At 32.8% G+C, this 115,343-nt stretch carries 112 protein-coding genes (1 of these 112 running past the window's edge); 34 read left to right on the top strand and 78 right to left on the bottom strand.

Translation table 11 applies throughout. From position 1 onward, the window contains the following. Positions 1 to 664: the 5' portion of a quinone-dependent dihydroorotate dehydrogenase gene (locus ACVC43_RS09610; RefSeq protein WP_452224298.1), read on the bottom strand. Its footprint begins 362 nt before the window's first position; 664 of the gene's 1,026 nt are visible here — the first part of the coding sequence; the start codon lies at positions 662 to 664; the stop codon falls past the left edge of the window. A 119-nt stretch (positions 665 to 783) separates the two neighbouring features. Between ACVC43_RS09610 and ACVC43_RS09605 the strand changes: the two genes are divergently transcribed. From ACVC43_RS09605 to ACVC43_RS09575, 7 genes are all read left to right on the top strand, one after another. Next, positions 784 to 1,017 (top strand): type II toxin-antitoxin system ParD family antitoxin, encoded by a 234-nt coding sequence (locus ACVC43_RS09605; RefSeq protein ID WP_452224297.1) that lies wholly within the window; start codon positions 784 to 786, stop codon positions 1,015 to 1,017. Further along, positions 1,017 to 1,307, top strand: a complete 291-nt coding sequence (locus tag ACVC43_RS09600) for a type II toxin-antitoxin system RelE/ParE family toxin (RefSeq protein WP_452224296.1) — start codon at positions 1,017 to 1,019, stop codon at positions 1,305 to 1,307. The genes ACVC43_RS09605 and ACVC43_RS09600 overlap by 1 nt, the downstream gene beginning before the upstream one ends. A 93-nt stretch (positions 1,308 to 1,400) precedes the next feature. Then, on the top strand, positions 1,401 to 2,639 hold the full coding sequence (pepT, locus tag ACVC43_RS09595; RefSeq protein WP_452224295.1) for a peptidase T: 1,239 nt from the start codon (positions 1,401 to 1,403) through the stop codon (positions 2,637 to 2,639). 233 nt (positions 2,640 to 2,872) lie between these two features. Next, on the top strand, positions 2,873 to 4,336 hold the full coding sequence (locus ACVC43_RS09590; protein ID WP_452224294.1) for a ligand-binding sensor domain-containing protein: 1,464 nt from the start codon (positions 2,873 to 2,875) through the stop codon (positions 4,334 to 4,336). Between the two features lie 154 nt (positions 4,337 to 4,490). After that, positions 4,491 to 4,928 (top strand): SET domain-containing protein-lysine N-methyltransferase, encoded by a 438-nt coding sequence (locus ACVC43_RS09585; RefSeq protein WP_452224293.1) that lies wholly within the window; start codon positions 4,491 to 4,493, stop codon positions 4,926 to 4,928. A gap of 57 nt (positions 4,929 to 4,985) precedes the next feature. Beyond that, positions 4,986 to 5,351, top strand: coding sequence for a DUF2200 domain-containing protein (locus ACVC43_RS09580; RefSeq protein ID WP_452224292.1), 366 nt, complete (start codon positions 4,986 to 4,988; stop codon positions 5,349 to 5,351). Between the two features lie 29 nt (positions 5,352 to 5,380). Beyond that, the gene (locus ACVC43_RS09575) at positions 5,381 to 5,983 is read left to right on the top strand and encodes a YdeI/OmpD-associated family protein (RefSeq protein ID WP_452224291.1); all 603 of its coding nucleotides are present in this window, start codon (positions 5,381 to 5,383) and stop codon (positions 5,981 to 5,983) included. Positions 5,984 to 6,011: 28 nt separating this feature from the next. Here the strand turns inward: ACVC43_RS09575 and ACVC43_RS09570 are convergent, their stop codons facing one another. The 5 genes from ACVC43_RS09570 to ACVC43_RS09550 all read right to left on the bottom strand — a co-directional run bounded on the left by ACVC43_RS09570 (position 6,012) and on the right by ACVC43_RS09550 (position 10,120). Then, on the bottom strand, positions 6,012 to 7,025 hold the full coding sequence (locus ACVC43_RS09570; RefSeq protein ID WP_452224290.1) for a LacI family DNA-binding transcriptional regulator: 1,014 nt from the start codon (positions 7,023 to 7,025) through the stop codon (positions 6,012 to 6,014). 126 nt (positions 7,026 to 7,151) lie between these two features. Beyond that, on the bottom strand, positions 7,152 to 7,439 hold the full coding sequence (gene yajC, locus ACVC43_RS09565) for a preprotein translocase subunit YajC (protein WP_452224289.1): 288 nt from the start codon (positions 7,437 to 7,439) through the stop codon (positions 7,152 to 7,154). After that, entirely contained in the window at positions 7,439 to 7,930 is a 492-nt protein-coding gene (locus ACVC43_RS09560) for a DUF1573 domain-containing protein (RefSeq protein ID WP_452224288.1), read from the bottom strand. The genes yajC and ACVC43_RS09560 overlap by 1 nt, the downstream gene beginning before the upstream one ends. Positions 7,931 to 7,988: 58 nt before the next feature. Beyond that, positions 7,989 to 8,933 carry a transcription antitermination factor NusB gene (nusB, locus tag ACVC43_RS09555; RefSeq protein ID WP_452224287.1) on the bottom strand — a complete coding sequence of 315 codons (945 nt, stop codon included), beginning with the start codon at positions 8,931 to 8,933 and terminating at the stop codon, positions 7,989 to 7,991. Between the two features lie 80 nt (positions 8,934 to 9,013). Then, positions 9,014 to 10,120 carry a Glu/Leu/Phe/Val family dehydrogenase gene (locus ACVC43_RS09550; protein ID WP_452224286.1) on the bottom strand — a complete coding sequence of 369 codons (1,107 nt, stop codon included), beginning with the start codon at positions 10,118 to 10,120 and terminating at the stop codon, positions 9,014 to 9,016. Between the two features lie 143 nt (positions 10,121 to 10,263). On the opposite strand from ACVC43_RS09550, the gene ACVC43_RS09545 reads away from it, so the two are divergent. Together ACVC43_RS09545 and ACVC43_RS09540 are read left to right on the top strand one after the other, a co-directional pair. Then, positions 10,264 to 12,021: an ABC transporter ATP-binding protein gene (locus ACVC43_RS09545; RefSeq protein ID WP_452224285.1), complete on the top strand. Its 1,758-nt coding sequence runs from the start codon at positions 10,264 to 10,266 to the stop codon at positions 12,019 to 12,021. A 94-nt stretch (positions 12,022 to 12,115) separates the two neighbouring features. Next, on the top strand, positions 12,116 to 12,523 hold the full coding sequence (locus ACVC43_RS09540) for a PUR family DNA/RNA-binding protein (RefSeq protein ID WP_452224284.1): 408 nt from the start codon (positions 12,116 to 12,118) through the stop codon (positions 12,521 to 12,523). A gap of 57 nt (positions 12,524 to 12,580) precedes the next feature. Here the strand turns inward: ACVC43_RS09540 and ACVC43_RS09535 are convergent, their stop codons facing one another. Continuing rightward, positions 12,581 to 13,612: a 1-acyl-sn-glycerol-3-phosphate acyltransferase gene (locus tag ACVC43_RS09535; RefSeq protein ID WP_452224283.1), complete on the bottom strand. Its 1,032-nt coding sequence runs from the start codon at positions 13,610 to 13,612 to the stop codon at positions 12,581 to 12,583. Between the two features lie 43 nt (positions 13,613 to 13,655). Further along, on the bottom strand, positions 13,656 to 13,991 hold the full coding sequence (locus ACVC43_RS09530; protein WP_452224282.1) for a tRNA-binding protein: 336 nt from the start codon (positions 13,989 to 13,991) through the stop codon (positions 13,656 to 13,658). Between the two features lie 140 nt (positions 13,992 to 14,131). On the opposite strand from ACVC43_RS09530, the gene ACVC43_RS09525 reads away from it, so the two are divergent. Next, a complete protein-coding gene (locus ACVC43_RS09525) occupies positions 14,132 to 14,938 on the top strand; it encodes an SDR family oxidoreductase (RefSeq protein ID WP_452224281.1) in 807 nt (268 codons plus the stop codon). Between the two features lie 4 nt (positions 14,939 to 14,942). On the opposite strand, the gene ACVC43_RS09520 is transcribed toward ACVC43_RS09525, so the two are convergent. From ACVC43_RS09520 to ACVC43_RS09510, 3 genes are all read right to left on the bottom strand, one after another. Further along, positions 14,943 to 15,485 carry a YfiT family bacillithiol transferase gene (locus ACVC43_RS09520; RefSeq protein WP_452224280.1) on the bottom strand — a complete coding sequence of 181 codons (543 nt, stop codon included), beginning with the start codon at positions 15,483 to 15,485 and terminating at the stop codon, positions 14,943 to 14,945. 3 nt (positions 15,486 to 15,488) lie between these two features. After that, on the bottom strand, positions 15,489 to 16,190 hold the full coding sequence (locus ACVC43_RS09515; RefSeq protein ID WP_452224279.1) for a tetratricopeptide repeat protein: 702 nt from the start codon (positions 16,188 to 16,190) through the stop codon (positions 15,489 to 15,491). A gap of 119 nt (positions 16,191 to 16,309) precedes the next feature. Continuing rightward, a complete protein-coding gene (locus tag ACVC43_RS09510) occupies positions 16,310 to 17,242 on the bottom strand; it encodes a peptidylprolyl isomerase (protein WP_452224278.1) in 933 nt (310 codons plus the stop codon). A 140-nt stretch (positions 17,243 to 17,382) separates the two neighbouring features. Between ACVC43_RS09510 and ACVC43_RS09505 the strand changes: the two genes are divergently transcribed. Continuing rightward, on the top strand, positions 17,383 to 17,820 hold the full coding sequence (locus ACVC43_RS09505; protein ID WP_452224277.1) for a hypothetical protein: 438 nt from the start codon (positions 17,383 to 17,385) through the stop codon (positions 17,818 to 17,820). Between the two features lie 90 nt (positions 17,821 to 17,910). Here the strand turns inward: ACVC43_RS09505 and ACVC43_RS09500 are convergent, their stop codons facing one another. Beyond that, the gene (locus ACVC43_RS09500; RefSeq protein ID WP_452224276.1) at positions 17,911 to 20,103 is read right to left on the bottom strand and encodes a RecQ family ATP-dependent DNA helicase; all 2,193 of its coding nucleotides are present in this window, start codon (positions 20,101 to 20,103) and stop codon (positions 17,911 to 17,913) included. A gap of 213 nt (positions 20,104 to 20,316) precedes the next feature. On the opposite strand from ACVC43_RS09500, the gene ACVC43_RS09495 reads away from it, so the two are divergent. The 4 genes from ACVC43_RS09495 to lptB all read left to right on the top strand — a co-directional run bounded on the left by ACVC43_RS09495 (position 20,317) and on the right by lptB (position 23,258). After that, complete coding sequence (locus tag ACVC43_RS09495) at positions 20,317 to 21,282, top strand: KpsF/GutQ family sugar-phosphate isomerase (RefSeq protein WP_452224275.1); 966 nt, start codon at positions 20,317 to 20,319, stop codon at positions 21,280 to 21,282. Continuing rightward, positions 21,282 to 22,118 (top strand): twin-arginine translocase subunit TatC, encoded by an 837-nt coding sequence (gene tatC, locus ACVC43_RS09490; protein WP_452224274.1) that lies wholly within the window; start codon positions 21,282 to 21,284, stop codon positions 22,116 to 22,118. The genes ACVC43_RS09495 and tatC overlap by 1 nt, the downstream gene beginning before the upstream one ends. Then, positions 22,102 to 22,452, top strand: a complete 351-nt coding sequence (locus ACVC43_RS09485) for a carboxymuconolactone decarboxylase family protein (protein WP_452224273.1) — start codon at positions 22,102 to 22,104, stop codon at positions 22,450 to 22,452. Before tatC ends, ACVC43_RS09485 begins: the two co-directional genes overlap by 17 nt. A 65-nt stretch (positions 22,453 to 22,517) precedes the next feature. Continuing rightward, complete coding sequence (gene lptB / locus ACVC43_RS09480; protein WP_452224272.1) at positions 22,518 to 23,258, top strand: LPS export ABC transporter ATP-binding protein; 741 nt, start codon at positions 22,518 to 22,520, stop codon at positions 23,256 to 23,258. 27 nt (positions 23,259 to 23,285) lie between these two features. On the opposite strand, the gene ACVC43_RS09475 is transcribed toward lptB, so the two are convergent. From ACVC43_RS09475 to ACVC43_RS09465, 3 genes are read right to left on the bottom strand one after another with little or no spacing between them, the layout of a single operon-like run. Further along, positions 23,286 to 23,543 carry a hypothetical protein gene (locus ACVC43_RS09475; protein ID WP_452224271.1) on the bottom strand — a complete coding sequence of 86 codons (258 nt, stop codon included), beginning with the start codon at positions 23,541 to 23,543 and terminating at the stop codon, positions 23,286 to 23,288. Further along, positions 23,533 to 24,357, bottom strand: coding sequence for a TerC family protein (locus ACVC43_RS09470; protein ID WP_452224270.1), 825 nt, complete (start codon positions 24,355 to 24,357; stop codon positions 23,533 to 23,535). The genes ACVC43_RS09475 and ACVC43_RS09470 overlap by 11 nt, the downstream gene beginning before the upstream one ends. Further along, positions 24,357 to 25,103 carry a CDP-alcohol phosphatidyltransferase family protein gene (locus ACVC43_RS09465; protein WP_452224269.1) on the bottom strand — a complete coding sequence of 249 codons (747 nt, stop codon included), beginning with the start codon at positions 25,101 to 25,103 and terminating at the stop codon, positions 24,357 to 24,359. The genes ACVC43_RS09470 and ACVC43_RS09465 overlap by 1 nt, the downstream gene beginning before the upstream one ends. Positions 25,104 to 25,223: 120 nt before the next feature. Between ACVC43_RS09465 and ACVC43_RS09460 the strand changes: the two genes are divergently transcribed. Both ACVC43_RS09460 and ACVC43_RS09455 read left to right on the top strand, forming a co-directional pair. Further along, on the top strand, positions 25,224 to 26,288 hold the full coding sequence (locus ACVC43_RS09460; RefSeq protein WP_452224268.1) for a putative type IX sorting system protein PorV2: 1,065 nt from the start codon (positions 25,224 to 25,226) through the stop codon (positions 26,286 to 26,288). Between the two features lie 13 nt (positions 26,289 to 26,301). Next, complete coding sequence (locus ACVC43_RS09455) at positions 26,302 to 27,495, top strand: lipoprotein N-acyltransferase Lnb domain-containing protein (RefSeq protein ID WP_452224267.1); 1,194 nt, start codon at positions 26,302 to 26,304, stop codon at positions 27,493 to 27,495. A gap of 14 nt (positions 27,496 to 27,509) precedes the next feature. Here the strand turns inward: ACVC43_RS09455 and ACVC43_RS09450 are convergent, their stop codons facing one another. The 35 genes from ACVC43_RS09450 to ACVC43_RS09280 form a co-directional block, all read right to left on the bottom strand. Next, entirely contained in the window at positions 27,510 to 28,904 is a 1,395-nt protein-coding gene (locus ACVC43_RS09450; protein WP_452224266.1) for a sugar transferase, read from the bottom strand. A gap of 55 nt (positions 28,905 to 28,959) precedes the next feature. After that, the gene (locus tag ACVC43_RS09445) at positions 28,960 to 29,970 is read right to left on the bottom strand and encodes a glycosyltransferase family 4 protein (RefSeq protein ID WP_452224265.1); all 1,011 of its coding nucleotides are present in this window, start codon (positions 29,968 to 29,970) and stop codon (positions 28,960 to 28,962) included. After that, the gene (locus ACVC43_RS09440; protein WP_452224264.1) at positions 29,967 to 31,553 is read right to left on the bottom strand and encodes a hypothetical protein; all 1,587 of its coding nucleotides are present in this window, start codon (positions 31,551 to 31,553) and stop codon (positions 29,967 to 29,969) included. The genes ACVC43_RS09445 and ACVC43_RS09440 overlap by 4 nt, the downstream gene beginning before the upstream one ends. Further along, on the bottom strand, positions 31,554 to 32,492 hold the full coding sequence (locus ACVC43_RS09435; RefSeq protein WP_452224263.1) for a glycosyltransferase family 2 protein: 939 nt from the start codon (positions 32,490 to 32,492) through the stop codon (positions 31,554 to 31,556). It lies immediately after the preceding gene. Beyond that, positions 32,476 to 33,807 (bottom strand): O-antigen ligase family protein, encoded by a 1,332-nt coding sequence (locus ACVC43_RS09430; protein ID WP_452224262.1) that lies wholly within the window; start codon positions 33,805 to 33,807, stop codon positions 32,476 to 32,478. The genes ACVC43_RS09435 and ACVC43_RS09430 overlap by 17 nt, the downstream gene beginning before the upstream one ends. 1 nt (position 33,808) lies before the next feature. After that, complete coding sequence (locus tag ACVC43_RS09425) at positions 33,809 to 34,885, bottom strand: glycosyltransferase (RefSeq protein WP_452224261.1); 1,077 nt, start codon at positions 34,883 to 34,885, stop codon at positions 33,809 to 33,811. Next, entirely contained in the window at positions 34,886 to 36,004 is a 1,119-nt protein-coding gene (locus ACVC43_RS09420; protein ID WP_452224260.1) for a glycosyltransferase, read from the bottom strand. It abuts the gene before it with no gap. After that, complete coding sequence (locus ACVC43_RS09415; protein ID WP_452224259.1) at positions 36,004 to 37,002, bottom strand: glycosyltransferase family 2 protein; 999 nt, start codon at positions 37,000 to 37,002, stop codon at positions 36,004 to 36,006. The genes ACVC43_RS09420 and ACVC43_RS09415 overlap by 1 nt, the downstream gene beginning before the upstream one ends. Continuing rightward, complete coding sequence (locus ACVC43_RS09410) at positions 36,995 to 38,032, bottom strand: exostosin domain-containing protein (protein WP_452224258.1); 1,038 nt, start codon at positions 38,030 to 38,032, stop codon at positions 36,995 to 36,997. Before ACVC43_RS09410 ends, ACVC43_RS09415 begins: the two co-directional genes overlap by 8 nt. Continuing rightward, the gene (locus tag ACVC43_RS09405; protein ID WP_452224257.1) at positions 38,025 to 39,578 is read right to left on the bottom strand and encodes a glycosyltransferase family 2 protein; all 1,554 of its coding nucleotides are present in this window, start codon (positions 39,576 to 39,578) and stop codon (positions 38,025 to 38,027) included. Before ACVC43_RS09405 ends, ACVC43_RS09410 begins: the two co-directional genes overlap by 8 nt. Further along, entirely contained in the window at positions 39,578 to 40,507 is a 930-nt protein-coding gene (locus ACVC43_RS09400) for a hypothetical protein (RefSeq protein ID WP_452224256.1), read from the bottom strand. Before ACVC43_RS09400 ends, ACVC43_RS09405 begins: the two co-directional genes overlap by 1 nt. Before the next feature lie 34 nt (positions 40,508 to 40,541). Then, positions 40,542 to 41,693 (bottom strand): glycosyltransferase family 4 protein, encoded by a 1,152-nt coding sequence (locus ACVC43_RS09395; RefSeq protein WP_452224255.1) that lies wholly within the window; start codon positions 41,691 to 41,693, stop codon positions 40,542 to 40,544. 5 nt (positions 41,694 to 41,698) lie between these two features. Continuing rightward, positions 41,699 to 42,376 carry an FkbM family methyltransferase gene (locus tag ACVC43_RS09390; protein WP_452224254.1) on the bottom strand — a complete coding sequence of 226 codons (678 nt, stop codon included), beginning with the start codon at positions 42,374 to 42,376 and terminating at the stop codon, positions 41,699 to 41,701. 7 nt (positions 42,377 to 42,383) lie between these two features. Beyond that, positions 42,384 to 43,778 carry a CDP-glycerol glycerophosphotransferase family protein gene (locus ACVC43_RS09385; protein ID WP_452224253.1) on the bottom strand — a complete coding sequence of 465 codons (1,395 nt, stop codon included), beginning with the start codon at positions 43,776 to 43,778 and terminating at the stop codon, positions 42,384 to 42,386. A gap of 9 nt (positions 43,779 to 43,787) precedes the next feature. Then, positions 43,788 to 44,663 (bottom strand): N-acetylneuraminate synthase family protein, encoded by an 876-nt coding sequence (locus ACVC43_RS09380; protein ID WP_452224252.1) that lies wholly within the window; start codon positions 44,661 to 44,663, stop codon positions 43,788 to 43,790. Between the two features lie 4 nt (positions 44,664 to 44,667). Further along, entirely contained in the window at positions 44,668 to 45,822 is a 1,155-nt protein-coding gene (locus tag ACVC43_RS09375; protein WP_452224251.1) for a cytidylyltransferase domain-containing protein, read from the bottom strand. A 100-nt stretch (positions 45,823 to 45,922) separates the two neighbouring features. Further along, complete coding sequence (locus ACVC43_RS09370) at positions 45,923 to 46,969, bottom strand: GDP-L-fucose synthase family protein (RefSeq protein ID WP_452224250.1); 1,047 nt, start codon at positions 46,967 to 46,969, stop codon at positions 45,923 to 45,925. Between the two features lie 3 nt (positions 46,970 to 46,972). Beyond that, positions 46,973 to 48,043, bottom strand: coding sequence for a GDP-mannose 4,6-dehydratase (gene gmd / locus ACVC43_RS09365; protein ID WP_452224249.1), 1,071 nt, complete (start codon positions 48,041 to 48,043; stop codon positions 46,973 to 46,975). Continuing rightward, positions 48,040 to 48,957 carry a hypothetical protein gene (locus ACVC43_RS09360; RefSeq protein WP_452224248.1) on the bottom strand — a complete coding sequence of 306 codons (918 nt, stop codon included), beginning with the start codon at positions 48,955 to 48,957 and terminating at the stop codon, positions 48,040 to 48,042. Before ACVC43_RS09360 ends, gmd begins: the two co-directional genes overlap by 4 nt. A 1-nt stretch (position 48,958) precedes the next feature. Next, positions 48,959 to 50,398, bottom strand: coding sequence for an MBOAT family O-acyltransferase (locus ACVC43_RS09355; protein WP_452224247.1), 1,440 nt, complete (start codon positions 50,396 to 50,398; stop codon positions 48,959 to 48,961). A gap of 27 nt (positions 50,399 to 50,425) precedes the next feature. Then, positions 50,426 to 51,286, bottom strand: coding sequence for an FkbM family methyltransferase (locus tag ACVC43_RS09350; RefSeq protein ID WP_452224246.1), 861 nt, complete (start codon positions 51,284 to 51,286; stop codon positions 50,426 to 50,428). 8 nt (positions 51,287 to 51,294) lie between these two features. Beyond that, entirely contained in the window at positions 51,295 to 52,176 is an 882-nt protein-coding gene (locus ACVC43_RS09345) for a glycosyltransferase family 2 protein (protein ID WP_452224245.1), read from the bottom strand. After that, positions 52,177 to 53,328, bottom strand: a complete 1,152-nt coding sequence (locus tag ACVC43_RS09340) for a glycosyltransferase family 4 protein (protein ID WP_452224244.1) — start codon at positions 53,326 to 53,328, stop codon at positions 52,177 to 52,179. Further along, a complete protein-coding gene (locus ACVC43_RS09335; RefSeq protein WP_452224243.1) occupies positions 53,328 to 54,272 on the bottom strand; it encodes a glycosyltransferase family 2 protein in 945 nt (314 codons plus the stop codon). The genes ACVC43_RS09340 and ACVC43_RS09335 overlap by 1 nt, the downstream gene beginning before the upstream one ends. Next, the gene (locus ACVC43_RS09330; protein WP_452224242.1) at positions 54,272 to 55,228 is read right to left on the bottom strand and encodes a glycosyltransferase family 2 protein; all 957 of its coding nucleotides are present in this window, start codon (positions 55,226 to 55,228) and stop codon (positions 54,272 to 54,274) included. The genes ACVC43_RS09335 and ACVC43_RS09330 overlap by 1 nt, the downstream gene beginning before the upstream one ends. Beyond that, complete coding sequence (locus tag ACVC43_RS09325) at positions 55,229 to 55,948, bottom strand: hypothetical protein (RefSeq protein WP_452224241.1); 720 nt, start codon at positions 55,946 to 55,948, stop codon at positions 55,229 to 55,231. Beyond that, entirely contained in the window at positions 55,941 to 56,975 is a 1,035-nt protein-coding gene (locus ACVC43_RS09320) for a glycosyltransferase family 2 protein (RefSeq protein ID WP_452224240.1), read from the bottom strand. The genes ACVC43_RS09325 and ACVC43_RS09320 overlap by 8 nt, the downstream gene beginning before the upstream one ends. A 7-nt stretch (positions 56,976 to 56,982) precedes the next feature. Then, on the bottom strand, positions 56,983 to 57,957 hold the full coding sequence (locus ACVC43_RS09315) for a glycosyltransferase family 2 protein (RefSeq protein WP_452224239.1): 975 nt from the start codon (positions 57,955 to 57,957) through the stop codon (positions 56,983 to 56,985). After that, on the bottom strand, positions 57,957 to 58,706 hold the full coding sequence (locus tag ACVC43_RS09310) for a hypothetical protein (protein ID WP_452224238.1): 750 nt from the start codon (positions 58,704 to 58,706) through the stop codon (positions 57,957 to 57,959). Before ACVC43_RS09310 ends, ACVC43_RS09315 begins: the two co-directional genes overlap by 1 nt. Beyond that, positions 58,697 to 60,124: a hypothetical protein gene (locus ACVC43_RS09305; RefSeq protein WP_452224237.1), complete on the bottom strand. Its 1,428-nt coding sequence runs from the start codon at positions 60,122 to 60,124 to the stop codon at positions 58,697 to 58,699. Before ACVC43_RS09305 ends, ACVC43_RS09310 begins: the two co-directional genes overlap by 10 nt. Before the next feature lie 38 nt (positions 60,125 to 60,162). After that, positions 60,163 to 61,461: an ABC transporter ATP-binding protein gene (locus ACVC43_RS09300; RefSeq protein ID WP_452224236.1), complete on the bottom strand. Its 1,299-nt coding sequence runs from the start codon at positions 61,459 to 61,461 to the stop codon at positions 60,163 to 60,165. 2 nt (positions 61,462 to 61,463) lie between these two features. Beyond that, positions 61,464 to 62,360, bottom strand: a complete 897-nt coding sequence (locus ACVC43_RS09295; RefSeq protein ID WP_452224235.1) for an ABC transporter permease — start codon at positions 62,358 to 62,360, stop codon at positions 61,464 to 61,466. Beyond that, positions 62,353 to 63,339, bottom strand: a complete 987-nt coding sequence (locus ACVC43_RS09290) for an SDR family oxidoreductase (RefSeq protein WP_452224234.1) — start codon at positions 63,337 to 63,339, stop codon at positions 62,353 to 62,355. Before ACVC43_RS09290 ends, ACVC43_RS09295 begins: the two co-directional genes overlap by 8 nt. Before the next feature lie 10 nt (positions 63,340 to 63,349). Beyond that, the gene (locus tag ACVC43_RS09285) at positions 63,350 to 65,809 is read right to left on the bottom strand and encodes a GumC family protein (RefSeq protein ID WP_452224233.1); all 2,460 of its coding nucleotides are present in this window, start codon (positions 65,807 to 65,809) and stop codon (positions 63,350 to 63,352) included. A gap of 10 nt (positions 65,810 to 65,819) precedes the next feature. Continuing rightward, the gene (locus tag ACVC43_RS09280; protein WP_452224232.1) at positions 65,820 to 66,620 is read right to left on the bottom strand and encodes a polysaccharide biosynthesis/export family protein; all 801 of its coding nucleotides are present in this window, start codon (positions 66,618 to 66,620) and stop codon (positions 65,820 to 65,822) included. A gap of 105 nt (positions 66,621 to 66,725) precedes the next feature. On the opposite strand from ACVC43_RS09280, the gene ACVC43_RS09275 reads away from it, so the two are divergent. The 6 genes from ACVC43_RS09275 to ACVC43_RS09250 all read left to right on the top strand — a co-directional run bounded on the left by ACVC43_RS09275 (position 66,726) and on the right by ACVC43_RS09250 (position 75,214). Then, the gene (locus ACVC43_RS09275; protein WP_452224231.1) at positions 66,726 to 68,591 is read left to right on the top strand and encodes an ABC-F family ATP-binding cassette domain-containing protein; all 1,866 of its coding nucleotides are present in this window, start codon (positions 66,726 to 66,728) and stop codon (positions 68,589 to 68,591) included. A gap of 66 nt (positions 68,592 to 68,657) precedes the next feature. Further along, the gene (locus ACVC43_RS09270) at positions 68,658 to 69,431 is read left to right on the top strand and encodes an O-methyltransferase (protein ID WP_452224230.1); all 774 of its coding nucleotides are present in this window, start codon (positions 68,658 to 68,660) and stop codon (positions 69,429 to 69,431) included. A gap of 311 nt (positions 69,432 to 69,742) precedes the next feature. After that, positions 69,743 to 70,315, top strand: a complete 573-nt coding sequence (locus ACVC43_RS09265; RefSeq protein WP_452224229.1) for a cob(I)yrinic acid a,c-diamide adenosyltransferase — start codon at positions 69,743 to 69,745, stop codon at positions 70,313 to 70,315. 176 nt (positions 70,316 to 70,491) lie between these two features. After that, the gene (locus tag ACVC43_RS09260; protein ID WP_034057512.1) at positions 70,492 to 70,713 is read left to right on the top strand and encodes a DUF2795 domain-containing protein; all 222 of its coding nucleotides are present in this window, start codon (positions 70,492 to 70,494) and stop codon (positions 70,711 to 70,713) included. Between the two features lie 301 nt (positions 70,714 to 71,014). Further along, positions 71,015 to 74,371, top strand: coding sequence for a preprotein translocase subunit SecA (secA, locus tag ACVC43_RS09255; RefSeq protein ID WP_452224228.1), 3,357 nt, complete (start codon positions 71,015 to 71,017; stop codon positions 74,369 to 74,371). Positions 74,372 to 74,806: 435 nt separating this feature from the next. Beyond that, positions 74,807 to 75,214, top strand: coding sequence for a hypothetical protein (locus ACVC43_RS09250; protein WP_452224227.1), 408 nt, complete (start codon positions 74,807 to 74,809; stop codon positions 75,212 to 75,214). A 42-nt stretch (positions 75,215 to 75,256) separates the two neighbouring features. On the opposite strand, the gene ACVC43_RS09245 is transcribed toward ACVC43_RS09250, so the two are convergent. From ACVC43_RS09245 to ACVC43_RS09230, 4 genes are read right to left on the bottom strand one after another with little or no spacing between them, the layout of a single operon-like run. Beyond that, positions 75,257 to 75,946, bottom strand: coding sequence for a peptidoglycan DD-metalloendopeptidase family protein (locus ACVC43_RS09245; protein ID WP_452224226.1), 690 nt, complete (start codon positions 75,944 to 75,946; stop codon positions 75,257 to 75,259). Between the two features lie 51 nt (positions 75,947 to 75,997). Further along, positions 75,998 to 77,479, bottom strand: a complete 1,482-nt coding sequence (locus ACVC43_RS09240) for a hypothetical protein (protein WP_452224225.1) — start codon at positions 77,477 to 77,479, stop codon at positions 75,998 to 76,000. A 43-nt stretch (positions 77,480 to 77,522) separates the two neighbouring features. Further along, positions 77,523 to 78,083 carry a hypothetical protein gene (locus tag ACVC43_RS09235; RefSeq protein WP_452224224.1) on the bottom strand — a complete coding sequence of 187 codons (561 nt, stop codon included), beginning with the start codon at positions 78,081 to 78,083 and terminating at the stop codon, positions 77,523 to 77,525. Beyond that, a complete protein-coding gene (locus ACVC43_RS09230) occupies positions 78,067 to 78,618 on the bottom strand; it encodes an RNA polymerase sigma factor (RefSeq protein ID WP_452224349.1) in 552 nt (183 codons plus the stop codon). Before ACVC43_RS09230 ends, ACVC43_RS09235 begins: the two co-directional genes overlap by 17 nt. Positions 78,619 to 78,801: 183 nt before the next feature. On the opposite strand from ACVC43_RS09230, the gene ACVC43_RS09225 reads away from it, so the two are divergent. Together ACVC43_RS09225 and meaB are read left to right on the top strand one after the other, a co-directional pair. Next, on the top strand, positions 78,802 to 79,347 hold the full coding sequence (locus ACVC43_RS09225) for a DUF2911 domain-containing protein (protein WP_452224223.1): 546 nt from the start codon (positions 78,802 to 78,804) through the stop codon (positions 79,345 to 79,347). 87 nt (positions 79,348 to 79,434) lie between these two features. Beyond that, positions 79,435 to 80,511 (top strand): methylmalonyl Co-A mutase-associated GTPase MeaB, encoded by a 1,077-nt coding sequence (meaB, locus tag ACVC43_RS09220; protein ID WP_452224222.1) that lies wholly within the window; start codon positions 79,435 to 79,437, stop codon positions 80,509 to 80,511. Positions 80,512 to 80,573: 62 nt separating this feature from the next. Here the strand turns inward: meaB and ACVC43_RS09215 are convergent, their stop codons facing one another. Beyond that, positions 80,574 to 81,515 (bottom strand): NAD-dependent epimerase/dehydratase family protein, encoded by a 942-nt coding sequence (locus ACVC43_RS09215; RefSeq protein ID WP_452224221.1) that lies wholly within the window; start codon positions 81,513 to 81,515, stop codon positions 80,574 to 80,576. A 79-nt stretch (positions 81,516 to 81,594) separates the two neighbouring features. On the opposite strand from ACVC43_RS09215, the gene ACVC43_RS09210 reads away from it, so the two are divergent. From ACVC43_RS09210 to ACVC43_RS09200, 3 genes are read left to right on the top strand one after another with little or no spacing between them, the layout of a single operon-like run. Next, positions 81,595 to 82,308 carry a glycosyltransferase family 2 protein gene (locus ACVC43_RS09210; RefSeq protein WP_452224220.1) on the top strand — a complete coding sequence of 238 codons (714 nt, stop codon included), beginning with the start codon at positions 81,595 to 81,597 and terminating at the stop codon, positions 82,306 to 82,308. Continuing rightward, positions 82,308 to 82,940 carry a lipid-A-disaccharide synthase N-terminal domain-containing protein gene (locus ACVC43_RS09205; RefSeq protein ID WP_452224219.1) on the top strand — a complete coding sequence of 211 codons (633 nt, stop codon included), beginning with the start codon at positions 82,308 to 82,310 and terminating at the stop codon, positions 82,938 to 82,940. Before ACVC43_RS09210 ends, ACVC43_RS09205 begins: the two co-directional genes overlap by 1 nt. Then, positions 82,924 to 84,558: an ArnT family glycosyltransferase gene (locus tag ACVC43_RS09200; RefSeq protein WP_452224218.1), complete on the top strand. Its 1,635-nt coding sequence runs from the start codon at positions 82,924 to 82,926 to the stop codon at positions 84,556 to 84,558. Before ACVC43_RS09205 ends, ACVC43_RS09200 begins: the two co-directional genes overlap by 17 nt. Before the next feature lie 5 nt (positions 84,559 to 84,563). Here the strand turns inward: ACVC43_RS09200 and ACVC43_RS09195 are convergent, their stop codons facing one another. The 7 genes from ACVC43_RS09195 to mnmA all read right to left on the bottom strand — a co-directional run bounded on the left by ACVC43_RS09195 (position 84,564) and on the right by mnmA (position 90,828). Then, positions 84,564 to 85,145, bottom strand: a complete 582-nt coding sequence (locus ACVC43_RS09195; RefSeq protein ID WP_452224217.1) for a phosphatase PAP2 family protein — start codon at positions 85,143 to 85,145, stop codon at positions 84,564 to 84,566. Position 85,146: 1 nt separating this feature from the next. After that, positions 85,147 to 85,374, bottom strand: coding sequence for a hypothetical protein (locus ACVC43_RS09190; protein WP_452224216.1), 228 nt, complete (start codon positions 85,372 to 85,374; stop codon positions 85,147 to 85,149). Positions 85,375 to 85,387: 13 nt separating this feature from the next. After that, the gene (locus tag ACVC43_RS09185) at positions 85,388 to 86,779 is read right to left on the bottom strand and encodes an MATE family efflux transporter (protein ID WP_452224215.1); all 1,392 of its coding nucleotides are present in this window, start codon (positions 86,777 to 86,779) and stop codon (positions 85,388 to 85,390) included. 66 nt (positions 86,780 to 86,845) lie between these two features. Beyond that, positions 86,846 to 87,415 (bottom strand): hypothetical protein, encoded by a 570-nt coding sequence (locus ACVC43_RS09180; protein WP_452224214.1) that lies wholly within the window; start codon positions 87,413 to 87,415, stop codon positions 86,846 to 86,848. Continuing rightward, positions 87,394 to 88,476: a hypothetical protein gene (locus ACVC43_RS09175; protein WP_452224213.1), complete on the bottom strand. Its 1,083-nt coding sequence runs from the start codon at positions 88,474 to 88,476 to the stop codon at positions 87,394 to 87,396. The genes ACVC43_RS09180 and ACVC43_RS09175 overlap by 22 nt, the downstream gene beginning before the upstream one ends. Positions 88,477 to 88,571: 95 nt before the next feature. Beyond that, positions 88,572 to 89,519, bottom strand: coding sequence for an NAD(P)H-dependent flavin oxidoreductase (locus ACVC43_RS09170; protein WP_452224348.1), 948 nt, complete (start codon positions 89,517 to 89,519; stop codon positions 88,572 to 88,574). 118 nt (positions 89,520 to 89,637) lie between these two features. Beyond that, the gene (mnmA, locus tag ACVC43_RS09165) at positions 89,638 to 90,828 is read right to left on the bottom strand and encodes a tRNA 2-thiouridine(34) synthase MnmA (RefSeq protein WP_452224212.1); all 1,191 of its coding nucleotides are present in this window, start codon (positions 90,826 to 90,828) and stop codon (positions 89,638 to 89,640) included. A gap of 209 nt (positions 90,829 to 91,037) precedes the next feature. Between mnmA and ACVC43_RS09160 the strand changes: the two genes are divergently transcribed. Further along, complete coding sequence (locus ACVC43_RS09160; RefSeq protein ID WP_452224211.1) at positions 91,038 to 92,036, top strand: fasciclin domain-containing protein; 999 nt, start codon at positions 91,038 to 91,040, stop codon at positions 92,034 to 92,036. 94 nt (positions 92,037 to 92,130) lie between these two features. Here the strand turns inward: ACVC43_RS09160 and ACVC43_RS09155 are convergent, their stop codons facing one another. The 9 genes from ACVC43_RS09155 to bshC form a co-directional block, all read right to left on the bottom strand. Beyond that, positions 92,131 to 92,832: a toxin-antitoxin system YwqK family antitoxin gene (locus ACVC43_RS09155; protein ID WP_452224210.1), complete on the bottom strand. Its 702-nt coding sequence runs from the start codon at positions 92,830 to 92,832 to the stop codon at positions 92,131 to 92,133. A 133-nt stretch (positions 92,833 to 92,965) separates the two neighbouring features. Next, positions 92,966 to 94,882, bottom strand: a complete 1,917-nt coding sequence (gene yidC / locus ACVC43_RS09150) for a membrane protein insertase YidC (RefSeq protein ID WP_452224209.1) — start codon at positions 94,880 to 94,882, stop codon at positions 92,966 to 92,968. Positions 94,883 to 95,049: 167 nt separating this feature from the next. Next, a complete protein-coding gene (locus tag ACVC43_RS09145) occupies positions 95,050 to 96,666 on the bottom strand; it encodes a CTP synthase (protein WP_452224208.1) in 1,617 nt (538 codons plus the stop codon). A gap of 479 nt (positions 96,667 to 97,145) precedes the next feature. After that, positions 97,146 to 97,379 carry a DUF3820 family protein gene (locus tag ACVC43_RS09140; protein WP_452224207.1) on the bottom strand — a complete coding sequence of 78 codons (234 nt, stop codon included), beginning with the start codon at positions 97,377 to 97,379 and terminating at the stop codon, positions 97,146 to 97,148. A gap of 4 nt (positions 97,380 to 97,383) precedes the next feature. Further along, a complete protein-coding gene (locus ACVC43_RS09135; protein WP_452224206.1) occupies positions 97,384 to 97,923 on the bottom strand; it encodes a DUF922 domain-containing protein in 540 nt (179 codons plus the stop codon). A 43-nt stretch (positions 97,924 to 97,966) separates the two neighbouring features. Further along, positions 97,967 to 99,943 (bottom strand): LysM peptidoglycan-binding domain-containing protein, encoded by a 1,977-nt coding sequence (locus ACVC43_RS09130; protein WP_452224205.1) that lies wholly within the window; start codon positions 99,941 to 99,943, stop codon positions 97,967 to 97,969. 123 nt (positions 99,944 to 100,066) lie between these two features. Continuing rightward, positions 100,067 to 101,599: a glutamine-hydrolyzing GMP synthase gene (gene guaA / locus ACVC43_RS09125; protein WP_452224204.1), complete on the bottom strand. Its 1,533-nt coding sequence runs from the start codon at positions 101,597 to 101,599 to the stop codon at positions 100,067 to 100,069. Between the two features lie 92 nt (positions 101,600 to 101,691). Further along, positions 101,692 to 102,780 carry a ThuA domain-containing protein gene (locus ACVC43_RS09120; protein WP_452224203.1) on the bottom strand — a complete coding sequence of 363 codons (1,089 nt, stop codon included), beginning with the start codon at positions 102,778 to 102,780 and terminating at the stop codon, positions 101,692 to 101,694. Positions 102,781 to 102,830: 50 nt separating this feature from the next. Next, a complete protein-coding gene (bshC, locus tag ACVC43_RS09115) occupies positions 102,831 to 104,435 on the bottom strand; it encodes a bacillithiol biosynthesis cysteine-adding enzyme BshC (RefSeq protein WP_452224202.1) in 1,605 nt (534 codons plus the stop codon). A 131-nt stretch (positions 104,436 to 104,566) separates the two neighbouring features. On the opposite strand from bshC, the gene ACVC43_RS09110 reads away from it, so the two are divergent. Then, positions 104,567 to 105,826, top strand: a complete 1,260-nt coding sequence (locus ACVC43_RS09110) for a carboxypeptidase-like regulatory domain-containing protein (RefSeq protein ID WP_452224201.1) — start codon at positions 104,567 to 104,569, stop codon at positions 105,824 to 105,826. 3 nt (positions 105,827 to 105,829) lie between these two features. On the opposite strand, the gene ACVC43_RS09105 is transcribed toward ACVC43_RS09110, so the two are convergent. Beyond that, a complete protein-coding gene (locus ACVC43_RS09105; protein ID WP_452224200.1) occupies positions 105,830 to 106,510 on the bottom strand; it encodes a uracil-DNA glycosylase family protein in 681 nt (226 codons plus the stop codon). 4 nt (positions 106,511 to 106,514) lie between these two features. Next, positions 106,515 to 107,237, bottom strand: a complete 723-nt coding sequence (locus ACVC43_RS09100; protein ID WP_452224199.1) for a tetratricopeptide repeat protein — start codon at positions 107,235 to 107,237, stop codon at positions 106,515 to 106,517. Between the two features lie 88 nt (positions 107,238 to 107,325). Between ACVC43_RS09100 and ACVC43_RS09095 the strand changes: the two genes are divergently transcribed. After that, positions 107,326 to 107,457: a 30S ribosomal protein THX gene (locus ACVC43_RS09095; RefSeq protein ID WP_452224198.1), complete on the top strand. Its 132-nt coding sequence runs from the start codon at positions 107,326 to 107,328 to the stop codon at positions 107,455 to 107,457. Here the strand turns inward: ACVC43_RS09095 and yaaA are convergent, their stop codons facing one another. The 3 genes from yaaA to ACVC43_RS09080 all read right to left on the bottom strand — a co-directional run bounded on the left by yaaA (position 107,458) and on the right by ACVC43_RS09080 (position 109,963). After that, complete coding sequence (yaaA, locus tag ACVC43_RS09090) at positions 107,458 to 108,216, bottom strand: peroxide stress protein YaaA (RefSeq protein ID WP_452224197.1); 759 nt, start codon at positions 108,214 to 108,216, stop codon at positions 107,458 to 107,460. Between the two features lie 137 nt (positions 108,217 to 108,353). After that, a complete protein-coding gene (locus ACVC43_RS09085) occupies positions 108,354 to 109,400 on the bottom strand; it encodes an RluA family pseudouridine synthase (RefSeq protein ID WP_452224196.1) in 1,047 nt (348 codons plus the stop codon). A gap of 5 nt (positions 109,401 to 109,405) precedes the next feature. Further along, positions 109,406 to 109,963: a PASTA domain-containing protein gene (locus ACVC43_RS09080; protein WP_452224195.1), complete on the bottom strand. Its 558-nt coding sequence runs from the start codon at positions 109,961 to 109,963 to the stop codon at positions 109,406 to 109,408. A 167-nt stretch (positions 109,964 to 110,130) separates the two neighbouring features. Here ACVC43_RS09080 and ACVC43_RS09075 point away from each other — a divergent pair, with 167 nt between their 5' ends. Both ACVC43_RS09075 and coaD read left to right on the top strand, forming a co-directional pair. Further along, positions 110,131 to 111,105 carry a D-alanine--D-alanine ligase gene (locus ACVC43_RS09075; RefSeq protein WP_452224194.1) on the top strand — a complete coding sequence of 325 codons (975 nt, stop codon included), beginning with the start codon at positions 110,131 to 110,133 and terminating at the stop codon, positions 111,103 to 111,105. 142 nt (positions 111,106 to 111,247) lie between these two features. After that, entirely contained in the window at positions 111,248 to 111,703 is a 456-nt protein-coding gene (coaD, locus tag ACVC43_RS09070) for a pantetheine-phosphate adenylyltransferase (RefSeq protein ID WP_452224193.1), read from the top strand. 28 nt (positions 111,704 to 111,731) lie between these two features. Here the strand turns inward: coaD and ACVC43_RS09065 are convergent, their stop codons facing one another. Further along, the gene (locus ACVC43_RS09065) at positions 111,732 to 113,354 is read right to left on the bottom strand and encodes a SulP family inorganic anion transporter (RefSeq protein WP_452224192.1); all 1,623 of its coding nucleotides are present in this window, start codon (positions 113,352 to 113,354) and stop codon (positions 111,732 to 111,734) included. A gap of 97 nt (positions 113,355 to 113,451) precedes the next feature. Between ACVC43_RS09065 and ACVC43_RS09060 the strand changes: the two genes are divergently transcribed. Next, positions 113,452 to 115,185, top strand: coding sequence for a M14 family metallopeptidase (locus ACVC43_RS09060; protein ID WP_452224191.1), 1,734 nt, complete (start codon positions 113,452 to 113,454; stop codon positions 115,183 to 115,185). Here the strand turns inward: ACVC43_RS09060 and ACVC43_RS09055 are convergent. Next, positions 115,153 to 115,343: hypothetical protein (locus ACVC43_RS09055; RefSeq protein ID WP_452224190.1), on the bottom strand; the 191-nt coding region annotated here is incomplete at its 5' end. The genes ACVC43_RS09060 and ACVC43_RS09055 overlap by 33 nt on opposite strands.

Below are 115,343 nucleotides of genomic sequence, written 5' to 3'. Positions count from 1 at the left end.
CTGGTGCTATTTTAAGTAAAATTGGTCGCTGTTTTTCAAAGGTTTTATTTGCGTTTTGTACGGCTCCTATTAATTCTAAAAGATAGTCTTTGTCGTTTAGTTTTGCATGACTGCCCACATTTGGACAACTTACATTCAATACAAAATAATCGACGTAAGGATGCAAGGCATTAAAACATTCTAAATAATCTCTGGTATAATCTTCAGGTTTTGTTTGTGTGTTTTTACCAATGTTTCCGCCAATTATTAGCTTGCCTTTATTCTTTTTTAACTGAGATATCGTTGCCTGAAGTCCTTCATTATTAAAACCCATGCGGTTTATAATACCTTTATCATCCTTTAATCTGAATAAACGTTTTTTAGGATTCCCAACTTGACCTTTTGGTGTTACGGTTCCTATTTCTATAAAACCGAAACCAAAATTTGCCAGTTCGTTATACAACACTGCGTTTTTATCGAAACCAGCTGCCAAACCTACCGGATTTTTAAATGTTAAACCGAAGAGTTTACGTTCCAGTTTAGCATCTTCAACCACATACAAACTTCTGTAAAATGATGCCATTCCAGGAATTTTGCATGTAAATTTTACCAGAGAAAATGTAAAATGATGAATCTTTTCCGGATCGAAAGCAAAAAATAAAGGGCGAAGTAGTGATTTGTACATGTGGTAATGTTTGGGCAAAAATACGCTGAAATTAAAAAGAATTCAAATTTACATTATATCTATATTTGCTAAATATGGATATTTTGTGTAATTTTATTAAAACCTTTAATTTTTATGATATGAATGTAAGCTTAACAAAAAAACAGGAAGCATATATAGCTAAAGAAATTGCTTCGGGCGATTTTCAGAACGCGAGCGAATTGGTTCGTGATGCTCTAAGGTTGCATGAAATTTACAGACATAAAGTGGTCGTTGATTTAAGAGCTGAAATTGAAAAAGGATGGTCCAGTCCAACAACTAATCAAACAGTTAGTGAAATTCTATCCGAACAAAAGAAAGAAATGGGAATTTAATGGGTAACTATAAAATCTCAGTAATTGCTAAACAGGATTTAAAGAACATTTTTAAATATTCCTTTAAAGAATTCGGTTTAAATCAAGCAGAAATCTACATTCATCAATTAGAAATTTCTATAGAAAAACTCGCTATAAATCCAGATATTGGAAAAACGAGGAATGAATTAAAAAATGGACTTTACAGTTTTCCTGAACAGGAGCATATTATTTTCTATCGCATTTTTAAAAATCATATTAGAATTGTTAGGATACTTCACAATAAAAGAGATTTAAAGAATTTCCTTTAATTCAATTTCTATTATACGTCGTATATCGTATTTTTACAACTTCAAATTAATTGCTAACCATTTAAAAGATTTCTGCCTGCGCAGGAAATGACTATGATTTCAAAAGAAGATATAATAAAACGCTTTGTAAGTTACGTTACCGTAGATACTGAAAGCGATCCAGAAAGCGACACCACACCAAGTACAGCCAAACAATGGGATTTAGCCAATGCCTTAGTCGATGAACTTAAAGCCATTGGTATGAGTGACGTTACAATAGATGAGAATGCATACATTATGGCAACTTTGCCAAGTAATGTGGAACACGATGTGCCAACTATTGGGTTCATTTCGCATTTTGATACTACGCCAGATTTTACAGGAGCCAACGTAAACCCTCAAATTATTGAGAGCTACGATGGTAAAGATATTGTACTTAATGAAGCAGAAGATATTGTACTCTCGCCAGATTATTTTGAAGATTTATTACTATACAAAGGTCAGACGTTAATTACAACAGATGGTACTACACTTTTAGGAGCAGACGATAAAGCTGGTATTACAGAAATTGTTTCGGCGATGGAATATTTAATTGCCAATCCGCAAATAAAACACGGCACAATAAAAGTCGGTTTTACACCAGACGAAGAAATTGGTCGTGGCGCACATAAATTTGATGTCGAAAAATTTGGTGCCGATTGGGCTTACACTATGGATGGCAGCCAGATTGGTGAGTTAGAATACGAAAACTTTAATGCTGCAGGCGCCAAAGTCCGCGTGAAAGGAAAAATTGTACATCCAGGTTATGCCAAAGGTAAAATGGTAAACTCTATGTACATTGCAACCGAGTTTATAAACTCGTTACCACGTATGGAAACACCAGAACACACCGAAGGTTACGAAGGTTTTTTTCACCTATACTCTATTAACGGTGAAGTTGAAGACACCGTTTTACAATACATTATTAGAGATCACGACCGCGAGCATTTTGAAGCACGAAAAGAAGTGATGCAAAAAATCACTAACGAGATTAATGCACAATACGGAAGAGAAGTTATTGAAATTGAAATAAAGGATCAATACTTTAATATGAAAGAAAAGGTAGAACCTGTAATGCATATTGTAGATATTGCCGAAGAAGCTATGAAACAATTAGGCATTAAACCACTTATTAAAGCGATTCGTGGTGGCACCGATGGCTCGCAACTAAGTTATATGGGCTTGCCTTGCCCTAATATTTTTGCTGGCGGACATAATTTCCACGGCCGTTACGAATACGTGCCAGTAGAAAGTATGATAAAAGCTACTGAAGTGATTTGCAAAATTGCTGAATTGACAGCTTTAGAGAAGTAAGCAGTTTGCAGTTGCAGTTTGCAGTGCTTACTCGAATGTATTAAAACACTTACAACGCTTTGGTTTTGGGTGTTTTTTGTATTTAATGGATTTTGACTTTGCGAAAAAAAATGGCTAACTTCGTTTAACGATTGATAAAAAACACATGTGCTGAAATTGTTACAGTATTAAAACGATTTTTTATCAGAGAACATTGCCAGCAATATGAACAAACGCATAGAAAAATTGACTTAATGAAATTACCTTTTTTTATATTGCTTATGGGAATTACATTCTCATTAAACGCCCAAAATCTTTTCCCTGTAAAATTAGACAACTGTGAAACTGATAAATTTTGTCTGGACTGTGGAGATACCCAAGCTGGCTATCAAGGAAAGGAGTTTTTAAAACTTCAAGAAAAATTGAACGATGAATTAAAATTGAATGGAATTAAAGGTGCTGTTATGTTTCAAGTTCTTGTTAATTCAAAAGGACGTGCTTGTGTTTTGAGTCATACAGACAAATCAAAAAACTTCATAACACAGAAATTAATTAAAGAGCTGAATCGATTCAAAAACTGGACACCTGCAATAACAAACGGTAAAATAGAAGAAAAATCTTCAATCAATATTGTTTTCAAAGTAGATAACAACAAAATTATAGGACAAATTGAAAGAGTTGATAAAAAGGCTTTTGAGAAATCATTTGACAAGCCAAATAGCCCAGAAATCTATAATGAAAATTATGTTTACGAAAACGAAAACTTAAGCAATTATGAAATAACTGTTTGGAATTCAAAAAACTCAAATTTACCTAATAATTGGAATGACCATATTTCCATTGATAAAAATGGCTTAATATGGCTTACTGTGAGCCAAGGTTTGGTAACTTTCGATGGAAGCGAATTTAAAAATGCCGAACAAAATATTTCTGATAAAGGTAAATACTTCGGCTATTATGAATTAGCAACGGATAACAATAATGTAAAATGGATTTATGCTAAAAACAACATATATAGTTATGATAATGAGAAATGGGTAAAATATGACTCAACACAAATTGGAATTAATTCTGCATATAATATTGTCAACAACCAAAAAACAGGCGAGTTATTTTTCTGCACAAAAAATGGAATAAGTATTCTTAAAGATGGTAACTGGTCAAAAATTGATAAAAACTTATATAAAGGCTTACCTGGAGATAGAGTTTCATTTGCCAAAAGAGATTCTAAAAATAGAATTTGGATTGGAACTTATGATGGAACGGCAATGATTGATGAAAATAATCAAGTAACAAATTTCGAGAAATTATCCACAGTTTTAAAAGGAAAATGCATCACTTCGATGGACGAAGACGAAAACGGAAACCTATACTTTACACTTTACGAATTTGACAGAAAAAACAAGAAGCAAGTCAATAACAATGAGGGAATAGCAATACGAGATATAGATGGTAATTTCAAACAATTTACAACTGATAATTCTGGAATGCCTTTTAATCATACTAACTGCGTGTTATACGACAAAAATGAAAAAGTTCTATGGATTTCGACTGACAGAGCAGGATTAGTGAGATACGACTTAAATGATGGTTGGGAAAATTATCATAATGAAAATTCAGATATTCCCACATCTTATATTTCGACTATGACATTTGATGAGAGTGGGAATTTATATTTAGCAACAAGACAAGGATTAGTAAAAATTGAACGAAAATAAAATACAGCTGGCAACAATGGCTATAAGTAATTGCTTGTTCTCGCCTACTTCTGAAAATCCTCTCGGATTTTTAGTTTGGTGTGTACTAGCAAAGTTAAGTGCTAACCCACGCAACTACTCATAGCCGAAATCGTTAAACCAACCTTCCCAAATCTTGAAAATTTCAAAAATTAAATCAAACGAAACGCAAACCAATACTATTGAAGCTCAAGAATCGGAGTACTTGTATATAAAACCTTCACAAATAAAGGAAGCTGGTAATGGACTTTATACTGCCATAACTATTTATAGAAATGAAATTATCTCAATTTTTACTGGAGAAATAATAAACGCTACCGAAGCCGAAAAAAGAATACAGCAAGAGTTAGACAGGTATTTTATAGTTTTGTTAGATGGTACTATTTTAGATAGTATGCATACCAATGGCTTTGCCAAATATGCTAACGATGCTTTGGGCTCTTCATTTAAAAACAATGCAAAAATAACTTTAGATGATGATGAAAATGTTTGTTTAATGGCAACCAAAAAAATTAAAGCAGGCGAAGAAATATTCTGTAGTTATGGCAAAAGCTATTGGAAGAAGCACGGTTAGAAGTATCATTACAAACATTAAAAAAATTTAATTATTTTTGAGTACAAACCAAAAGTTATGACTACGACACCAGAACACGATAAAAGAATTGCAGAAATGAAGTTCTTTTCTGTGTATCCGCATTACGTTACTAAAGTCGAAAAAAAAGGACGCACCATTGCAGAGTTACATCAAGTAATAGAATGGCTTACAGGTTTTGATGATGATAAAATTCAAGAATTTATAGACAGCAAAGCCACCTTTAAAACCTTTTTTGAAGCAGCAACATTAAACCCAAATGCAGACCTTATAAAAGGCGTAATTTGTGGTTATAGAATTGAAGATATTGAAACACCTTTAACAAAACAAGCGCGTTATTTAGATAAATTAATAGACGAACTTGCTAGAGGCAGAAAAATGGATAAGATTTTACGAACGCAATAAATTAGATTCCTGCTTTCGCAGGAAATGTTATGAAAAAAGTACACTCAGTCGAAGAATACATAGAAAATAATACTCATTTTAATGAAGCATTGGTAACACTTCGGGAATTATTATTGTCTACAAATTTAGAAGAAAGTATAAAATGGTCTGCTCCAGTTTATGCGTATAATGGCAAAAACGTTATAGGTTTGGGTGCCTTTAAAAAACACTTCTGCTTATGGTTTTTTAATGGTGTCTTTTTAAAAGACGAGCATAAATTATTAGTTAATGCTCAGGAAGGAAAAACCAAAGCGCTTAGGCAAATGCGTTTTGAAACGCTTGAAGACATAAATAAACCTGTGGTGCGCTCTTATATAAAAGAGGCTATAGAAAACCAGAAATTAGGTAAAGAAATAAAACCTGTTCGCGCTACAAAAAAAGACGTTGTTATTCCAGATTTAATAGCTGAAGAATTAAAAACGAACACCGTATTTAAAGATGCTTTTAAATCGCTTACGCCATCTTGCCAGAGAGAATATTGCAATTATATTACTGAAGCGAAAAGAGATGCTACAAAGCACTCAAGACTTGAAAAAATAAAACCTATGATTTTAAAAGGAGTTGGGTTACACGATAAGTATAAAAATTGTTAAATGCCTTAGTCTTCATTCAATTTAAAAATTAAACCCATAAAGTTGTCCCTCTTAAATTTAAACTAAAATCTATTGTTTTAGTATGTGCTTCTATTGGCTCTTTAGATTCTAAGCGCTTAACCATTAATCTAACCGAAGCTTCACCAATGGCATCGCTGTGTTGCGTTACTGTAGAGAGTTTAGGGTTTGTAAATGGCAATACGTTATCGTCGCTAAAGCCAATAATGGATATTTCTTTAGGTATATTATAGCCTTGTTTTTTTGCTTCGTTTAAAGCAACAACACCAGAGATATTATCTATAGCTATTATACCATCAATATCTTTATTGTTATTAAATAGTTTTTCTATTTCAGCTTCTAAATCTGCAATCTTTTCAACTTTAATTTCTGTTAACGTACTTGTTTTGTGCGTAGCATCTTCAATAGCCTTAAAACAACCTTTTGCTCTTAATTTACCAACACTTAATTCATCGATATTATTAATCAATACAATGTTTTTTCTGCCTTCTTTTATTAAATGGTTTGTAGCATTGTAAGCGGCCTGAAAATCGTTAATAATAACCTTATCGCATTTAATCGTGTCTAAAACACGATCGAACATTAGTACTGGAATGTTTTGATCTAAAATACTTTTAAGATGCTCTGTTTTATTAGTTTTTTGTGTTTCCTCTGCAATAGACATGATAAAGCCGTCTACACTACCATTTTCTAATAATTGTAAACTATTCGCTTCCTTATCGTATAATTCGTTAGATAAGCATGTAATAATATTGTAGCCCTGTTTTGCAGATTCGCGCTCAATACCACAAAGTACTTTAGCAAAAAAATGATTAAGAATATTAGGAATAATAACGCCTATAGTTTTAGTCTTACTGTTTTTTAAACTTAAAGCTACACGATTGGGCTTGTAGTTATATAACTCGGCAGCTTCCTTAACACGAGCAATTGTTTTTTCTCCAATTTCACTACTACCATTTAAAGCTTTAGAAACTGTAGAAATGGAAACATCTAATTTTTCGGCAAGTGCTTTTAGAGTAATCATAAGTATTAAATTTGGTAAGATTAACAGCAAGATATTAAAACTAATGCAAAAATAAGCCTTACCATTTATAAAAAAGAAAAGCTCCAAAATTTCTTTTGGAGCTTTTTTAATCTATATTTTAAAAAATTACTTTTTAGCTGGTGCATTTAATGCCTTACTGCTTTCCATAGAAATTGCAGCACGATCGAACTTTAATTTTCCAGACATAGTCTCTATTACGCAACTATTATCTTTATCATTTAGTTCTACAATTTTACCATGCATACCGCTTTTGGTAACTATTTTATCGCCTCGTTTTAATTCTGAAGCAAACTTTTTTTCGTTTTTAGCACGTTTCATCTGTGGTGCAATCATAAAGAAATACACGACAGCAAACATTGCTAAAATTGGCAAGAAACTTGAAATATCTCCCATTACTTAATTACTGGAGATAAAGGTGTTGCTGTTGCTGGCGCATTAGGATCTGGCTTAACAAATGCAGTAATTTGCACTACTTCTCTACCCTTTTCTGTGTTAGCTGTTACCGTAATCGCTTTCGAAGTTTTGTTGCTTCCTTTTCCATTAAATTTAACAGTAAACTGCCCTTCTGCTCCAGGTGCTAATGGCTCTCTTGACCAATCTTTAGGAATGGTACATCCACAAGTACTTTTAACATCTGTAATTACTAATGGTGCTTCTCCTGTATTTTTGTATTTAAATACTGTTTCTACTGGAGTACCATTAATGATTTCGCCAAAATCGTGAGCCGTTTTATCAAATTCTAATACTGGGAATTTTGATGCTGCTTCATCTCTTTCTGCAGCTGCTGCTACCTTTGTGTCATCTACTTTGCTCGTTGCATCTTCTTTACAAGATGATAATGCTATCATGCATAATGCACTAAATAATACTACTAATTTTTTCATAAATAAATTTTTTAAATATTTTGGGTAATTTCGGTGCAAAAATAACATTTTTTTTCAACTACATCAAACCACGACCAACTTTATTTAATTTTCCATCGGTTTGATATTCTTTTACAAGCTTATCTAATATCCCGTTAATAAAGACACTGCTCTTTGGTGTGGAGTACTCTTTAGAGATATCTATATACTCGTTTATAGTCACTTTTGTTGGTATTGATGGGAAATTTTGAATCTCGCAAATCCCCATTTTTAATAGCATAAGGTCTATACTTGCAATACGATCGCTATCCCAATTGGTGGTTTTTTTGGAAATTTCTTCGGTTAACTTATTTTGATTTAGAAGCGTTTTTCTAAATAAATTTATAGCAAACTCTTTATCTTCAATATCTTTATATAGTTTTGGCAAAAAGTGAAACGCATTGGCGTCTTTTTTTGCTTTACGCAATAATTTTACTATGGCTGTATTTACAGGAGCTAAATCGTCTAACCAAGTTAAATGCTTGTCTTCTAAATAATCGTAAAGTTGATCGTTAGGCGCAATTATTTCTTTAAAAATATCTATAACAAAATTACGATCTGCATTAAAGTCTGAAGTTTTAGTCTCAAGATATTCTTTATAAATATCACTCGCCAAAATAGCTTTAAAGATAATATCTACATATTCTGAATCTAGCTCCCAATCGTTAATATTATGCGCTTCGAATTTAGCTTGTAATTGCTCATTATCTCTAAGCAATAGCAGTAGTTCGTTATTAACAAATTTACGGTTAGGATTTTTTTCTTCTTTAGTAGCAAGATGCTTTTTACTGCTTTTTTCTAAATGTGTTTCGGCACGTTTTTGCACTTCAATCATTAACGAAATTAATAGCAAGTACAAATTATACATGTTATCTATACTGTACAATAAGAATTTTTGATCTTTAGAAAAGTCATCACTTTCTGTACCATTAAAGGCATAAAGCACTTGCATAACTTTAATTCTAATGTGTCTTCTATTTAGCATCTTTACAAAGAACTTAAAAAAATTAGAGCGAAAGTGGTAGTCACTTTCGCTCTGCAAAAATAGTATATTTTATGAATAACTTAGCTATTGGAATTTTCTTTTTTTCTGTCATCAATTCTGCGTTGCGCAATATTTAATGCAGCCTGATGTGTTGTAATGTTATTGGCTTCGGCATTATTTAATATCTCTAAGGTAGTATTATAAATATTTTCGGTTTTACGCATGATTTCAGTTTTGCCATAATTCTCTAATTCTGCATACACATTAATTATGCCTCCTGCATTAATTAAAAAATCTGGTGCATAAACAATGCCTTTATCCTGAAGCATTTGTCCGTGAATTTTCTCGTTGGCTAATTGGTTATTAGCAGCTCCTGCAATTACTTTTGCCTGAATTTTATTAATGGTATCATCATTAATAGTGGCACCTAAAGCACAAGGTGCGTAAATATCTACAGCTTCGGAATAAATGTCGTTTCCTTTATAAATTTGTGCACCGTATTTAATGCTTATTTCGTTAAGGCGTCCTTCGCTTATATCTGAAATAATAACCTTAGCACCTTCGTTTGTTAGATGTTCTACCAAGGCTTCTCCAACATGACCTATACCTTGAACAATGATTGTTCTATCTTCTAAAATATCTGATCCAAATTTGTATTTTGCAGCAGCTTTCATCCCCATAAATACACCATATGCTGTAATTGGCGAAGGATTTCCGGCACCACCTTTTTCTTCAGAAATACCTGTAACATAAGGTGTAACCTCACGTACCAAATCCATATCGCTGGTTTCCATCCCTACATCTTCGGCAGTTATGTATTTACCACTTAAAGAGTGTACAAACTCACCAAAACGCCTCATAAGCTCGGGTGTTTTTTGCGTTTTTGCATCACCTATAATAACTGCTTTCCCACCACCAAGATTTAAGCCCGTAATTGCAGATTTAAAGGTCATGCCTCGAGACAGACGTAAAACATCGTTTAATGCTTCCCATTCGTTATTATACTGCCACATTCTGGTGCCTCCCAAAGCAGGTCCTAATACTGTGTTATGGATACCAATTATTGCTTTTAATCCTGTATCTTTGTCGTTGCAAAAAACAATTTGTTCGTGATTATCGAATGATAATTGACCAAAAACCGGATCGATTTTATGTAATTCGTTTGCGTTTATAATTTCTGAAGTCATTGAAAATCCTTATAATTATGTTAGACTAATTTTACATATTCTGTAAAAAGAACGTGCAAAAATAATCTAATATTAATATGATAACAAAAATAACGATGCATAATTGAAGAATTGTTAAAAACTATAAAAAACAAAAACTGTAAATGAGAGAATTACAGCACCTTAATAAATACTTCTTTAAATATAAAACTCAGTTATTAATAGGTATATTAATTACTATCATTTCAATTATATTTAAAGTTTTCGTTCCTAAGCTTATTGGCTCTATTATAGATGTTGTGAATAATCAATTACAAAATCCTGAGAACCCTATTACAGATTTTAAAACCGAATTATTAAATAATATTTTATTAATCGTAGGAACCTCAATTATTGCAGGTGTTTTAACCTTCTTTATGCGCCAATACATTATAAACGTATCGCGTTATATAGAGTTCGATTTAAAAAACGAAATTTACCAACAGTACCAAAAACTCTCTTTAAATTTCTATAAAAAAAATAGAACTGGAGATTTAATGAACCGTATTAGTGAAGATGTTGGACAGGTAAGAATGTATGCTGGTCCTGCAATAATGTATAGTATTAATACCATTACGCTATTTATCGTGGCTTTAATATTTATGTTTAAACAAGCACCTTTGCTTACACTTTATACCATAATTCCTCTACCTATTTTATCGATTTTAATTTATAAAATAAGTAAAGAAATACATAAACGAAGTACTGTTGTACAAGAATATTTATCTAAACTGTCTACATTTACACAAGAAGCTTTTAGTGGTATTTCTGTAATAAAAGCCTATGGTATCGAGCCACAAACGCAAGCCGATTTTAACACCCTTGCCTTTAACAGTAAAGAAAAGCAACTAAGTTTAGTGCGTGTTCAAGCCTTTTTCTTTCCTATGATGTTATTACTTATAGGAATTAGTAACATAATTGTTATTTACGTTGGCGGCATGCAATATATAAATGGTGAAATTTCTCTTGGAAACATCATCGAATTTATAATTTACGTAAACATGCTTACTTGGCCAGTAGCAACTGTTGGTTGGGTTACTTCCATTATACAGCGTGCTGAAGCTTCCCAAAAACGAATTAATGAGTTCTTAAAAATTGAACCTGAGATAAAAAATAACAATACTGATCCTTCTCAAATTATTGGTAATATTGAATTTAAAGAGGTTCATTTTACATATGACGATACCAATATTAAAGCCTTACAAGGTGTAAGTTTTAAGGTAAACTCCGGCGAAACATTGGCCATAATTGGAAAAACCGGTTCGGGAAAATCTACAATTTTAGATTTAATAGGGAGATTGTACGACATCGATAAAGGCGCCTTACTAATAGATAACAAACCAATAGACCAACTCAATCTTACCAATTTAAGAGATGCTATTGGCTATGTACCGCAAGATGCCTTTTTGTTTAGCGACACCATAAATAATAATATAAAATTTGGTAAAGAAAATGCTACAGATGATGAAGTAATTAATGCTGCTAAAAATGCACAGGTGCATAAAAACATTAGCAAATTTACTAATGGTTATAACACCATTCTTGGAGAAAGAGGCATTACCTTATCTGGTGGCCAAAAACAACGTGTATCTATTGCGCGAGCGATTATTAAAAATCCAAAAATTCTGCTGTTCGATGATTGTTTGTCTGCGGTTGATACAGAAACCGAAGAAAAGATTTTAAATAACCTTAAAAAAGTAAGTACCGGAAAAACAAGTATTATAGTGAGTCACAGAATATCATCGGCTAAAAATGCAGATCAAATTATTGTTTTAGATAATGGAAAGATTGTACAAAAAGGAACACATAACCAACTCATAGATACTGATGGTTACTATAAAGAGCTATACTTAAAGCAACTTAGCGAAAACACTTCCGTATAACTTTTACAATGTCTTTATAAAAGAAAAACTTTAAAATGTTGTGTGGTTTTAATTTTTTTATATTTTTGAAACTCAATAACAACAAACTAAAGCTATGCATAATAAAGAGATGATGGAGAAAGAGGAAATTTACTCAAAGGTTTTAAGAGCTGGAAGACGTACTTACTTTTTTGATGTTCGCGCAACTAAAGCGGGAGATTACTATTTAACAATTACTGAAAGTAAAAAGTTTACAAATGACGATGGCTCGTTTCACTATAAAAAACACAAAATTTACTTGTACAAAGAGGATTTTTCGGAGTTTAATTCAATTTTACAGGAAATGACAGATTATGTTATTGCCGAAAAAGGTGATGAAGTTATAAGTGATCGTCATCAAAAAGATTTTAAGAAAGAATACGACACGCCTGCTTCAACTGAAACTACAAATACCACTGAAACCACAGAAAGCAGCGAAACTGCCGAAAGCAGATTTACAGATATCGATTTTGATGATATTTAAAATATATTAACTTTTAAACTAAAAATGCCATTTCTGTGAAATGGCATTTTTTTTTGCTTACAACTTAACTGCCAAAAGAGCAATACATAAAGCAGACAGTATAAAATATATAGCTATACTTACCGAAAACGTAAAAGTTAGCACTATTGCTATTACTAACAACCATATAGGCACCAGTGTTATGGCAATGGCAAACCTAAAAGTAGATGTAAACTCAATTTCTTTAATTTTTGGTTGCACTACTTTTTTCCAAACTAAATAGGGTACAAAACAAATAGTAATTAGAACTGCTTTAAAAAATAGCTTTACATAATTAGTCCTTTTCGTTAGTTGTGGTTCGCAACTACTAAATTGAGACTGAATACAAGTATTAACTTTTTGTGGCTCTAAAAAGTTTACATTATAAGTTTTTAATGTGGCGATTGTTTCATTATAATTTTCAGTTTCAATATGTGTTGTTAATGTTTTTAAGGCATGATGTATATCTGTTTTTAAGCTATTGATTGCTTGATTTTTTTCTTCCAAAATGTATTTTGAAGCTGGAATTGGAGTTCCATAATTAACCATGACTTCGTCCGGACAACTAATAGCATTTTTGTAATTTAAGCCTACCGGAATTAACTGTAGTTGGGTAGCAGGAGTGTTATTTACAACACCTAAAACAATACGAGTAAAGCCTTTACTTAAAGGCCTAACTGTTCTTATTAAACTATGGCTTCCTTCAGGAAAAATGGTAACTGCATCATTTTTGTTTAGTAACGAAATGCATGTATTAAAAATAGCATTATTCAAGCTTAAATGCTGCCAGCCATCACGTACGCGATACACTGGTATGAGCTGTAACGCTTTTAAAATTTTTCTTACCAATGGCTTTTTAAATACTTGTGCACGCGTTAAAAAATGAGCATAGCGACCAGAGGTAATAGCCATAATTAAAGGATCTAATAGGCCGTTTTGATGATTTGCTAAAAATAAAACTGGAATATGTTTAGGTATCTGAGTCTTTTTTCTCACTTCAATTTTTCTGAAATAAAAAAACATACCAATGCTAATGTATGTTTTTACAAAAAATAATAAGAGTGATTTCAAAGCGATAAATTGTATTTAATGTTGTACTTGTAAACGTTGGTATTTATGAAACAACACTTCCTTTTTTTACTGAATATTCAGGTTTTAATAAAATAACATCCTTGCCATCTACTGCTCCAAGTACCAAACATTCACTCATAAATTTACCAATTTGCTTTTTCGGGAAGTTAACTACAGCTAGTATTTGCTTATTTAACAGGTCTTCCTTTTTGTACAATGTTGTTATTTGTGCTGAAGATGTTTTTAGGCCTAAAGCACCAAAGTCGATTGTTAATTTATAGGCTGGATTTTTTGCCTCAGGAAAAGCATTAACTTCTATTATAGTGCCTACGCGAATATCTACTTTAGTGAAATCGTCGAATTGAATGGTATTACTCATGCTGTGAATTTACGAAAGTTGACTTACTACAACAAATTCATATAATAAATTAATAATCTTTTTATTATTCCCGAGTTATCAAACTCCTAAGTAAAAACATATATTTGTTATTATAGGTAATTAATTGTCTATAGAAATACATGAAAACAATTAAAGATAAAACAGTTTTAATTACTGGCGGAGCTTCAGGAATTGGTAAAATTTTAGCACGCTTGTTTTTAGAACGCGGAGCCAAAGTTATAATTTGGGATATTAACCAAACAACTATAAACAGTACTTTAGCCGAATTTTCAAAACTTGGAAGTATTAAAGCTTATACAGTGGATATTTCTGATACTAAACAAATTCAAAATACAGCCGAAATAACAAAACAGGATTATAGTGGTATAGATTTACTTATAAATAATGCAGGTATCATTGTGGGCAAATATTTTCATGAAAATACAGTTGCTGATATTACACAAACAATGAGCATAAATGCCAATGCACCAATGTTAATTACATTGGAATTTTTAGATAATATGTTAAAAAATAATGTCGGACATATTTGTAATATCGCATCTTCTGGCGGATTGATTTCTAATCCAAAAATGGCTGTGTACGCTGGAAGTAAATGGTCTCTAATAGGTTGGAGTGACAGTTTAAGATTGGAAATGAAAAAACTAAATAAAAACATTAATGTAACCACCATAATGCCTTACTATATAAATACTGGGATGTTTGATGGTGTAAAATCTAAAATACAAATACTTGAGCCCGAAGCAGTAGCACTTACCATTTTAAAAGCCATTAGTAAAAATAAAAAAATGGTAACTATTCCCGGATATATGTACAGACTCGCCAGAATAGGTCAAGCAACAATGTCGGTTAATTTTTTCGATTGGTTTACTGGTAGTGTATTAGGAATATACGATACTATGAATCATTTTTCTGGTCGAAAAAAATAGCATGTTATTTCCAATTTTGCCGCTCCATTAATCGCTCAATATGTGCAAAGTGATGATTAGAATGCCAGGCATAAATTCCTAAATTTTCCTCTAAGCTTACAACTTCATTACCATCTGGATGAATAAATGTGCGCTTTAAATCTAAAGCAGATAAGCCTTTTGCAAAATATACCAATTTGGCGTGTATCACCCTTATATGTAGTAATGAGTTTTCAATAGGTTCGTTATAATCATGTAACTGCGACCAGGCATTTTCGTCATAAGCTTTTATTATAGGGTTATCTTCGGTCATTGCCCATTTAAATCGTGTGTAGCTATTATGGTGGCTATCGCTTATGTGATGTATAAGCTGTCTAACTGTCCAACCCTCTGGCCTGTATGGTGTATCTAACTGATTATGGTCTAATGCACTTACTAAATGCTCTAAATGTACAGGAAAGTGTTCTAAAATAGAAATCCATTCATTAATATGATCTTTAGTTATTTTGGCTGGACAATTAAATTTTCCTATTGGGTATTTAAGTTTTTCGAGTTCCTGGCTATGCATTTTTTATTGTTTCTTTTTAGTATAAGCTTCTATAAAACGTTTCGCTCTTCTATTTCCTGTGTTGTATTGCAAAGCTTTTTTATACTGCTCGTACGCTTTTAAACTATCTCCTATTCGAGAGTAAGCATCTGCTAAACTATCGTAAACATTATCGCTTTCCGGATATAGTGCTACATTAATTTTAAATATCTCTATCGCTTCATTAAACGCATTTTCATTCATTTTTTTGTAGCCCAATCTGTTAAAAGCAGCTTCTTCAATAAACACACTTGTAGAATCTTCATTTTGTATTGCCAGATAACCTTCAAGCGCTTTATTATATTCTTTATCCTTTAAATAAGCACTTGGTACTTTTATAGAATCTGGTAATTTTTTATAATCGTAAGTTGTTTTCGACGTTTCGTCTTCAGGGATTTCAGAAATATAATACACGTTATTTTCAGGATGCTTTATAAATTGAATTTTCTTATTCATTTCCTTAACAAAATAGGTGTCCTCGCCTAAGTACATAGGTTCAATTTTATTGGCTCCTCTCCATTTTAAAAAAAGTTGGTTGTTATTAAAATAGACTTCTATTTCTTCATTTGCGTTGTATAAATAGCGACCAGAGGTTTCTTTAATAAACTCTGGTGTATAGTGTGCAGGTTTAGTACAGCTTGTAATAAGCGTGAACAATAAAATAAAAAAGAGGTGGTTTATTTTCATTTTTAGTGGTATTGGTTGCTATAAAATTAGTAAATATGGCGCATAAAAAAACGCCTTGTATTTACAAGACGTTTTAATTATTAATTTGTTACTCTATTTTTTATTATAATCGCTTCGTATTACTTTACATCCATTAACTCTACGTCGAAAATTAAAGTAGCATCTGCAGGTATAACACCTCCTGCACCTTGTGAACCGTAACCTAAGTCGCTTGGTATAACAAAACGTGCTTTATCACCAACATTCAACAAACTCACACCTTCATCCCAACCAGCGATTACTTGTCCCATACCTAAGGCAAAATCAATTGGTGCGTTACGTTTGTAAGACGAATCGAAAACTGTACCATCAGTTAACGTTCCTTTGTAATGTACAGAAACTGTTTTTCCTTTTTCTGCTGGCGCACCATCTCCTTTTTGTACAATTTTGTAACGTAATCCGCTATTTGTTTCTTCGAAACCTGCCGAAAACTTATCTAATTCTGCTGCTTTAGTTGCGCGCTCTTCTGCAATTCTTTTTTCGCGTGCGCCTTCGAAAGTTCTAAAAGCTTCAATAGCATTAAACTTTTCTGCAGCTTCACCTACTCTTACAATTTCTAAAGTTTCAATTTTATCTCCTTGAGTAATAGTATTTACAACATCTTGTCCTTCTACAACATTTCCAAAAACGGTATGATTTCCGTCTAACCAATCTGTGGCAATATGCGTAATAAAAAATTGACTTCCATTAGTTCCTGGTCCAGCATTTGCCATGGATAAAACACCTGGCCCACTATGCTTTAAATCTGGATGAAATTCGTCATCAAATTTGTAACCAGGATTTCCAGTTCCAGTTCCTTGAGGGCAACCACCTTGAATCATGAAATCTTCTATCACTCTATGAAACTTTAAACCATCATAGTAAGGCGTGCCTTGTGGCTTTGCAGAATTTTCCATATTTCCTTCTGCTAAAGCAACAAAATTACCAACTGTTCCTGGAGCTTTTTCAAATTCTAAATTCACTAAAATAGTTCCTTTACTTGTATTAAATTTTGCGTATAAACCGTCTTGCATTGTCTTATTTTTTAATGAGATGCAAAGATATGAAGAACTTAAAAGTTATAGGTTATGAGTTGTGAATTTTTTTATAAAGTCTATATTAAATGTTTTTTAGATGAATTTTATTAGCTTTGAAATCGAATTAAAAATTATTTATGGGAGTTTTTGGAAAATTATTTGGAAGTAAGCAAAAAGAAGATAAAACAGCCGACGACAATTATATTGAAACAATTATAAAGTCGAGTGAAAATGAACCTTTAGCCTTATCCAATAATAGTGTTATGTATGTTGGCTACAATGAGTTGGGAGGCTATTACTATTTGCAAACATTTATTGTAGGCCGTTTGAAAGTGAAAACTAAAAATGGCGCCACGTTAGATGTGGAAGGCACTAATTATAATTTAACACTAAATTCTGATATGCCTGAGTTAGAATCTGACCCTGCACATCCACTTGAAGGTTATGTAACAAAAATAGATTTTCAAATAGAAAAAAAAGATGTTGAAAAGATAAAACGATCAAACATAAAAACGCTCACGCTTTTTATTAAAAAAGAGGAGCATATCTTTTCAATTTATAAAAGTGAAAATTAAAATATACAGTCTGATTTTTTAGCTTTAAAAGCAAAACGCTTATTGAATTAGCATGCTTAGCGTAAGCGCTACATTGCGTTAAAGCCATTATTAATTGGCAACTTCGCTAATAAACTTAATTCTGTACAAACGTAGTTCTTCATCATCATAATCACCATCAAACTCATCGATAGCCACGTCAATTTTATCGGTTTCAGATTCCATAAAGTAATCGTGTAATTCCTCTTGTTGGTCCTCATCTAACAAATCGTCAATCCAGTAATTGATATTCAGTTTTGTACCAGAATAAACAATCGCTTCCATTTCTTTAATAAAATCGGCCATTTGCATACCTTTTGCAGAAGCAATATCGGTTAGAGGCAATTTTCTATCCACATTTTGAATAATATAAAGCTTTAACCCAGAGTTTGTGCCAGTTGATTTTACAATAAAATCGTCTGGTCTCATAATGTCGTTTTCCTCGACATATTTATCGATTAAAGCCACAAAATCTTTTCCGTATTTTTTTGCCTTACCTTCTCCAACACCATGCACATTAGAAAGTTCTGCAATAGTAATAGGATATTTAAGAGCCATATCTTCTATAGAAGGGTCTTGAAAAATTACAAATGGTGGAACACCAATTTTTTTGGCATTTGCCTTACGTAAATCTTTAAGTAACTTCATTAAGGTTTCGTCAACCACTGCACCTCCACCTTTAGAGGCAGTTATAATATGGTCGTCATGAGTACTATCGAAAGTATGGTCTTCCGTCATCATAAACGATGATGGGTTTTTAACAAAATCCTCTCCAGCTTTGGTTAATTTAACCACTCCGTAGGTCTCAATATCTTTCTTTAAATAGCCTGCTACCAATACTTGTCGTAGTAATGCCATCCAATATTTTTTATCTTGATGTTTCCCTTTACCAAAATAAGGCTGCGCATCTGTTTTGTGCGAACTTATCATGGCATTAGATTTCCCAACAATAACATTAACTAAATCCTTCGATTTGTACTTTTCATTGGTTAATTGCACAATGTTTATTAAAAGTGCTGCATCGTCTTTGGCTTCACGCTGTTTTTTAGGGTGGCGCATATTATCGTCCATATCGCCTCCATCACCTGTTTCATTATCGAATTCTTCACCAAAATAGTGCAGAATAAATTTTCTTCTGGAAATTGAAGTTTCACAATAAGCAACCACTTCCTGTAATAACGCATGACCAATTTCTTGTTCTGCAACAGGCTTACCAGACATAAACTTTTCTAGTTTTTCAATGTCTTTATAGGCATAAAAAGCCAAACAGTGTCCTTCTCCTCCATCGCGTCCTGCACGTCCTGTCTCCTGATAATAACTCTCAATACTTTTTGGGATGTCATGATGTATTACAAAGCGCACATCTGGTTTATCTATACCCATTCCAAAAGCAATTGTAGCAACAACAACATCGATATCTTCCATTAAAAACATATCCTGGTGCTTAGCTCTTGTTTTAGCATCTAATCCAGCGTGATATGGCAAGGCTTTTATACCATTAACCTGTAATACCTGAGATAGTTCTTCAACGCGCTTTCTACTCAAACAGTAAACAATACCTGTTTTACCTTCATTTTGCTTTATAAAACGAATAATATCTGAGTCGACATCTTTTGTTTTAGGTCGAATTTCGTAATATAAGTTTGGTCTGTTAAACGATGCTTTAAAGGTTGTAGCATCACTCATACCCAAATTTTTAAGTATATCTTCCTGTACTTTTGGCGTTGCAGTTGCTGTTAAACCTATAATAGGAATATCATCACCAATACGCTGGATAATGGTACGTAAATTTCTATATTCTGGTCTAAAATCGTGTCCCCATTCACTAATACAATGTGCCTCGTCTACAGCCATAAATGAGATTTTTACACTTCGTAAAAACTCTACATTTTCTTCTTTGGTTAGCGACTCTGGAGCGACATACAGTAATTTTGTTATACCATTAGTAATATCTTCTTTAACCTGTTTAATCTCTGTTTTGTTTAGAGACGAATTTAAAACATGGGCTACTCCATGAGCGTCTGAAACGCCTCGAATAGCATCCACCTGGTTTTTCATTAAAGCAATTAGCGGTGACACCACTATTGCTGTTCCTTCTTGCATAAGCGCAGGAAGTTGGTAGCACAGCGATTTTCCTCCACCAGTTGGCATAATAACAAAAGTGTTGTTTTTAGATAAAATACTTTCGATAACGGCTTCTTGCAAGCCTTTAAATTCGGTGAAACCGAAATATTTTTTTAGCGCAGTACGAATTTGACTTTTCACTATTTTTTTAAAGGGATTAATTATTTACACATTTACTTACACAAAACATCTTCTTTTTCTGGCACTATTATAACGAAGAATTAAAGCTTTAATTTTAATTTTTCGTTAAATTTGCCGAGATACTCAACAATCATTAAAAACGAAGTATTTTGCGTAATATTTAAAGATAATAAAAATCTTTTTAAATGTTACCTAAACTTAAAATGATATATTTTGAACACTAAGGATTCTATTCTAAAAACTGCCAAAGAAACTATTGCACTTGAGAGCGCTTCTATTAGTAATTTAGCCACATTAATCGATACCGATTTTGCTGATGCTGTAGAACTTATCTACCATTCTAAAGGTCGTGTAATAATTACTGGAATTGGTAAAAGCGCTATTATTGCTACAAAAATTGTAGCTACATTAAATTCTACAGGAACACCTGCTGTTTTTATGCACGCTGCAGATGCCATTCATGGTGATTTAGGTTTAATTTTAGAAGATGATGTTGTTATTTGTATTTCTAAAAGCGGTAATACTCCCGAAATAAAAGTTTTAGTCCCATTAATAAAAAATGCAAAAAACAAAATGATTGCTATTACTGGCAATAAAGAGTCCTTTTTAGGCCAGCAAGCAGATTTTGTGCTTAATGCTTTTGTGGAAAAGGAAGCTTGCCCTAATAACTTAGCACCAACAACAAGTACCACTGCTCAATTAGTTATGGGTGATGCCTTAGCTGTTTGTTTGCTAGAATTACGCGGTTTTTCGAGTAAAGATTTTGCAAAATACCATCCTGGTGGCGCTTTAGGAAAAAAATTGTATTTACGTGTACACGATTTATCTTCGGCTAATAAAAAACCTCAGGTTGCATTACACACCGATGTTAAAAAAGTAATTATAGAAATTTCTGAAAGCATGCTTGGAGTTTCGGCAGTAGTAGAAAACAATAAAATTGTAGGTATAATTACCGATGGTGATTTAAGACGTATGCTTACTAAGGTTGATAATTTTTCTGGTCTAACAGCCAAAGATATTATGAGTAGCAACCCAAAAACAATTGACGAAGACGCTATGGCTGTAGATGCCATGGAACTTATGGAAGTTAACGGGATTTCTCAGCTTCTGGTTCAAAATAACGGAAATTATGCAGGTGTCGTGCATTTACACGATTTAATAAAAGAAGGCATTATTTAATGGCAAAAGCAGATGTAAACAATATGTCGTTTCTGGATCATCTTGAAGATTTAAGATGGCATCTTATTAGAATTTTTATAGCTATTGTTCTTTGCGGTACAGTTGCTTTTATCTTTGGAAATTTTATTTTCGATAATATTATCATGTGGCCCAAAAGGATGTCTTTTCCAACATACCAGTGGTTATGCAGCATGTCTGATTTTTTTGGTATTAACGATACCACTTTCTGCCAAGCCGAGTTTCCTTTTATTATCCAAAACCGAACCATGGCAGGACAATTTGCTGCACATATCTGGACTTCGGTCTATGCAGGTTTTATTATTTCTTTCCCTTATGTAATTTACCAGCTTTGGAAATTTATCAGTCCAGGAATGAAAGCTAACGAACGTAAAAATTCTCGAGGATTCATTATTATTTCATCTTTATTATTTTTTACAGGCGTACTTTTTGGTTACTTTATAATTATACCGCTTTCCATCAATTTTCTTGCTAATTATAACGTAAGTAGCGAAATATTAAATGAAATTGATATTAGCTCTTACATCTCGCTTATACGCTCCTCTTCCATAGCTGCTGGTTTTGTATTCGAGCTTCCTATAATTATCTATTTCCTCACTAAAGTTGGTTTGGTAACTCCAAAAAGTTTAAAAAAATACAGAAAATTTGCATTGGTTATTGTACTTATACTTTCGGCCATTATAACACCTCCAGATATTGCAAGCCAGATTATTGTAGCCATTCCCATACTTATCTTATACCAAGTAAGTATTTTAATTTCAAGAATTGTAGTTAGAAACCAAAAAAAGAAACAGAAAACAGATGTCAGAATTAGTTAAAGAATTTAATGACTATCGTTCTAAAATGAACGATAAATTATTGGCGGACAATAATAAAGTAATAAAGCGCATTTTTAATTTAGACACTAACGCTTTTGCGGAAGGCGCTTTAGATGTGCAAACAAAAGAACTTTTAGGTTTGGTTGCTTCTACTGTATTACGTTGCGACGATTGTGTAAAATACCATTTAGAATCTTGCTACAAAGCAGGTTTATCTAAAGAAAAAGTTGTAGAAACGTTAAGTATTGCCACGTTAATTGGTGGTACCATTGTAATCCCTCATTTGCGTCGTGCTTACGAATATTGGGATGCGCTCGAAGCATCGCAAAGTTAAACTTTCGCTAAACTAAACTTAGTTTACATCAAGTTTATTATTTTTATTGATTATACATTCTATTTATGAAACTTAGAGCCGAACATTTAATGAAGTCCTACAGCGGACGAAAAGTTGTAAAAGACGTTTCTCTTGAAGTTAACACAGGAGAAATTGTTGGTTTGCTTGGTCCAAATGGTGCCGGAAAAACAACCTCTTTTTACATGATTGTTGGTTTAATAAAACCTAATGGTGGAAGTATTCATTTAGAAGGTACAAATATTACAAAATACCCAATGTATAAACGTGCGCAAAACGGTATTGGCTATTTAGCGCAGGAAGCTTCGGTGTTTAGAAAATTAAGTATTGAAGATAATATTTTGAGTGTACTGCAAATGACTAAAATGACTAAAAAAGAGCAGTTACATAAAATGGAATCGCTTATAGAAGAGTTTAGTTTAGGGCACATTCGAAAAAACCGAGGCGATTTACTCTCTGGTGGTGAACGTAGAAGAACAGAAATTGCACGAGCCTTAGCAACGGATCCTAATTTTATTTTGTTAGATGAACCTTTTGCAGGCGTCGATCCTGTTGCCGTAGAAGATATCCAACGTATTATTGCACGTTTAGCCAAAAAGAATATTGGTATTCTTATTACCGATCACAACGTACAGGAAACATTAGCTATTACAGACAGAACATACTTAATGTTTGAAGGTGGTATTTTAAAAGCTGGTGAACCCGAAGAACTTGCGGCAGACGAGATGGTGCGAAAGGTATATTTAGGACAGAATTTTGAATTGCGAAAGACCAAGATTGATTTTTAAACGCTAAGCATTATTTGCAATTCTCTTTTACCAGACCTCCCATTTATCTAAATCTTCTTTAACAACAAAAATCCCCAGAGTTCCTCCTTTATCTTTTGTTTTAATACTCGTAGACCTTTCGAGTATTTCAACGTGTTTCATAATATCTACTGAGCGATATAGCATGAAAGTATCTTGAGATTGCTTGTTTAAAAACGCTATACTATCCCTAACATTAGAACAAGTTTCAATACTTTGCTTACAAGAAAAAATTAGCAATGAAAATACAAGTAGCTTATACTTCATTTTTATCTTTTTCAACTAAGGCCTTACTCTCACTTAACAATTTCTTCTGGTAACGCCCTTGAACAACATCAATAACCACAAGAATAGCGATAACAAAGTAGAAAGTAGTTTTACTCATTGGTACAATTTCTTCACCAAAGATTTTTAAATGTGCTAAATGTCCGCCTTCAGTAATAAGCATAATTCCTACTATAAATAGAATAAACAGTCCTAAGACTTCGTACATTCTGTTTTTAGCCAAGAAAACTGAGATTTTATCTGCCATCAGTAGCATTAACAACCCACTGGCAACAATTGCGATTGCCATAACAATAAACGCAGCAGTTGCATTTTCAATCTCACTGGTTAAACCTATAGCGGCTAAAATAGAATCGAAAGAAAATACCAAATTCATAATTACAATACTGGTAATTACAGCATTAGCCGACTTTGTTCGTTTAGAATCGCCTTCCACATCATGACTTAAATCATGTAGTGAAATCATATGCCAAATTTCTTTTATAGCTGTATAAATAATAAAAGCGCCACCAGCTAACACTATTAAACTATGGCCATTAAAAGCAAATTTTACAACATTCTCAATCTCGCCAGTTAACCAAGAGAATGGCTCCTGAAAAAAGCCAATAATTCTTACCAGAACAAATAATAAAATTATCCTTAAAACTATTGCTATTAAAATGCCCTTTTTACGCACACCTTTTTGTGCTTCTACCGGTGCTTTTTTAGATTCTAAAGAAATGTATAATAAGTTATCGAAACCTAAAACGGCTTGTAATGCCACAAGCATAATAAGTGTAAAAATAATTTCGCCCATTAGTTTTTGTTATTTTGAATTAAGGAAAGTAAAATATATAGTATAATTATTAAAGGTATTGCTGCAAATTGTAAAACTATTAACAGCACCAAGCTTAAGATTACAAAAATATAACGCATCGCATTATTTTTAAAACTATAATCTTTAAACTTAAGCGCAAACAATTTTATGCTTGAATTCAGCAAATAACAACTTAAAATGGCTAATGCAATTAAAAACCATTTGTTTAATATAATTGCATTAATGATATCGTTATTTTGAAACTCTAAAATTAAAGGCAAAGACATAATTAATAATGTATTTGCAGGTGTTGGGAGTCCTTTAAAATAGGTTTGCTGGTCTTCGTCTATATTAAATTTAGCCAATCTGTAAGCTGAAGCTAAAGTTACAAACAACCCAATAATGGGTATAAAAGCCATTGAAAAACCAGACCATTGCAAAGACCATTCGTTCGAGGTTGCCATTGGTGGTGCATCTACAGCGATGGCAATTAATTTGTACATAACTATGCCTGGCACCAACCCACTTGTAACCATATCTGCCAAAGAATCTAATTGTACTCCTAATTCGCTTTGCACCTTGAGTTTTCGTGCTAAAAGCCCATCGAAAAAATCGAAAAATATACCTAAAAACACAAACAGAGCAGCAGTAACAAACTGGTTATTAACTGCAAATAAAACGGCAATACTTCCGCTTAAAAGGTTTAAAAGAGTAACAAAATTAGGGACAAATCTTTTAATATGCATTGATTATTTTTTTGTAAAAATAACAAAGTATTTTAATTAAAAACGGCTCAATACAATATAGTATTTAATTTCAAGTTTAATATATAGAAAAATTACACCATCTTTGTAAAAAAATTGCGATTGAAACTACTACTAACACTTGTTTTGTCTCTGGTGTCGCTTACACTATTTAGCCAAACCAAATATTCTAATGAATTTATGAATATTGGTGTGGACGCCGCTGCTTTGGGCATGAGTAATGCTGTAACAGCGAATACTAACGATGTAAATTCCGGTTACTGGAATCCTGCAGGATTAGTTAATATTGAAGACAAACAACTCGCCTTAATGCACTCCAGCTATTTTGCAAACATTGCTAATTACGACTATGCTGCCTTTGCTATGCCTTTAGACGATAGAAGCGCCATTGGTTTGTCGCTTATTCGCTTTGCGGTTGACGATATTTTAGACACCACACAATTAATAGACGATCAAGGTAATGTTAACTACGATAGGGTTAGCTTATTTTCTACAGCAGATTACGGACTCACCTTTTCGTACGCCAGAAAACTCCCTGTTCAGGGTTTAAATTATGGTGTTAATGCCAAAGTTATAAGGCGTGTTATTGGTGATTTTGCCAATTCTTGGGGATTTGGCTTAGATGCTGGCATACAGTTTGAAACCGATAATAACTGGCAATTTGGGTTGATGGCTCGAGATATTACAACGACTTTTAATTCTTGGAGTTACGATGAGGAAGCTTTTGCCAGAATACAAAATGCTATTGAAGGTCAAAACCAGGAATTACCAGAATCTACAGAACTTACAATTCCAAAATTACAAATTGGTATTGCTAAAAACTACGTTTTCCATTATGACTATAGTTTAAGAGCCGAATTAGATTTAAATGTACGTTTTGAGCAAAACAACGATTTAATCTCGACTTCATTTGCCAGCATTAATCCGGCTTTAGGTTTTGAGTTTGGCTATATAGACATGATTTATTTAAGAACTGGTGTTGGGAATTTTCAAAATGAATTGCAAATAGATGATTCTGAAAGTTTAAGTTTTCAACCAAGTTTTGGTGTAGGCTTTAAATACCGAGGCATCCAGGTAGATTATGCCTTTACAGATATTGGTGACCAAAGTGTCGCTCTCTATTCTAATGTGTTTTCGGTAAAATTAGACTTTAGCGCTTTTAGATAATTTATATTTTTAAATGAAAAGATTTTTACTCGTTTTATTTCTTCTCTCTTCCTTTTGTTCTTTTTCGCAAGTGCCGCAACTTACCGAAAATACAGAAATAAGCATTATCACTATTGGACCGGGAAAATTATTAAATGATAGTTTTGGACACAATGGGTTTCGAGTACAAAACGAGTATTTAGATGCTGTATACGACTACGGAAGATATAATTTTGATGATCCTAATTTTTACACCAATTTTGCTAAAGGGAAACTAAAATATTTAATGGGTGCTGCCTATACCAAAGAAATTTTTGAGTATTACCAATCGCAAGACCGAACTATTAAAGAACAGGTACTCAACCTAAATCAGGCACAAAAGCAAGCACTTTTAAATTATTTAGCAAACAATTACAAACCCGAAAAAAGAGCCTATCTTTACGATTTTTTCTTCGATAATTGCGCTACTAAAATGCGTGACGTATCAGAAAATGTATTAAATAATACTATAAAATATAACACACCAGAAGCTTACAAGGCTGAAACTTTTAGACAACTTATTCAAAATAATCTATATTGGAATACTTGGGGAAGTTTTGGTATTGACATTGCTTTAGGTTCTGTAATAGATAGACCAGCTGAACCTCGTGAATATATGTTTTTACCTGAACATGTTTATGTTTTTTTTGAGAAAGCAACGTTTAAAGACTCAGGAGAACAATTAGTAAAAGCATCTAAAACGGTTTATAAGCAAAAAGGCGAGTTCGATAAAGGCAATTTTTTTGTAAGTCCGGTTTTTATACTTTCAATTTTAGCTGTTATCATTATTTTCATTACTTATTCCAATAATAATAACAACACACGTTCTAAATGGTTAGATGGTTTAATATTCTCTATAACTGGAGTTATTGGCATATTGTTGTTGTTGTTATGGTTTGCTACAGATCACTCTGCTACTGCAAATAATTATAATTTGTTATGGGCATGCCCAATTAGTATTATCGCTTTGTTTCAAATCTTTAAAAATCAACCAAAGCGCTGGTTAATTGGTTACCTTAAACTATTAATTATTATGTTATCGCTTTTAACTTTACATTGGATAATAGGAGTGCAAGTATTTGCTCCAGCTCTTATTCCTTTGCTTGTAGCCTTGCTTATTCGTTATGTATTTTTGGTACGATTCTTTGGTCGTGAAGATTTTGCAACTCAAACCGAAAATGTTGAGTAATATTGACTACAAAACTACTGCCCTCTAAAAAATATTACAGTACTTAAAGTTTTAACAATAATATTAAAATCTAATAAAAAGCTGCGATGTTTAATGTAATAAAGATCGTATTGCAATTTCACTAAACTATCATCTATACTAGAGCCGTATCGCGCTTTAACTTGTGCCCAACCTGTTAAACCTGGTTTAACAATGTGTCTTGTGTGATAGAAAGGTATTATTTGAGATAGCTCGTTTACAAACATAGGACGCTCTGGTCGTGGTCCAATAATGCTCATATGACCTTTAAGGATATTAATGAGCTGAGGCAATTCGTCTAATCGGGTTGTTCTTAAAAAGCGTCCGAAGGCAGTAACTCGCGAATCATTTTTTTTAGCCCAGACAGCACCACCAGCTTCTGCATTGGTAACCATACTTCTAAACTTATAAATTTGAAAAGTTTTTCCGTTTTTACCAACACGCTCTTGAGAATACAGTAAAGGCCCTCTATTTCCTATAGCATTGCCTATTACAATAAATGGCAAGAAAATAAGTGAGCAGGCAAGACCAACAATTGATAGTAAAACATCGAAAAGGCGCCTGTATGCGAGATACAATTTGTTTTTATTGTTTCGGCTAAACGGGAAATGCTTGTAAAAATCTTTGCCAATAAACTGTACTGGCACACGATAAGCCATTTCTTCGTAAACCTGAGTGTATTCTCTAATAGGATAGCCTCGCTCTAAAAGCGTGATTAAATCTACATAAATGGAGGGTGAAATAGTTTCAGAATTATAGCTTGCTACAACAATTTCAGAAATATTTTCTTTGTTAAGAATATCGTGAATTTGATTGGGATGATATTCTGCTATCCCTTTATATTTTATATTTTCTTCTTTTTCCGGCTCACAATTAATAAACCCTATGATTTGATAATAAGGATCTGCAGTTCTAAACGATTCTACAATGGCCTCGACACTTGCGGTTTCGCCAACTAATAATGCTCTTTTATAAAAACGCGGTGATGCAACAAACGTTATGTAGGCAAGTCGCCATGTTAAAAGCGGCAATAAAATTGCTAAAAAGAAATAAAGAATTTGAATACGGTTTTCTGGTAACGTAGGTGTAAAAAACGGTGTTAATAAATACACTAAAACAGTTACAGAAGTAGTTACAATAATGGCGCTTGAAACCGTTTCAATTTTACTGGATTTTCTTAAATCGTACAGTTCGAATACAGTACCAAAACCCGTAATATATAGCATTAAAACAATAAGCCAACGCCAATTAGACTCATCTATTTTAAAATAATCGAATCCTGTAAAATAACTTAGTCCGTAAATTGCGCAACCTATAAAAAGAAGGTCGAAAAGTCGCAATAGGATTTTCCGTTCTGAAATTTCAAAATGAATACTGGACTGTTTAGACATTAATTTTATAGATGGTTGTGCGTAAAGATAAAAAGTAAAAGTTGTAATGCAAGGTTTATATTAAAGTTACTTTCCATTGATTCTTAACAACCTGCCACCCAAATTGCTCTACTCTATTTCTTGCGCTGCGTGTATAATTTTCTACTTTTTCTTTATTTTCTTTTAAGTCTATAATTTCATCCACAAAGAGCGCGGCATTATTTGGTGATACAAGTTTGCCTGTTACGTCATCTTCTATTAAAAAAGGTAATCCTCCCACATTTGTAGAAATTATTGGCAGACCTAATGCCATTGCTTCAATAACACTCACAGGCATATTATCGAAGTTAGTAGTATTTATAAAAATGTTATGCGTTTTAGAGAGTGTAATCCATTCTTTTTTTGAAAGCTTTCCTGTAAAATTCACGGCAACATTTAAAGACGCGGCATGCTTTTTTGTAACTTCTAAACTACCATCGTTGTCTGGTCCAACCATAGTTAAACTGGATTTTATTTCTTTTTTTTGAAGTTGAAATAAAACATCAACAGCTAATTTAGGATTATAAATTTTTGAAAACGAACGCACCCAAAGTAAATGTACCTCATCTATTTCTCTCTGCTTAAAAGCATAGTTTTCGATATTAATAGCGTTAGGTATAATGGTAATATTATTAAACCCATAGTCTTTAAAAGCCAAGGCTGTATAATTAGAAGGTGCAACATTAACAAATGCGTTATTAAAAATTGCATGACTCAGTTTTGGATTGTTTTTTAGTCGGTTAGGTAAATTACCGCCATGTAAAATTGGAACATATTTTAATTTAAAAAAACGGCATAGTTGGCTGCATACAAGAGCGTAATAAAAATTTTGAGTGCTGTAAGTATCAATTAACACGTAATGTGCCCAACTCCTGTTTTTAATTATAGACCATACCATATCTATTAAGCGCAATAGTTTATTCTTTTTAGAAGAAACTGCCTTTACATTGTAACCTTCAGCAATTAATGCGTTACTTAATGTATCGATAGTAGTGGCGGTTTTCCCTCTTGTGGACAATTTGTTACCTATGTAGAGTAGGTTTTTCATTGTAGTTTATAGAGTTTTAAATCGCCTTCGTTATGTATAACCTCTAACGGATAGTTAGTTCTTGCAACAATATAGTTAACTCCTAAACGGTATAATACGTTTATTTTCTCTGGAGTCGACTTTGCTTGAGCCAATTGATTTTGGTCTTTTTTCCATTGTATAAAACGCGCAGGATTACCTTCAATAATCATCGATGCGCCTTTAGAATCTAATATTACAGATCGTTGCGAAGCACCTCTGTAATGATGCCCTCCATAGATAACAGCATCTTGACTCGTGTTTTCTAAAATAAAAGAGGCCATTTTATCTACAGCTAATTCGTTTTTCGGATTGATTTTTCCAAAACTGAGGTTGTTTGGTAAAACGAGTCGGGTTAAATCGTCTCCCACAAACGGAACATTATTAAATATTGATAGTTTTCCAAACACTATAATTACAAAATAGACTGAACATAACGCTGGAATAAGATATGCTTTTTTTATTTTTTTATCGACATATTGAAGCAGATATGCCATGGCAAAAAACGATGGTATAATAGCTACTTTTTGAGCTCGAATTAATTGAAAAGATAATCTTAAATTTAAATTAAAGATGTTGTTAATCAACTCTTCTACGTAAACACTTACAGAGGGTAATATAATTAAAACAGCTATTAAAACACCTATTAATTTTGCGCGACTGAAATGCTTTTCCTCTTTTTTAGCAACTATTAAATACAAAACAACTGGTACTATATAAAACAGAGTTTTAAAATGCAGCCATTGTTTTAAATACTGTAATGGTTGCGTGAAAAATTGAGGAATGCGCGTATTAAATGCTTCTGTAAAAGCGTTCATATCGTAATTGACAATACTGGAGGTTTTGCCAAAGTAGTTTAGTATAAAAGGTAGCATCCCTAATACTATGGCTAAAAGTATTATTGCTATGTTTTTTGCGCTTAAGAGGTCTTTCTTTTTAAAAATAACTCTTAACAACACTAAAAAAGTTAAATACAACAAAATACCGCCTAATCCTGTTATAGGGTGGCAATTAAATATAAAACCAATTAAAAATGCAGATAAGAAAAGACCTTTTAAACTTTTGTTTAACACTAAAAACGGAATTGGAAATAAGGTAATATAGAGTGTTCGTGGCATCATAGCCCAGAGGCTTGCAATACCCCAAATTTCGAATCCTGGCAACCAAACAATGCCTCTTGCTATAAAGGAAATTAATAACGCAATCCAAAAATTTGAAACAAATTTATAGATTAAATAAAACCAGAGTATGCCAAATAACAGATGGCACACAGTATTCATTAAATTCACTGCCTGTACATAATCCCCATTGGTGAATTTCGCCAAAAAACGTAATGATTGCACATAAAACGGCGTATAATACTTTACATTATTAATATCGTTTACATATAAATCTTTTTTAAATAACTCCGGATTATCAAATTTTTGTGCAACTGGAATTATGTTTTGAATATCGGACGATAGACTACTGTAAGGTGCGTTTAAATTTTCGATATAAAATGCTAAAGCAATAACAAGATGTATTGCAAAAACCAGAGACAATTGTTTGGCTTTATATTTTTGCATTTAATTGGCTTTTGGTGCTCTTGTAATGTCGTAATGTACAGCTTGTAACAGTAATTGAAAACCTATTATAATTGTTAGGGTTACCAACATAATGGTTCCTGTTGGTGCAAATTCGTTTTGTGTGGAATAGAACCACCAGTTATAAATACCATAAATTAAACCGAATAAAAACAACGGAGTGCCCAACAAAATGTAGATGGATGAGATATTAAAATCGTAAACAAAGTAAGATTTAAAAATTCTGTTTATATAAGTCTTTAATAACTTTGGTAAAAACACAAATGGCATTTTCCAGACTTTCATGCTGGATTTTTCTTCCCCATAAATTGCTGGCATGGCTACATCTTTAATAATTGCATCTTGAAAATACAATTGTGAAATTAGGGATGTTTCAAAATAATAACGGTTAGAAATTTCGCTAAAATCTAAAAGTTTTAGCGTTTCGGTTTTAATAGCAAAAAAGCCATTGGTTGGGTCGAAATTGTTCCAATACCCTGTAGCAGCTTTAGTTAGAAAAGATAAACCAAGATTTCCTATTTTTCTAATAAACGGCATTTTTTTTAATGCATTAAAATCTCTAAAACGGTTGCCTTTTGCGTAGCTCGCTTTACCATTCATCAAAGGCATTATTAAATATTTGATATAGGAGGTATCCATTTGGTCGTCGGCATCTACCTTAACCACAATATCCATAGCGTCTTCAATAGCCTTTACAAACCCTGTTTTGGTTGCACCACCAACACCAAGATTTTTTGAGTGTTTAATGTATTCTATTTCTTTAAAGGCTGTAAGTGCTTCATCTGGTAACGTTTCCGGACTACAATCGTCTACAATATAAACTTTAGTTACCATTTCTGGCAACTTCCTTAATACGCTAACTATATGCTTAGAAGCATTATAGTATGGTATAACGACTGCTATTTTATTTTGGTTTAACATTGGCAAAATAATATCGTGGTACAATTAGTAAAATAGTAATTAAAATAAAATATCCTAAAATGGTAAATACAGATCTGTAAAGGTATAAGTGCTCTCCAAAAAAGAGGGTCACTAACATAGCAATTACTAATCCGCTTAACACTAATTTTAATGAACTCACTTTTCCAAATTTAAGATATAAATAAGAGGTAAGCCATTTTAAGTAAAAGAATAATCCTACTAAACCTACTTCGTTTATTAAACTTAAATAAATATTATGGGCAGAGGAGCTAACTAACAATCTATTATTGACACCAATACCAATAGGTATAACGTAAGGATTATTTGCAATGTATTCTAAATACATTAATGCTATTTTGTTTCTTCCTGATCCTAAATCTTCGTATAACTGGCCAACATCTATAGTATCTGCTCTAAAAGAATCTGGACTCGACACTTTATTAATAACACGACCTTCTATTGTGGTGAAAATAGTGTCGATAAGTTCTAAATTTATAAAAAAAGCAACTATAATAGCTATAGATAAAACCACAGATAACGCCAAAAATTTTCTGGTTTTCATTATAAAAATATAACAACCAAAAATTATTAAAGCAAGATAAGTTGTTCTAGAACCAGAAATACCAATTGCTGCCAAGCTGGTAACCAAACTGGCAATAATAAGGATTCTGTTTACTTTTAATTGTTTTTGAAGAAATAACCCGATGGCAAATACAAACGAAATAAACATGGTCATTCCTAAACATATTTTGTTAGGCCCTAAGGTGCCCGACAAAAATCCACCATAAGCTTCTTTGTATACATCATTCCATAAAAAGGAAACAAGTCCATAATGCTGTAAAAACACTAAAATTGCCTCTGCAATAGATAAGATTAATACAATACTTGCAACCCTTTTATAATTACTTCTATCTCTTAAATACATGGCAACTAACACACCTGTATAAAAGAAAACAACCATGTGATAATAATATAAAACCGATTTTATAAACCACAAAGGTCTCCCTTTAAAAACACTAAATAATGCTGTAAAAATGAGTGTAAAAGCGCACCACATTATAAATGTGTTAAACGTTTTTAGATACTTCTTTGTACGGATATAATATAAAATAAGTGCTCTGTTATTATAAACTATAAATAGTAAAAGCAGTCCGGCTAAATCATAAAGTCTAAATTCGTTATCTCCTTGCACACTATAACTAAGCACTGGTAGATTATAAAAATAAGATACAATCATTGCTAAAACCGTTAATTTTATATACAACGGTTTAAACAACATTTTGCATTGCCTGTTTATGTAATCGGTTTTAGTCATTTTAGGTTAAGATAGACTTGTAATCGTTTATAAGTGTTTTTGAAATGGCATCTTCTGAAAAATTATCACGCACATGTTCTTTTAACTGCGCTCCTTTTGTCTTTGCTTCTTCCAAATGGCTAATATAATTTATTATTGCTTGAGATAATAGTGAAGCATCCTCTGGTGCTATTAATTCACCTAAAGATGGATTTGCAATTACCAAATTACAATTTCCCACATTTGTAGCAATTGTAGGTAAACCTGCCAAGCCATATTCTAATAAAGCAATGGGTAAACCTTCAGATTTTGACGGTAACACCGCAAGAGTACTTTGCATTAAAATATTGGAGACGTCCGGCTTACTGCCATACATAACTATTTTATCCTTTAAATTTAGAACTTCTATTTTTTTATGGATGACTTCCGAATACGAATTATTAAAGTCCTTACCTACGCAATGTAAGCTCCACTCTGGGTAGTTAGCAGATACTGTTTTAAATGCTTCAAACAAGGTTGCATGATCTTTCTGCTCGCGTAAATTTGCTAAATGAATAATTCGCTTTCCTTCTGTTCCTTTTAAATTTGTGTTTTTTTCAACTTTTGTTTCAACTGCAAAATTTGATAGGTACTTAACTTGCTTACAGTGTAAATGCTGTTTTGCCCAGGTTTCTAATCCTTGGTTAACACTGTAAATCTGTGAAAAATAACGCGAACATATTTTTATCATATTAAAAGAGCGTGCTTCTAAAAACTCGCTTTGTCCATAATGATCATGCCATACAATTTTAATCTTTTTATTTAAAATTTTAATAATTGTAGCAAGAAAAAAAGACGTAGAATGTGCATGAATAATGGCTATTTCATGTTGCTTTACAAAAGCATTTAATTTTTTAATGGCTTTATAATCAATTGTTTTCTTTTTATTTAAAAACAAATACTCTACATGAGCGTTAATACTGGCTTTCAATAATCCTTCTTCACGCGTAGCACATAAAAATGAACCTTCAATTTTAGAACTCAAAACGTTCGCAATGTTCACTGCCATACGTTCTGCTCCTCCTGTTTGCAAAGAATCTATTAATTGTAAAACTCTCATTTATTGTTTTAATAATTTGGCTATTTCACTTTCAAATACATCTAATGTGTATTGTTGAGACCATTGTATTGCGGCTTCAGATGCTAACTCTAGCTTGTCTTTAACCTTAATGGTATCTATTATTTTGTTTGTCGCCTGTTCTACATGAGGTTCTATTAAAATACCTCTGTTGCCATTATCTAACATATACGGTACACATGAGATTTTTGTAACAATAGGAATGCATCCAAAAAACATAGCTTCTGCAATTGCTTTTGGCCAACCTTCAGATTTTGAAGGTAGAATGGAAAAATGAGCAGATTTTAGAGCCTCTTTAACCACAGATTTTGTTTGGTTACCATGAAGCGTTATTATCTGCTCTAAATTGTTTACAACAATATACTGAGCTAATTCAGCTTTTAAAATACCATCTCCAAATAGATCCAATCTTACTTTATAACCTTTTTTATGCAATTGCTCTATAATCTTAATTGTTAACAGTGGTCGTTTTCCAGATACCAGACTACCAATAAAAACAAATTTTAAAACACCATTATAATCACGTTTTTCTATCGTTTCAATTTCAGTATGATAATAGGTGGCTGTAAAAAACGGTTTGATATTTTTTGTTTGGTTTTCCCAATTCCCATAAACCAATACCTGCATGTTTTTTGTTAAAAACGTATTACTTAAAATCCATTTTTGAAAACGATAACTTAATGGTTGTTTAGCTTTTGGGTCCCAGTTTCCTGCGTACTTTGCTGTTTTTAGTGTCTTTGGGAAAAATATTTGTACCAAACAACCTAATAAACCCATATTTCCAGGACATCTTAAATGGATGTGGTCTGCCCTATTACACGCTTTAAAAAGTTTTATAATAATTAATGGTAAATAAATTACAGATTTTAAAGCATGACTAACAGTAGTGAATTGAATGGCTGGAACATTATTATAATTTATATTATTATGCTCATAAGCTATTTCAATAGCATTTGGGTTTCCATCAGTTTTTGGAGCAATTACTTCAACTTCATCAACATACTTTAGCCATAAATTCATCTCTCGAACATATGGCGCGTAAGACAGCAATTGAGATTGCTCTTCTTTATGTAAAGCATGAGAAATTATTAAAAAACGCATTATTGAATTTTAGGTGTATTAAAAAATAATGACAACCATCCTACAAATCTACCCAAACTTTCTGTTAATGCTTCTTTACGATTATTAGTAGTGATAATATTTGTAAACCGAATACAGGTTAATAAAAAAGCCGTGGCATGCCATTTAAAGCGTGCTTTCAATGTTGGATTTGGGTATTTTACACGCCATACATACCAACCATTTCTAACCACCATTTTCCCATAATTATATTTATTAGGTCTACCCGATCCATCGTGATAATGGCTTAATTGTGCATTCGTGTTTATATACAATTTACCTCTTTTTGCCAATCGGATTGAAAAATCGGCATCCTCATATAAACCATAACCTTCAAAATATGTTGAAAATTTTAATGTTTTAAACACTTCGTTTTTATAAGACGAAACGCCTCCCATAAGTTGTTCTACTTCATAGATTTTCCCAGAAGGAGGTAAAAAACTAACTGAGCGTCCATGCGCGAATGTTGGCAAAATACCAGGTTTTGCATCGGGTTGCAATCCAAAAACACTTCTTAATTTAAAGCGTGAAGGTTCGTTACGTTGCCAACCATCGAAATAAAAATTAGATTTATTATTATTTTCTTCTGCAATTTCCCATTGCACTTCGTTAATAATATAACCACCAACAGCCAATGCCTCTGGATGTCTATTATAAGTTTCAATTAAATATTTAAAATATGTTGGTTCTAAAACAGTATCATCGTCTAAAAAACAGATGATTTGGGATGAAGAATCTACTTTACTTATTCCAAAATTACGTTGCTTTGTAAGTCCACGGTTTTCTTTATCTACTTTAAAATATTGCAGATTTTTAAATGTCTTTTTATTTAAAGCTTCTTCTGTTTTAGAATCTGTTGAGCCATCAATAATTAAAATTTTGTCTGGATACAGTGTTTGTAAATCTACAGACTTTAATAGCGTAACCAATGGTTGCGCACGCATATAAGTACATATTATTAATGTAAAAGACTTATACATGTTTTTGTGTTTTGTCCATAAACTTATTATGAATTGAGATAAAATACTGGTCGCGTTTTAACTTTGTTTCCCACAGTTTTCGATTGCTTTTTTGAAGATCTAAAAATGTAGCTTCCGTTTTAGCATCATGAAATTTCACAATTATTTCAGGCATGTTTTTAGCTTCCTTTTCTTCGATAATTATACAGTGCTCTTTCCAATCTATTTCATCTTCTAATGGTAATTTACAATCCGTATTTAAAAGCACAGGAATGCGTCCCATAGCTAAGGTTTCATAAAAACGAACCGAGAAATTACCAACGCCTCTGCTACAAAACGTGTAGCCATTATTAAACATATTAGTATAAAATTCTTGTGTTGTTTTCTCTTTACTTTTCTCAGTCTCACTGCCTGCTCTATAATTATTCCTTAAAATAAAATGAGTTTGCAATTTTTGGCTTTTATTCAACAAGTTTAAATACGCAGCTCGTTTAATACTTGACGGATAAAATTTTTGTTTATCAGCTAACACTTTACTCAAGCTTCTTTTAACATTTAGTTTAAAATGATTAACACCTTCCTTTACGTATTTAACCACTCCAGATTGTGCATGGCCAACAAAGCCAATTGTTGGTTTAGTTTCTTTTTCAACTAATGCAAAATCTCGTTTTAAAATAATATAAGGATCATTAATAAAGGATGGCATGATAAAACTACTCTGGTCTAATGTACTGCTAAAACCACCTAATCTAAAGGTATAACTGTTTTGAATATAATTGGTAAAACCAAAATCCCCAGCGGTGTAAATCCAGATTAATTTCTTGTTTGCTTTTGCTTGTTTCAATAGGTTTTTAAAGGCTATTTTATGTTTTAAAAACGAACTGTAATCTATAGGAAAAACGACTATATCACAGGCTTCAACTGTAGGTGTAATTTCAAAATAACTACTTAATGTTTTAGATTTTAAAAAATGAAGGTCGAACAACAACGGAAACACTTCTCTACGATGTGTTTCATTTAAAAATTGCTGATCTGTAAAAATTTTAAGCATTTTTGTTTTGCTTTAATTTATTGCTCCAAAGTACACTTTGTTGCCACTGTTGGGCAAATTTTTTCTTAAACTTTATGGGTTTTTTATAACCAAATGCTTTGAACTGTTTTAAAAACAGTAATAATTTATAACCTTCAAGTTGTTGTTTTGTATAGTATGTTTGATAAAGTAGTTGTATTGTTGGTGATGGTTTTGGCTGGATGGCCTCATCATGCCATGGTTGCTTTATTTTTATTCTGTAACCACCAATAGGTGCTTTAAGGTGTAAAATTTTAAGATCTGCTAAATAAATAACATCTTCACCAATCCATCTTAATTGCATGCCAAATTCTGTATCTTCACCGTAATTAAACTCAAAATTAGTATTAAATGAAACGTTTTTTAACAAGCTACTTTTTAAAATACTATTTCCAGCTCCAAAAATAGAGGTTTGAGCTGTATTTAAATAGGTTTGCTTTTCATGTTTTTGTAAGTAGACTGTTGTTGCAACATTAACACCAAGAGCTTCTATTCTATCAAAAATATTCTCTATAAGAGTTTCATTAAATCGGTTATCATCATCTCCTAAAAACGTCCATTCACTTTCTACTTTTGCCAAAGCCATATTTCTTGCATTACAAACACCTGGTTGGTGTGTAAATTCGTGCTTTACATTAAATGGCCAGGATTCATTCTCTAAATAGTGTAATTCTGAAACAGAATCAGGTTGTGGGTTTTGTTCCACTATAATTACGTTTTTGGGTAAATGCGTTTGTTTTGCTAAATCTTTTAAAACATCGTATAAGTACTTTTTTCTTCCTATTGTTGGAATAATTACGTCTATAGATTTATCGCCTATTTGTTTTTTTGAAGATTTAATTTCGATGGTGCCTAAACTAAAATCTGAATGCAACTGTTTATAAAAAAAACTTTTTATAATACTTAAAACAGACGACTTACCCTGATAAATAGCATAACACCACGCCAGAAAAATTACCCAAACCCATTTATAGTGCTGCTTTACAAATTTAAAAAGTTCTTGTTTGGTAGCCTTGGGCGTTTTAATATTTATGCCCTTGTTATTTGTAAGCAATCGTGGCTCTGAGTAACAAAATAACCCTTCTACCATTGCTCGCTTGGCTAATGACAATAAAAAATAATCGAAATTAGCTTTGTAATTTAAATGCGGCTCTATGACGTTGAGTACATTGGCGTAAATTCCTCCAACCAAACTGCTCATTAACCAAGTTGGAAATGTAACGTTTTTATTAACTTTTAAATAGAAAGAACGTTCTACACAACCAATTTCTTTGGGTAAATAGTCTGTATCTGTTGGATTAAAACTAGCAAGTATACGTTGGTGATGAAAAATTTTAGAAAACTCCTTTACATTTAAGTTGTCTATAAGTTCAACATGACACCAGACAATTAATTCTTCTGGATGTTTTAATGCAATTTTTTGTATGGTTTTGGTTATCGACAAGTTAACTGGAAATGCATTTGCAGGCTGAAGCACTTCATCTAAAATTGAAGTTACCGTTGTTCCATTATGTAGCAAAATAAACATTAATCTGTTATTGTTTTAAATGGCTTATTACCAACTATAGCTGCATATTTACTGAAGCTGCTATGATACATTTTTCCAATTTTAAGAAAATAAACTTTTTCACTTTCAGAAATCATAAAGAAATCTAACATGGTTTTTAAATGCCCATCTAAAGACGCATCTTTATCGAAGTTATCCATATGAAACGGATTACCTTTTACCAAATGTATGTTCTCCTTACTCTTAATCGTGTTTAAAAATTGAATACTATCTGAAAACCCATAAACCTTATAAGGTGACTGATCTATAATTTCTTTTATTTTTTTTTGAAGCTGAAGTAATAAAGCCTTTTTTTCAGTATTTGAAAGCACTACTGATGTGGTATCTGCAAAATCGCCCATTAAGGTTGTAAAACGCGTATGGAAGGCAACATATTCCTCTGCTTCTACTTCTTTTAACTTCGTCTCTAAGCGTACAGATTTTTTAAAGAGCTCGTTAAAATTAGTTCGCCAAATAGCTTCTACTTTTTCTGAAGATTCCAAAGGATAAAGACTTTTTAAATAATCGATATTGGCATACACTATAAAGGTTTCTGCTTTAGATTTTTTAATTATTTCTAAAGGCTTAGCATCAAATTGATTAACTACATAAATTAATTTGGTCTTCGATGGATGATAGGTAACCTCTTCTCTCGCTATTCGCCAATCGGTTACATGAGGTTCTAAAAACGCGTCTAAAGTAAAAGGATCATCAAACTGAATAAAAAAATCATAGTCTAATTGTTTTGCAATCTCATAGAACGATACAATACCTTTTAATCTATCGACCAAGCCTCCATGAGGCAAAATTCCATTAAAACATATAATAATGCGTTTTTTATTAAATCTCGATTTAGTTATATGTTTGGAGTGAAAGCGTAACAATTTTAATTGCTTTGCTTTTTTGCCCACTGCTTTTTTTATGTTTTTTTTAAAACTCAACAAATTAAAAATTTGAAATAATTTCTTTATAGTAGGCGATGTTTTTGTCGGCTATCTTTTCAATATCAAAGGTTCGCTCTACTTTTTCTCTTGCAGCTTTACCAATAGTTTGGCATAGGTCTTTATTATTAAAAAGTGTTCTAATTTTTTCGGCATACAACGCTATATTTGATGGATGCACCAAATAGCCATTTACACCATCGTCTATTAACTCCTGTGCCCAACCAATACTTGTGTTTACCACAGGTTTTTGTAATGCCATAGATTCTATGGTAACCATGCCTAATGTTTCGGCAAAAGAAGGGAATGTGCAAACATGCGCTTTTTGTATTTGGGTTTTTACTTCTTGATATGGAATTTTGCCTAAATAAGAGACGCTTGGTTTTGCTGTTTCAGAAAATAAGCTTTCCATTAGTTTATAAGTTGAAGTGTTTCCTGTTTTAATATCTGGAGCATCGCCTCCAATAAGTATTAACTGTGCTTTTGGATTAGTCTCTATTACTTTATTAAAAATTTCAGCTAATTCTAAAACGCCCTTTTTTCTAATGATTGTTCCAATATAAAGGATGGTGTTTGCCTCAAATTTATCTGGTGTGTGGTTTACAAAATGTTCTAATTGCAAACCATTATGTATTGTTTTAATTTTCTTTTTGTCTAACCCAAAAATAATTTGGGTTTCTATTCCTGCATAAGTGGTTGGCGCAATATAAGCATCAGCACTTTTTAGTGCTTGTTTCTCAAACATGAAGTTTTTAAATTTTTGTTTCCTGTTTTCAAGTTTGCAAAAATAAGCATCAGTACCATGAAATCTAATAACTAATGGCACGCTAAATTTCATAAACGCTGTAATACCTGTCCAATCTGGCGCTTCAAGTAAATTTATATTCTTTTCCTTTACGACGTCATTTACATATTGTTGTATGTGTTTTCTGTATTTTAACCACGTTAAGAAAGCGTATGTTTTGTTTTTTATTAGATGAATATTTACACCTTGATCCTCAATTACATCTGCTTCATTTTGATGATATACAAATACAGTTACCTCAACACCTTTTTTAACTAAAGCAACTGCTAAATTTTTAATACTTGTTGCAATACCTGCAGAATGAATAACTTTGGGATGCGGATATTCTGATGTTATTAGACCAATGTGCATGTTGTTTATTTAATTTTTTCTAAACTTAACTCAATACATTTTGGTAAATTATTTACAAAGCCTCCAGATGGGTTTACGTTTAAATGTACCATTTTAAATGTAGTACTGCATTGTTTTATAAAATCTAAGACCAGGTGATGTTTTGTATCTAAATCATGAAACTCGAATACCATAGCACTAAAGATATGTTTATTGCTAATGATTTCGTCTAAAAGCTCGTACTCGCTACCTTCTATATCTAATTTTAAAAGTACATTTTTTTCAATGTTAAAAGTCTCTTTTAATAATTGTAATATTGATTGCTCCTTATTTAACCAAAGTTTTAGATGCTTACAACGGTCTGTTCTAATTAAATAATTAAATATAAAGGCGTTAAATATATAGCGTATTTTATCTTTCTTTCTAAAAAACAATCGTGCAAACCCTTTTAATAAAAGCTTAGGTCCAGAAATGGTAGGATCCACCATTAGAATTTTAACGTCTGGATTAAACCTGAATACATCGTACTCGAATTCTAAGTTTGATGAAATACCTCCACTAAATAAAACCTCGGCTTTTTTTAAAGTTGAAGGTTTTAAATAATAACCACCATCATCTAAACTACCAAATCTAAAAATCTCTGGATCGTTAACTAAGAAGTCCTGTTCTAATTTCTTATAATAATCAACTGATTTCTCTTTCATTTAATTATTATTTTAAAATAGAATCTATTGCTTTCCAAATATGCTGTGATGCCATTGTTGGTTCTTTACCAGCTACAATTTCGAACCATTTTAAACCTTCAGAAACATTAGATAATTTCTTGTCTAATATTTGCTTAACAAAGCCTTCTAACTCTTTCTTATCTGTACAAAACACGGCAGCTTCTTGGCTTGGCATGCTTCTAAAATGTACGTATTTATAATTTTGACCAATATCGCGAATGCCTTTTTTAAGTTGTGGTTGTTCGTAATTATAATAGATACATGGTTTTTTATGCGCTACAAAATCGAAAACAGTAGAAGAGCATACGTTGGTAACCATCTCACTATGTTCGCAAACATTATACAGTAATTTAAAATCTTCTTTCGCTGGTAATATTTGGTTCCATTGGTCGCCAACAGGTTTCCAGATAGGATCTATAACTTCTATAATATCTTTGTTGGCTTCAATGACTGCATCATATCTGTTAGTAAAATCTACAGGGCATTTACGGTAAATAATTGCTAAATTTTCGCCTTTCTTGTTTAAACTTCTTACGGCATTTGCCAAATCTTCTAAATAATACTGATCTAAAGGCGATGTAGTTTCATCGTCTCCAGAATAGCAAATGTATTTTTTGTTGACATCTAAATTATAGTCTTTAAAAAAATCGGCTCGAGATTGCCTCAGGCCCTCATTAAAATGAGGTTCAAACTGTGGTGTTCCTGTTACAATAACCTGATGTTCTTTTACAAAAGGATAATATTTAAGCACTTCGGCTTTCATTAAATCGCTCCACACAAAATAGTAATCGGTTTCCACCACTTGCATGGCTTTTGGCACATTATCCCAAGAATACACAAAGGCTACTGTTGGAATTCCTAAATCTTTTGCAGCTAATAGCGCACTTATAGATTGTGTTGACCTTTGTGTGGTGCAAAAAACTAAATCGGGTTTATGTTCTTGTAACTGTGCTTTGCAATAACTATATTTTGAAGTACTCCGCTCTAAAGCGTTAATTTTTTTACGCAGTTTAACAATGTCTTTTTCTGATGAATACAAGCCAATTAAACATTTTGTATACAGGTTTTTGAAGGTGTTTTTTATACTGTTGTAATTGAACGGAAATTTATATGTTGGATACACACTGTCTTTAAACTTATCTCTCGACACGTTTAATTCTGCACGCTTTCTCGCTCTTGTATATATTGGTAAGAGTTTATGGGCTGTGTGATCCTCAATTTTAACTTCTTTAAAACCTAAATTATCTTCTAATGAAAAAACGGTATTATTCCAATAGGTAATATCGAAACCCATTTGTTCACCAATGTTTTTAAAATTGGTAAAGGCAAAATTTCTTAAACCCACGCCATCTGGAAAAAAAACGAATACTTTTTTTTTCATGTAAAAAACTTATCCTTTTTGGTTTTTTAATTTATCGCGTTGTACTTGCTCAATTGGTAAAATATCCTGACTCTTAAATGCTAAAGCGTCATGCACCGCTCGCAAATCTCGAGAAAGCTTACGTAAACCCATAGGCTCTAAAGAAGCCGCATGATCTGTACCTTTCCAAGTTCTATCGATAGTATAATGTCTTTCAATAATATTTGCGCCTAAAGTATAAGCTGCAACGTCGACTGCAATACCTAAGTGATGTCCAGAAAAACCAATGTGTTTTACCTCATCTTTATACTTAGTGTGTAGTAAGTTGATATCTAATAAACATACGTCCTTAAAAGGCACAGGATAGCCAGACGTACAGTTGTATAGTACTAAATCTTTATTTCTGTTGTGTTTTTTAAACAGATTAACCAAATCGTCAATCTCGTCTTTGGTAGTCATTCCTGTTGAAATATGTAGCTCTCCTTTATAGTTTTCACATAACCACTCTAACATGGCAATATTATTATTACAAGCTGAAGGTATTTTAATAAATTCCGGATTTAAAGAGGCTATTTCTTTGGCAGAAGTCACATCCCAAACTGAAGTTGAGTACGTAATACCAATTTCTTCGCAGTAGTCTTTTAACTCTTGGTGTTGCTTGACGTCGAACTCTAAATATTCTCTATGTGCGCCATAGGTGTCGCCATAAGAATTGGCCGGATTTGGATGCGGATCGTTATATTGTTGTTCTGTCAATAGCTCTTTATTATTTCTTTTTTGAAACTTTACAGCATCTACATTACAGAAGATTTTAGCAACTTTAATCAGTTCTTTTGCGAGTTCCATTTCTCCTTTATGGTTACAACCTATTTCGGCAATAACGTATGGTTTTTTGTAGGTATTCATGTATTTAAAATCTTTTATTATAATTCATTATAAACTGGCAGGCTTCTCTAATTGCTCCTGCACCAGATGATTTAGAGAGTACAACATCGGCATGTTGTTTTACAATATCTGTAGCATTATTTGGTGCTAAAGACCAACCCACGCTACAAATATTTGTTAAATCGTTAACATCATCACCAATGTAGGCGAAATTATCAATCGATAAATTTTCTTCTTTTAAAATATGTTGTAACAAACTGTATTTGTCTTTTACACCTAAATAGACGTTTTCAATTTTTAGCTTTTGCATGCGTTTGGCAACTAATTCTGAGTTTTCAGACGTCATTACTAAAACCTTAACGTTAAACTGACGTAAGATTTCTAATCCCATACCATCTCGCATATCAAAGTTTTTGGTTAGCTCTCCATCTTTAGTGTATGTTATGGTACCATCTGTAAATACACCATCTACATCTAAAACCACGTGTGTAATTTCTGCAGCTTGTTTAGCTCTTTTTTGACGTTCTATAAGTAATTGTTCCACAGCAATCCAATCGGTTTCTGTATCTATTTCTAATAGCGAATCTTCAGGCATTTTAACAACGACTGTTTTCTCCCCTATTCTATTTTTATGTTTTTTAAGAGCTTCTTTTGTAGTGGTATAAACGGCTCCGTTTTCTATTAATAAGCCTTCAAAATCCTGACGTCTTGGTCGTTGATGTGGATTGTAATTTAAAGCCTCTCCGTTTTCGTTCCATAAAAAACGATGAGTTTTTACAACTGTTATAGCCGAATCGTTTTCGCTTTCAACAGCTTTTAAACAAGCGTTAATATCATTCCTTTTTGTAAAAGGTGAGGTGGCTTGCAACAGACAGAATACATCAAAATTGTAATTAATCGCTTCGCAATATTCTAACATACCAAATTCGGTAGATGCAATATCGCTTGCACTTTCATCACTTCTAAGGTGAGCTGCTATCTTAGTTGTCCATTGGTATTCTTTACCAATAAAATCGATTATATCTTGATCGTCTGTAAAGATTATAATTTCATCTAATTCTGAAAAAATAGCTTCTCCTAAAACCCAAGTAAATAAAGGTCTTCCAACCATTTTACGTTTGTTTTTATTAAGAATGCCTTTTGAGCCTTTACGAAGAGGAATAAATCCGATTTTTTTCATTGAATAGGTAAGGTTACTTATTGATTAACAACTGCTAAAATACATTTTTTAGCGATGAAATAGCAAAAAAATAGGATAAATGGTAAAATTTTTGATTTTTTTAGTTATTGCTTAAGTACCAATTGTATAGTTTTTGGATACCAGTATTTAAGGATGTGGTGTGTTTCCAACCTAGAGCGTTAATTTTAGAAGGGTCTGTAAGCTTTTTCAAGGTTCCATCTGGCTTTGTGTCGTCGAAAATAAAATCCCCTTTAAAACCTACGATATCCTTAATAAGTAATGCTAAGTTCTTTATAGAAATATCTTCACCTGTACCAATATTAAGATGGGTATTTCTTATTTCATTAGCAGTTAAAATACAGTCTTTAAAATCTATAGTCTCCATAACAAACACACAAGCTTCAGCCATATCTTCAGAATATAAAAATTCGCGCATAGGCTTTCCACTTCCCCAAATACCAACCGAGGATTTTGTAATATTATGTTCGCTTAGAAGAGCTTCAGCTTCAGTTTTATTTGAGACTTTTAAATCTTTAATTATTTCAGTTAAGTTATCTTCAGCATATAATTTTGCCAAATGAATTTTACGCAACAATGCTGGCAATACATGAGATTTTTTTAAATCGAAATTATCCTTTGGTCCATACAGATTGGTTGGCATGACGGATAAAAAATTGGTGTTATACTGTAAATTATAGCTTTCACACATTTTAATTCCAGCGATTTTAGCGATAGCATAAGGTTCGTTGGTATATTCTAACACATCTGTAAGTAAAAAATCTTCTTTTATGGGTTGCGGACATGCTTTTGGATAAATACAAGTGCTCCCTAAAAACAATAATTTCTTAACGTTGTGAACGTAACTTAAATGAATAACGTGATTTTGAATCATAAGATTCTCGTAGATAAAATCTGCTCTACGTGTGGTGTTATCTAAAATTCCACCAACTGTTGCTGCTGCCAAGAAAACATACTCTGGTTTTTCTGTCTTAAAAAACCCATCGACTTCGTCGTAATTAAGTAAATTAACTTCTTGACGTGTTTTGGTTATAATATTTTGATACCCTTTTATTTTTAACGTCTTAAAAATAGCGCTTCCTACTAACCCATTATGTCCTGCAACGAAAATTTTAGAATCTAATTGCATGGCTTAATGGACGTTATTATTATATTTTACAACAAACTCTAAATCGTGTTGCATCATAATTTTTACTAATTCTGGAAAAGATGTTTTATTTGGATTCCATCCTAAATTAGTTTTCGCTTTTGTTGGATCGCCAAGCAGAGTTTCTACTTCCGCTAAGCGATAGTAATTAGGGTCGATTTCTATTAATGTTTTTCCTGTTTTAGCACAGATACCTTTTTCATTTTCATTTTTACCTTCCCACTTTAATTTAATATTTGCTTCGGCAAAAGCCAACTCGCAAAACTCTCTCACCGTGTGCTGTTCTCCGGTACCTATTACATAATCTTCTGGTTTTTCTTGCTGTAACATTAACCACATACATTCTACATAGTCTTTGGCGTAGCCCCAATCGCGCTTGGCATTAAGATTCCCCAAATACAATTTATCTTGAATACCATGAGAAATTCTTGCTGCTGCCAATGTTATTTTACGGGTTACAAAAGTTTCACCTCGTCTTTCGGATTCATGATTAAACAGAATACCATTAACAGCATACATGCCATACGATTCGCGATAATTTTTGGTAATCCAAAAGGCATATAATTTTGCTACACCATAAGGTGAGCGTGGGTAAAATGATGTTGTTTCGGTTTGTGGTGTTTCTTGCACTTTACCATACAACTCTGAAGTTGATGCCTGATAAATTCTGGTTTTATTAGTTAAATTACAAATACGAATAGCTTCCAGTAATTTTAAAGTTCCAATACCATCTGTTTCTGCCGTGTATTCTGGCATATCGAAAGAAACTTTAACATGTGATTGTGCTGCTAAATTGTATATTTCATCTGGCTGAATTTCCTGCACTAAACGGATAAGATTCGTAGCATCTGTCATGTCGCCATAATGCAGCTTTATGTCTTGTTTTTTATGTAAATCCTTTAAGACTGTCTCAATATACAAATGTTCAATTCTCCCTGTATTAAAGGTAGAACTACGCCTTATAATACCATGAACTTTATAGCCTTTTTCTAATAAAAGCTCTGCAAGGTAAGACCCGTCTTGTCCGTTAATTCCTGTTATTAAGGCTGTTTTCATTCGGTTGTGTTTTCTCTGTTAGCATTTACAAAAGTACTTATTTCTGAAGTAAATATTTGAGCACCATTTTTTAATAAATGCGCATTATCATAAAAATAATCGGGATTCCGATAGATATCCTTAGACACATCATACATAAACACTTTCTCATTTGGCTTAATTAAATCTTTAAATCGATTATAAAAGTCATAATTGAAAGTATTAAAACTTGGAGAAAACACGTAGATTAACTCAATGTTATTTTGTTTACACAAGTCTTGAATATTTTTAAAAGATTTTATTTTACTTGATACTTCAATTTCTTTGGAATAAGGTTTTACCTCTTTGTTATATTTTAAATTTACTACCTTCTTTTTAATTATAGGCATAGTCCCAAAACTGTCTAAAGGGTTTTCGCTGGGTTGCGTATTTTTTTTAAACCTAAAATGACTTTTGTTTAAACGCGATAAACAAAATAAATAAGACAGCTTACTGTTAACATTTTGATTAACAAGTGTTGTATTTATATAATTATATTTAGTAAGTGGTTGTAACACATCTGAGCGAAACCTTATAGATGTATCTTTAGAAAATTCTGTGGGATTATCTATAGCTAAAATTAACTTTTTTGGCGGACTATTGTAGGCTAATAATGTTTTTAAAATAAATTCGTGAAAGTTAATATTGGAGCCTTGATAAGATAAATTATAAGAGGATAAACCTGTTTCTTTTTCTATTTGGCCAGCTAAAATATTACCTGCTCCTCTTGAAGACCCTAATACAATTAAATCTTTGTTAATCTCTCCATGAAGTAATGATTCTAATCGCTTATCATATTGTCTTTCTGGAGTAGAATTTATTAGTAAACATGCTGTTTTTTCTGTTATAAAAAACAATAAGCTAAAAACAGTTATGTTGATAAAAAATTTCTTCATTTTAGAACTGGAAATAAATAAATTCCTGCTGTGTTTCGCTACTAAACACAAAAATAAATGCTATAATAACCATATAAAAAGCCCACCTAAGCGTTCTTGGTTTTTTTAATAAAATCATTTCAATTGCATATTGCTGACGCCTCCCAATCCATTCAATAACAATGAAAACAATTATTAAAGCAATAAGATTTGATGGTCTAATAGTTGGAATTGACAATAAGCTTGTATTAAAAATGCCTTTTAAATAATTGAATGCGTGTGTTACGTTTTCTGCTCTAAAAAATACCCAAGCCAAAACGGTTAAACCAAAAGTTAATAACATTTGCACTGTCTCTTTTATATTGGGTAACTGCCTGTCTTGTGCAACGACATTTAAATTACTTCTATTACGTTTTGCTAATAATAATGGCAGAAAATAAAGCGCGTTTAAAAACCCCCAAACGATAAAAGTCCAATTGGCACCATGCCAAAAACCACTAACGATAAAAATTATAAAGGTATTTCTTACTTTCATCCAAGTTCCTCCTCTGCTTCCTCCTAAAGGAATGTATAAATAATCCCTAAACCAAGTAGAGAGTGAAATGTGCCAACGTCTCCAAAATTCGGCAATATCCCGAGAAAAATACGGAAAGGCGAAATTTTGTTTTAAGTTAAACCCAAATAATCTTGACGTTCCAATAGCAATATCTGAATAACCCGAAAAATCACCATAAATTTGAAATGTAAAAAATAATGCACCAATAAGTAATGTACTTCCAGAATAGTCTGCCGAATTGTTAAATATCTGGTTTGCATACTCTGCGCAAGTGTCTGCGATAACAACTTTCTTAAAGAAGCCCCAAAGTATTTGACGGCATCCGTCTACTGCTTTAGAGTAATGAAACTGTCTTTTTTTATAAAACTGTGGTAATAAATTAGTGGCACGTTCTATTGGCCCTGCTACTAATTGCGGAAAAAAACTAACAAATGCTAAAAAAGAAACAAGCTTATTGGTTGGCTTTAATTTCCCTCTATAAACGTCTATGGTATAGCTTAAGGTTTGAAACGTATAGAAACTAATACCTACAGGAAGTATAATATTTAAAGTGTTAGGTTGTATTTTATTACCAAAAAAAGAAAACGCTTCTACAAAATTATCAACAAAGAAATTATAGTATTTAAAGAACCCTAAAAACCCCAAGTTTACTACTATACTTGCCCAAAGCAATAATTTTCTTTTAGACTGCTTATTCTCCTTATTTAATTGTAATCCTACAGTATAATCTACTAATGAGCTAAACACTATTAAAGAAAGAAAGCGCCAATCCCACCAGCCATAAAAAACATAACTGGCAACAACTAATAAAAGGTTTTGACGTTTTAAAACCTTATTGAATATAAACCAATACAGTATAAAAACTATGGGTAAAAAAACAGCAAAATCTAAAGAGTTAAATAGCATTTACTAATATCTTGATTTAAATATTCTTTATTTATTTAATAACATTTTATTAATCCCAATAGTTAACTCACCCGATTTAAAACAATCAAAGTTATAATTATGAAGAATAGTGTTGATTTCATCTCTGCAATTAAATTCGTCATGAATTTCTATTGCAATACATTTTGTTTTACTTAAAAAAGATACATCTGTCTGTTCTGCTGTAAAAACTTCTTTTTCGGCACCTTCAATATCAATTTTTAAAATATCTATAGTTTCCCATTTATGGTCTTTTAAAAGACTTGAGATTGTAACAGCAAGTAATCCCTCACTCTCACTCTCTTCTACTCGAACAGACCATTCTTTTTTATCTCTAAAATCTTTAATTAATTTTAAATAGGTGTTTTTACTCCAAAGACCAGCTTTTAGTGCATTAGCATTTACTAAGTTGGTTTCTAAATTATATTGTAATATTTTAAAATTTTCATCGTCTGGTTCTATTGCTATTATTTCTGAATTTTTTAATTTACTATAAAAATACAATGAGGTTAACCCTATATTGGAGCCTGCATCTATTATGGTTTGAGGTTTGTTTTTAAACACTGAAGCATATTTATTTAAAACAACATCATATTCTTTTTCTTCGAAAACCTGCCCAAAAACACTTATATCACTTGAAGGACGTTTTCGTAATTTAAAAATCAGACTATTTATTTGAGTGTAATAATGCCTTTTATCTTCGTTTATTTGCTTACCATCAACTTCGATTAATTTTAAAAAATATTCTTTTAATCCATACCATTCTGGCGAGTTTGGAATTTTAAAGAATCTTTTAAAATGAAACAAAATAATTTTGAATCTATTCTTAAAAATGAGTCTGTTGATATTTTTATAAATTCCCTTATTCATGAATTGTATTAGCTATATTTAAGTGGCTTTAATTGGCTTTTTAATTTTAATGTTTCACTCGTTACTGGCTTTCGATATTTCAATATTTTTGGCAATTCGAAAAGTGTTATAAACAACACTTTTACAAAAGCTTTAAAGTAGTAAAAGTCTTTGAGTGCATATTTTTTAAAGTTATGAGCAAAAGTTTTAATAACTTTTAAAGCAGGCTTTGGATAATACACTAAAAAATACCTAACAGTATTTTTTAACTGTCTTTCAAATCTAAAATAATTACGTCCCATCGTTTTACGTTTTTCTGCATCTACGCGATGGTTTACTTTAATAGATGGTTGGTATAAAATTGCATATCCCAAATCTAAAACTTCTAATGCTAACGCTGGTTCTTCACCATAAATATCTATCCAAACAGGAAATCCGTTCGTTCTATTATAAACTTCTTTTTTTATGGCAAAACCGCACCCAACAAAATCATTTGTGATATAGGATTCTAATTCTTTAGAATATTCTAAAGCCTCTTTATCCGATTGAAACAAACCTCTTACTTCTTGAAAAGCAATGATTCCTAACTTTTTATTTGCATTAAACGTATTTTCAACCTCCTTAATGAAATTTTCGCTTAAAGGATGTGCATCGTCATCTAAGCCAATAAAAATAGCGCCTTTTGCTTTTTTATATAATGCATTTCTCGCTGGTGAAGCACTAATACTTCGTTTAGAAATTGACCATTTAACCCAATTAAATTCTTTAATAACAGACTCGGTTTTTTCGCATCCATCTATAAATACCAAAACCTCGTGTATTGAGCAATCTATAAGTTTTTTTAACTTATTTAAAGTAAGAACTAAGTCTTCTGGTCGATTTTTAGTAACTATTAAAAATGAAATCTGCATTTAAACTTCCTTATTGTATACGAATTGGTAAAGTGCTTCTATTTTTGGTTGCAATGTAGTACGTTTATAGTGTTTTTGCATAAATTTTAAATTAAAATCTTGAGCAAATGCTCTAAGTGACTCATCTTTTAATGCCTTTGTAATGTGAGAAGCTATTTCTTTTGCATCTAAAGGATTACTAATTAAAAGTCCGTTTTTATTATGAGTAATTACTTCTTCTGTAACATTTCCTGGGTTAGATTGTATAGGAAACGCTCCCATAGACATAGCTTCTAACAAAGCATTTGGCATACCGTCTGATATGCTATTAGCAACATGAATGGAAGATTCTCCCATTAATTCAAGTAGTTTTTTATTTTGAATAAAAGTAAATCTTGAATAAATAGTTATTGGAAGCGCCGAAAGAATTTTTGATGTCTTGATTTGATGTTCGATGCAATTGTCTGCACTATAAACAACTATGTTTTTATTAACTAGCAACTCTTTTTCAACAAGCTCTAAGGCATTTAAAACTAAAGACGCTTTACCTACACCATCATCATAGCCCTTAATTAATATAGTATTTCTTTTTGGTGCTGGTTTAATTTTAGAGTTATCTATACTTAAGCCTCCATTTCCGGGAAAAACACCTAAAAACTTATTTTTATAACCGTTTTTTACAGCGATGTTATGATCGCGAATACAATCTGTAATTAAATAATTTGCACGATTATAGAAGCGTTTTAAACTATCTTCCTTAATGCCTAATTGTTTATAATAGTACACATCACTACCCCAAGAAGAATAAATTAACGGAATCTTATTTTGCAACATAACTGGCAAAATGGGCAATCCAGACAATTGCATTTCAAAACAATGAACAATGTCTGGTTTAACATCCTCCATTAGAGTTTGAAAGGTCTCCAACGTACTATTTTCATTATATTTTTCAATGAAATTATAAATTCTTTTTTGCTTTTTCTTTAATCGTGTTCTAAACGGAAAGTCCCATTTTAATTTCCATCCTTTTATTTGAGTAACCCAATTTATTTTTTCAGACTTTGGCCCTCCATCTGTTACATCGAACCAATAGACTTGGTATCCAGAATCCTTCAGCTGGTTTACCCATTGAAAGAAATGATGATTTGGTATGGCGACCATTAATATTTTCATTACAATTTAAATAAGGATTTAAATTTTGTATCCCCTTTTTTAACGATTTTAAATACAGTGTAGAAAAAACGAATACGTAAAAATTTAATTTTTAAAATAAAACTATAACATAATCTTTCATCTTTAACAAAGTCTATACATTTATTTGCTGCTTTAAAATTACGCTCTGCTAATGCCTGCCTAAAAAAGCCAAGTGTCATTTTTAATATTGCTAATTTAATGGTATTAGTTTTAGATAAACTTAAAACTGTACTTTTTGCTTTAAAGTAAGAATCTAAGCCGTAGTCAACATTGGAATAAAAGCTATTTGTTGAAGATAAAGCTCCTACACGATAAAAAATTAAATCTTGATTTACAACTGCTATTTTTTTAGGTTTAAAAAGCGCTCTTGCATATAATTCATGATCTTCGAGAATGTGCATGTCTTCCCTTATAGGCATATAAGGTTTTATTGAAGATTTATTCCATAGTGGTGCAACCATCATCATAGGAAAATTACCTATAACAAAAGCTTCGAAGCTATTTTCTGGAATTGAGAAAGCTGCAGTAGACTCATACGCATTGACACCTTTAAACGATCCAGAGAACGACTTAAGTCTACACACCACCAAATCATTATTATTTATTGCTTCCGTTTTTAGTTTTAAATGCTCTGGATGCATAATATCATCACTATCGAAAAATTGAATGTGATTTCCTCTTGCTTTTGTAAACGCATAATTTCTACAGGCACTTGGACCTTTAGTAATTGTTTTTGGTCTTAGTAGTAGTTGAAAACGGTTATCATCTTTTATAATGGCTTTAGTGACATTTACTGTATTATCTGTACTACCATCATCCACGATAATACATTCCCATTCGGTATAGGTTTGATTTTTAATAGACTGAAGTGTTTCAGCTATTAAATGCTCGCGATTATATATAGGAATTATTATGGATACCATTATCTAAAAACTATTGTTTTAAGTATATAGAATTGTGATTTTAATCCGTCTGTAATTGTTATTTGAGGGCTTGCATATACGTAATGTAGTTTGTTGTTATGTTTTAAAACATCCTTAAAGCGTTTAAAAAAACTTTTTTCAAAACGTAAACCAGCATAAAATGCCCACAAGGTTTTTTTTGCAATCGTTTTATTAAAAACAGCATCGACGGCAATTGTTCCTTCCTTTGCTAATTTTAAGCACTGATAGCGATAATAGAAAACATCGTATAACTTTTGCTTGGTTAATTTGGTTTTAGAGCTAATTTGGCTTTCATGCTCATCTCCACTTCTTATAGTTGCTAAAACTTTATCTATTATTTTGACGTTTAATGTTTTGATAGCCAACATACGTATATGAAACTCGTTATCCTGATAGCGCATAATGTGCTCGTCAAAAAGTTTTTTTCCTTCTAAAAACCTTTTTCGCCACATAAACCCACAAGTTTGGATTTCTATGTTTTCCATGGCGTAGTTATAAAATAAATTCTTTCCGTTATTGTATTCAAATTTACTGTCTCTAAAATTGGTCAGTGCATAGTTTGCATAGTTGTTTCTATGTATTACAGCATCTGTATTTTTCTCAAAGGCTTTCAATTTTTCTTCTAAAAAAGTAGGTTTCATTATATCGTCACTATCAAACCAGTTAATGTATTCTCCTTTTGCTATGGTAAAACCATAATTTCTACAACTGTTTGCTCCTTTAACAAGATGGTTTGGTCGCTTAATACATTGAAAATTTTTATTCTTATTAGAATATTCTTTAATTGTGTTCTTTGTATTATCTGTACTGCCATCGTCTATGATTAGGCATTCCCAATTAGAGTGAGTTTGCTTTAAAATAGAATCTAAAGTCGACTTAATAATTGTCTCGCGATTAAAGACAGGAATTATAATACTAATTAACGAATGAGCCACTTAAACAGATGTTATATACTTGTATGCACTTGTAGCTATTACAAGTACTGTTTTGTTTCCTTTAAATTCTTTAGTATAAAATTTAATATTCTTATTCTCTAAAACCTTAAGTAAATCTTCTGCTGTTTCTTTTTCAGCCTCTCTTTCGTAATCATCGAACAGAATTATAAATTGGTCTTCTTCTTTAAAATTTTTAGCAAGCGTTACACAATCGTATCTTGAAAAACGGTCACTCCCTAAAGGACCATCTATTAAATAAAGATTGAAAGTCGTCTTTAAACTATTAATATCACTATAACTCTTATACTTGTGTCCTTGGTTTTCTTCTTCAATTAAATTTAAAATTTTTATTTCTGACTGTGCAGAAAGTTTAAAGCTACTTGAAAATAGATTTTTCCACTCTGCGTTATGCTCAATAATAATATGTTTGGTGTCTTGCGCATAGTTATCGATAAATGTTGAAATAAATTTTGTAGACTCTCCTAAACCTAACTCTAAAATACTTTTTGGTTTAAAATCTGTTAAAATTCTATTTAGCAAATAAAAAAAAGCATAGTTGCCTGCCCACCTTCCAATGTTTAATGGTAATTTCTCTATTGCTGCTTTACCTCGAATACTATCGTGATAAATATGTGCCCACTCTATTTCTTTTAACTGTAAATAAGATAGTCTTTGCAATTTTACTTGCTCTTTAATGACTCTAAGTATTTTATTAACCATTACTTTTTGCTTTATGGAAAAAAATCGATTTAATAAATAATTTGAAAAATTTTTTATTAGATAGTCGATAGTTTGATATTAAAATAATATGTAAATATTGAAAAACCATTAACGGATTATAGCGTTTAGAGCCAATAAAATATTGCCTAAGACTCTCTTCTTCAAAGTCAAGCAAAACGCTTATTAAATCTTTTTTTTTAAAACTTGCCTTAACATTTGATGCTATTGCTTTTTTTTTGATACCTATTAATAATAAAAGTTCCTTAAATTTAAGTCTCTCGGTATATGAAAATTGTTTAATATAGGCTTCCTTTTCTTTCTCTGTATATTCAAAATTTAAACTACAGAGCATATTAAATCTGGATTTACTTGCGCTTTTACGTTGTATCTCCTTCTTTGTGGTAGATACTTGGTTGTCATGAACACGGTATAAAAATAATACTTCTTGAATATTATATAGTTTTCCTAATTGAGATAACCTTACCCACAAATCATAATCTTCGGCTGGTTCATACTCTGTATTATAATTAATATTATTTTTATCTAAAGTTGATTTTCTAATTATTGCTGTTGGATGACCAATACAAGATTCTCGAAGCAAAGCTAATTTAATATCGTCATGTTCTTCTGGCGCACTTATAACCACATCTGAATCTAATATTTTAAAAATAGAACCACAAACTACAATATCGTGATTTTTTTCAAGCACTTCAATTTGCTTCTCGAAACGGTTTGGCAAACTAATATCATCACCATCCATTCTAGCAATGTATTTACCTTTTGCGATTGTTAAACCATAATTTAAACTCTTTGTATAACCAGAATTTTTGGGCTTTACAATTAATTTTATTCTATTATCATTAAAAGCTTTTATTTTTGATACTGTTTGGTCTGTACTACAATCATCTATAATAATGCACTCGAAATTTGAATACGACTGATTTAAAATACTTTGTACAGCATCTTTTATATAATCTTCGCAGTTATAAGTTGGTATTAAAACAGATATTAGTGGTTGATTAGCCATTTTTAAGTTACGTGTACAATTGTTTTATAGATTTAAAATAGAGTCTCTTTCCTTTATTATTCTCTAAATATTTCTTACCATAGAATAAAAAAATTAATAGAATTTGTTGTGCACGCGAAAGGTTAATATATTTTCGGGATGCTTTAAGCACTTCTTTAAGTTGAGAAAAAGTAACTTTTTTAACGGTGTAAAGACTAATATACATATACACGCGTTCCTGAAATTCTTTTTGGTAAACCACAAAAACATCACTAGTAACCAGCTCATTAATTGATTTTAAAAACTCCGGAATAGATTGAAAAACATCATAATTAAACTGATTATTACGCTTGTTTTGCGCACTAACAAATCTATAATAACAATCGATTTGTTGCGACATCATAAATTTTGGTTGACAGGCAATTAATACTTTTATATTAAATTCTACATCTTGAAAACGTTTTAATTTTTCATTAAACAATATTTTACCTTTAATTAAAGAGGACTTAAATAAAGTGCGTTGTAAGTTCCACGGTAATTTTTTATTTTTTAAAAATGCCTTTAAAGCTTGGTCCCAATCGGTCACAAAATAAAGATCTTTATCTTGCATTTTTTCTTGTCCATAAATTAATGCCATGCTAAAAACGACGAAATCAAAATCATTAGTTTTGATAGCGTTTATTCTACCCTCTAAACATTCTGGTTTCATTAAATCGTCACTATCGAAAAATTGCAAATATTTACCTTTACTTAAAGACACTCCGTAATTTCTACAAGCGTTTGCTCCCTTTTCGCTTGATTTTGGTCTCTTGTGTAAGGTAATTTTATCGTTGGTTTGTATAAAGGTTTCTAAGGCTTGAAAATCTTCTTTATCAGATCCGTCATCAATTACTATACATTCCCAATCTTTATATGTTTGGGCTTGAACACTCTTTAAGGTTTCAATTGCCAATTGAACCTTATTAAAAGTGGGTATAATTACCGAAACAAGAGACGAGTCCATTATTCTAATTCTTTTTTAAAGAATGATTTATTCTCTATAAATTCTTGGTCACTCCAGTTCCACCATCTTGTATTTAACAATTCCTTTATGCGTTCTTCACTAAATCTATATCCTATAATTTTTGCTGGACTACCAGCAACAATAGCATATGGAGGCACATCTTTAGTAACAACCGAATTTGCAGCAACCACTGCTCCATTACTAATTGTTACACCTCCTAATATAACACAATGTGCTGCTATCCATACATCGTTTTCAACTATAATATTACCTTTTGATACTCTCTCATTTTCCCATGATTCATTAAAAACATGTTGTCCAATAAAGTAAGTTGTGGCTTTTTTATGATTATGATTGTAAGTTTGAAAAGAAACATTTCTAGCAATAGAACAAAAGCGACCAATTGATATGGTTTGATCTATTGTATTAAAGTCAATATTTGGCCCCCAAAGAGTTGTATACTTTCCAATATTTATTTCGCCAGATAAATGACAACGGTAAAACTTACAATTACTGCTTATATTTATTTTGCCTTGTATTACTGAATGTTGAATCGAGCATTTACGATCAATAGTAATTGGCCCATTTAATTGAGAAAAGAAAATTTTTGTTTCATTATTGATCTCAACCTCTTTTCCAATTACAGAACCTTGTATATGTGTCTTTTTGGCTATTTTATTACTACTTATTGAGTTATAGTCATCAAGCATTAATTTCAATTTCCCTAGTATTTTAGACTTTATTCCCATTCTGGCAAATTACTTATTAGTGTATTTAATTGAAAGCTTAAATCATTAGATTTGTAGTCAATAAATTTAGCATTACCTTTTTCTATTAAATGCGGATAATATTTTAGTCCCATTTCATTTAGTAAAACGGTCTTTTTATTAAAATAATTAGCTTCTAATGCTGTTCCAGACGAATGTGTTACATGAAGGCAGCAATTTAATAATAATTGAGGAAGCGCATCATGAGTCGCGTTTTCCAGGTTGACTAAATGCAAAACATTATTCGCTTTTAGAGTATTTTTTATTTTATCTATATCTTGTATTTGTCTTGGATGGACTCTAATGAACCATTTTCTACTACACGCTTTAATAGCTTTTATAATTGTTGGTGTAAATAGCACCTCATAAGGTATTGGTATGGGTTGTAAACTATAGAGCACAAAATCTTTATAACCATAATCATTCTCTTTTTCTTTCCAATAATTAATCCATGGATTTCCGGTATTCACCACAGTATACAGGCTGTTTTTTTCGGTCCATTGCTCAATTTCACGCTTACTAAACTCATCCCAGCACCAAAAGGTTCTTGGTAAAATATCATAACCTTTTAAAGGCACAACAGACCAGCTTCCGTAACTTAAGTGTAATTTGTTTTGAGGTCCATGTTGCATTTCTATTGTCTCAATATTTAATTGATTAGCTGCTGCTAATAGCGGATAAATATCTTCGGAATAATAACAAAGTATTATAATTTTTTTTGGCTTAATTTTTTTTAAAGCTTCAGAAAAAAATTCCTTTTTCGAAAAGAATATTTTACTACACCAACTTGTTAGTTTTGTAATGGTATGAGCATCTATGTATGCTCTAAATTTATCTTGAGTTTCTAAATAATTCAAAAACTCAGAATAGCCTTCAAATGAAAAGTTTAATTTTTTTTCTTTTCTTAAAATTTGAAAACCACTTAAAGCTTCTCTAAATTTAAAAACATTTTGCGAATTATATTGGTTGTCCAGAGTGGAAGCGTATTCAAAATATATAGATTCAGACTGCCAATTATTTTTTTCAATTAAAACATCAAAGTATCTATTAAATTTTTTACCACGATAGTCTACTCTGTGAGAATCTGAACCAACAAAGACCATCTCCTTTGTCTCTATTTTTCTTTTCCAAAAGTAGTAGGTTTTAATTCGTTTAATTTTTATAATCCCTTTACTTAAGGCTCGTTTTAACTGTTTAAATAAGGTTTTTTTTTCTTGATTATTGGATCTTGAAACCAGAGTTCCTGGAGGTGTAACTTCTATCGTTTTTATAAGATAAAAAAAAAGCTTTATTCTTAAATATGGCCATAAATGGATGCCGTTAGCTTTCCAATTATTTACAGGAAAATCACGTTCAATGTTTAAAATAAAGTCTCTTATGTAAGTTCTACTGTCTATCAATGATATTACTTTATTAAAGCTTCTTTATTTATTTCAATCTAAACTATTTGTATCGATGCTTCTTGTATAAAACCTTTGGGTCTGTTTAAAATTCCAGATTTCCAATAGTCTCCTTTTAGCACATGCATTGTAAACGCATCTTGCAAATAGTCTATTACTACATGTGGTGTATTAAAAGATGGCTTCTCGCTTAACATATAATTCATTGCATAATTTCCTTCTCTAAATTGTAATTTAGGTATTAATATTTCTATTCTCCCTTGTTCCTTAATCTCTGTAAATACTGTCCCTAACTCATCTGTAGCAATTGTGTTGACAATCTCATCATTTTCATTTTTAAATTGCAGTACAATAGTAAACTGTTTAGCAATGATATCTTTAAACTTTTTGTATTCAAATACAATTTTGTAGGCTTCTCCAGAGTGCAGTTCGCCTACTCTTACACCCTCATGGTTTTCTACAAAAATGTCCTGAATTTTCAATTTATGGTTCCCTTTTCTGTCCTTTCTTTCAATAATTGGTTGGGAAGATAATTTGTATGCATTATCAAGGTAATAATTTACTGAAGCGTTGCTGTCTCCTTCGAAGACTATTTTTCCTTGTTCTAAAACGATACCTCTCGTACAGAGACTTTTTACAGCGGCCATATTATGGCTAACAAAAAGTACTGTTCTTCCTTCACCTCGAGAAATATCCTGCATTTTACCTATAGCCTTTTTTTGAAATTCTACATCACCAACAGCCAACACCTCATCAATCACTAAAATTTCTGGTTCTAAAAATGCTGCTACAGCGAAGGCTAAACGTACGGTCATACCAGAACTATAACGTTTTACTGGTGTATCTATGTAGCGTTCGCAACCTGAAAAGTCAATTATTTCATCTATTTTTGATATGATTTCTTTTTTAGTCATACCCAGAATAGCACCATTTAAAAAAATGTTCTCCCGACCTGTCATTTCGCCATGAAAACCAGTACCAACTTCTAACAAAGAGGCTATACGTCCTCTGGTTTTTATTTCACCAGTAGTTGGTCCTGTAACTTTTGAAAGTATCTTTAAAAGTGTCGATTTTCCTGCTCCATTTTTACCAATAATACCTAAAACTTCTCCACGTTTTACTTCAAAATTAATATCCTTTAATGCCCAAACGTATTGCGATTCTCCTTTCGTGCTGCGATCGTTACTTTCGCCAACCTTTAAATAAGGGTCTTCTTTACCACGTATTCTGTACCACCACCTATTTAAATCGTGACTTATAGTTCCTGTACCAACTAAGCCTAAACGATATTGTTTAGAAATATTTTCGGCTTTTAAAATGATGTCCTGCTCTTTCATATTTAAACCGTATCGATGAAACTTTTTTCAGTTTTATTAAAAATCACTAAACCTATTAGTGTAATTAATATGGTAACAATTAATGTGAAGATGATACTTTTAATTGAAAAAGAACCTTGTGAAAAAAACAAATACCTAAATGTTTCAACAACATTTGACAGAGGGTTATTTTTAATTAAAGGGTTTATTATTGACGCACTATCCGGAAAATTATTTGCTATTTTTTTTGTGGCAACATCAATAGGGTACATAACAGCAGAAATATACATAAGCAGTTGCACTCCAAAGCCTACCAAAAAGGTAAGATCTCTATATTTTGTGGTTAAAGACGATATAATCATACCTAATCCAAGTCCTAATAATCCCATTAACACTACTAAAACAGGAAATAACCATATAATATTAAGGGCTAAGGATCCAGCTTCATCATTTAAATAAAAATAAACGTAAAACCCAATAAAGATTAAAAATTGTATTCCAAACTTTAACAGTGCAGATATTACTGTTGTTAAGGGCATTATAACTCTTGGGAAATAGACTTTACTAAAAATATTTTGGTTCTTTTTAAACGAGTCACTGGTACCTTTTAAGCATTCCGTAAAATAACTCCAAATTGTTATACCTGCTAAATTAAAAAGAAAAGGATGTACTCCTGCTCCTATCTCAATATTAGCTATACCATTAAAAATAATGGTAAAAATTACAGAGGTTATTAAAGGCTGTATTAAATACCATAATGGTCCTAAAATGGTTTGTTTATATAGTGTGATTACATCTCTTTTTACAAATAAGAAAAGTAAATCTTTATACCTCCAGATTTCTCTAAAGTTAAAATCTAACATTTTCTTCTTTGGCGAAATGGTATATAACCAATCTTGCGATGTATCTGTTCTACTCACTATTATTGGTTTTAAAATAATTCCAGGTTTTAGCAATACCCTCTTTTACCGTAATCTGTGGTATGTAACCTAATAATTTTTCAGCTTTAGTAATATCCGCAAGTGAATCGCGCACATCGCCAGCGCGATCTGGTCCATGAGTAGCTTTAATATCTTTTTCTGCTGAAGTATTAATCATCTGCCACAAATTATTTACACTTATACGTTCGTTGCAGGCAATGTTAAACACTTCATTTTTAGCATTATCAGATGCAAAAAAACCTTTTATATTCGCTTGTACTGCATTTTCGACATAGGTAAAATCTCGGGTTTGGTTACCATCTCCGTTTATATTGGCTGCTTTATCTTGCTTTACGGCTTCCATAAATAACGGAATAACTGCAGCATAAGCGCCTTTTGGACTTTGCTTGGGCCCAAACACATTAAAGTAGCGTAAACCTATAACATCTGTATTATAGGTTTTACCAAACACATCGGCATATAATTCGTTAACATATTTTGTAACGGCATAAGGTGATAACGGTTTTCCAATAGTATCTTCAATTTTTGGTAAGGACTTACTATCGCCATATGTGGAACTGGAGGCCGCATAAACCATACGCTTTACGGTATTACTTTCCTTTAAAGCTACTAACATGTTTAAAAAACCAGACACATTAACATTGTTAGATGTTATTGGGTCATTTATGGAACGTGGCACAGAACCTAAGGCTGCCTGATGACTAACATAGTCTATATCTTGCATAGCTAGTTTACAGGTTTCTAAATCTCTAATATCCCCTTCAATAAATTCAACATTAGGATGCTTTAAAAACATTTCAATATTAGCCATATAGCCATTAGATAAATTATCTAATACACGTACTTTTTTTGCATTATTGTTTAATAAATAAGCTACAATATGAGACCCAATAAAACCAGCGCCACCAGTTACTAAAAACTGAAGCTGGGAAATATCGGTATCGTGGTAGCTATTCATTTTAAATAAATTACAGTTTAAACATTCCCTTTATTCGATTAATTACACCCTTATTTTTTTCATCGTTTTCATGATAACCGTTACCATAAGCGCCATAACCATAGCCATAACCGTAACCGTAGCCATAACCATAGCCATAACTTCCTTTTTGGTTGTAACCGTTATAAATAAAACTCAGGTTTTTAACTTCTCCTTTTTTATGCTTATCATTAATAAGATTTAACATGCCCTTTTTAGTGTAGTTTTGTCTTACTACATAAAGCGAGGCATCTGCATAATCCAGCAGCTCCAAGGCATCTGCAACCAAACCTACTGGTGGTGTATCGAGAATAATATAATCGTATTTTTCCTTTAACTCGGCTATTAAAGCGTCCATTTTATCGCCAATTAAAAGCTCCGATGGATTAGGTGGTATAGGTCCAGAGGTAATAATGTCTAAATTTTCTACTCCAGAAACTTGTGTTACTGCTTCTAAATTTTTTTGACCGATTAAATAATTTACCGCTCCAATATCATTTTGAATATTAAAATCGCCAAAAATCTTGGGTTTCCTTAAATCTAAACCTACTAAAATAGTTTTCTTACCGCTTAATGCAAATACTGTAGCAATATTTATAGAACAAAATGTTTTACCCTCTCCACTTACCGAAGAGGTTACCATTACCGTTTTTGTACCTTCCAATTCATGCTTTTTATACATGTACTGTAAACTGGTTCGTATCGCTCTAAAAGCTTCTGCTATTGTAGATTTTGGTTTTCGGTGTACTGCTAAATTATTGTCTAATGTATTGTTACCAACAACTCCCAATAATGGGATGTTAGATTGTGTTTCTAACTCCTTTGGACTGTGTAATTTATTATCGAAAAATGTAATTAAAAAAGCTAATAATAGTGGTGGTAAAATACCTCCAAATATCGCTATCATATAGCGAGAGCTCAATTTTAAATCTATTGGTTGCGCACCTGTATCTTTCGCTTTATCAATTACGTTAATATCACTTACACTTGCTGATTTTATAATATCTGCTTCACCGCGTTTTGCAAGGAATACATTATACGTTTGCTCGTTTAATGCATATTGGCGTTGGATATCAAGCAATTTTTGTTGATTTTTAGGTAACTTTCTTATTTTAGAATTAGCACTTCCAATCTTAGAATTTATATTATTTAATTCCCGGTTTAATCCACTGGTTGCCGTACTAATATTTTCTATAAGCACACGTTTTAAGGCATCTATTTTTCTGTTTAAATCGGCAAAAATTGAGGCATCACTTCTTACCGTTTTTTCAAAATTAGCTTTTTGCACAGACAGTGCATTTATTCTGCTAATATTCGCCTGAATATTACCATCGTCCACACCAGCTAAAGATGGTGCAGGTAGCTCGGTAAAATCCTGGCTGTTTTCTAAATATGTTTTTAAACTTGCATAATACGCTAACTGCCTATTAACATTATCTCTCTCTATTTCTAATGCCGATAATTTGGTATTTATAGTCGTGCTTTCTTCATCTATATTAAATACTTTGTTTTGCGCTCTAAAATCGTTAATAGAATCGACATTAGAGGTTAATTTAGATTTTACGCGACCAAGCTGTCCGTCTATAAAATTAATTGTATTGGTAACAAACTGATTCTTTTTTTCAAGATGATCATCACTTAAAATTTTAACTGTTGTATTTAAATAATCAACTATTTTACCTTTGTTATGGTCTGTCATACTCAAATTTAAAATAGCAGACGCCTTAGGGTTACTAATAGCCAGCTTACTTTTATACTTGCCAACTACACCGTTAAAATTTTCAAATTTAAAGAAATAAACAGTTCCTGAATTTACTTTCCTTTTTGGACGCAACACAATGCTTCCGTTAAAAAAAGGTGTGGTTATTTGTTCTCCTATTTTATATTGTTTGCTATCCTCACCAATGGCAACGTCGGTATTTTCTATAGTTTTGTCTGTGTAATTTTGAACAGCCACTACACTCTTCTCAAAATTAGTTGTTAGTTTAAAAGCGATAGAATCTATAAACGTAATTTGTATATCATGATTTAAAACCTGAAACGTATTTGGCGTTAGTTGCACTTTAAATGGTGCTTCTTTATACACATCGTCTTTTCTAAAGCGCGATTGTTTTAAATAGGTAATGTAATACTCCAGACTATCCACTACTTTTTCATGAATGGAACGGGAACGCAGTGAAGTTTGTATAGTATTAACCTTTCCAGAAACACCTCCCCAATTAAAGGTTAAACTGGTGTTTGAGGTAAATAACGGATTGGTTTCATCTTCTACAGAAATTTGTGTACTCAAACGGTAAGAGGCTTGCTTTCTAATATTTTGCTGATAAATAATAAAAACGCCAATACCAATACACAAAATAAATAACCACCAATACCTAAGTGCACGAAATAAAAAGGCTTTTATATCGAAAGCAGGTTGGGAAGACTCTATTAAATCAAATTCATCATTCATAAACTAAAATTTATAGATTCCTCGCTAAAAAATAAGTAGAAACTAATACTGAAAATATAGAAGCAATAGTAGTAAAGGTCTGTGCTGCTGTTTCTCCAGCTCCTAAAGCTTTTCGTTTTAAAGGCTTAACCATGATAATATCGTTTGGTTGAATATAATAGTAAGCAGAATTTAACGCAGCAATATCTGTTAAATCGATATGATGGATTTTTTGTCCGCCAGGATATTGCCTAATAATCTTTACATCTGTACGGTCTCCTGTATTTTTTATATCACCTGCATTAGCTAAAGCTTCAAGTATGTTTACACGATCCTGAAACAAAGTATAAACACCACTTCCACCTGTTTCTCCCATGACTGTATAACGTAAACCAGCTAATTTAACCGTAATAAATATTTGAGAGACATCTTTTAAATAATTATCTAATAACGCCTGCTTTACCTTGGCATTTATTTCATCGGTAGTATAGCCTAACACATTAATTTTACCCAAAATTGGAAATTCTATATTTCCATGTAAATCTACCGTAAAGCCATTAAAATAAAGCGCTTCCTGCCCTCCTGCAGATGTAGTGTTTTCTACAGGCTGAAAAATTTCTAATAATGTTGTAATTTCTTTATTTGTAGACTTTATATTTATACTTAGAATATCGTTAATTTGAACACGATACGGTTTACCCATATCTTTTAACAATAAAGTATCATTTACTTCTGTACCTTTATCCTGAAGATAAACAACGTCCTTATTAGTGATGCAAGACGAACATAATACACTGAATAGTATAGCAATAGCAACTATAAATTTATTCATTTTTGGGTGCTTTGATTTGCCACAAATATAACCTTTCGTCGTGAATTTCAAAACTTTTATCGGATTTTTTGGTTTTTTATCCGTTATTTGTAAAAAAATTGACCATTGAACTATCTAACCGTTGAAAATATATCGAAATCTTACGGAGAGTTAACACTCTTCGAAAACCTGTCGTTTAGCATACACAAAGACCAGAAAGTGGCATTTGTAGCTAAAAATGGTACCGGAAAAACCTCCATTTTAAACATCCTTGAAAAAACCGACGAACCAGACACTGGGAACGTTATTTTTAGAAAAGATATTAAGGTCTCCTTTTTACCACAAGAACCGTATTTAGATTCTAAACTAACGGTCGAAGACACCATTTTTAGTAGCGACAACCCTATTCTCGATGTCATTAAAAACTACGAAAAAGCGCTTTTAAATCCAGAAGACACCGAAGCCTATCAAGCAGCATTCGAGCAAATGGACATTCAAAATGCTTGGGATTTCGAAACGCAATACAAGCAAATTCTTTTTAAACTGAAGCTCGATAACCTACAGCAAAAGGTAAGCAGTATGTCTGGCGGACAAAAAAAACGTCTCTCTTTAGCCAATGCTTTAATTAATAAACCAGACCTGTTAATTTTAGATGAACCTACAAACCATTTAGATTTAGAAATGATAGAATGGCTGGAAGATTTTTTTGCCAAAGAAAATATTACCTTATTTATGGTAACGCACGATCGCTACTTTTTAGAACGTGTTTGTAACGAAATATTAGAACTCGATCAAGGTGAATTATTCTCATACAAAGGTAACTACTCCTATTATTTAGAGAAAAAGGAAGCCAGAATAGAACAGCAAAATGTAGAAACTGGCAAAGCAAAACAACTTTATAAAAAAGAATTAACCTGGATGCGCAGACAACCCAAAGCGCGAACCACAAAATCGAAATCCAGAATAGACGACTTTACCGAAATTAAACACAAAGCAAGCCAGCGTCGTAAAGATCATGAAATTCAATTAGAGTTAAACATGGAGCGCTTGGGAAGCAAAATTGTAGAACTAAAAAAAGTATCGAAATCCTATAAAGACAAAGTGATTTTAGATGGGTTTAGCTATATGTTTCAAAAAGGAGAACGTGCCGGAATAATTGGTAAAAATGGAACCGGAAAATCCACTTTCTTAAATATTTTAACGCAAACCGCTCAGCCAGATTCAGGAAAGATTATAATTGGGGAGACGGTTAAGTTTGGCTATTACACTCAAAGCGGAATCACACCTAAACCAAATCAGAAGGTAATAGATGTTGTGAGAGAGTTTGGCGATTATATTCCGTTAAAAAAAGGACGTCAAATTAGTGCGCAGCAATTATTAGAACGCTTTTTATTCGATAGAAAAAAACAATACGATTTTGTAGAAAAACTAAGTGGCGGCGAACGTAAACGCCTTTATTTATGCACGGTATTAATTCAGAATCCTAACTTCTTAATTTTAGATGAGCCTACAAACGATTTAGATATAGTCACCTTAAACGTCTTAGAAAGTTTCTTGTTAGATTTCCCTGGATGCCTGTTAGTCGTTTCGCATGATCGTTATTTTATGGATAAAATAGTAGATCATCTTTTTGTATTTAGAGGAGATGGTGTTGTGGAAGATTTTCCAGGTAATTATAGCGACTTTAGAGCTTATGATGATAGCAAACCTGTTAACAACATTACGGAAGAAGACGACAAAAAAGAAAAGAAAAACTGGAAAAAGGATAGCAATGTAAAATTGTCTTATAACGAGCAGAAAGAATATAAAAATTTAGAAAGTAAAATTAAGTCTTTGGAATTCGACAAAACCGAATTAGAGAAAAAATTCTTAAATCCAGATTTAGCGCCAGATGAAATTAACACCTTATCACAAGAACTTCAAATAATTTTAGATAGTATTGAAGAAAAAGAAATGCGATGGCTGGAATTAGCTGAAAAATTAGAAGATTAAAATATTAACAGTTATTTAAAACCGAGCTATCGAATAATCCATAAATCGAACAATAGAAAACTATTAATGCGAAAATTAATTATAGCCTATATTAAATTTTGGTTACGCTCTAAAAACCAACATGGCGTACAATCGCCCTTCGTTTATAATTTAGTAACTAAATGTTTCTACGATAAAACAAATGATAGTAATTATGAACAATTAAAAGCGTACAGAAACAAGTTGCTGGCAAGCAACAAAACTATAGAAGTAACAGATTTAGGCGCTGGATCGCAAACTACAAAAAGTAACACGAGAGTGGTTTCTAAAATTGCTAAAAACGCTGGTACAACGAAACATCGTGCTAAATTATTTTATCGTTTGGTAAAGTATTTTCAACCCAAAACCATATTAGAATTAGGTACCTCTATGGGCATTGCAACACATGCCATGTATCTTGGAAATCCCGAATCTAAAATTACAACTATTGAAGGCTGCCCGAACATTTCGGCATTTACAAAAGGAACGTTTTCACAATTCAATTTAAAAAATATCGATGTGCATACAGGGGATTTTGGAAACGTAATAGCGCCTTTAAGCAACAGCAAGTATGATTTGATTTATTTCGATGGCAACCACCAAAAACAAGCCACATTAGATTATTTTGAAACGCTGCTACCGACCGCAACTAATGACTCTGTTTTTATTTTCGATGATATTTACTGGTCTAAAGAGATGACAGAAGCCTGGAATATTATTAAAAATCATCCCAAAGTAACAGTAACCATAGACACATTTTTTTGGGGTATAGTGTTTTTTAGACAAGAACAAGCCAAAGAACATTTTACAATAAGAGTATAATTTATGATTACCATTTCAATTATCATATTACTATTAATTGTCATTTTTATTGGTACACCAAGAAAAAGAGATACCTCTTTTAAAGACAGCTACAAGAAAAAAAGAAACAATAGAAAATTTAAATAATAGTCAATAAAACTTTTTAAACTCCCAACTTCACAACTTCTCAACTTCTCAACTTTCCAACTTTCTAACTTTCTCACTTTCTCACTTTCTAACTTTCCAACTTCACAACCTCCCAACTTCACAACTTCTCAACTTTTAACTTCACAACTTTTAACTTTCAACTTTTAATATTTAACTTTGAACACATGAAAGTATACACAAAAACAGGAGATAAAGGCACAACAGCATTGTTTGGTGGCACACGTGTTCCCAAGCATCATATTCGTATAGACAGCTATGGCACTGTAGATGAACTAAATTCTCACATTGGTCTTATTCGCGATCAAAATATAAACGCACACTATAAAGCTATTTTAATCACTATTCAAAATAAACTCTTTACAGTTGGTGCTATTTTGGCTACAGATCCTGAAAAAATGATATTAAAAAACGGAAAGGAACGTTTAAACATTAATAAAATCTCAGTCGAAGATATAGAACTATTAGAACATGAAATGGATGCTATGAATGAAGACTTACCGCAAATGACGCATTTTGTACTTCCTGGAGGTCACCAAACGGTGTCATTCTGTCACATTGCGCGTTGTGTTTGCCGTCGTGCAGAGCGTTTGGCTTCTGCATTAAACGATATAGAGCCATTTTTACCGGAAGCTCTTATTTATTTAAACCGCCTTTCTGACTACCTTTTTGTATTGGCACGAAAGTTGTCTCATGACTTACAAGCAGACGAAGTAAAATGGATTCCTGAAAAGCATTAGCGCAACAGAGAACACTTCAACTTTTAGCTGCGATTAAATAACACTGCAAAATATTTAGTTCCAAATAGTTTCGGTGAAAAATGACGTTCTTTTTTATTACTGAAAAATTAATTCACTTTTTTCTTGCCTATTAAAACTAAAAATTTATTTTTGCAAAAAAATAAACCTATTAAAAAATGTATTGGACATTAGAATTAGCATCTCATTTAAGTGATGCACCTTGGCCAGCAACTAAAGACGAACTTATAGATTACGCTATTAGAACAGGTGCGCCTTTAGAAGTTACTGAAAATTTACAAGCTATTGAAGATGAAGGCGATTCTTACGATTCTATCGAAGAAATTTGGCCTGATTACCCAACAGATGAAGACTACCTCTGGAACGAGGACGAATATTAAATAACAACAAACAATAAAAAAGTCTCAATTTGAGGCTTTTTTTGTGCTTTAATTTTTAGAAATGAAGCACACAAAACGTATATTTAAACCCTTTTTTAAAAGGGCATATAAATACACTATACGCACTTCGGCAGTACGTGTGGTGAGACAAAGCAAAACAAGTGTTACTTGGTTATATTTAAATGCTATTGTCTGCCTCAAAATACGTGAGGTCTTAAAATAAATCAAAAATAATGTCGCTTCCGAAAGTTTCGGAAGAGCACAGTCGGAGTGCTCTTAGACAAAAAATATAAAATAAACTATGAGTTTTTTAGATTCAGTACTAAAAGTATTTGTTGGAGACAAGTCTAAACAAGACGTTAAATCCATCACGCCAATAGTAGATAAAATTAAAACGTTCGAAGCTGCTCTTGAAGCCTTATCTCACGATGAGTTAAGAGCAAAAACAACACAATTTAAAGCTATTATTGCCAACACACGTAAACCGTTTAACGAGCGTAAAGAAGCCCTTAGAACAGAAGCCGAAGCTACCGAAGATATAGACAGACGTGAAGATATTTATCAGGAAATTGATAAAATTGAAGACGAAAGTTACCAAGCCGTTGAGGAAACATTAAACGAAATTTTACCAGAAGCATTTGCTGTTGTTAAAGAAACTGCAAAACGTTTTACTAATAATACCCAAATTACTGTAACAGCAAGTCCGTTTGACAGGGAAGTTTCAGGCATGGGAGACTATGTAACCTTAGATGGCGACAAAGCCACCTGGTCTAATTCTTGGGATGCGGTTGGAAAACCAATTACTTGGGACATGATTCACTACGATGTGCAACTAATTGGTGGTGTAGCCATGCACCAAGGTAAAATCGCAGAGATGCAAACTGGTGAAGGTAAAACCTTAGTAGCAACATTACCGGTTTACTTAAATGCCTTAGCCGAAAAAGGCGTGCATTTAGTAACGGTAAACGACTACTTAGCTAAACGTGATATGGCTTGGATGGCACCAATTTTTCAATTTCATGGTATGACCATAGATTGTATAGATTACCACAAACCTAATAGCGACGGTCGTAGAAAAGCTTATAATGCAGATATTACTTATGGTACCAATAACGAATTTGGTTTCGATTACCTGCGTGATAACATGGCAAATTCCCCAGACGATTTAGTACAACGTCCACACCACTACGCTATTGTCGATGAGGTAGATTCTGTACTGGTCGATGATGCCAGAACACCATTAATTATTTCTGGTCCCATACCAAAAGGAGACCAGCATGAGTTTGATGCGCTTAAGCCTAAAGTAGAAGATATTGTTGCTGTACAACGTAAAGCATTAACACAAACATTGGTTGATGCTAAAAAACTAATTGCCGAAGGCGACACCAAAGAAGGTGGTTTTCAACTGCTAAGAGTGTATAGAGGTATCCCAAAAAACAAAGCTTTAATTAAGTTTTTAAGTGAAGAAGGTGTAAAACAAATCCTTCAGAAAACAGAGAACCAATACATGGCAGACAACAATAGAGAGATGCCAAAGGTTGATGAAGCTTTGTATTACGTTATTGAAGAAAAAAATAATCAAATTGAATTAACCGATAAAGGTGTAGAATACATTTCTGGTAAAGACAATCCAGATTTCTTTGTCATGCCAGAAATTGGTATTGAGATTGCTAAAATTGAAGCTAAAGGCTTATCGTCTGAAGAAGAAGCAGAGTTAAAAGAAGATTTATTTAGAGAGTTCGGAATAAAATCTGAACGCATACATACCTTAAATCAGTTATTAAAAGCATACGCTTTATTCGAAAAAGACAACCAGTACGTTGTTATGGACAATAAGGTAATGATTGTAGATGAGCAAACAGGTCGTATTATGGATGGTCGTCGTTACAGCGACGGTTTACACCAGGCGATTGAAGCCAAGGAAAATGTAAAAATTGAAGATGCTACGCAAACCTTTGCAACGGTAACGCTTCAAAATTATTTTAGAATGTACCGCAAACTGTCTGGTATGACAGGTACTGCAGTAACAGAAGCTGGTGAACTTTGGGAAATCTATAAATTAGACGTAGTAGAAATTCCTACCAACAGACCTATTGCAAGAAAAGATAGAGAAGATTTAGTTTACAAAACCAAGCGTGAAAAATACAATGCAGTAATAGACGAGGTAACAAATTTATCGCAACAGGGACGACCAGTTTTAATTGGTACTACAAACGTTGAAATTTCGGAGTTACTTGGTAAAATGTTGAGTATTCGTAAAATAGACCATAACGTCTTAAACGCAAAACAACACAAAAAAGAGGCAGATATTGTAGCACAAGCAGGAAATGCAGGGCAAGTAACCATTGCAACAAACATGGCTGGTCGTGGTACAGATATTAAATTAAGCGAAGAAGTAAAAGCCGCTGGTGGTTTAGCCATTGTTGGTACAGAGCGTCACGATTCGCGTCGTGTAGACAGACAGTTACGTGGTCGTGCTGGTCGACAGGGAGATCCTGGAAGTTCGCAGTTTTATGTGTCTTTAGAAGATAATTTAATGCGTTTATTTGGTAGTGAGCGTATTGCCAAAATGATGGATAAAATGGGATTAAAGGAAGGTGAAGTCATTCAGCATTCTATGATTTCTAAATCTATTGAGCGTGCACAGAAAAAAGTAGAGGAAAACAACTTTGGTGTAAGAAAGCGATTATTAGAGTATGATGATGTTATGAACTCGCAACGTGAAGTGGTTTACAAACGTCGTTTTAATGCCTTAAATGGTGAACGTTTACGCGTGGATTTAGCAAATATGATTTTCGATACTTCGGAAGGCATTTCTGAAACCAACAAAGGTGCAAGTGACTTTAAGAATTTTGAATTCGAACTCATTCGTTATTTCTCAATGCCTTCACCAGTCTCTGAAGCCGAATTTAATAAGCTCTCAGCTCAGGAAATTACAAGACGTATTTATACTGCTGCTTTCGACCATTATAAAGCGAAAATGGAAAGAAATGCAGAAGTTGCCTTCCCGGTTATTAAAGACGTTTACGAAAATCAAGGCGACAAATACAAACGTATTGTTGTGCCTTTTACCGATGGTAAAAAGACATTACAAGTGGTTACAGATTTAGAACGAGCTTACGAGTCTAAAGGTAAAGAACTGGTAAACGATTTTGAAAAAAACATTACACTTGCCATTATAGACGATGCATGGAAAACGCATTTACGTAAAATGGATGAGTTAAAGCAATCGGTACAATTAGCGGTTCATGAGCAAAAAGATCCGTTGTTAATTTATAAGTTTGAAGCGTTTGAGTTGTTTAAAAGTATGATTGACCAGGTAAATAAAGATGTTATTTCTTTCTTATTTAAGGGTGAATTGCCAACCGAAAACACAAACGCTATTAGCGAAGCAAAACAAACTAAAAGAAAGGAAAATCTTCAAACACAAAAAGACGAAATTCCTAATCTCGATGAACGTTCTGCACAAAACAGACAAGCTGGAAATACACAACAACAGCGTCAGGTAGTAGAAACTATAGTTCGCGATGCTCCAAAAATTGGACGTAACGATCGTGTGACTATCAAGCACGTTATGAGTGGTGAAAATAAAACCGTAAAATACAAGCAAGCCGAACCTTTAATTGCTAAAGGTGAATGGGTTCTTGTAAATGACTAGATAAATTCCTGCGAAGGCAGGAATCTCATAAATACAAAATCCCGAAGCAATTAGCTTTGGGATTTTTTTTATGTCACTATAGTAAAACGTCTTTGCGAGGAAAAGTCACTGTCACTTCGAGTGAATTGGTGAGGTCATGAATCAATTTGTATCGAGAAGCTATCGATAGTTCTCGATACTTCGCACTTTCAGGCTCAACTCGAACAAATAAACCTTAACGTGTCAATAATTCTTTATGTCGTCATTACGAGAAGTGACGCAGGAACGTCGTGGCAATCTGTAACTTTTGAGCTAAAATTATGAGATTGCCGCGTCCTTCGTCCTTGTCTGCCGACAGGCAGGCTCACTATGACGCTTGCATTTTCGCAATGGCAGATTCATTTATATTTCGTAATTTTATTATCTAACATTTATCGCAATTTAAATAACACCATCATGCTTAGAAACATACTCGCAACTATTGCTGGCCTTGTAGTCGCTTCTGCTACAGTTTATCTTTTTGAAACCGTTCTTGGGCAAGCTTTTTTTCCGCTTCCAGAAGGTGCAAACCCTATGGATATGGAATGGTTAAAAGCAAATATGAGTAACATTCCAATTGGAGCAAAAATTTTTGTAATTATTGCACATTTTATTGGGCCAATTGCTGGTATGTTTATCGCTGGTTTAATTTCTAAAACAAGTATGATACCTGCTTACATTGTTGGCGCAGTCATGGTTTTAGCAACATTTTTTAATATGTTCTATCTACCAAAAGAACTTTGGTTTATAATAGCAGATGGCTTATTTGTTATTGCTGGTTTTTACTTTGGAAAAACAGCTGCGCAACGCAATGTTTTTGATTAATTATTGGAAAGATTATATGGAGTAATTAATAAATTCCTAATATCACAACCCCAAAACAATCTCAGGATTAAAAGTATTCTCCTTATAAAACGCTAAATCTTTTGCAGCACAAACACCTGGATAATCGCCAACACGGTGTTGTAAATTGCCTATAATTTGAAAGTGTAAATGTGGCGCATAATCACCATTAACTTCGGCTTTGCCTAAATGAGCAATAAGATCTCCTTGACTTACCTTCGCTCCTACTTTTAAACGCGTTAAAGATTCTCGAGATAAATGCCCATAAAGCGTATAGAATACTAAACCATCTAACTCATGTTGCAGAATGATAGTTGGTCCATAATCACCAAAGTTAGTATTATCCTTAAAACTATGGATTTCGCCATTAAAAGCTGCTAAAACAGACGTTCCAGCATCTACCCATAAATCTAAACCTAAATGGATGTTGCGTTCGGTTTCTGGATTTTGATTATTAAAATAATCGCTACGGTTATAAATACCACGTTGCTCTAAATAACCACCAAAGGCTACTTTTTTGTTGTGTATTTTAAGGTAATTGGTAATGTAAGTTTCCCAAGATTGAGAGGAAGAAATATCGAAAGTGAGCAGGTCTTTATTGGCTTGCGATAAATCGATTGCAGTATAATCGCTTTTAGAAATGGAAGCATCAATAACAGATATGTTATCTAAAGAAAGGATTTTTAAAAGTGTTTTGAGGTCTTTTGAAATCATACGTTTTTTCTGCACAACAGTGCCAATCGATTATGAAATCAAAAATAAAATTTATTCGGCAATAACATTGCTGTACTTGGCATTAATTACAATGGTTTTATTGGATTTACCAGAATTAGGATAATGCTTTATGGTTTTATTATTGGTGTTTTCTTTATTAAACTTAGAGTGATTGCCTTTAAAATACAGGTTGTAATTTATAGCATTTGGCAAGTTTAAAAGCGCATCGCTGTTTTCTAAAACAATATTGAGGTTATTAAAGTCCTCTAAAATATTTTGAATATACAAATCGCCAAAACTCCCATCTATAACAGAGTTTCCGCTTAAATTCCCAATATCAATATTAGAAGACACCGCATTAAGCATTAAATCTTTTGCCGATTTAATATTGGTTTTATTGGCATAATTTAATTTTAGAGCACCTTCGTTCATACCTATAATTGTAGCATTAGAATACAATACATTAATGGAAGCCTCGCTTCCATTAATTGTATTTGCTAATAACGAACCGTGAGAAATAGTAATTTCCGGGTTTTTAATGGCAGACGCCATTTTAAGTTCGCCATGTTTTACGTTAAACTTTATTTTAGCCTCTTTTGGCATCTTAATCTTTATAGTCTTGATAACATCGTAGGTTTTATTAGATTTATCGATTAAATTTTTTGATTTCGATTCTCCAAAGGCTTCTTCCATTTTAGCCTCGAAAGCTTTACCAAATTCCTCACCCCATTTTTCCATAGCTGGTGCAAATTTTTCTTCAAACTTTTTACCAAACTCTTCGCCCCATTTCTCCATTTTTTCTTCGAAGTTTTTTCCGAAGCCTTCTTCAAAAGCTTTTTCTATTTCTTTACCAAAATCTTCTCCCCATTTTTCCATTTCCACTTCAAACTCATCTAAGTCTGACTGTTTAATGCTTTTCGCCCAATCGCGCATTTCCTGTTCGTACTCTTCGCCATATTCCTTACGGTATTTTTTACTCCACGAGTCTAAATATTTTTCGCCTTCTTCTTGATAGCGGTCGAAATCGAAATCTAAATTGTAATTGCCATCTGGAGATTTGGGTAAACGCAGTATCTTTAAGGCATCTGGCAGATTTTTAAGCGATTCTAATCCGCTTAATCCTTCTAACAACGGTTCTAAATTTAAATTTATATCGAAATCCATATTCGACAACGCTTCAAGAGATTCCTGATTTAAAATAGATTCGCTACTGTCGTTAGACCAAAGCCCTTGCGAGCCTTTAGACAGTATGGTTACTTTATTACCATTGGTTTTAATATTAAAACTCCAGTCTTTTAAAGCATCTTGCAATGCTTCTTTACTTAATTTTTTGCTTTCTATAGTCGCTTCAATTTCTATAAAATCTTTGCTCCATGTTTCTACTTCTACATTGGTATGGCTTGCCTCTACAGTTACTGTAGCATTGCCGTTAACCTTTATGGTTTCCTTCTTTTTTGTCACCTTGTTTTGTGATAGCGCACTCATTGTCACTAACAAGCAAAGCATTGTGGTGTATAAATATTTTAGTTTCATGTGTTTATGTTTTTTTTGGTACTGAAAGACTTTCAGTACACATTTAAATTCGATTAGAATTGACAGTGTTTAAATCTTTTAATTGTTCTTTTAAACGATACATTAAGTTTAATCTTAGTTTTAAATTACTAATAAGTGCATCTACGGTAAGCTCGTTTGGTCCTTCGTTTGTAAGCTCGATGTTTAGGCGTTTGTATTCTGCCTTAAGTGCATCTAATTGTTTTACATAACCATCAAACAAGTCTTTGTTTTCTGGTGTTAATTTTACTTTAGACAACTCTAAATTAATGTTCGCCAAATAATAATCTTCAACCTTTTTTAAATCTGGAGAAATGTCGCCAATGGTTTTGGTTTTAACATCAGTTTCATTTGTTTCTACCACTTCAATTGCTTGTTCGGGTTTAAAATAGTGGTAGCCACCAAAACCCAAACCTATAAGTAAGACCACACTTGCAGCGATAGACCACCAGTGAAATTGTTGCTTTTTCTTTACTGGCAAAGCCTTGTCAAGCTTGTTTAAAAAACGAGATTCGTGACCTTGTGGCATACTATCTACAACCAATTTATTGTCTTCCTCTAATAATTTTCTAATATCTTTCGCCATAACTTTTATCTTTTAGTAATTCTTGCAACATTAGTTTACCTCTATGTAATTGTGTTCGGGAAGCCACTTGAGAAATCTTTAAAATGTCGGAAATCTCATGATGGTCGTAACCCTCTATTAAAAACAACATCACTACATATTTGTACTTTTCTGGCAGACTACTTATTGCAACTTTTATCTCATTAATAGTTGTTGTATCGTCCACTAACCAGTTGTTATTATCTTGAGTATCGACTACTTTTAAATGAACGTCTTCAAGTTCCACTAAACGCTGCTTTTTTAGTTTTAAGCAATCGATACTTTTGTTAATAACAATACGTTTTAACCAAGCGCCAAACGTAACATCGCCTTTAAATTGATGCAGCTTTGAAAATGCTTTTATAAAAGACTCTTGTACAATATCCTCAGCCTCTGCAGTGTGGTTTACAAAACGTTTCGCTATGGCATACATGCCATCGCAGTACTGGTTATACAGTTGCAATTGTGCCTTGCGGTTGTTTTGTTTACACAATTCAATAATATCTAATTGAACGATTTTCACGTATTGGTTTTTGGTTGGTGTTCTTATTAAAGACGACACAAAAAAGCTTGTGTTGCAAAAAACTTTATTTTTTTTTAAAGTTATATTAAAAACTATTAAAATAGCGTTAAGATATTGACTATCGCTAACATTTAAAGTATCTTTATGCTATTAATTTAATCCTAATTAAAAAACCCTATGAAGCGATTTATCGTTTTTTTATTATTTATTATCATTGGCATTCTTGGCTATTTCTTTTTTACTAAAACCGGCATTTTCGAAGAACGAAAAAGTCCGAAAAAAACAGTCGTTTTCTCGGTAGATGATTTAAAATTAGAAGTTTTTTATAACCGTCCTTCTAAACGTAACAGAGAAGTTTTTGGTGCTTTGGTGCCATTTAATCAAGTTTGGCGAACAGGTGCAAACGAGGCTACAACTTTTGAAACGAATAAAGCTTTAAAAATTGGCAACGATTCGCTTCCTAAAGGCAAATATACATTATGGACCATCCCTAACGACACGGCTTGGAGCGTTATGTTTAATGCTAAACAGTATAAATGGGGAGTCGATGAAACTATGAAACCTATGCGCATTCCAGAATTTGATGTGGTTACATACACGGCTCCTGTACAGACATTAGAAAAACCTGTAGAGCAATTTACTATTGCTTTCGATAACTCTACAGATAACCTATCCTTAACTATGGCTTGGGATATGGCGAAGGTTGTTGTGCCTTTAAAATAAGTCTTCAGTTGGTAGTCGTAGTTTTCCCGCTTCCTTGAATGGTTAACAAATCCTTTTCGTTATTTTTACATAAATATTTGTGAATTAGTGGCCAAATCAAAAAAATCTGCATTAAAAGAAAACGATGGTATTTCTCCTCCGGAAATTACCAGCGACAATGCCATTTTAAAAATTAAAGAAAGTAGAAAACAAAAAAAATCTACAGACGATTTAGTTAAAGCCATTTTAAACGGAAACATTACTGCATTAAGTCAGGCCATTACTTTAGTAGAAAGCAAAAACGCCAAACATTTAGCGCAAGCCAATGCTGTTATAAAGGCGTGTTTGCCGCATGCAAACCAATCGGTGCGTATTGGTATTACCGGAGTTCCTGGTGTTGGTAAAAGCACCTTTATAGAAGCTTTTGGCACCTACCTTACAGGTATTGGCAAAAAGGTTGCTGTTTTGGCAGTAGACCCAAGCAGTTCGTTAACAAAAGGCAGCATTTTAGGAGATAAAACCAGAATGGAAGCCTTGGTTAAAGACAGTAATGCCTTTATTCGCCCAAGTCCTTCTGGTACATCGCTTGGTGGTGTGGCACGAAAAACACGTGAATCTATTATTTTATGTGAAGCTGCTGGTTTCGATGCTATTATTATAGAAACCGTTGGCGTTGGGCAAAGTGAAACTGCTGTACACAGTATGGTGGATTTCTTTTTATTACTAAAACTCGCAGGTGCAGGAGACGAATTGCAAGGTATAAAACGAGGTATTATAGAAATGGCAGATGCTATTGCTATTAATAAAGCAGATGGTGACAATGTAAAGCCGGCGAAACTGGCAAAAGTTGAATTTAACCGTGCATTACACTTATATCCTATGAAAGCCTCGCAATGGCAGCCCAAAGTAATAACCTGCAGCGCCATCAAAAATGAAGGTATTGAAGCTGTTTATACCTTGATTGCAGACTATTTAAAACTAACTACAGAAAATGAGTACTTTTATACCAAGCGTAATGAGCAGAATAAATTTTGGCTTATTCAAACCATTGAAGAACAATTAAAAAGCGATTTCTTTAATAATGCTGAAATTAAAACGGCACTTAAAAAACAATTAGAATTAATTGAAGCTAACGAAACGACACCTTTTGTTGCGGCTGAGTATTTATTGGGATTAAAAAAGTAAATTACTTGATTTTAATTTATCTCCTCTATTTTAGTCTAACTTCAAAATAAAAAACAGTAGTCTTATAAAAAATTAGCCATATACCATTCTACTTGGGCTTTTACACCTTCCAGTAAAGTCGTTTGTGGATTGTAGTTTAGCAATTTCCTTGCTTTTTCAATATTCGCTTTAGTACGTAATTGATCGCCAGCTCTGGCTTTAACATGGTTAATTTTTATGGCTTTACCAATAATTTTTTCTACAGCCTCAATGCCTTCCTGTGTGGTGTGCTCGACTTCGGTTCCAAGATTAATAATTTCACCATTTACCTTGGTTTCATTACCAATTACACTTACAATACCATCAACAATATCACCAACGTAAGTAAAACTTCTTAAATGCGAAGCGCTACCATTATACAAAGGAAACTCGGTATTATTGAAAGCGCATGCAATTAACTTGGTGTACATTTTTTCCGGGCGTTCTCGCGGGCCAATTACGGAATATAATCGTAGAGAGCATGAATTAAATTGTTCTTCCCTACTTTTTTGAAGCACTAATTGCTCGGCTGCCAATTTTGTAACACCATAATGCGACGCTGGTTTTGGCGCAATGCTTTCTGGGAATGTAGCCTCTAATCCATAAATTGAAGACGTACCAATATTAATAAACAACTTTAAGTTTTTAAGCGCAGAGGCATAATCGATTAAGTTTTTGGTTGCTATAATATTATTAGTAAAATAATCTTCGAAAGTTGACGATGCCGAAATGCCTGGCTGTGCCGCAAAATGAAAAATATAGTTAATGTCTTTAGGGAGCAATTCCGCGAAAGCGCTATCACGTAAATCACCTTTTATAATAGTAACACCTTTGTCGTTAAGCGCTTTTTGGTTTAACTGTTTTAGTTCCAAACTGTAGTAATCATTAAAGTTATCTAAACCAACCACATCATGACCTAAACTTTTTAAACGCTCGCAAGTGTGAGAGCCAATAAATCCAGCTGCTCCTGTTACTAATATCTTCATATTTTTGTTTGTTGTCTTACAAAGAAACATATTTTATTCTTAAAAAAACAATACATTTGCAGTACTTTAAAAGTAATTTATGAATTACCAATTTACCATTGTTGTTCCCGTTTATAACGAGGAAGATAATCTATTACGTGTCGAAGCCGAACTTTTAGCTTACACGAAGATAGCGAGTAAAACAACCAAAATTTTGTTTGTTAACGATGGTTCTAAAGATAACAGCCAAGCACTAATTGAAGAAATTTGCAATAGAAATCCTGAGTTTTCATTTATAAGTTTTAAAGAAAATCGTGGTTTAAGTGCTGCAATAAAAGCTGGTTTTGATTATACTGAAACCGAGTTGGTAGGTTACATAGACAGCGATTTACAAACCGCTCCTCAAGATTTTAATTTGTTATTGGAACATATTGGAGAGAACGATTTGGTAACTGGTGTTCGTGCTAACCGAAAAGATAGTTTTGTTAAAAACATGTCCTCTAAAATTGCCAATGGTATAAGAAGAAGTTTTACGCATGATGGCATGGACGATACGGGTTGTCCTTTAAAAGTTATTAAAACAGATTATGCCAAGCGTATTCCCATGTTTAAAGGCTTGCATCGTTTTTTACCAGCGATGATTTTACTACAAAACGGAACTATTAAACAAGTGCCTGTACAACATTTTCCACGTGTTGCTGGTGAAGCTAAATTTGGAGTGTGGAACCGCTTACTTGGTCCTTTGATGGATTGTTTTGCTTACTTGTGGATGAAAAAGAAATATATTAATTACCAAGTGGCAAAACAAAATTAATGAGCAACTGGTTAATATATAGCATTGGTTTTCTTGCTCAAATTTTATTTTCTTCAAGGTTAATTGTACAATGGATTTCCAGTGAGAAATCTAAGCGCGTGGTAACACCAACATTGTTTTGGACACTTAGCTTAATCGCCTCTTTTTTGTTATTTATTTATGGTTATTTACGGAATGATTTTGCTATTATGCTTGGTCAGGCATTAACCTATTTTATATATATTAGAAATTTACAACTGCAAAACCAGTGGAAAAAAATTCCTGCTATTTTAAGGTACACTTTGTTATTTATGCCCTTATTTGTAGGTGTATTTTATTTTAATAATAATAGAATAGACGTCAATATTTTCTTTAATAATGCAGACATACCTTTTTGGTTGCTTATTTTAGGTATTGTGTCACAAATTATTTTCACGTTACGTTTTATCTACCAATGGCTCTATTCTGAAAAACAGAAAGACTCTTCCCTGCCTTTTGGTTTTTGGGTATTAAGTTTAATTGGTTCGTTGCTTATATTAATTTATGCTATTTTTAGAAAAGACCCTGTACTTTTTGTTGGTCATATTTTAGGTACAGCCATTTACGTAAGAAACCTCATTATTCTAAAAAAACAAAATGCCAAAATCGCTTAAAAATTATCCTATACTTGTTATTTGCCTGTTTGTTGCATTCATGTTATTGCCTAATCTGGAAACATTGCAAGTGTCTATAATGGAAGCGCGTAATTTTATTACAGCACGCGAAATGTTAAACAACGACCATTGGTTGCTAACCACCATGAACGATGTTGCACGCTACCAAAAACCACCATTACCCTCATGGTTTTCGGCATTGAGTGGTATTCTGTTTGGGTCTCAAAGTTTATTTGGCATGCGTTTACCTGCTGTTTTAATGGTCATGTTAGCAGGAAGTTTTATGTTCTATCTGTCGCGAACTATTTTAAAAGGAAGAACCCATAGCATGATTAATGCATTGATTTTAATCACCTCTTTTTATGTTATTGGTATTACTTTCGAGGCGCCATCAGATATTTTTACGCATACGTTTATGTTGGTTGCCATTTACTATTTGTTTAAACTTTTTAAGACTAAAAAAAGCAGTTGGAAATACAGTATTCTTGCTGGTGTGTTTTTCGGGCTGTCCATTTTATCTAAAGGCCCAATTTCCATATATGCCTTACTATTACCTTTCTTAATTGCTTATGGGTTTAGTTTTAAATATAAAAACATAAAACAAAAGGCGTTGTATTTGCTTAATACTATAGCAATAGGCATTGTAATTGGTGGTTCTTGGTATTTGTATGTAAAACTAAAAGACCCAGTAACACTTGATGCTATTGCTACAAGAGAAACAAATACCTGGTCTGGCTATAATACAAGACCATTTTATTACTACTGGAGCTTTTTTACGCAAAGTGGTATCTGGACTATTCCAGCATTTATTTCCTTACTTTATCCTTATTTAAAAAAACGAGTAACGCATTACAAAGCATATAAATTTAGTTTTCTCTGGACCCTTGTTGCAGTCCTTCTTCTGTCTTTAGTGCCTATGAAAAAATCACGATATTTAATGCCTGTTTTAATTCCGTTGGCGTTTAATATTGGATTTTATATTGAGTATTTAATCAGGACATTTAAAACGCTAACAGATAAACGCGAAACACTTCCGGTGTATTTTAATTTTGGTTTAATTGCACTCATAGGCATCACTTTTCCTTTTGTTTTCTATTTTATGTTTAAAACCAACTTACAGGATTATCTTTTTACTTTTAGTATCGCGTCACTCGTTTTATTTGCTATTGGTGTCCTTTTATTATTTCAGTTGAAAGCTAAAGCAATTAAATCTGTTTTTTTTCTAACAGTTTTCTTTTTTGCCTCCGTTTTTGTATTTGTTTTACCACTTTCAGAAGCGTTTAAAAATGAAGAATATCGGAATTTGTCGCATTTAAATGAAGAAAACAACAAACGTAATTTAAAGCTTTACGCACTTAATTATATTGCTCCAGAAACCATATGGAGTTATGGTGATGTTGTTCCAGAAGTTTCAAGAACTAATGATGGTTATGTGTTTCCTTTAGAAAATAAATTTGGTATTTTAGTAAACGCCATGAGCCCGGAAAATGAAACTGAAATTCGTGAAACGTATGAAATAAAAAAAATGACTGACTACGATTTAAATCATTTTGGAGGTGCTTCAAAACAAAACAATCCGCGTTTAAAAAGCACCTTTTATATACTAACTAAAAAATAATACGCTTACAGCGTTTTGCTGTAAACAAATCGTTTTTGAAGGTATTTATCCAGTCTATAAAAACCATATCCAGAAACGCCTCCAAAAATTGCTCCACTTAGCACATCCAACGGAAAGTGCACACCTATATAAATACGGCTGTAACCCATTAAAAGGGCCCAGACAATTAATAAATAAATAAGGTATTTATAACGATCTTTAAGTATAAAACCTGTAAATATTGCTACTGCCATTGAGTTACTTGCATGTCCCGAGAAATAACCGAATTGGCCACCACAGTAAGATTTAACCAAGCGCATTGCGTCTACTAATTCGAGATTATGGCATGGTCTTAATCGTTTAACTCCAGATTTAAATAAGTTTGCAACCTGATCTGTAAACGTAATCATAAAAACAATTACAATTAACGTAAGAATAAACATTTTACTGTTTAACCGTTTGTACATTAAATACGCTAATAAGGCGTAAAATGGTATCCAGTGGAGTTTAGCGGTGTAAGTCATCCAGAAGGCATCCCAATATACATTTCCTAAGCTATTAAGATATAAAAATAGTTTGTGATCTAATTCTACTAATTGTTCTAACATATTATTCGTCGTAACGCGCTACTTCTCTATCGTAAAATGCAGTAGCTTCTTTTATTAAGTTTTCGGTTTCCATCTCTAATTCTTTCTGATCGTGTTGATCGAAATCTTCTAACCATTCCACCTCATCGTCTTCCAAATTTATAATAAACATAGGGAATTCTGTATGGATTACAAATATGGCGTCTGGAAAATCAGTGTTATCGCCAAGTATAAATTTTGGTAAGGTCATTTGTTGTTTGTCGTTAGTTATTTTTTGTTGAGTTATTTGACAAAATTAACTTTTTTGTGAGATAATTAAACCGAATATACAATAAAATAGCAGCACTGGTTAATCCAGCCAGTAAACCCATCCAAATGCCAAAACTACCATAAGCATCTTCTTTACCTGCAAACCAACTTATTGGAAAACCAATTAACCAATAGGAAATAAAGGTGATTATTGTTGGGATTTTGACGTCCTGCAAACCACGAAGTGCACCTAAAACCACGACTTGAATACTGTCGCTAATTTGAAATACCGCTGCGGCCAGTAGTAATTGAGACGCAATTGAAACCACTTCCATATTATCGTTAAAATTTATAACATCATCAAAATCGACGTAAATACGAGGAAGAAACTTGTGAAATATAGCGAATAGTAAGGCAAAGCCAATGGCAAAAATAGTACCCAATAGAAATAAGGAATAGGCGATACGACGTAGCTCGAAATAGTGCTTTAACCCTTTTTGGTTACCAACACGAATCATAGATGCTACACTTAAGCCCATAGCTACCATAAACGTCATTGAACTTAAATTTAGTGCAATTTGGTTTGCTGCTTGAGGGTTTTTACCCAACAACCCACTTAACCAGATAGCAGCTGTAAATATGGCTACTTCAAAGAACATTTGCATAGCACTAGGCGCTCCCAAGTTAATTATTTTTCTAAGCATTAATTTATCTAATACAAACAGTTTTATATTGGTTACAAAGGCTTTCGATTTTTCTTTTTTCTTTAATAAATACCATAAATACCACAACATAATAAATCGTGAAGCTAACGTACCATAGGCAGCACCAACGATTCCTAATTCTGGAAAGCCAAATTTTCCAAAAATGAATAAATAGTTTAATACCACATTAACAACATTGGCAATTATAGTTGCGTACATAGGATACTTGGTCATAGACAAACCATCACTAAATTGTTTAAATGCCTGAAAAATAATAAGCGGAATTAAAGAAAATGCAACCAAATCTAAATACGGAATAGCCAACTCAACAACCTCTACAGGTTGTTTCATTAAATACATTAATGGTTTTGCAAAAAAGACTAATAAAAAGAGTAAAATACCTAAAACCGAACATAAGAAAATACCGTGTTTTAATGCCGATTTACCACTTGTAAAATCTTTTGCCGAATCTGCTTCTGCCACTAAAGGTGTAATGGCTGTACTAAAACCAATACCAATAGACATGGCAATAAACATAAAACTGTTACCCAAAGAGACTGCTGCCAACTCTGCAGTACCCAATTGGCCAACCATAATATTATCTATAAAACTAACAAAAGTATGACCAAGCATGCCTAGCATTACTGGTGCTGCCAGCTGCCAATTGTATTTAAATTCTTTAGTGTAGTTGCTTAAAACCATTTTGCAAAAGTAGTGCTTAGGTTTTGTTTTGCGAAGATAATTTTACCGGAAATTTGTTGTTTTATTTTACCAGTCTGGAGTACCATTTAAACCTTCAACTTCTTTTTTAATGTAAATTCTGCAATTGCGATTATTAGGTATAGGATAATCATTGTTCTTATAAGATTCGTAAAAAAGGAAGATGCTATCGTTCCTTATGTAACCTTGCCTTTTATCATAAAAACCACCTTCTCCATACTTCACTCGAAAATATTCGAGCTCTAACAATTTATTGTTTTGAATTTTAAAATACCCAATCATCAGGGCATTATTTACATTATTAAAATTCGATACGTTTAGTTCTTCTTTTGTTGATACTAAATCTTCAAAATATCGTCCATTTTTAAAAAACCTTAAGTAGTGATAATCTATATGTTCTTTGTTATCGTAATACATTTTTGATGTATTAATATACACAGCATTAGTATCGATTAAATCGTCTTTATTAACAATATAAGGTGTTTTAGCCAATGTGAATTTGCTGTTTTTAGGTCTATTTCCTCCGTCTTTATTAGTGTAATAGTTTTTAAAAAGAGAACTACAACTAATTAGTAAGCTGATAAAAATTATAGCAACTACAATTTTTTTCCTCCCCATAATTCTATGTTTTTGTAATCGTACTCGAATCTAAAGTCTTTTATTGCTCTGTGAATTGCATTTTGCAGCCAAGCATCTCCAACTAAATCTATTGTAGCATCATATCCGTCGCCATTGCTAATACGAATATAAGTTGAAGCTTTATTAAATTTTTTTTGAAAAGATGTTTGATTGTGATAATTATCGAATGTTAGTGCTTTTAATTCTTTTTCTAAGGCTGCTATTTTTTCTTTTTTTTCAAATTTATTTAAAGTCGAATCGTTTTTTACAGCATCTATTTGCTTACCAAGCTTATCTTTTTTAACCTCTTCTGGAGCATCCTTTTGGTAATCTCCGGAAAAATCCTGGAAACCAACTTCAAAAATTGGTGTAGCTACAGATATTCCTCCTGTCCACGCTTTATCTGTTCCACCTCCAAAATAGAGTCTTTTTGTATCGTTATTAGAGCTTACATTTACATCGCCTAATCTAAATCCAATCATTCCTTCGCGCTGAATTTTATCTAAAGAAAATTGATTGTCGTTAATTCCAGAGTTCCAAGTTAATAATTGTCCATAACTAAAAGAATTCTGAAAATTATTAAGGTGAGGAATTGGTGAATTATAATTCAACGAATACGATTGTAAAGGCGTTCCTTGTCCTCCACCAACGGTAAGATTTACAGCAGCAGTTAGGTCGACTACTAAATTCTTTTTACCAACTCCAGAACCAAGTCCGCCATTGTATGCCGCAAAATGCAATGAAGATGTCGCTCCAAAATCACCCCAACGTTCACCATACCCTACATTTGCACTACCTTTTAATCTTATTTTGTAACCCACCATAATTTGGAGTCCAAAAGTAACTCTAAAACCACCTCCAGGAGGATTACCTGGACCACTGGATATATTTTGATTGCCAGCTATTTTTTGTGCAGCTGCTTCAACTTCCCTTTGTAGGCTACTCATTGCCCAGAAATCTGCATTACTGTGAGCTTCACCAAAATCATTTAAACTTGATTGCAGTGCAATTTCAAGCTCGCTTTGAACAGACTTTAGATTAAATAGTGAATTCGATACCATCCTGTTTTAGTTTTTAATTAAACTATTTGTTATTTTCAGTTTAACTAAAGTACTAATAAAAATTGGTTTAATTATTTTACCATTTTTAATAGTTTTTATAACTGAGAAACATAAACTTTAGCTTCCTCAAACTCCTTTACCATGTCTTTTACAATTTCGGCTACAGGTTTAATGTCGTGTATTAATCCAGCAATCTGCCCGATTTCCAATTCACCATCTTCTAAATCACCTTCAAACATACCACGTTTTGCTCTTGCTCTACCTAATAATTTTATAAGTTGTTCTGGTGTTGGTGCTGTTTTATATAATTCTTGTATGTCGTTAAAAAACTTGTTTTTTATTAAACGTACAGGTGCTAACTCTTTTAATGTTAATTGTGTAGCTCCTTCTTTAGCATCTACCACCACTTGCTTAAATGCTTGGTGTGCGGACGATTCTTCGCTCGCTACAAAACGACTACCAATTTGTACACCATCTGCTCCTAAAACCATACAGGCTAACATGGCTTTTCCTGTGGCAATACCACCTGCAGCAATAAGCGGAATCTGTAACTGCTCTTTTACCATTGGTATTAGTGTTAGCGTTGTGGTTTCGTCTCTTCCATTGTGGCCTCCAGCTTCAAAGCCTTCGGCTACAATAGCATCTACTCCTGCATCCTGTGCTTTTAAAGCGAATTTAACACTGCTTACCACATGAACTACTGTAATACCTCTGTCTTGCAACCATTTTGTCCACGTCTTTGGATTCCCTGCCGAAGTGAATACAATTTTTACACCTTCTTGCACAATAATATCCATAATTTCCTCAATGTTTGGATATAACATTGGTACATTAACACCAAAAGGTTTGTCTGTTGCTTTTTTACATTTTTGAATGTGCTCGCGTAACACATCAGGATACATGCTTCCTGCTCCAATAAGACCAAGAATTCCCGAGTTACTTGCTGCTGAAGCTAAACGCCAACCACTATTCCAAATCATTCCCGCTTGGATAATTGGATATTTAATATTGAAGAGTTTTGTTATTTTATTTTGCATATTTATTTCCCGAGAAAGCGGGAATCTTATTTATTGAAACACTTCGATAAACTAAGTGTGACAATTAAGTTATTTATAAGATGCTTCGACAAGCTCAGCATGACATTAAAGATAGTTTAAAATATTACGAAATAACACCAGAGCCAACCAATTCGTCTTCTAAATACCAAGCTACAAATTGGCCTTCGGTAATGGCAGATTGTAAATTTTTAAATTCCACGTACATACCAGAGTCTACTTTGTGTAATGTTGCTTTTTCTAATGCTTGCCTGTAACGAATACGCGCCAATACCTCTAAAGTTTCGTCTGTTTTTAATGCTAAATCGGGTCGTACCCAATGTAACTCGTCGTTGGTTACAAACAATACTCTTTTATACAAACCAGGATGTCCTTTACCTTGTCCTGTATAAATAACGTTTTCATTAACATCTGTATCAATAACAAATAAAGGTTCTACTTTTCCGCCAACCGATAACCCTTTACGCTGTCCTTTGGTAAAATAATGCGCGCCTTGGTGTTTGCCTACTATTTCGCCATCTGTAATTGCATATTCGGGTTTACGAGACAAGTATTTTAACTCTTCAGTTTTTGTGCTAAAACTTGTTTCACTATGATTATAGTTTGAATTATCTTGAGGAATTTCAACAATTAACCCTTCTTTGGGTTTTAATTTTTGCTGAAGAAAATCTGGTAAACGTACTTTACCAATAAAACATAAACCTTGAGAATCTTTTTTATCGGCAGTAATTAAATTGGCTTTTTTAGCAATCTCACGCACTTCACTTTTTTGAAGCTCTCCAATTGGAAATAGCGCTTTTGCTAATTGTGCTTGTGATAGCTGACACAAAAAATAAGATTGATCTTTGTTGGTATCTTTCCCAGAAAGTAATTGAAACACTGCTTCTCCATTATGTTCTATAACGCCTTTTCTGCAATAATGACCAGTTGCCACGTAGTCTGCTCCCAAATCTAAAGCGATTTTCATAAACACATCAAACTTTATTTCCCTGTTACACAAAACATCTGGGTTTGGTGTTCTTCCTTTTTCATATTCGTTAAACATGTAATCGACAATGCGTTCTTTATATTGCTCGCTTAAATCTACTGTTTGAAAAGGAATTCCTAATTTTTCAGCAACTAACATAGCGTCATTACTATCGTCAAGCCAAGGACACTCATCAGAAATAGTTACAGAATCGTCATGCCAGTTTTTCATAAACAGACCAATCACTTCATACCCTTGCTCTTTAAGCAAATAGGCAGCAACACTTGAATCTACGCCTCCAGAAAGTCCTACGATTACTCTTTTTTTCATAATTATTGTCCTTAAAAATCAGGACTATTTTTTAATGACTGCAAAGATACAAGATTTTAATTTTTTTAACTCGTAATCTATTTATCAAATCGCTACGTATATTTTGTTGAATGTTTTATTGTAAAAGTTTAACAAAATATTTATACTTTTTGTTTAATCTTTCTTTAATTTTGTAAAACAAAAATATTAACAAACAAAAATTATTTACTATGAAAACTTTAAGAAAACTTCCATTCTTTCTACTTTTAATCACCTTAATCTGGTCATGTAGCGACGACGACGACGCAACTATGGTTGTGCTACCTCAGCCAATGAATATTGTTGAAACGGCTCAAGCAACACCAGATTTAAGTATTCTGGCTCAAGCGGTTGTACAAGCAGATTTAGCAGGTGCACTAAGTGCATCTGGAGATAGAACAGTCATGGCACCAACCAACGCTGCATTTACAGCATTTTTAGACGCTAACGGATTTAATGCGCTATCTGAGGTTCCAGACGATGTGTTAACACAAATTCTTTTAAATCATGTTATCGATGGATCTAATATCACTTCGGCTGCACTTTCTGGAACTACAGGATATGCTACTACCTTAGCCTCTGGTCCTGGAAATACAAATTTAAGCATATACTACAATGGTAATAATGGTGTTACTTTTAACGGTGCTTCACAGGTGGTTTCTGGATTAGCAGATATTGCTGCTACAAATGGCATTATACATGTTGTTGATGAAGTAATTGCGTTACCAACGCTACTAACATTTTCTACAGCCGATAGTACTTTTGATAGCTTAGAAGCTTCCGTACTTTTATCAAGTCAGGCAACTGTTGCCACAGCATTGACTGATGCCTCATCAACCTCTCCACTAACCGTACTTGCTCCTACAAATACAGCGTTTGCTGCCTTATTGGATAGTAATCCTGCCTGGAACAGCCCTGAAGATATTGATGCTTCTTTATTAACAGCTGTTTTAACACACCACGTAACCGCTGGTAACGTAACCTCAGGTAATTTAACTAATCCTGGAACAACGACAGTAACGAGTGTTCAAGGTCAGGATTTTTCGATTATCTTACCTGGAACTAATAATAATATAGCAGATGTTACTGATGGAGCAGGAAATACAGATATTGGCATAATAGCAGTAGACGTACAAGCATCCAACGGTGTTATACATGCAGTTAATAAAGTATTATTACCTATGCAGTAAGCCTTTAAGAGGTTCTCTTAGCATATAAGATTAATAGCAAAATAATACTTCTTGAAAGAACAAAGCGCTTAGAAAATTTCTAAGCGCTTTGTTTTTATTGTTTTTTGTATGGATTTTTACTGCGTCGTGTAAAATCTTTTTCCTTTACAAATTTACCGTCCTCATAAAACTTCCAGATACCATGCCGTCTGTCTTTTTGGTAAACGCCCTCCATTTCTATTCTGCCTTTAGCATCATAAATTTTAGCTGGACCGTGTAATTCTCCGTTTTGGTAATTAAAGATTCTAATAAGTGTTCCAGATTCTGAATACCAACGCGATTCGCCAACTACAATGCCAGAGCTGTAATTTTCTTTTTTAGCTAATTGCCCGCTTAAATAATAAGTATTTTTTTCGCCCTCTAATTTGCCTTTGTTATCGTAATACTCTTCGGTCATTACAACATTAGATTTATTATGATAGTAAATCCACTTCCCAACGTAAGTCTTCCCTCTCATTTTACCTTCACTAATTACATTTTTTGTTGAGGAATAAAATTTTACTTCTGCTAAATCGCTATTTGGACTGTAGGTTCTTGTAGCTGTTAACACGGGCTTGCTATCTATATTTTTATAGAATTTAAAAGTACCTACTTCTTCTCCATGATTAAATTCACCTTCATAGCGAAGCACTTTAGTGTCTTCAAAATTCTTTTTCCAGATACCATGACGCTGTCCGTTGGCATCTGTTTTGTTAAAGTCCTGAGCGAAACCTATGCTCGAAATGAGGGTTAATAAAATTAGTATGGTTTTATTCATTTTTAATATTTTTTTTAAAAGCTTAGACGAGGCTTTAGCTTTACAATAACGTTTATACTATCTATCTAATTGTATTAACCAAAAAAGCTGCCAAACTTAGTTTTGAGTGGCAGCTTTTAGAAGTTTATTTAACTTATTTTTTCTTATTTTTTTTTTGCGCTTGCTTTTGTTGCTCTGCCTGCTCCATCATTTCTTTCATTTTTTTCTGAAACTTACTTTCTTTCTTAGGCTTTGCTTTTTGCACTTGTATTTTGGCGTGTATTTTATCTTCGTCTAAAATAAAATTCTTTATAACTATTAAAATACCAATACTAATTAAGTTAGAGATAAAATAGTATAAACTCAATCCAGAAGCATATTTATTAAAGAATACAATCATCATGATTGGTGCAAAATAAATCATGTATTTCATCATTTTTTGCATGTCTGGCATCCCTTCCTGCACTGGTGCGGCAGAGGCGGCCTGTTGTCCTGTTGTCATTTTCATGTAAAAGAAAATAGCAACACCAGCTAAAATTGGAAATAAACTTACATGATCTCCATAAATAGGGATATCGAAAGGTAATCTCGCTACGACATCGTACGACGATAAATCGTCTGCCCAGAGAAACTTTTTTTGTCGCAATGCAAAAGCAGTTGGGAAGAACATAAATAACGCATAAAATACTGGCATTTGTATTAATGCTGGTAAACAACCCGCTAATGGGCTTGCACCTGCCTTATTTTGTAACGCCATAGTTTCCTGCTGTGCCTTCATTTTGTTATCCTTATGTTTCTCGCGAATAGCATCTAATTCTGGCTTAAGAATTTTCATTTTCATTTGCGACAAGTACTGCTTGTATTGTACAAAAGACATGGCTAATTTAATTAGCACTGTCATTACAATTATGGCAATACCAAATGGTAAAAAGGAACTTAAAAAACCAAATAACGGAATAAATAAATACTCATTTATCCATCCAAAAATACCCCAACCAAGTGGAATACTTTCTTCTAAATTTTTATCGTAAGCTTTTAAGATTTTACTATCTGTGGGTCCGTAAAACAATCCGAAATTTTCGTTAAGCTCATTTCCCGATAATGCTAACGTGGTTTTAGCTGAAAACTTTTTTGTAAACAAGGTGTCTATCGTTTCCTCTTCAACCAAATCTGTAGAATTTAAAGTAATAGACTTTAACGGCTTATTGTTTGTAACCAATATAGAGCTAAAAAAATGTTGTCTAAACGATAACCAATCGAGATCTTCAACTGTTTCTTCGTCTTCTCCTGTTTGCGACAGCTTATCGATATTACCATCGTCATGCTGGTAGGTTAAACGTGTGTAACGATTCTCGTAGCTAATACTTTGATCATGACGTTTTGCTTTTTGAGACCAGTCTAATTTTATATCCTGTGACCCATTAATTACATTATTTAATCCCTGAGATTTTATGGTAAAATCTACCATATAATCGTTTGGTTTTATAACGTATAAATATTCTAAAAATTTAGATTCGGACACCTTAAGTTTCATTGAAACTAAGGTGTTTTCGCCATTTTTAGTTACAGTTGGCTGGAACGGAAGCTCGCTGGTATTAAAAATACGACTCCCTGTTGTACCAAAATTAATATTAAAATTTGCGTTGTTATCCTTTACTAAATAAATAGGAATAGAATCGAAATCGACAAACTTATTAAGTTTCACTTCAGATAAATGTCCTCCAGTTCTTGAAAATGTTAATGTAAACACCCCATTATCTACAACAGTTTTCTCTTCGCCAGACGTCTTAAATGCGTGAGCAAAGGCTCCATATTTATTTTGAAGTGCAACTTGTTGTAAAGAATCTCCAGCCATATCGGTAGAAAAATCTTTGGCTGTGGTTACCTTTGTTTCTTCTGGAGTTACTGTTTTAGCTTTAGCATTTTCAGCATCAATTTGTTCTTGTTTTGCTTTTTCTTCGGCAGCAACTTCTTCTGGTGAAGGTTGATTTTGCCACATCATAAACAATAAAATTCCGAATATAAGTACAAAACCTACTATCGACTTTACATCTAATTTCTTTTCTTCCATATTATTTATGTCTTTCGACTGTGCTCAAGCTATACTTTAGCGGTAATTTAGTTATTTAATCTATAAAACCTGTCTGATTGAAAAAAACGTACAGGTTCTACTATTCTGGTTTAAAGAATTACAATTCAAAAAGTAATCCGTTATTTATTTTGTGCCATTGTGACACCTTATTTAGATTTATGGTATTTAAGTGCAGCTGCAACAAACGCCACGAATAGTGGATGCGGACTGGCAACTGTACTTTTATATTCTGGGTGGTATTGCACACCAACAAACCATGGATGATCTGGAATCTCTACTATTTCTACAAGGTTAGTATCAGGATTTAAACCTGTGGCAATCATGCCTTTTGCTTCTATTTGCGATTTGTAGTCGCTATTAAATTCGTAACGGTGTCTGTGACGCTCTTTAATAATCTGGGTGTCATATAATCTTCCTGCAATACTATCTTGAGTTAATTTACAATCCCAAGCCCCTAAACGCATAGTGCCTCCTTTGTCCTTAACGTTTTTTTGCTCTTCCATTAAATTAATGACAGGATGGGTAGTACTGTCGTCCATTTCTGTAGAGTTAGCATCTTCCAAGTTTAAAACATTACGAGCAAACTCTATAACTGCCATTTGCATACCTAAACAGATACCTAAAAATGGAATATTATTTTCTCGCACATATTTAATGGCATCAATTTTTCCTTCAATACCACGTTCTCCAAAACCAGGAGCGACTAAAACACCATCTAAATGTGATAACATAGCTTTTACATTGTCTTCATTTAAATATTCGGAGTGAATAGATTCTACATTAACTTTTACTTCATTTTCTGCACCTGCATGAATAAAAGCCTCTAAAATAGATTTGTAACAATCCTGAAGCTCTACATATTTACCAATCAAGCCAATAGTGACTTCAGATTTTGGGTTTTGATGACGCTCTAAAAAGGCATTCCATTGTTCTAAATTTGGTACATTACTTTCCAAATTAAGTTTCTTTAAAACCACTTTATCTAAGCCTTGCTCTAACATTAAGTTAGGGACATCGTATATAGTAGAAGCGTCTATAGCTTGTATTACAGACTCTCTTCTTACGTTACAAAAACGTGCTAATTTATCGCGTAAATCTTCTGGTAATTCATGCTCTGTACGGCATACCAAAATGTCTGCCTGTACACCACTTTCCATTAAAGTTTTAACGCTATGCTGCGTTGGTTTTGTTTTTAACTCGCCTGCTGCAGATAAAAAAGGTACTAATGTTAGATGGATAACCAAAGCATTATGCTCTCCCAATTCCCATTTTAACTGTCTTACCGTTTCTACATACGGTAAAGATTCTATATCACCAACTGTACCGCCAATTTCTGTAATTACAATATCGTAATCTCCAGAATTTCCAAGAATTTGGATACGACTTTTTATCTCGTCTGTAATGTGTGGAATAACCTGTACAGTTTTGCCTAAAAATTCGCCTCTACGCTCTTTTTGTATCACGCTTTGGTAAATACGACCAGTGGTTACATTATTTGCCTGACTTGTAGGTACGTTTAAAAAACGCTCGTAGTGGCCTAAATCTAAATCGGTTTCTGCACCATCGTCTGTAACATAACATTCGCCATGCTCATAAGGATTTAAAGTACCAGGATCGATATTAATGTATGGGTCTAATTTTTGTATTGCAGTTCTGTAACCTTGAGCCTGAAGAAGTTTCGCTAAAGAAGCTGCTATTATTCCTTTTCCAAGAGAGGAAGTTACACCTCCAGTTACAAATATGTATTTTGTTGTAGTTGCCATTGCGCGTTGTTAAACGCGAGCAAATTTACAATTTTAAGTTGAAAAGTTAGGCGTTTAAACTTTTATTTTTAGAGGAATATAAACGATAATGTTAACCTTTTCTATTGTGTAACATTAAGTAATAAAGATCCACTTTAAAATACTTAATGAAACATAAAGTAAACAATAGTAATTGTCACTAAAAAGAAACATTAAGCCACATAGGAAAAGCCACTTGCATGACACAAGTGGCTTTTCTAAGCTATAGCTATTCTATAAAAACTACATTTTACCAGTTTGTTGGGTGGGGTTTTTATGTTCGTTTTTGAGAATGATATAGAATGTTAAAGTACTTATAGATGTTTCCAAATTTTTATGTTTGACTTATTCAGGAAAATAATAAGAAAAATTTAAAATTCAACTTGTGTTCAATCAAACCGTTTGCGCCAATTTACTGCCCTACTTTACATACACAAAACGTTTAAACAAACACCTAAACCCTAAATCTTAGCAAAATTACGCTGAATATTCCTTACCAATTCTTCCAAACCATTTAATTTAAGTGTATAAACGGTTTCCAGCATTTCACCTAATTTTCCTTTAGGAAAGCCTTTATTGTGATACCAAACCACATAATATTCTGGTAAGTCTATTAAATAACGGTCTTTGTATTTGCCATAAGGCATTTTAGTATGCGCCAATTTAATAAGAAACGTTTTATCTGGCTGCAGCATATTGTTATTTGGATTTAAACTTTTCTAAACGTTTTAATTCTTTGTTTACAAAGGCAACCCATTGTTCCTGCCCTTCTGTATTCATAGAGAAATCACTTTCTTTATCATACAGTTGTTGCATCTCGCTTAAATCTTTATTGGCTTGTATATGAAGTTTATTAAGATCTTGTGCAATGTTTTTAGACACCTTTAATTTGGAAATTTTTTCTCTAAAATATCTAACGTTTAGCTCTGTAATATCGAAATGAAACTGCTCGTGTCTTAAAATATTATTATCTATTAATTCCTTTTTACACCAAGAATGTTCCGGATAGAAATGGGCAAAAACTTTTGTTTTAAAACCCGTGATACCACGTAAATTACTTTTTTCAATGGAATAACTAAATGTAATCCCAGAAGCTGTAACTGCAACTGCATTAACAGATTGGTCTGGTTCGCCTTTAAAATCTGCCCAGTTTAGTCTATGGTTTTCGTGCCACGAAAACTCAGACGTATCGCTTTTAAAGCAAAGCAGAAACCCTATAATTATAAATAATTTACTCATGCTTAAACGTTATAACCCATTAAAAACGAAATAAAAAGTCAACTTATTGTTTTACCTCGTCGATTTCCAAATTGTTATACTGCACTAAATACACACTGTCGTTATAATAGCCTCCAAATAATTTCTTTTTGTAAGCAAATTTATTCTCGACGTAAGAGGTTAAAGGCGACGCTTCTACAGATTGATATAAATCCTGAGAGGTTACCAAACGTAACACAACATCCATGGTTAAATCGAAACCGCGAATAGCATAATCGTTTGGCGAAACTTTATATTGGCGCTTATACTCCTCTACAAATGAATTTGTAGCTTCTGAATTAATCATTTTTTTAATTGAAGGATAGGTAAAATGCAGATTAGACAAGTGGTAATTTGAAACCTCCTCGTCCTCGAAAGCTTTATTTTGATTTGTTGTCGCTAGTGTAATCTGGGTTTTGTCTTTTTGCAATCCATTTAATATACTTGATACATTAGATACAAATCCTGCATTGTCGGTTTCTAAAAACACGACATTATTACCTGGTTTAATAACATTTATTAAATCCTGCTCTATAATATAGTATGCATCTTTTTGCGTTTTCTTATCTATACGAGAGCTCACTAATTTTGCTTTTGCAAATTTACCTTTAAGCATGGTACTTGTGGCTTTGCGTTTTAAATCTGAAATAATTATAATTTGTGCTGTAGAGTCTGCTTTAAAGTAATTAATAACTTTAAGTTTTAAGTTTTCATCATCTGGTCTGGACTGAAACACATTTCTGCCTACGTTTACTTTTTTAACTACTGGAGAAACAATAGGTACATTGTCGTTTTCTAATGCGTTAGCTACAAGGTTGAAATTTTTAGGCAATAATGGTCCTATGACCGCATTGGTACGAGAAAAATCGTTACTTCGTAATATGGTATTGATTTGGCTTTGCCTGTTTTGCGTGTCGTAAACATCTACTTTTAGGTTTATGCCTAACTTTTTAAGGGAATCGAAAGCGATTAAAACACCTGAATAAAAATCTAATGTTACACCTAAAGTTCTATCATTTTTAATTTTACGCTTGGCATCGAAAACAGAGTCTGTATTTACTTCGTTAAGTGTAAAAGGAAGCATTACAGCAATGTTTTTAACATTGGTGTCTATAGCGCTATTAGATAGTTTTATAAACTCTGATGGCTCATTTATACCATTATCATGCGTCGTACCAGTATCGGTTGTTGTTATAGAAGTGTCTAAAGGCACTCTTAAAATCATACCCTCTTTTAATCCTGTTGTGGCAAGTTCTGGATTTAAAGCTTCTAAAGCAGATTGTTCTAAGCCTAATTTTACTTTTAATCTGTAAAACCCTTCTTTTGGTAATACTTTATAATAACTATATTCTTCGTCGAAAGTCTTTACTTTATCCTTTTCAATATTAGGAACATTAATAACCTGTCCAGGCTTTAGCATCCCTTCCATGTCTGGATTTAATGCCTCTAATTCCTGAACAGTAATACCATATTTGTAAGCAATACGCCATTTTCCTTCTTTGGGTTGTACCACATAAGTGGTGTTTGGTGCATTTTCGTAGGTAATAATTTTTTTATATACCGGAATTTGTAATTTATCTCCTTTTCTAAGATTGTTCGCATAAAGCGATTTATTATATTTTTTAATTTCATCTACTTCTACATTGTACTTTTTAGCAATGCTAAACAATGTTTCTTTCCGCTTTGTCTTATGCGTAATATAACGTTCTACAGTTTTTTCTACAACTTGAACTTTATCGTTATTAGTTGCTGTTGCAGGGTTTGTAGTAATAACCGAAGAATCACTACTTTCCTTAGGTATAATTAAAACTGCATTTGGTCTTAATTTTTCTCGCGCATCTGGATTTAATGCATAAATGTTTGCTGTAGAAACATTATATTTTTTTGCAATGCTCTCTATAGTTTCTCCAGATTTGACTCTGTGCGTGCCATATTTTTGTGCATTGGCAGAGGCACAAGTGACTAGCATAAAAAAGCTAAGGATGTATATTATTTTCTTCATATGTTTATAATACGTTTGTTATTGCGTTAGCGGTTGCAGTGGCATCCTTTTTTTGCTGCCATATATGGCAAAAAAAGATATAACGGAAAACGCGACCCTTGTGGTAACGCCCTAATTATTATTTTACTCCCACTCAATGGTTGCTGGTGGTTTACTACTAATATCGTAAACTACTCTATTAACGCCTTTTACTTTGTTTATTATATCGTTACTGGTTTTTTGCAGAAATTCGTAAGGTAAATTTACCCAATCTGCAGTCATTCCATCTGTACTTTCTACTGCTCTAAGCGCAACACATTTTTCGTAGGTACGCTCGTCTCCCATCACGCCAACACTGTTTACTGGCAGTAAAATCGCGCCTGCCTGCCATACTTTGTCGTACAGTCCAGCGTCTTTTAATCCGTTAATAAATACGGCATCGACTTCCTGCAAAATACGAACTTTTTCTGGAGTAATATCTCCCAAAATACGTATAGCCAAACCTGGTCCTGGAAACGGATGACGCCCTAAAAGCGTTTTATCCATACCCATGGATGCACCCACTCTACGCACCTCATCTTTAAACAAGGCTTTTAATGGTTCTACTATTTTAAGTTTCATAAAATCTGGCAATCCGCCAACATTATGATGACTTTTAATAGTTGCGCTTGGACCTCCTGTTGCACTTACACTTTCTATAACATCTGGATAGATTGTGCCTTGCGCTAAATAGGTTACGTCTGTTATTTCATGTGCTTCATCATCGAACACCTCTATAAAAACACGACCTATGGCCTTACGCTTTTCTTCCGGGTCGCTCTTTCCTGCCAAGGCATCCAAAAAGCGTGCCGAAGCATCTACGCCTTTAACGTTAAGTCCCATGTCTTTGTATTGGTGCAGGACTTCGGTAAATTCGTTTTTACGAAGTAAGCCGTTATTAACAAAAATACAATACAGGTTTTCACCTATGGCTTTATGTAGCAGCATGGCTGCGACTGATGAATCTACACCACCAGATAAGCCTAACACCACTTTACCATCTCCTATTCTCTTTTGTAGTGCTTCTACAGTTTCTTCTACAAAAGCATTTGGCGTCCAGTCCGGATTGACATTTGCAATTTTAATTAAAAAATTTTCTAACAGTTGTTTTCCATCTGTTGAGTGATAAACTTCCGGGTGAAATTGTATAGCGTAGGTGTTTTCTTCTTCAATTTTATAGGCTGCGTTTTTTACATCGTGCGTGCTGGCTAATAATTTGCCATTAGTTGGCAAACTTTTAATGGTGTCGCTGTGGCTCATCCAAACCTGACTGCCTACAGAAATACCTTCTAAAAAAGTGTCCTTTTCTACAAAACTTAAATTAGCACGTCCATATTCGCGTGTGTTGGATTCTGCTACTTCACCACCAGAAAAGTGGGCTAAATATTGCGCACCATAACAAACCGCAAGCATTGGTTTAATACCACGAATAGCTTTTAAATCTGGGTGAAAAGCTTCAGTAGACCTAACAGACATAGGGCTTCCAGATAGAATAACAGCTTTATAATCGTCTAAGTTTTTTGGAATTTTATTGAATGGGAATATTTCGGAATAGATGTTAAGTTCTCTTACTCTACGCGCAATAAGTTGTGTGTACTGCGATCCGAAATCTAAAATTAATACCTTGTCGTGTTGCATACGCAAAAATAGTAATAGATTTCGTTAATTCTAATTTATAAATAATGATTTTTCGTCTGTTTTGTTAACATTATTTTCAACAAAAGAAAATTTTAAATTTTAACCAATTTTATACTTTGAATCACCTCATTTGTTTCAATTTTTAAGAAATATATTCCTGTTTTAAAAGCGGAAAGATCTAAACTAAACTTATTGTTATGTAATGTGGAAGTGTTAATTGTTTTCGACAGTATTTCCTTTCCTAACATGTTGTACAATGTTAAGTCTATAATTTCTGAAGCGTTTTCAAAATTGACAGTTGTTATTGCTTTTACAGGGTTTGGCGCGATTTTAAATGCTGAAAATTTTTCCTCATCTATACCAAGCGTATTCCCATCGATTGCCCATAACGTAGCATTTAGTAACAGGGTTCTAAAATTTGTATTTGAAGAATAATCGCTTCCGTTATGTCCTAAAGCAGTATAAAACGATCTTATTCCTGTTAGTGTAACATCTGGCGTAGTGGCATTGTTGTCATGATTGTAAGTAATGGATTCTTTAAACCATGTTGTTGGTCTGGCTGCATCGTAGCTGTTGCTTCCTGTAGATTCAACTTCTAACAAGACCGTGTTATCTGAACTTAGCTGCCCACCGTTGAGTTCCCAGTAATAATACTCCTCGCTTTTATTCCAAATACTGCCAACTGGACCTAAAAAATTAGTAATAGGATTACTTGCTTTTACTTCCATATCTGCGTTAAAATTATTTGCTGTATGGTTAGGACTGTTTTGTACAATACCACCAACTAACTCATTGTAGAATGGCCAAACCTGGTCGCGATAAGTATCTGTAGCAGCATGAATGCCTACAAAACCATTACCGTTTGCTATAAAGTTTTCCAAGGCAGTTTTTTCGGAAGCAGATAATAAATCACCATCACTACCGGTTTCATCACTTCCAGACGTGTTTAAAAAAACTACTGCACTATACTGTGCTAAATTAGCTGGTGTAAACACACTCGAATCTTGTGAGTTATCTACATTAAACCCATTGCTTGTTCCGAATTCTTCAAACATAGTAATGCCTGCATTAATTGCACTGGTATGTCTAAATTGATTGGTTTCATGAAACACAAGTATACGGTCTTGCGAGAAAGAAAGTACTGAAAACAATAAGAATGAAAGGAGGAATAGTTTATTCATTGTAAAGGATTTATAATTATATACGGATAGAAAATACCTAACAGATTTTTTTATAAAGTTACAACGGTAAAATCTCCTTTTAAGGGCTCTAAACTATTAATTAACTGCGGAATTAATTGGTCTCCAAATTCCAGATACAACTCGCTAAAATTGGTATTTCGTTCTTGTAAACTTTGATTTGGAAATAGCTGGTTTTGAAGTTGAGTCATACGCTCCACCTGATCTTTTAATTTTCTTTTTTGAGCAGTTAACAATCGTTTTTCAAGATGCTCCAACCCATTAATCTGTTTTTTTTCTTGAGCTGCAACTGCACCTTCAAAGGATTCATCGGTTTTTTGAGCTAATGCATATAAATCTTTAAACTGATTTTTTAAATGTGCTATTTGCTTAGAAAAATCTACATCGATGTTAGAGATTTCTCTTACTTTTTTGTTAATAAAAGATTCTCTTTTCAGGAATAAATCTTGAATAGAAATATTGAGTTTTTTAAGTTTTTCTGCTTGCTGTCTGGTTTTTATTAATACCGAATTTCGCAACAATAGTATTGGAAACACCACGTTATTTGCCTTGAAATTTTCTTTTAGCTGAAACCAATACGCCAACTCTCCTCCTCCTCCAATATAACATAGATTTGGTAAAATAACTTCCTGATATAAGGGTCTTAAAATTACATTTGGCGAAAAACGCTCTGGGAAATTATTGACTTCATTTAAAATTTCGTCCTTACTCCATGACATATTGGTGTTTAATGCTTTATAAACCCCATCTTCCAAAACGATGCGTTCTCTAATATTCTCTTTTAAATAGAATAAATTTATCGCTCTTGGGTTTACTTGAATTGGGTAATCTTTATCCTCTATGGCTTCAATTTTAGCATTCGTTTTTAAAACGGCTTCCTCTGCTGTTTGGTCAACTAATTCTTTTTCAAGTTGTGGTATAAATAGTTGTTTTAATTCTGGAGAGTTAGCCTCTATTATAACCAGACCGTAATCTTGAAATAATTCATTTGCCAAATAGAATGTTGCCTTAGCCAAGGTGTCATGCTCTAAATAAGCTTTCTTAAAAAGTGTTCTAAGAAAATCGGCATTTTTACCAATACCTAACTCTTGAGAAAAAGTCTCGAAAACAGCTTCTAATCCTTGCGTATTTAATGCTCCAACTGCTCCAGAGGCGCTTCGGTTCCATCTAATTTTCTTTCCTTTAAAATTGAAATAATTTATTTCTTCGAAATCATGATCTTCGGTAGCCATCCAATAGACTGGCACAACATTATAATCGGGATACGCTGCTGTTAATTGCTTTGCCAAATTTATAGTTGAAACTATTTTATGCAAAAAATATAATGGTCCAGTAAATAAATTTAATTGGTGACCAGTGGTTACTGTAAACGTGGTGCTATTACCTAATGCTTCAATATTTGCAGAAGTAGCATTAGAACTATCGACATTCTCATACTGTTTTTTCAAACTATTAACTAAAATAGCTCTTGTTTCTTGACTAAAAACTGCTTGCTTTTCTTCAATTTGAGCTTTAAAATTTTCGAGTTTTGGGAAGCGATTATAGAGTGGTTTTAAGTTATCAGCCTCAGCTAAATAATCGCAAATAAGTTGAGAAAAATATCCTGTGGATTTATACGAGATGTAATTTATTGGCATAAAAGATTGCTTATTCTTTGTAAATATAAGGCTCTTTGCACTAATGTTCGTCTTAAAATTAACATAAAAAAATGAAAAAATTGCTTGATTTTCAGTATCTTTAATGGTTACTCATTAAAACTTTCAATGCTATGAAAACGCTTAATATCAGTACAATAAAAGTAAAATCTATTACTTTTTTATTCCTGTTGTCTATATGTTTTTGCTACTCGCAAAACATCCAGGAATTTAGAGGTAAAGTAGTTAACAGTGATACAAATAAAAAATTAGCATTAGCTAACTTAATGGTTGTTGGCACCAATATAAGCACAGTTACAAACAGTGAAGGCGATTTTTTATTAAAAATCCCGACAGAGCATATTAATAAGTCTGTTATGGTGTCTTACATTGGGTATAAAAAGCAGGAAATTCCAATCTCTAAATTTAAGAAAAATAACAATAAAATAGAACTTACTGAAGCCGCCACTGTATTAGCACAAATAGATGTAAATGTCCCAAAAGATGCCGAGACCTTAGTGAGAAAAGCGCTAAGTCTTAAAGGTGAAAATTATGTAAATAACGAGGCTGTAATGACTGGTTTTTACAGAGAGACAATAAAAAAGCGGAATAAAAACGCATCGCTTTCTGAAGCTGTTTTAAAAATATATAAACAACCTTACGTGTCCAGCAAAAAGGACGCAATAACATTAGTTAAATCCAGAAAGAACACCGACTATTCTCGTTTAGACACCTTAGCGCTTAAACTGCAAGGCGGACCTTTTAGTATGCTTTATACAGATGTTATGAAATATCCCGAATACATTTTTACAGAGGATAATTTAACCAACTATACGTTTAATTTCGACCGTTCCACACAAATAGACAATAAGCTGGTATACGTAGTAAATTTTAAACAAAAAGAAGAAATTATTACACCATTATATTATGGACAATTGTACATAGATGCTTCTACTTATGCACTAACAAGTGCTATTTATAACCTTAATGTTGAAGACAGAGATTTAGCCAGTAAAATGTTTGTTAGAAAAAAGCCACGAAAAGCAGATGTGTATCCAACCGATGCTGCCTATCGTGTAAATTACAGAATTAAAGATGGCAAATGGTACTTTGGTTACAGCAACATACTCCTTACATTTAAGATTAATTGGAAGAACAAACTCTTTAACAGTCGCTATACGCTGGAAAGCGAAATGGCGATTACCGATTGGGATCAAAACACCACAGCTTTTGTTAACCGACCAAAAGACAGGTTGAAGCCAAATACCATCATGATAGACGAAGCCTCTGGCTTTTCGGATCCTGAATTTTGGGGAGAATACAACATTATTGAACCCGAGAAATCCATAGAATCTGCAATTAAAAAAATTAGCAAACAGTTGAAAAAAGCATAGGTATTAAATATACTCACGGTACTGCAGCACTCTAAAATCGAACGTTGTAAAATTTGGGTTATTTGCTTTTAGTTGTTTGTATAATGGATTGCTCCCTATCGAAATGTTTGCGGCACCAGAAGAAGAGGTTAACGAAACCGTTTTAATTTTTCGCGGTTTAACAGCAGTGCCAAGATTTTTGTCTGCTAACAAAAATTCATGAATTTTTGGTGTTTCTTTAGAAACTAAATTTAATTTTAAATCGTGGGCTTTTAAATGTCTTCTAAAAAAGTATTCTGGACCATTTTTGCTATTGCCTCCTATAAATAAAAGTGTGTTAATATTTGGGTAGGTTTTAAGGTAACCCACTATATTACGAAGTTTTATGTTCTGCATACCTAAATCTGAAGCATCAATTTTAGAACGTTCACAACTCTCTACTATATCGCAAACACCAATCTTGTTTTTTATTAAAAAATCTTGACGCTGCTTTATAGCTTCATTAGAATTATCGTACCTTAAATTGAGATTGTAAATTTCATCAATAAACAACCACAAACTATTGTAGTAACTACCATAGCAAAAATTCACATCTTTTTCTAACAAATCTCCGGTTGTAAATCTTGGTGGTGGTAATGTCCCTACAATTAACTTCTGAGTATCTTTTTTAATAAACGGTTTGTATGGATGCTTGTGTTTAAACATGAAGTTACAAACTCTTTAAAAGTTTTTCGACTTCGTTAATAGTTGTTCGGTATTTTGTTTTGTTTGGTTTGGTCATGTGTTTAGATTCTGTTGAAATTTCATTTAAAATCGCCTTAGCCTCAGCACTATTGTTTTTATTTAAAAGAAATTTTGCCAATACTAAACGCTCATTGTAATTAGAGTAACGTTGATCTATGGATTTTAAATGCTTTAAGGCAGCTTCAGAATGACCTGATTTATCTAAGGCTAAACCATATATGAATTCAGATTTTGAATTATTAAATTCTGAATGACTTTTTAGCTCTTCGGCATAAGCGATAGTTTTATTATAATCTCCAAGTTCGTAATAAGCAGCAATAAGTTTTTCAAGAATAAAATAATCGTTTTGATCTTTATCTTTTAAAGCTACTTCATAATGCTGGATTGCATTGTTATAATCCTTCATCTCAAAATATGCATCTGCTAAATTCAATCTGTTTTGAAACGTCTCTGAAAACTGAAGTGTTTTGTTTAAATCTTTCACCTTCTTGGTTGGCACTAATACCGAGGTTAAATTATCTTTAATAATGCCTGCATCCCTTTTATTATAAACTTGCGTAATGAGGTAAATAATAGAGCCAATTGCAGGAATAAAAATGATTAAAAAAATCCAATAGTAATCGTTTTTATTTTTAATTAAATGATAAATACAGAAAATCTGTAAGGCTACAATAAGGTAATAATACATTAGTTAAAATTTGTTTAAAGTGCTAAATATAGTAAAGAAAGCCACAAAATAATTATTACCTTTAAAGAAATTGATAATATAAAATTACATGGGAAGAGGAGACAAAAAAACAAAACGCGGAAAAATTAGCAGAGGTACTTTTGGAGTAAAAAGACCGAAAATTAAAAAGCGTATTCGTCCAGAAACAAAAATTGCTATCGATAAAAAAATTAAGCCGTAATTATCGAGTAAAAACCAAATGATTTTTACTCGATAATTCGTCGCTTAAACCATAGCCTTCTGCTGTAAACCCTTTTAGATCCTCTATAGTTTCAGCATCATTATCCACAATGTATCTTGCCATTAGACCTCGTGCTACTTTAGCAAAAATGGCTATTGTTTTATATTTTCCGTTTTTAAATTCTTTAAAATCTACAGTTACTATTGGCACTTTTAATGCTTTAGTATCTATTACCTTAAAGTATTCATTACTTGCTAAGTTTACAAAAACCTCATTGTCTTCGAGTTCCTCATTTAAAGCTTTTACAATATTTTTTTTCCAAAATTCGTATAGATTTTTTTTGGTTCCAACTGGCATTTTAGTGCCCATTTCTAAACGATAGGCTTGTATTAAATCTAATGGTTTTAATAACCCATATAAACCAGAGAGGATACGCACTTTATCTTGTAAAATATCAATTTTATCTTCAGGAATAGTGTAGGCATCTAAGCCTCTATACACGTCTCCATTAAAAGCATAAACGGCTTGCCTTGCATTATCTTTTGTAAAAGGCAATTGCCATTCTTGATTGCGCTCATAATTTAGTTTACTTAAAGCATCACTAATACTCATAAGTTTAGATAAACTTTTTACAGACTTCTTCTTTAAAATTTTATTTAAACGTTGAGATTGTTCTAAAAACAGCGCTTCTGAGGCTTTTATAATTGGTAACTTGGTTTCAAAATCAAGAGATTTTGCTGGTGATAATACTAATTTCATTGCACATTTTTTTTCATTTCCGTGTAAACGGTAAAACCTATCGTTATAATGAACGAATTTACAATTTTAAGTCCTTTTTGTAATGGTATTAACAAAGATTTAGTCTATTAACAAATAGAGTCTGCCAATATTTGTAACTACTCTGCAATGTGCTTAGTGTAACCTCTCCATTTCTCTATACATTCTTGCATATCTTGAGGTACTGGTGTTTCAAAACGCATATATTCACCCGAAACAGGATGCTTAAACCCTAAGGTTTTGGCATGTAGTGCTTGGCGTGGTAATATTTTAAAACAGTTATCTACAAATTGCTTGTATTTAGTAAAGGTTGTACCTTTTAAAATACGTTCGCCACCATAACGCTCATCGTTAAAAAGGGTGTGCCCAATGTGTTTCATGTGCACACGTATTTGGTGTGTTCTACCAGTTTCGAGTTTACAACTTACTAAAGTAACATAGGTTAATCGTTCTAATACTTTAAAGTGTGTTACTGCTGGCTTCCCTTTGTCTTCATCATCATCGAAATACACAGTGTTTTGTAATCGGTTTTTTGGGTGTCTGCCAATATTACCTTCAATAGTTCCTTCGTCTTCTTCCATGTTTCCCCAAACAATCGCAACATATTCGCGTTCACTGGTTTTATCTTTAAACTGTTTAGATAAATGCGCCATGGCTTGCTCGGTTTTTGCTACCACTAACAATCCGCTGGTATCTTTATCTATTCTATGCACCAAACCAGGTCTGTCGCTGGAGTTTTTGGGTAAATTATCGAAATGATAAATCAATCCGTTTATTAGCGTTCCTGAGTAGTTACCATGACCTGGATGCACAACTATTCCTGCTGGCTTATTAACCACTAAAAGCACATCGTCTTCATAAACAATGTCTAATGGCATGTCTTCACCAACTAATAAATTTTCGAATGGTGGATGGGAAAATAATACGCGAATTTCGTCTAATGGTTTTACCTTATAATTAGATTTTATAGCAACATCGTTAACATAAATATTTCCTTCTTTGGCTGCAGCCTGAATTTTATTTCTCGTGGCATTTTCTACTTTATTCATCAACCATTTATCGATACGTAAAGGTGCCTGACCTTTATCTGCCGTAAATGAATAATGCTCGTAGCGTGTTTCTCCTGCCTCGTTTTTTTCTGGCGGTTGTGGTGTATAGTCGTCCATTAATTTTAGTTTGGACTGTTTCCGTTACCTAAAACCACATCAATTTTAGAATGCTTTGGCAACAATGTCCCTGGTTTAAGTGTTTTACCTTCAAAACGAAGACTTAACACTTCATCTTTACCAATATTGTCTACATATGTTTTCTTCCCTATTTCAAATTCTAAAGACTCTAAAGTAGGTCGTGCTTGACGAAAAGTACGATTAATAATATTAGGCACTGGTATTTTTCTGTAACCAGACGGATTAAGCGTGATGTAGATTTTTCGATTTTCCTTTACTTGCTCATTGGCAGGTGGATCTTGATCGATAACCGAAAATTTAGGATAGTCTGGATTAAAATTTGCAGAATCTTGAATTTCCATAACCAGATTATTTTTATCTAACTCTATTTTAGCCACGTTAATAGATTTTCCTTTAAGATTTGGAACGGTTTCAAAAGTGCCATGGTTAGTTGTAATGTTAAGCCATTTCAACATTATAAAACACAGTACCACAACTGCCAGAATAGCTAATGCGAGTTGCTTAAAAAAAGTTTTGCTGGTTAGGAATTTTACGATACTCATTTGTAAATATTGTTAAAAATAGTATGGCAAATATATAAAAACAAAAAGGTTTTCGTTTGCTATTAAATAAATGATATTTTTACAAAACTCAATTTAAGATGAGTTATTGCATAATTAAATACATATCAAAATAAATTAATAAGATTACCGCTTTGCGGAAACTAAAGATGAAAAAAAATATCGCTATTATAATGGGTGGGTATTCTAGCGAATATCAGATTTCTTTAAAGAGTGGAAACGTTGTTTATAACACTTTAGACCAAGAGAAATATCACCTTTACCGTATTCATATTTTTAAAGAGAAATGGGTATTTATAGATGCTTATAATGCTGAATTCCCAATCGACAGAAATGATTTTTCTGTACTTGTAAACGAAACGAAAATCACATTCGACTGTGTGTTTAATGCCATTCACGGCTCTCCTGGAGAAAATGGTTTTATGCAAGCCTATTTTAAACTTATTGGTATGCCGCAAACCAGTTGCGACAGCTATCAAGCAGCCTTAACCTTTAATAAAAGAGATTGTTTAAGCGTATTAAAACCGTATGGTATTTTAACAGCTAATAGTTATTATTTTAATTTAGGTGATGCTATAAATGAAGAAGCAATAATAAATAAAGTAGGTCTACCATGTTTTGTTAAAGCTAATAAAGCTGGTAGTAGTTTTGGCATTTCTAAAGTGAATAAAAAAGAGGAGCTTGAAGCAGCTATCAATCATGCTTTGAAAGAAGACGATGAAGTTATTATTGAATCTTTTTTAGATGGCACCGAAGTATCGGTAGGCGTTATTACTTATAAAGGAAAAACCAAAGTCCTACCAATTACCGAAATTGTTAGTGAAAATGATTTTTTCGATTACGAAGCCAAATATCTTGGGAAATCTCAAGAAATAACACCAGCAAGACTCTCTAAACAGCAAGAGGAGAAAGTGAATACTGTTGCAAAGAAAATATACAATACCTTAAAAATGAAAGGCTACACAAGAAGTGAATTCATTTTTAAAGATGGAGAACCACATTTACTTGAAATTAATACGGTGCCTGGTTTAACTAACGAAAGTATTTTACCGCAACAAGCTGCTAAAGCAGGTATTAATTTAATGATGTTATTTGAAAGTGCAATTGAAGAGGCTTTGAAATAGGGTCAACTTATGATTTTACTTTAAATTTAACTTAAGACAAGAAGTTGCTGGTTAAATGATTTCAGTATTAAATTAGTAACTTTACTCAACTATTTTAACATTTACAATAGGTATTTACATAAATGGTAATAAACTTTTATCAATGAAACGAGCACTTTTTCCAGGATCATTCGACCCGATTACTTTAGGACATTATGATATTATTAAACGTGGTGTCACGCTTTTTGATGAAGTAATCGTGGCAATTGGTGTAAATGCAGATAAAAAATATATGTTTTCTTTAGAAGAACGTAAAAAATTTATTGAAGACACTTTTAAGGATGAGCCAAAGGTTAAAGTTGCTACTTATAAAGGATTGACCGTACAATTTTGCAAAGAAATTGGTGTAGATTTTATATTACGAGGTTTACGCAATCCTGCAGATTTCGAGTTTGAAAAGGCAATTGCACACACAAACAGAGATTTAGCTCCCATTGAAACCGTATTTCTTTTAACAGCGGCCAACACGTCATATATTGCTTCATCCATAGTTCGTGATGTTATAAGAAATAATGGAGATTACACGATGTTAGTACCAGATAGCGTGAGAGTAAAATAAAAAACGAGCCAAATGGCTCGTTTTTATATTAGAATTTATATTCCGATAATGGTTTTGGAAATTTCTCTGGATCTTCTGCCAAATGATATCTTGGATCGTCTATATCTTCAATAATCACTTCACGAAACTTAGGGCTTGCCTTGTAAAGTAATATTTTACAATCCTCGCTTAAATGCTTCAGTTTAATGCTTTTTCCTTCAGCTTCATATTTTTCAACAATATTAAAAATAGCTTCTAAAGCCGAATGGTCGCTAACTCGTGATTCAACAAAATCTATTTCTACATTTTCGGGATCGTTTTTTGCATCAAACTTATCGTTAAATGCCTGAATACTTCCGAAGAATAAAGGTCCCCAAATTTCGTAAACTTTAGTACCATCTTCACGTAAACGTTTTCTTGCACGTATTCGTTTTGCGTTTTCCCAAGAGAAAACTAAAGCGCTAATTATCACTCCAGCAATAACTGCAATGGCTAAATCGAAAACTATTGTTAAAGCAGAAACTGCCACCAAAACAATAACATCGCTTTTAGGGATTTTATTTAAAATTCTAAAACTCGACCAAGCAAAAGTTCCAATCACTACCATAAACATAACTCCAACTAAAGCTGCAATTGGTACTTGTTCTATTAATCCAGACGCAAAGAGTATAAAGGCTAATAAGGCTAAGGCAGCTACAATTCCAGATAATCTGCCACGACCACCACCTTTTATATTTATTAGCGATTGCCCAATCATGGCACAACCTCCCATTCCACCAAAAAACCCTGTAACAATGTTAGCTCCACCTTGTGCCAAACATTCTCTGTTAGAGTTTCCTCTGGTTTCGGTAAGCTCATCTACTAAATTTAACGTCATTAACGACTCTATTAAACCTATAGCCGCTAAAATTAATGCGTACGGAAAAATAAATTTCAAGGTGTCTAAATTAAATGGCACTTTATTAAAAATATCCCATTGAAAACTTGGCAAACCACCTTCTAAACCTGCTCCTCCTCCATCTTTTATAAAACTACCTACTGTTGCAACATCGAGGTTTCCAAAAATTACTATAGCAGAAACCACTAAAATTGCGATTAAGGCTTCTGGTAATTTTTTAGTAAGTTTTGGTAGACCAAACATAATGGCCATGGTTAAAAGTACTAAGCCAATCATAATATACAGTGCGCTACCTTGCATCCAGACTTTTTCACCACCAACCACTTCTTTAAACATACCTAATTGGGATAGAAAAATAACTATTGCGAGACCATTTACAAAGCCCATCATTACTGGATGCGGAATTAATCTTACAAATTTCCCGAGTTTAAAAACGCCTGCCAGCATTTGTATAATTCCCATTAAAATAACCGTGGCAAATAAGTAATACAATCCTAATTGTTCACTTTCTGCGCCCATGGCATTACCTTCGGCAACCAAAGACACCATAACTACCGCTAACGCACCTGTAGCACCACTAATCATTCCTGGACGACCACCAAAAATAGATGTAATTAAACCCACCATAAAAGCGGCATAAAGTCCAACTAATGGATCTACTCCTGCAACAAATGCAAAGGCTACAGCTTCAGGCACTAAGGCTAAAGCTACTGTAAGCCCGCTTAGAATATCATTTTTAGCGTTTGCTGTTTGTTTTCTAAAAAATGCTGTCATTATCTTTTTTTTGAAGCTGCAAAAGTACACTTAATTAATAGACAGACAAAGTCGCATTTTCTATATTTGTCGGTACTACACAATTAAATTATTTAATATGAAGAATATATACATGGCATTACTTATTGTTTTTAGTTTTAGTTGCGACACTAAAGAAGCCTATGATTTTACCACAGTGTTCGAAAAATCTGAAGGTTTAGAAACTGCAACTTATCATGAAACTATTGAATATTACACCAATTTAGCAGCTAATTACCAATCTATTGCAATTGATTCTATTGGAATGACAGATGCTGGCAAACCACTGCATCTTGTGACGTTTAACAACGATGCAACTTTCAATTTTTCAGAAATAAGACAAAATAAACGTATTCTTCTTATTAATAACGGTATTCACCCTGGAGAAAGTGATGGTATCGATGCAACAATGATGCTTTTAAGAGATCTTGCAGAAGGTATCATTGAAACACCAAAGCACACGGTTGTTGTAACCATACCTATTTACAATATTGGTGGTAGTTTAAACCGAAATTCTACTACAAGAACCAACCAAAATGGTCCGAAAGAGTATGGTTTTAGAGGCAATGCCAGAAATTACGATTTAAACAGAGATTTTATAAAATGTGATACCAAGAACGCTAAAGCGTTTACCAAACTATTTCATTTAGTACAGCCAGATGTTTTTATAGATAATCATGTTAGTAATGGTGCAGACTACCAATATACTTTAACCCATTTATTTACGCAACATAACAAATTAGGCGGTGTTTTAGGCAATTACCTGCATACCAAAATGATGCCAGAATTAGAAACAAAACTTGAAGCAAAACACTGGGATATTACGCCTTATGTAAATGTATATAATAAAACGCCAGACGATGGTTTTTCTCAATTTATGGATTCTCCGCGTTATTCTACTGGCTACACTACATTGTTTAACACTTTAGGGATGATGGTTGAAACCCACATGTTAAAACCATATAAGCAAAGAGTTGAAGGCACTTACGAATTGATGAAAAGTATGATTGAAATCACTGAAGAAAATGGCGATACAATTATGCGATTAAGACAACAACAACACGACGATTTAATAAATAACAAAACCTATGTGGTAAATTGGGAAATTGATACTACAAGAACCTCTAAACTTACCTTTAAAGGTTACGAAGGTGAATTAATTACAAGTGACATTACAGGAAAAGAGAGGTTAAAATACAACCGTTTAAAACCATTTAAAAAAAGTATAATTTATAAAAATTACTTTAAACCATCAACAAGCGTTACTATTCCTACGGCTTACATCATTCCTCAAGGTTGGCACAGTGTTATTAAATTATTACAATTAAATAACATAGACATGTCGAAACTAAAAAAAGACTCTACACTTAATGTGGAGAGTTATAAAATTGAAAACTTTAAAAGCAGAACCTCTCCTTACGAAGGTCATTATCTACATTATAACACTAAAGTCTCTTCAACACTCAGAGACGTTAATTTTAGAGCTGGTGATTTTATTATTAATACCAATCAAAATGGATTACGCTACATTATAGAAACGTTAGAACCAGAAGCACAAGATTCGTTTTTTAACTGGAATTTTTTCGACACGATACTGCAACAAAAAGAAGGTTTTTCGGCTTACGTTTGGGAAGACAAGGCATTAGCGCTTTTAAATAATAACCCGAAACTGAAAAGCGATTTTCAAGACCTAAAAAATAAGGATGAAGACTTTGCAAACAATTGGTACAAACAATTAGATTGGCTACATAAACACAGTGAAAATTACGAAAAGTCGCATTTACAATACCCTGTTTACAGGATACCAAAGTGATTCAAAAAATATAAATGTGTCTAGTCCTAAATAACCGATACAGATTATTAAAGGATTAAATTTATTAATTAAAGCTGAACAATCATATGATTGTTCAGCTTTTTTGATTTGTATTGTTTTCTTTTCAATTTGTTTTGTGCGTGCATTTGTATTGGTGT

This window comes from Lacinutrix chionoecetis, assembly GCF_053604665.1.
This window is presented reverse-complemented; position numbering and strand designations above follow the sequence as displayed.

Excerpts from the sequence above, each read along its gene's own strand:
- ACVC43_RS09605 (WP_452224297.1), top strand. The coding sequence starts at position 784 with ATGAATGTAAGCTTAACAAAAAAACAGGAAGCATATATAGCTAAAGAA.
- ACVC43_RS09600 (WP_452224296.1), top strand. The coding sequence starts at position 1,017 with ATGGGTAACTATAAAATCTCAGTAATTGCTAAACAGGATTTAAAGAAC.
- pepT (WP_452224295.1), top strand. The coding sequence starts at position 1,401 with ATGATTTCAAAAGAAGATATAATAAAACGCTTTGTAAGTTACGTTACC.
- ACVC43_RS09590 (WP_452224294.1), top strand. The coding sequence starts at position 2,873 with ATGAAATTACCTTTTTTTATATTGCTTATGGGAATTACATTCTCATTA.
- ACVC43_RS09580 (WP_452224292.1), top strand. The coding sequence starts at position 4,986 with ATGACTACGACACCAGAACACGATAAAAGAATTGCAGAAATGAAGTTC.
- ACVC43_RS09575 (WP_452224291.1), top strand. The coding sequence starts at position 5,381 with ATGAAAAAAGTACACTCAGTCGAAGAATACATAGAAAATAATACTCAT.
- ACVC43_RS09570 (WP_452224290.1), bottom strand. The coding sequence starts at position 7,025 with ATGATTACTCTAAAAGCACTTGCCGAAAAATTAGATGTTTCCATTTCT.
- yajC (WP_452224289.1), bottom strand. The coding sequence starts at position 7,439 with ATGGGAGATATTTCAAGTTTCTTGCCAATTTTAGCAATGTTTGCTGTC.
- ACVC43_RS09560 (WP_452224288.1), bottom strand. The coding sequence starts at position 7,930 with ATGAAAAAATTAGTAGTATTATTTAGTGCATTATGCATGATAGCATTA.
- nusB (WP_452224287.1), bottom strand. The coding sequence starts at position 8,933 with ATGCTAAATAGAAGACACATTAGAATTAAAGTTATGCAAGTGCTTTAT.
- ACVC43_RS09550 (WP_452224286.1), bottom strand. The coding sequence starts at position 10,120 with ATGACTTCAGAAATTATAAACGCAAACGAATTACATAAAATCGATCCG.
- ACVC43_RS09545 (WP_452224285.1), top strand. The coding sequence starts at position 10,264 with ATGAGAGAATTACAGCACCTTAATAAATACTTCTTTAAATATAAAACT.
- ACVC43_RS09540 (WP_452224284.1), top strand. The coding sequence starts at position 12,116 with ATGCATAATAAAGAGATGATGGAGAAAGAGGAAATTTACTCAAAGGTT.
- ACVC43_RS09530 (WP_452224282.1), bottom strand. The coding sequence starts at position 13,991 with ATGAGTAATACCATTCAATTCGACGATTTCACTAAAGTAGATATTCGC.
- ACVC43_RS09525 (WP_452224281.1), top strand. The coding sequence starts at position 14,132 with ATGAAAACAATTAAAGATAAAACAGTTTTAATTACTGGCGGAGCTTCA.
- ACVC43_RS09520 (WP_452224280.1), bottom strand. The coding sequence starts at position 15,485 with ATGCATAGCCAGGAACTCGAAAAACTTAAATACCCAATAGGAAAATTT.
- ACVC43_RS09515 (WP_452224279.1), bottom strand. The coding sequence starts at position 16,190 with ATGAAAATAAACCACCTCTTTTTTATTTTATTGTTCACGCTTATTACA.
- ACVC43_RS09510 (WP_452224278.1), bottom strand. The coding sequence starts at position 17,242 with ATGCAAGACGGTTTATACGCAAAATTTAATACAAGTAAAGGAACTATT.
- ACVC43_RS09505 (WP_452224277.1), top strand. The coding sequence starts at position 17,383 with ATGGGAGTTTTTGGAAAATTATTTGGAAGTAAGCAAAAAGAAGATAAA.
- tatC (WP_452224274.1), top strand. The coding sequence starts at position 21,282 with ATGGCAAAAGCAGATGTAAACAATATGTCGTTTCTGGATCATCTTGAA.
- ACVC43_RS09485 (WP_452224273.1), top strand. The coding sequence starts at position 22,102 with ATGTCAGAATTAGTTAAAGAATTTAATGACTATCGTTCTAAAATGAAC.
- lptB (WP_452224272.1), top strand. The coding sequence starts at position 22,518 with ATGAAACTTAGAGCCGAACATTTAATGAAGTCCTACAGCGGACGAAAA.
- ACVC43_RS09475 (WP_452224271.1), bottom strand. The coding sequence starts at position 23,543 with ATGAAGTATAAGCTACTTGTATTTTCATTGCTAATTTTTTCTTGTAAG.
- ACVC43_RS09470 (WP_452224270.1), bottom strand. The coding sequence starts at position 24,357 with ATGGGCGAAATTATTTTTACACTTATTATGCTTGTGGCATTACAAGCC.
- ACVC43_RS09465 (WP_452224269.1), bottom strand. The coding sequence starts at position 25,103 with ATGCATATTAAAAGATTTGTCCCTAATTTTGTTACTCTTTTAAACCTT.
- ACVC43_RS09455 (WP_452224267.1), top strand. The coding sequence starts at position 26,302 with ATGAAAAGATTTTTACTCGTTTTATTTCTTCTCTCTTCCTTTTGTTCT.
- ACVC43_RS09450 (WP_452224266.1), bottom strand. The coding sequence starts at position 28,904 with ATGTCTAAACAGTCCAGTATTCATTTTGAAATTTCAGAACGGAAAATC.
- ACVC43_RS09445 (WP_452224265.1), bottom strand. The coding sequence starts at position 29,970 with ATGAAAAACCTACTCTACATAGGTAACAAATTGTCCACAAGAGGGAAA.
- ACVC43_RS09440 (WP_452224264.1), bottom strand. The coding sequence starts at position 31,553 with ATGCAAAAATATAAAGCCAAACAATTGTCTCTGGTTTTTGCAATACAT.
- ACVC43_RS09435 (WP_452224263.1), bottom strand. The coding sequence starts at position 32,492 with ATGTTAAACCAAAATAAAATAGCAGTCGTTATACCATACTATAATGCT.
- ACVC43_RS09430 (WP_452224262.1), bottom strand. The coding sequence starts at position 33,807 with ATGACTAAAACCGATTACATAAACAGGCAATGCAAAATGTTGTTTAAA.
- ACVC43_RS09425 (WP_452224261.1), bottom strand. The coding sequence starts at position 34,885 with ATGAGAGTTTTACAATTAATAGATTCTTTGCAAACAGGAGGAGCAGAA.
- ACVC43_RS09420 (WP_452224260.1), bottom strand. The coding sequence starts at position 36,004 with ATGCGTTTTTTAATAATTTCTCATGCTTTACATAAAGAAGAGCAATCT.
- ACVC43_RS09415 (WP_452224259.1), bottom strand. The coding sequence starts at position 37,002 with ATGTATAAGTCTTTTACATTAATAATATGTACTTATATGCGTGCGCAA.
- ACVC43_RS09410 (WP_452224258.1), bottom strand. The coding sequence starts at position 38,032 with ATGCTTAAAATTTTTACAGATCAGCAATTTTTAAATGAAACACATCGT.
- ACVC43_RS09405 (WP_452224257.1), bottom strand. The coding sequence starts at position 39,578 with ATGTTTATTTTGCTACATAATGGAACAACGGTAACTTCAATTTTAGAT.
- ACVC43_RS09395 (WP_452224255.1), bottom strand. The coding sequence starts at position 41,693 with ATGCACATTGGTCTAATAACATCAGAATATCCGCATCCCAAAGTTATT.
- ACVC43_RS09390 (WP_452224254.1), bottom strand. The coding sequence starts at position 42,376 with ATGAAAGAGAAATCAGTTGATTATTATAAGAAATTAGAACAGGACTTC.
- ACVC43_RS09385 (WP_452224253.1), bottom strand. The coding sequence starts at position 43,778 with ATGAAAAAAAAAGTATTCGTTTTTTTTCCAGATGGCGTGGGTTTAAGA.
- ACVC43_RS09380 (WP_452224252.1), bottom strand. The coding sequence starts at position 44,663 with ATGAATACCTACAAAAAACCATACGTTATTGCCGAAATAGGTTGTAAC.
- ACVC43_RS09375 (WP_452224251.1), bottom strand. The coding sequence starts at position 45,822 with ATGAAAAAAATCGGATTTATTCCTCTTCGTAAAGGCTCAAAAGGCATT.
- ACVC43_RS09370 (WP_452224250.1), bottom strand. The coding sequence starts at position 46,969 with ATGCAATTAGATTCTAAAATTTTCGTTGCAGGACATAATGGGTTAGTA.
- gmd (WP_452224249.1), bottom strand. The coding sequence starts at position 48,043 with ATGAAAACAGCCTTAATAACAGGAATTAACGGACAAGACGGGTCTTAC.
- ACVC43_RS09360 (WP_452224248.1), bottom strand. The coding sequence starts at position 48,957 with ATGAAGAAATTTTTTATCAACATAACTGTTTTTAGCTTATTGTTTTTT.
- ACVC43_RS09355 (WP_452224247.1), bottom strand. The coding sequence starts at position 50,398 with ATGCTATTTAACTCTTTAGATTTTGCTGTTTTTTTACCCATAGTTTTT.
- ACVC43_RS09350 (WP_452224246.1), bottom strand. The coding sequence starts at position 51,286 with ATGAATAAGGGAATTTATAAAAATATCAACAGACTCATTTTTAAGAAT.
- ACVC43_RS09345 (WP_452224245.1), bottom strand. The coding sequence starts at position 52,176 with ATGCAGATTTCATTTTTAATAGTTACTAAAAATCGACCAGAAGACTTA.
- ACVC43_RS09340 (WP_452224244.1), bottom strand. The coding sequence starts at position 53,328 with ATGAAAATATTAATGGTCGCCATACCAAATCATCATTTCTTTCAATGG.
- ACVC43_RS09335 (WP_452224243.1), bottom strand. The coding sequence starts at position 54,272 with ATGGTATCCATAATAATTCCTATATATAATCGCGAGCATTTAATAGCT.
- ACVC43_RS09325 (WP_452224241.1), bottom strand. The coding sequence starts at position 55,948 with ATGGTTAATAAAATACTTAGAGTCATTAAAGAGCAAGTAAAATTGCAA.
- ACVC43_RS09320 (WP_452224240.1), bottom strand. The coding sequence starts at position 56,975 with ATGGCTAATCAACCACTAATATCTGTTTTAATACCAACTTATAACTGC.
- ACVC43_RS09315 (WP_452224239.1), bottom strand. The coding sequence starts at position 57,957 with ATGGACTCGTCTCTTGTTTCGGTAATTATACCCACTTTTAATAAGGTT.
- ACVC43_RS09310 (WP_452224238.1), bottom strand. The coding sequence starts at position 58,706 with ATGGGAATAAAGTCTAAAATACTAGGGAAATTGAAATTAATGCTTGAT.
- ACVC43_RS09300 (WP_452224236.1), bottom strand. The coding sequence starts at position 61,461 with ATGAAAGAGCAGGACATCATTTTAAAAGCCGAAAATATTTCTAAACAA.
- ACVC43_RS09290 (WP_452224234.1), bottom strand. The coding sequence starts at position 63,339 with ATGAATAGCTACCACGATACCGATATTTCCCAGCTTCAGTTTTTAGTA.
- ACVC43_RS09285 (WP_452224233.1), bottom strand. The coding sequence starts at position 65,809 with ATGAATGATGAATTTGATTTAATAGAGTCTTCCCAACCTGCTTTCGAT.
- ACVC43_RS09280 (WP_452224232.1), bottom strand. The coding sequence starts at position 66,620 with ATGAATAAATTTATAGTTGCTATTGCTATACTATTCAGTGTATTATGT.
- ACVC43_RS09270 (WP_452224230.1), top strand. The coding sequence starts at position 68,658 with ATGCGAAAATTAATTATAGCCTATATTAAATTTTGGTTACGCTCTAAA.
- ACVC43_RS09265 (WP_452224229.1), top strand. The coding sequence starts at position 69,743 with ATGAAAGTATACACAAAAACAGGAGATAAAGGCACAACAGCATTGTTT.
- ACVC43_RS09260 (WP_034057512.1), top strand. The coding sequence starts at position 70,492 with ATGTATTGGACATTAGAATTAGCATCTCATTTAAGTGATGCACCTTGG.
- secA (WP_452224228.1), top strand. The coding sequence starts at position 71,015 with ATGAGTTTTTTAGATTCAGTACTAAAAGTATTTGTTGGAGACAAGTCT.
- ACVC43_RS09250 (WP_452224227.1), top strand. The coding sequence starts at position 74,807 with ATGCTTAGAAACATACTCGCAACTATTGCTGGCCTTGTAGTCGCTTCT.
- ACVC43_RS09245 (WP_452224226.1), bottom strand. The coding sequence starts at position 75,946 with ATGATTTCAAAAGACCTCAAAACACTTTTAAAAATCCTTTCTTTAGAT.
- ACVC43_RS09240 (WP_452224225.1), bottom strand. The coding sequence starts at position 77,479 with ATGAAACTAAAATATTTATACACCACAATGCTTTGCTTGTTAGTGACA.
- ACVC43_RS09235 (WP_452224224.1), bottom strand. The coding sequence starts at position 78,083 with ATGGCGAAAGATATTAGAAAATTATTAGAGGAAGACAATAAATTGGTT.
- ACVC43_RS09225 (WP_452224223.1), top strand. The coding sequence starts at position 78,802 with ATGAAGCGATTTATCGTTTTTTTATTATTTATTATCATTGGCATTCTT.
- ACVC43_RS09215 (WP_452224221.1), bottom strand. The coding sequence starts at position 81,515 with ATGAAGATATTAGTAACAGGAGCAGCTGGATTTATTGGCTCTCACACT.
- ACVC43_RS09210 (WP_452224220.1), top strand. The coding sequence starts at position 81,595 with ATGAATTACCAATTTACCATTGTTGTTCCCGTTTATAACGAGGAAGAT.
- ACVC43_RS09205 (WP_452224219.1), top strand. The coding sequence starts at position 82,308 with ATGAGCAACTGGTTAATATATAGCATTGGTTTTCTTGCTCAAATTTTA.
- ACVC43_RS09200 (WP_452224218.1), top strand. The coding sequence starts at position 82,924 with ATGCCAAAATCGCTTAAAAATTATCCTATACTTGTTATTTGCCTGTTT.
- ACVC43_RS09195 (WP_452224217.1), bottom strand. The coding sequence starts at position 85,145 with ATGTTAGAACAATTAGTAGAATTAGATCACAAACTATTTTTATATCTT.
- ACVC43_RS09190 (WP_452224216.1), bottom strand. The coding sequence starts at position 85,374 with ATGACCTTACCAAAATTTATACTTGGCGATAACACTGATTTTCCAGAC.
- ACVC43_RS09185 (WP_452224215.1), bottom strand. The coding sequence starts at position 86,779 with ATGGTTTTAAGCAACTACACTAAAGAATTTAAATACAATTGGCAGCTG.
- ACVC43_RS09180 (WP_452224214.1), bottom strand. The coding sequence starts at position 87,415 with ATGGGGAGGAAAAAAATTGTAGTTGCTATAATTTTTATCAGCTTACTA.
- ACVC43_RS09175 (WP_452224213.1), bottom strand. The coding sequence starts at position 88,476 with ATGGTATCGAATTCACTATTTAATCTAAAGTCTGTTCAAAGCGAGCTT.
- mnmA (WP_452224212.1), bottom strand. The coding sequence starts at position 90,828 with ATGAAAAAAAGAGTAATCGTAGGACTTTCTGGAGGCGTAGATTCAAGT.
- ACVC43_RS09160 (WP_452224211.1), top strand. The coding sequence starts at position 91,038 with ATGAAAACTTTAAGAAAACTTCCATTCTTTCTACTTTTAATCACCTTA.
- ACVC43_RS09155 (WP_452224210.1), bottom strand. The coding sequence starts at position 92,832 with ATGAATAAAACCATACTAATTTTATTAACCCTCATTTCGAGCATAGGT.
- yidC (WP_452224209.1), bottom strand. The coding sequence starts at position 94,882 with ATGGAAGAAAAGAAATTAGATGTAAAGTCGATAGTAGGTTTTGTACTT.
- ACVC43_RS09145 (WP_452224208.1), bottom strand. The coding sequence starts at position 96,666 with ATGGCAACTACAACAAAATACATATTTGTAACTGGAGGTGTAACTTCC.
- ACVC43_RS09140 (WP_452224207.1), bottom strand. The coding sequence starts at position 97,379 with ATGCTGCAGCCAGATAAAACGTTTCTTATTAAATTGGCGCATACTAAA.
- ACVC43_RS09135 (WP_452224206.1), bottom strand. The coding sequence starts at position 97,923 with ATGAGTAAATTATTTATAATTATAGGGTTTCTGCTTTGCTTTAAAAGC.
- ACVC43_RS09130 (WP_452224205.1), bottom strand. The coding sequence starts at position 99,943 with ATGAAGAAAATAATATACATCCTTAGCTTTTTTATGCTAGTCACTTGT.
- guaA (WP_452224204.1), bottom strand. The coding sequence starts at position 101,599 with ATGCAACACGACAAGGTATTAATTTTAGATTTCGGATCGCAGTACACA.
- ACVC43_RS09120 (WP_452224203.1), bottom strand. The coding sequence starts at position 102,780 with ATGAATAAACTATTCCTCCTTTCATTCTTATTGTTTTCAGTACTTTCT.
- bshC (WP_452224202.1), bottom strand. The coding sequence starts at position 104,435 with ATGCCAATAAATTACATCTCGTATAAATCCACAGGATATTTTTCTCAA.
- ACVC43_RS09110 (WP_452224201.1), top strand. The coding sequence starts at position 104,567 with ATGAAAACGCTTAATATCAGTACAATAAAAGTAAAATCTATTACTTTT.
- ACVC43_RS09105 (WP_452224200.1), bottom strand. The coding sequence starts at position 106,510 with ATGTTTAAACACAAGCATCCATACAAACCGTTTATTAAAAAAGATACT.
- ACVC43_RS09100 (WP_452224199.1), bottom strand. The coding sequence starts at position 107,237 with ATGTATTATTACCTTATTGTAGCCTTACAGATTTTCTGTATTTATCAT.
- ACVC43_RS09095 (WP_452224198.1), top strand. The coding sequence starts at position 107,326 with ATGGGAAGAGGAGACAAAAAAACAAAACGCGGAAAAATTAGCAGAGGT.
- yaaA (WP_452224197.1), bottom strand. The coding sequence starts at position 108,216 with ATGAAATTAGTATTATCACCAGCAAAATCTCTTGATTTTGAAACCAAG.
- ACVC43_RS09085 (WP_452224196.1), bottom strand. The coding sequence starts at position 109,400 with ATGGACGACTATACACCACAACCGCCAGAAAAAAACGAGGCAGGAGAA.
- ACVC43_RS09080 (WP_452224195.1), bottom strand. The coding sequence starts at position 109,963 with ATGAGTATCGTAAAATTCCTAACCAGCAAAACTTTTTTTAAGCAACTC.
- ACVC43_RS09075 (WP_452224194.1), top strand. The coding sequence starts at position 110,131 with ATGAAAAAAAATATCGCTATTATAATGGGTGGGTATTCTAGCGAATAT.
- coaD (WP_452224193.1), top strand. The coding sequence starts at position 111,248 with ATGAAACGAGCACTTTTTCCAGGATCATTCGACCCGATTACTTTAGGA.
- ACVC43_RS09065 (WP_452224192.1), bottom strand. The coding sequence starts at position 113,354 with ATGACAGCATTTTTTAGAAAACAAACAGCAAACGCTAAAAATGATATT.
- ACVC43_RS09060 (WP_452224191.1), top strand. The coding sequence starts at position 113,452 with ATGAAGAATATATACATGGCATTACTTATTGTTTTTAGTTTTAGTTGC.